Annotated in this window: 113 protein-coding genes, 1 tRNA gene and 2 pseudogenes (2 of these 116 cut by a window edge); 54 read left to right on the top strand and 62 right to left on the bottom strand. The window is 69.2% G+C overall.

What is annotated here, in order from left to right:
* From FOH10_RS03000 to FOH10_RS02980, 5 genes are all read right to left on the bottom strand, one after another.
* Positions 1-349, bottom strand: the 5' portion of a protein-coding gene (locus FOH10_RS03000) for an ABC transporter permease (protein ID WP_143979536.1). 1,304 nt of this gene lie to the left of the window's left edge; the window shows 349 of its 1,653 coding nt (coding positions 1-349); its start codon is at positions 347-349; its stop codon lies off the left edge, out of view.
* Positions 346-1,275, bottom strand: a complete 930-nt coding sequence (locus FOH10_RS02995; protein WP_143979535.1) for an ABC transporter ATP-binding protein — start codon at positions 1,273-1,275, stop codon at positions 346-348. The genes FOH10_RS03000 and FOH10_RS02995 overlap by 4 nt, the downstream gene beginning before the upstream one ends.
* A 33-nt stretch (positions 1,276-1,308) precedes the next feature.
* On the bottom strand, positions 1,309-1,977 hold the full coding sequence (locus FOH10_RS02990) for a TetR/AcrR family transcriptional regulator (RefSeq protein ID WP_143979534.1): 669 nt from the start codon (positions 1,975-1,977) through the stop codon (positions 1,309-1,311).
* A 351-nt stretch (positions 1,978-2,328) separates the two neighbouring features.
* Positions 2,329-3,057 carry a phosphodiesterase gene (locus tag FOH10_RS02985; RefSeq protein ID WP_143979533.1) on the bottom strand — a complete coding sequence of 243 codons (729 nt, stop codon included), beginning with the start codon at positions 3,055-3,057 and terminating at the stop codon, positions 2,329-2,331.
* 235 nt (positions 3,058-3,292) lie between these two features.
* Positions 3,293-3,940, bottom strand: coding sequence for an O-methyltransferase (locus FOH10_RS02980; RefSeq protein ID WP_051037661.1), 648 nt, complete (start codon positions 3,938-3,940; stop codon positions 3,293-3,295).
* Positions 3,941-4,175: 235 nt separating this feature from the next.
* On the opposite strand from FOH10_RS02980, the gene sigE reads away from it, so the two are divergent.
* The 5 genes from sigE (at position 4,176) to FOH10_RS02955 (ending at position 8,325) form a co-directional block, all read left to right on the top strand.
* A complete protein-coding gene (gene sigE, locus FOH10_RS02975) occupies positions 4,176-4,844 on the top strand; it encodes an RNA polymerase sigma factor SigE (protein WP_029931457.1) in 669 nt (222 codons plus the stop codon).
* 81 nt (positions 4,845-4,925) lie between these two features.
* Positions 4,926-5,336 (top strand): zf-HC2 domain-containing protein, encoded by a 411-nt coding sequence (locus FOH10_RS02970; protein ID WP_029931456.1) that lies wholly within the window; start codon positions 4,926-4,928, stop codon positions 5,334-5,336.
* 10 nt (positions 5,337-5,346) lie between these two features.
* Positions 5,347-6,930, top strand: a complete 1,584-nt coding sequence (locus FOH10_RS02965) for a S1C family serine protease (protein ID WP_143979532.1) — start codon at positions 5,347-5,349, stop codon at positions 6,928-6,930.
* Positions 6,931-7,027: 97 nt separating this feature from the next.
* Complete coding sequence (gene tatB, locus FOH10_RS02960; RefSeq protein WP_143979531.1) at positions 7,028-7,429, top strand: Sec-independent protein translocase protein TatB; 402 nt, start codon at positions 7,028-7,030, stop codon at positions 7,427-7,429.
* Positions 7,430-7,488: 59 nt separating this feature from the next.
* A complete protein-coding gene (locus FOH10_RS02955; protein WP_029931453.1) occupies positions 7,489-8,325 on the top strand; it encodes a hypothetical protein in 837 nt (278 codons plus the stop codon).
* Positions 8,326-8,400: 75 nt separating this feature from the next.
* On the opposite strand, the gene FOH10_RS02950 is transcribed toward FOH10_RS02955, so the two are convergent.
* The 6 genes from FOH10_RS02950 to dapE all read right to left on the bottom strand — a co-directional run bounded on the left by FOH10_RS02950 (position 8,401) and on the right by dapE (position 15,099).
* Positions 8,401-9,321, bottom strand: coding sequence for a glucosyl-3-phosphoglycerate synthase (locus FOH10_RS02950; protein ID WP_143979530.1), 921 nt, complete (start codon positions 9,319-9,321; stop codon positions 8,401-8,403).
* Positions 9,318-10,190, bottom strand: coding sequence for a dihydropteroate synthase (gene folP / locus FOH10_RS02945; RefSeq protein WP_143979529.1), 873 nt, complete (start codon positions 10,188-10,190; stop codon positions 9,318-9,320). Before folP ends, FOH10_RS02950 begins: the two co-directional genes overlap by 4 nt.
* Before the next feature lie 82 nt (positions 10,191-10,272).
* Positions 10,273-12,042 (bottom strand): long-chain-acyl-CoA synthetase, encoded by a 1,770-nt coding sequence (locus FOH10_RS02940; protein ID WP_143979528.1) that lies wholly within the window; start codon positions 12,040-12,042, stop codon positions 10,273-10,275.
* 59 nt (positions 12,043-12,101) lie between these two features.
* Positions 12,102-12,671, bottom strand: coding sequence for an LOG family protein (locus FOH10_RS02935; RefSeq protein ID WP_425326127.1), 570 nt, complete (start codon positions 12,669-12,671; stop codon positions 12,102-12,104).
* Positions 12,668-13,468: an LOG family protein gene (locus tag FOH10_RS02930; RefSeq protein WP_039816944.1), complete on the bottom strand. Its 801-nt coding sequence runs from the start codon at positions 13,466-13,468 to the stop codon at positions 12,668-12,670. The genes FOH10_RS02935 and FOH10_RS02930 overlap by 4 nt, the downstream gene beginning before the upstream one ends.
* A gap of 527 nt (positions 13,469-13,995) precedes the next feature.
* Complete coding sequence (dapE, locus tag FOH10_RS02925; RefSeq protein WP_143979526.1) at positions 13,996-15,099, bottom strand: succinyl-diaminopimelate desuccinylase; 1,104 nt, start codon at positions 15,097-15,099, stop codon at positions 13,996-13,998.
* Positions 15,100-15,264: 165 nt separating this feature from the next.
* Here dapE and dapD point away from each other — a divergent pair, with 165 nt between their 5' ends.
* Positions 15,265-16,221: a 2,3,4,5-tetrahydropyridine-2,6-dicarboxylate N-succinyltransferase gene (gene dapD / locus FOH10_RS02920; RefSeq protein WP_143979525.1), complete on the top strand. Its 957-nt coding sequence runs from the start codon at positions 15,265-15,267 to the stop codon at positions 16,219-16,221.
* Positions 16,222-16,302: 81 nt separating this feature from the next.
* On the opposite strand, the gene FOH10_RS02915 is transcribed toward dapD, so the two are convergent.
* Both FOH10_RS02915 and FOH10_RS02910 read right to left on the bottom strand, forming a co-directional pair.
* Positions 16,303-16,674 carry a PPOX class F420-dependent oxidoreductase gene (locus FOH10_RS02915; RefSeq protein WP_143979524.1) on the bottom strand — a complete coding sequence of 124 codons (372 nt, stop codon included), beginning with the start codon at positions 16,672-16,674 and terminating at the stop codon, positions 16,303-16,305.
* A 52-nt stretch (positions 16,675-16,726) separates the two neighbouring features.
* Positions 16,727-18,136 (bottom strand): acyl-CoA synthetase, encoded by a 1,410-nt coding sequence (locus FOH10_RS02910; RefSeq protein WP_143983823.1) that lies wholly within the window; start codon positions 18,134-18,136, stop codon positions 16,727-16,729.
* A gap of 134 nt (positions 18,137-18,270) precedes the next feature.
* Here FOH10_RS02910 and FOH10_RS02905 point away from each other — a divergent pair, with 134 nt between their 5' ends.
* Positions 18,271-19,122: an oxygenase MpaB family protein gene (locus FOH10_RS02905; RefSeq protein ID WP_143979523.1), complete on the top strand. Its 852-nt coding sequence runs from the start codon at positions 18,271-18,273 to the stop codon at positions 19,120-19,122.
* A gap of 25 nt (positions 19,123-19,147) precedes the next feature.
* Here FOH10_RS02905 and FOH10_RS02900 read toward each other — a convergent pair whose 3' ends face one another.
* Complete coding sequence (locus FOH10_RS02900; protein ID WP_029931443.1) at positions 19,148-19,780, bottom strand: TetR/AcrR family transcriptional regulator; 633 nt, start codon at positions 19,778-19,780, stop codon at positions 19,148-19,150.
* A 157-nt stretch (positions 19,781-19,937) separates the two neighbouring features.
* On the opposite strand from FOH10_RS02900, the gene FOH10_RS02895 reads away from it, so the two are divergent.
* Complete coding sequence (locus FOH10_RS02895; protein WP_039816953.1) at positions 19,938-20,804, top strand: oxygenase MpaB family protein; 867 nt, start codon at positions 19,938-19,940, stop codon at positions 20,802-20,804.
* 293 nt (positions 20,805-21,097) lie between these two features.
* On the opposite strand, the gene FOH10_RS02890 is transcribed toward FOH10_RS02895, so the two are convergent.
* From FOH10_RS02890 to FOH10_RS02860, 7 genes are all read right to left on the bottom strand, one after another.
* Entirely contained in the window at positions 21,098-22,045 is a 948-nt protein-coding gene (locus tag FOH10_RS02890) for a proline dehydrogenase family protein (protein ID WP_143979522.1), read from the bottom strand.
* Positions 22,045-23,679, bottom strand: coding sequence for an L-glutamate gamma-semialdehyde dehydrogenase (pruA, locus tag FOH10_RS02885; protein ID WP_143979521.1), 1,635 nt, complete (start codon positions 23,677-23,679; stop codon positions 22,045-22,047). Before pruA ends, FOH10_RS02890 begins: the two co-directional genes overlap by 1 nt.
* Positions 23,680-23,719: 40 nt before the next feature.
* Positions 23,720-25,243: a GMC oxidoreductase gene (locus FOH10_RS02880; protein ID WP_228810713.1), complete on the bottom strand. Its 1,524-nt coding sequence runs from the start codon at positions 25,241-25,243 to the stop codon at positions 23,720-23,722.
* A gap of 269 nt (positions 25,244-25,512) precedes the next feature.
* Positions 25,513-25,586 (bottom strand) — tRNA-Asp (locus FOH10_RS02875).
* Between the two features lie 91 nt (positions 25,587-25,677).
* Positions 25,678-26,784, bottom strand: coding sequence for a succinyldiaminopimelate transaminase (gene dapC / locus FOH10_RS02870; RefSeq protein ID WP_143979520.1), 1,107 nt, complete (start codon positions 26,782-26,784; stop codon positions 25,678-25,680).
* Positions 26,785-26,793: 9 nt separating this feature from the next.
* Entirely contained in the window at positions 26,794-27,117 is a 324-nt protein-coding gene (gene fdxA / locus FOH10_RS02865) for a ferredoxin (RefSeq protein WP_029931437.1), read from the bottom strand.
* Between the two features lie 151 nt (positions 27,118-27,268).
* Entirely contained in the window at positions 27,269-27,706 is a 438-nt protein-coding gene (locus FOH10_RS02860; RefSeq protein WP_051037663.1) for a MarR family winged helix-turn-helix transcriptional regulator, read from the bottom strand.
* Positions 27,707-27,786: 80 nt separating this feature from the next.
* Between FOH10_RS02860 and FOH10_RS02855 the strand changes: the two genes are divergently transcribed.
* Complete coding sequence (locus tag FOH10_RS02855) at positions 27,787-28,944, top strand: MFS transporter (protein ID WP_143979519.1); 1,158 nt, start codon at positions 27,787-27,789, stop codon at positions 28,942-28,944.
* A gap of 71 nt (positions 28,945-29,015) precedes the next feature.
* On the opposite strand, the gene FOH10_RS02850 is transcribed toward FOH10_RS02855, so the two are convergent.
* Positions 29,016-31,676: a bifunctional FO biosynthesis protein CofGH gene (locus FOH10_RS02850; protein WP_143979518.1), complete on the bottom strand. Its 2,661-nt coding sequence runs from the start codon at positions 31,674-31,676 to the stop codon at positions 29,016-29,018.
* Between the two features lie 127 nt (positions 31,677-31,803).
* On the opposite strand from FOH10_RS02850, the gene FOH10_RS02845 reads away from it, so the two are divergent.
* The 3 genes from FOH10_RS02845 (at position 31,804) to FOH10_RS02835 (ending at position 34,354) form a co-directional block, all read left to right on the top strand.
* The gene (locus FOH10_RS02845; RefSeq protein WP_029931433.1) at positions 31,804-32,310 is read left to right on the top strand and encodes a PH domain-containing protein; all 507 of its coding nucleotides are present in this window, start codon (positions 31,804-31,806) and stop codon (positions 32,308-32,310) included.
* Between the two features lie 197 nt (positions 32,311-32,507).
* A complete protein-coding gene (locus FOH10_RS02840) occupies positions 32,508-33,956 on the top strand; it encodes a PH domain-containing protein (RefSeq protein ID WP_143983821.1) in 1,449 nt (482 codons plus the stop codon).
* A 62-nt stretch (positions 33,957-34,018) separates the two neighbouring features.
* Entirely contained in the window at positions 34,019-34,354 is a 336-nt protein-coding gene (locus tag FOH10_RS02835) for a DUF1330 domain-containing protein (protein WP_143979517.1), read from the top strand.
* 114 nt (positions 34,355-34,468) lie between these two features.
* Here the strand turns inward: FOH10_RS02835 and FOH10_RS02830 are convergent, their stop codons facing one another.
* From FOH10_RS02830 to typA, 5 genes are all read right to left on the bottom strand, one after another.
* Entirely contained in the window at positions 34,469-34,966 is a 498-nt protein-coding gene (locus FOH10_RS02830; RefSeq protein WP_143979516.1) for a hypothetical protein, read from the bottom strand.
* Positions 34,963-35,121 (bottom strand): hypothetical protein, encoded by a 159-nt coding sequence (locus FOH10_RS34660; RefSeq protein WP_162836497.1) that lies wholly within the window; start codon positions 35,119-35,121, stop codon positions 34,963-34,965. The genes FOH10_RS02830 and FOH10_RS34660 overlap by 4 nt, the downstream gene beginning before the upstream one ends.
* A 5-nt stretch (positions 35,122-35,126) precedes the next feature.
* The gene (mshB, locus tag FOH10_RS02825; protein ID WP_143979515.1) at positions 35,127-36,050 is read right to left on the bottom strand and encodes an N-acetyl-1-D-myo-inositol-2-amino-2-deoxy-alpha-D-glucopyranoside deacetylase; all 924 of its coding nucleotides are present in this window, start codon (positions 36,048-36,050) and stop codon (positions 35,127-35,129) included.
* Complete coding sequence (locus FOH10_RS02820; RefSeq protein ID WP_143983820.1) at positions 36,047-37,762, bottom strand: ABC transporter family substrate-binding protein; 1,716 nt, start codon at positions 37,760-37,762, stop codon at positions 36,047-36,049. Before FOH10_RS02820 ends, mshB begins: the two co-directional genes overlap by 4 nt.
* A gap of 69 nt (positions 37,763-37,831) precedes the next feature.
* Entirely contained in the window at positions 37,832-39,727 is a 1,896-nt protein-coding gene (gene typA, locus FOH10_RS02815; protein ID WP_143979514.1) for a translational GTPase TypA, read from the bottom strand.
* A gap of 153 nt (positions 39,728-39,880) precedes the next feature.
* On the opposite strand from typA, the gene FOH10_RS02810 reads away from it, so the two are divergent.
* A complete protein-coding gene (locus tag FOH10_RS02810; RefSeq protein ID WP_081592687.1) occupies positions 39,881-40,060 on the top strand; it encodes a hypothetical protein in 180 nt (59 codons plus the stop codon).
* A gap of 74 nt (positions 40,061-40,134) precedes the next feature.
* Positions 40,135-40,428 carry a 4a-hydroxytetrahydrobiopterin dehydratase gene (locus tag FOH10_RS02805; RefSeq protein WP_029931425.1) on the top strand — a complete coding sequence of 98 codons (294 nt, stop codon included), beginning with the start codon at positions 40,135-40,137 and terminating at the stop codon, positions 40,426-40,428.
* Here FOH10_RS02805 and FOH10_RS02800 read toward each other — a convergent pair.
* Entirely contained in the window at positions 40,370-41,590 is a 1,221-nt protein-coding gene (locus FOH10_RS02800; RefSeq protein WP_244961558.1) for a mannosyltransferase, read from the bottom strand. The genes FOH10_RS02805 and FOH10_RS02800 overlap by 59 nt on opposite strands.
* Positions 41,591-41,888: 298 nt before the next feature.
* On the opposite strand from FOH10_RS02800, the gene FOH10_RS02795 reads away from it, so the two are divergent.
* Positions 41,889-42,671: an Rv1157c family protein gene (locus FOH10_RS02795; protein ID WP_029931423.1), complete on the top strand. Its 783-nt coding sequence runs from the start codon at positions 41,889-41,891 to the stop codon at positions 42,669-42,671.
* A gap of 126 nt (positions 42,672-42,797) precedes the next feature.
* The gene (locus FOH10_RS02790; protein ID WP_039816973.1) at positions 42,798-43,175 is read left to right on the top strand and encodes a hypothetical protein; all 378 of its coding nucleotides are present in this window, start codon (positions 42,798-42,800) and stop codon (positions 43,173-43,175) included.
* Between the two features lie 18 nt (positions 43,176-43,193).
* On the opposite strand, the gene FOH10_RS02785 is transcribed toward FOH10_RS02790, so the two are convergent.
* The 4 genes from FOH10_RS02785 to FOH10_RS02770 form a co-directional block, all read right to left on the bottom strand.
* The gene (locus tag FOH10_RS02785) at positions 43,194-43,925 is read right to left on the bottom strand and encodes a DUF1906 domain-containing protein (RefSeq protein WP_143979512.1); all 732 of its coding nucleotides are present in this window, start codon (positions 43,923-43,925) and stop codon (positions 43,194-43,196) included.
* Positions 43,926-44,145: 220 nt separating this feature from the next.
* On the bottom strand, positions 44,146-45,675 hold the full coding sequence (locus FOH10_RS02780) for a hypothetical protein (protein WP_143979511.1): 1,530 nt from the start codon (positions 45,673-45,675) through the stop codon (positions 44,146-44,148).
* A 165-nt stretch (positions 45,676-45,840) separates the two neighbouring features.
* Positions 45,841-46,461, bottom strand: a complete 621-nt coding sequence (locus FOH10_RS02775) for a CHAP domain-containing protein (RefSeq protein ID WP_143979510.1) — start codon at positions 46,459-46,461, stop codon at positions 45,841-45,843.
* 388 nt (positions 46,462-46,849) lie between these two features.
* The gene (locus FOH10_RS02770; protein ID WP_186000693.1) at positions 46,850-50,197 is read right to left on the bottom strand and encodes an ATP-binding protein; all 3,348 of its coding nucleotides are present in this window, start codon (positions 50,195-50,197) and stop codon (positions 46,850-46,852) included.
* A gap of 172 nt (positions 50,198-50,369) precedes the next feature.
* On the opposite strand from FOH10_RS02770, the gene FOH10_RS02765 reads away from it, so the two are divergent.
* Positions 50,370-50,885: an MmyB family transcriptional regulator gene (locus FOH10_RS02765; RefSeq protein ID WP_143979508.1), complete on the top strand. Its 516-nt coding sequence runs from the start codon at positions 50,370-50,372 to the stop codon at positions 50,883-50,885.
* Between the two features lie 18 nt (positions 50,886-50,903).
* Here the strand turns inward: FOH10_RS02765 and FOH10_RS02760 are convergent, their stop codons facing one another.
* The 3 genes from FOH10_RS02760 to FOH10_RS02750 all read right to left on the bottom strand — a co-directional run bounded on the left by FOH10_RS02760 (position 50,904) and on the right by FOH10_RS02750 (position 53,260).
* Complete coding sequence (locus tag FOH10_RS02760; protein WP_143979507.1) at positions 50,904-51,434, bottom strand: hypothetical protein; 531 nt, start codon at positions 51,432-51,434, stop codon at positions 50,904-50,906.
* 190 nt (positions 51,435-51,624) lie between these two features.
* Positions 51,625-52,302: a GNAT family N-acetyltransferase gene (locus tag FOH10_RS02755; RefSeq protein ID WP_029931415.1), complete on the bottom strand. Its 678-nt coding sequence runs from the start codon at positions 52,300-52,302 to the stop codon at positions 51,625-51,627.
* A gap of 262 nt (positions 52,303-52,564) precedes the next feature.
* On the bottom strand, positions 52,565-53,260 hold the full coding sequence (locus tag FOH10_RS02750; RefSeq protein ID WP_143979506.1) for a hypothetical protein: 696 nt from the start codon (positions 53,258-53,260) through the stop codon (positions 52,565-52,567).
* A gap of 242 nt (positions 53,261-53,502) precedes the next feature.
* On the opposite strand from FOH10_RS02750, the gene FOH10_RS02745 reads away from it, so the two are divergent.
* Positions 53,503-54,864 (top strand): wax ester/triacylglycerol synthase domain-containing protein, encoded by a 1,362-nt coding sequence (locus FOH10_RS02745; protein ID WP_143979505.1) that lies wholly within the window; start codon positions 53,503-53,505, stop codon positions 54,862-54,864.
* An 18-nt stretch (positions 54,865-54,882) separates the two neighbouring features.
* Here the strand turns inward: FOH10_RS02745 and FOH10_RS02740 are convergent, their stop codons facing one another.
* On the bottom strand, positions 54,883-55,509 hold the full coding sequence (locus FOH10_RS02740; protein WP_143979504.1) for a MerR family transcriptional regulator: 627 nt from the start codon (positions 55,507-55,509) through the stop codon (positions 54,883-54,885).
* Between the two features lie 32 nt (positions 55,510-55,541).
* On the bottom strand, positions 55,542-55,934 hold the full coding sequence (locus FOH10_RS02735; protein ID WP_039816992.1) for a hypothetical protein: 393 nt from the start codon (positions 55,932-55,934) through the stop codon (positions 55,542-55,544).
* A 127-nt stretch (positions 55,935-56,061) separates the two neighbouring features.
* Here FOH10_RS02735 and FOH10_RS02730 point away from each other — a divergent pair, with 127 nt between their 5' ends.
* The 5 genes from FOH10_RS02730 (at position 56,062) to FOH10_RS02710 (ending at position 59,229) form a co-directional block, all read left to right on the top strand.
* The gene (locus tag FOH10_RS02730; protein ID WP_143979503.1) at positions 56,062-57,084 is read left to right on the top strand and encodes an NADP-dependent oxidoreductase; all 1,023 of its coding nucleotides are present in this window, start codon (positions 56,062-56,064) and stop codon (positions 57,082-57,084) included.
* A gap of 82 nt (positions 57,085-57,166) precedes the next feature.
* Complete coding sequence (locus FOH10_RS02725; protein ID WP_244961556.1) at positions 57,167-57,538, top strand: ArsR/SmtB family transcription factor; 372 nt, start codon at positions 57,167-57,169, stop codon at positions 57,536-57,538.
* Positions 57,535-58,269: an MIP/aquaporin family protein gene (locus FOH10_RS02720; RefSeq protein ID WP_143979502.1), complete on the top strand. Its 735-nt coding sequence runs from the start codon at positions 57,535-57,537 to the stop codon at positions 58,267-58,269. The genes FOH10_RS02725 and FOH10_RS02720 overlap by 4 nt, the downstream gene beginning before the upstream one ends.
* Before the next feature lie 16 nt (positions 58,270-58,285).
* The gene (locus FOH10_RS02715; RefSeq protein ID WP_029931408.1) at positions 58,286-58,699 is read left to right on the top strand and encodes an arsenate reductase ArsC; all 414 of its coding nucleotides are present in this window, start codon (positions 58,286-58,288) and stop codon (positions 58,697-58,699) included.
* Between the two features lie 89 nt (positions 58,700-58,788).
* Complete coding sequence (locus FOH10_RS02710; RefSeq protein ID WP_039816997.1) at positions 58,789-59,229, top strand: SRPBCC family protein; 441 nt, start codon at positions 58,789-58,791, stop codon at positions 59,227-59,229.
* A gap of 90 nt (positions 59,230-59,319) precedes the next feature.
* Here FOH10_RS02710 and FOH10_RS02705 read toward each other — a convergent pair whose 3' ends face one another.
* Positions 59,320-59,712 (bottom strand): YybH family protein, encoded by a 393-nt coding sequence (locus FOH10_RS02705; protein ID WP_186000692.1) that lies wholly within the window; start codon positions 59,710-59,712, stop codon positions 59,320-59,322.
* 102 nt (positions 59,713-59,814) lie between these two features.
* Here FOH10_RS02705 and FOH10_RS02700 point away from each other — a divergent pair, with 102 nt between their 5' ends.
* The gene (locus FOH10_RS02700; protein ID WP_143979500.1) at positions 59,815-60,234 is read left to right on the top strand and encodes a winged helix-turn-helix transcriptional regulator; all 420 of its coding nucleotides are present in this window, start codon (positions 59,815-59,817) and stop codon (positions 60,232-60,234) included.
* A gap of 105 nt (positions 60,235-60,339) precedes the next feature.
* Here FOH10_RS02700 and FOH10_RS02695 read toward each other — a convergent pair whose 3' ends face one another.
* Positions 60,340-60,768, bottom strand: a complete 429-nt coding sequence (locus FOH10_RS02695; protein ID WP_143979499.1) for a hypothetical protein — start codon at positions 60,766-60,768, stop codon at positions 60,340-60,342.
* Positions 60,769-60,869: 101 nt separating this feature from the next.
* Between FOH10_RS02695 and FOH10_RS02690 the strand changes: the two genes are divergently transcribed.
* Positions 60,870-61,427: a TetR/AcrR family transcriptional regulator gene (locus FOH10_RS02690; RefSeq protein WP_143979498.1), complete on the top strand. Its 558-nt coding sequence runs from the start codon at positions 60,870-60,872 to the stop codon at positions 61,425-61,427.
* A pseudogene (locus FOH10_RS35165) lies at positions 61,418-61,776 on the top strand (dihydrofolate reductase family protein); the annotation flags it as partial. The gene FOH10_RS02690 and the pseudogene FOH10_RS35165, both read left to right, overlap by 10 nt.
* Positions 61,777-62,021: 245 nt before the next feature.
* Here FOH10_RS35165 and FOH10_RS02680 read toward each other — a convergent pair.
* The gene (locus tag FOH10_RS02680) at positions 62,022-62,627 is read right to left on the bottom strand and encodes a TetR/AcrR family transcriptional regulator (RefSeq protein ID WP_143979496.1); all 606 of its coding nucleotides are present in this window, start codon (positions 62,625-62,627) and stop codon (positions 62,022-62,024) included.
* An 84-nt stretch (positions 62,628-62,711) separates the two neighbouring features.
* Between FOH10_RS02680 and FOH10_RS02675 the strand changes: the two genes are divergently transcribed.
* Positions 62,712-63,302, top strand: a complete 591-nt coding sequence (locus FOH10_RS02675; protein WP_143979495.1) for a TetR/AcrR family transcriptional regulator — start codon at positions 62,712-62,714, stop codon at positions 63,300-63,302.
* Positions 63,303-63,366: 64 nt separating this feature from the next.
* On the opposite strand, the gene FOH10_RS02670 is transcribed toward FOH10_RS02675, so the two are convergent.
* Positions 63,367-63,936: a TetR/AcrR family transcriptional regulator gene (locus tag FOH10_RS02670; RefSeq protein WP_221937919.1), complete on the bottom strand. Its 570-nt coding sequence runs from the start codon at positions 63,934-63,936 to the stop codon at positions 63,367-63,369.
* Positions 63,937-64,006: 70 nt separating this feature from the next.
* Here FOH10_RS02670 and FOH10_RS02665 point away from each other — a divergent pair, with 70 nt between their 5' ends.
* From FOH10_RS02665 to FOH10_RS02645, 5 genes and pseudogenes are all read left to right on the top strand, one after another.
* Positions 64,007-65,149: an FAD-dependent oxidoreductase gene (locus FOH10_RS02665; RefSeq protein ID WP_143979494.1), complete on the top strand. Its 1,143-nt coding sequence runs from the start codon at positions 64,007-64,009 to the stop codon at positions 65,147-65,149.
* Positions 65,146-66,663, top strand: coding sequence for an MFS transporter (locus tag FOH10_RS02660; RefSeq protein WP_143979493.1), 1,518 nt, complete (start codon positions 65,146-65,148; stop codon positions 66,661-66,663). Before FOH10_RS02665 ends, FOH10_RS02660 begins: the two co-directional genes overlap by 4 nt.
* A gap of 103 nt (positions 66,664-66,766) precedes the next feature.
* A pseudogene (locus FOH10_RS36200) lies at positions 66,767-66,880 on the top strand (hypothetical protein); the annotation flags it as partial.
* Between the two features lie 25 nt (positions 66,881-66,905).
* Positions 66,906-67,247, top strand: coding sequence for an MDR/zinc-dependent alcohol dehydrogenase-like family protein (locus FOH10_RS02650; protein WP_143979492.1), 342 nt, complete (start codon positions 66,906-66,908; stop codon positions 67,245-67,247).
* A gap of 250 nt (positions 67,248-67,497) precedes the next feature.
* Positions 67,498-67,851 (top strand): HNH endonuclease, encoded by a 354-nt coding sequence (locus FOH10_RS02645; RefSeq protein ID WP_143979491.1) that lies wholly within the window; start codon positions 67,498-67,500, stop codon positions 67,849-67,851.
* Positions 67,852-67,980: 129 nt separating this feature from the next.
* Here the strand turns inward: FOH10_RS02645 and ychF are convergent, their stop codons facing one another.
* From ychF to FOH10_RS02625, 4 genes are all read right to left on the bottom strand, one after another.
* Positions 67,981-69,060, bottom strand: a complete 1,080-nt coding sequence (gene ychF / locus FOH10_RS02640) for a redox-regulated ATPase YchF (protein WP_029931397.1) — start codon at positions 69,058-69,060, stop codon at positions 67,981-67,983.
* A 50-nt stretch (positions 69,061-69,110) separates the two neighbouring features.
* Complete coding sequence (locus FOH10_RS02635; protein WP_244961554.1) at positions 69,111-69,452, bottom strand: PIN domain nuclease; 342 nt, start codon at positions 69,450-69,452, stop codon at positions 69,111-69,113.
* Positions 69,453-69,523: 71 nt separating this feature from the next.
* The gene (locus FOH10_RS02630; protein ID WP_143979489.1) at positions 69,524-69,742 is read right to left on the bottom strand and encodes a type II toxin-antitoxin system VapB family antitoxin; all 219 of its coding nucleotides are present in this window, start codon (positions 69,740-69,742) and stop codon (positions 69,524-69,526) included.
* Between the two features lie 87 nt (positions 69,743-69,829).
* Positions 69,830-70,801 carry an alpha/beta hydrolase gene (locus FOH10_RS02625; protein WP_244961552.1) on the bottom strand — a complete coding sequence of 324 codons (972 nt, stop codon included), beginning with the start codon at positions 70,799-70,801 and terminating at the stop codon, positions 69,830-69,832.
* 224 nt (positions 70,802-71,025) lie between these two features.
* On the opposite strand from FOH10_RS02625, the gene FOH10_RS02620 reads away from it, so the two are divergent.
* A complete protein-coding gene (locus FOH10_RS02620) occupies positions 71,026-72,066 on the top strand; it encodes a hypothetical protein (protein WP_143979488.1) in 1,041 nt (346 codons plus the stop codon).
* A gap of 10 nt (positions 72,067-72,076) precedes the next feature.
* Here FOH10_RS02620 and FOH10_RS02615 read toward each other — a convergent pair whose 3' ends face one another.
* From FOH10_RS02615 to FOH10_RS02600, 4 genes are all read right to left on the bottom strand, one after another.
* A complete protein-coding gene (locus tag FOH10_RS02615) occupies positions 72,077-72,868 on the bottom strand; it encodes an SAM-dependent methyltransferase (RefSeq protein ID WP_244961549.1) in 792 nt (263 codons plus the stop codon).
* Positions 72,869-73,040: 172 nt separating this feature from the next.
* Entirely contained in the window at positions 73,041-73,877 is an 837-nt protein-coding gene (locus FOH10_RS02610) for a carbohydrate ABC transporter permease (protein WP_043601753.1), read from the bottom strand.
* A gap of 8 nt (positions 73,878-73,885) precedes the next feature.
* Complete coding sequence (locus FOH10_RS02605) at positions 73,886-74,815, bottom strand: carbohydrate ABC transporter permease (RefSeq protein WP_244962035.1); 930 nt, start codon at positions 74,813-74,815, stop codon at positions 73,886-73,888.
* 103 nt (positions 74,816-74,918) lie between these two features.
* Positions 74,919-76,262: an ABC transporter substrate-binding protein gene (locus FOH10_RS02600; protein WP_143979486.1), complete on the bottom strand. Its 1,344-nt coding sequence runs from the start codon at positions 76,260-76,262 to the stop codon at positions 74,919-74,921.
* Between the two features lie 207 nt (positions 76,263-76,469).
* Here FOH10_RS02600 and FOH10_RS02595 point away from each other — a divergent pair, with 207 nt between their 5' ends.
* From FOH10_RS02595 to FOH10_RS02580, 4 genes are all read left to right on the top strand, one after another.
* Positions 76,470-78,809, top strand: a complete 2,340-nt coding sequence (locus FOH10_RS02595; RefSeq protein ID WP_143979485.1) for a carbon starvation CstA family protein — start codon at positions 76,470-76,472, stop codon at positions 78,807-78,809.
* 85 nt (positions 78,810-78,894) lie between these two features.
* Positions 78,895-79,074: a YbdD/YjiX family protein gene (locus FOH10_RS02590; protein ID WP_029931389.1), complete on the top strand. Its 180-nt coding sequence runs from the start codon at positions 78,895-78,897 to the stop codon at positions 79,072-79,074.
* Between the two features lie 58 nt (positions 79,075-79,132).
* Entirely contained in the window at positions 79,133-80,620 is a 1,488-nt protein-coding gene (locus tag FOH10_RS02585) for an AlkA N-terminal domain-containing protein (protein ID WP_143979484.1), read from the top strand.
* Positions 80,617-81,168 (top strand): methylated-DNA--[protein]-cysteine S-methyltransferase, encoded by a 552-nt coding sequence (locus FOH10_RS02580; RefSeq protein ID WP_143979483.1) that lies wholly within the window; start codon positions 80,617-80,619, stop codon positions 81,166-81,168. The genes FOH10_RS02585 and FOH10_RS02580 overlap by 4 nt, the downstream gene beginning before the upstream one ends.
* A 121-nt stretch (positions 81,169-81,289) precedes the next feature.
* On the opposite strand, the gene FOH10_RS36030 is transcribed toward FOH10_RS02580, so the two are convergent.
* On the bottom strand, positions 81,290-84,604 hold the full coding sequence (locus FOH10_RS36030; protein WP_143979482.1) for an AAA family ATPase: 3,315 nt from the start codon (positions 84,602-84,604) through the stop codon (positions 81,290-81,292).
* A complete protein-coding gene (locus FOH10_RS02570; protein WP_143979481.1) occupies positions 84,601-85,797 on the bottom strand; it encodes an exonuclease SbcCD subunit D in 1,197 nt (398 codons plus the stop codon). The genes FOH10_RS36030 and FOH10_RS02570 overlap by 4 nt, the downstream gene beginning before the upstream one ends.
* A gap of 189 nt (positions 85,798-85,986) precedes the next feature.
* Between FOH10_RS02570 and FOH10_RS02565 the strand changes: the two genes are divergently transcribed.
* Positions 85,987-87,150, top strand: coding sequence for a DNA recombination protein RmuC (locus FOH10_RS02565; RefSeq protein ID WP_039817011.1), 1,164 nt, complete (start codon positions 85,987-85,989; stop codon positions 87,148-87,150).
* A 67-nt stretch (positions 87,151-87,217) separates the two neighbouring features.
* Positions 87,218-88,114, top strand: coding sequence for a DUF6542 domain-containing protein (locus tag FOH10_RS02560; protein ID WP_186000690.1), 897 nt, complete (start codon positions 87,218-87,220; stop codon positions 88,112-88,114).
* A 463-nt stretch (positions 88,115-88,577) separates the two neighbouring features.
* On the opposite strand, the gene FOH10_RS02555 is transcribed toward FOH10_RS02560, so the two are convergent.
* Positions 88,578-89,582, bottom strand: coding sequence for a 4-hydroxy-3-methylbut-2-enyl diphosphate reductase (locus FOH10_RS02555; RefSeq protein WP_039817014.1), 1,005 nt, complete (start codon positions 89,580-89,582; stop codon positions 88,578-88,580).
* Positions 89,583-89,695: 113 nt separating this feature from the next.
* On the opposite strand from FOH10_RS02555, the gene FOH10_RS02550 reads away from it, so the two are divergent.
* The 4 genes from FOH10_RS02550 (at position 89,696) to FOH10_RS02535 (ending at position 92,602) form a co-directional block, all read left to right on the top strand.
* Positions 89,696-90,430 (top strand): lipid droplet-associated protein, encoded by a 735-nt coding sequence (locus tag FOH10_RS02550; RefSeq protein ID WP_039817015.1) that lies wholly within the window; start codon positions 89,696-89,698, stop codon positions 90,428-90,430.
* A gap of 310 nt (positions 90,431-90,740) precedes the next feature.
* Complete coding sequence (xseA, locus tag FOH10_RS02545) at positions 90,741-92,045, top strand: exodeoxyribonuclease VII large subunit (RefSeq protein WP_244961547.1); 1,305 nt, start codon at positions 90,741-90,743, stop codon at positions 92,043-92,045.
* Positions 92,032-92,253, top strand: a complete 222-nt coding sequence (locus FOH10_RS02540) for an exodeoxyribonuclease VII small subunit (RefSeq protein WP_039817016.1) — start codon at positions 92,032-92,034, stop codon at positions 92,251-92,253. Before xseA ends, FOH10_RS02540 begins: the two co-directional genes overlap by 14 nt.
* 4 nt (positions 92,254-92,257) lie before the next feature.
* Positions 92,258-92,602: a VOC family protein gene (locus tag FOH10_RS02535; RefSeq protein ID WP_143979479.1), complete on the top strand. Its 345-nt coding sequence runs from the start codon at positions 92,258-92,260 to the stop codon at positions 92,600-92,602.
* Between the two features lie 45 nt (positions 92,603-92,647).
* Here the strand turns inward: FOH10_RS02535 and FOH10_RS02530 are convergent, their stop codons facing one another.
* Positions 92,648-93,184, bottom strand: coding sequence for a DUF4245 domain-containing protein (locus FOH10_RS02530; RefSeq protein ID WP_228812472.1), 537 nt, complete (start codon positions 93,182-93,184; stop codon positions 92,648-92,650).
* 171 nt (positions 93,185-93,355) lie between these two features.
* Between FOH10_RS02530 and glpX the strand changes: the two genes are divergently transcribed.
* From glpX to FOH10_RS02515, 3 genes are all read left to right on the top strand, one after another.
* The gene (glpX, locus tag FOH10_RS02525) at positions 93,356-94,387 is read left to right on the top strand and encodes a class II fructose-bisphosphatase (RefSeq protein ID WP_029931375.1); all 1,032 of its coding nucleotides are present in this window, start codon (positions 93,356-93,358) and stop codon (positions 94,385-94,387) included.
* A 146-nt stretch (positions 94,388-94,533) separates the two neighbouring features.
* The gene (locus FOH10_RS02520; RefSeq protein WP_143979477.1) at positions 94,534-95,937 is read left to right on the top strand and encodes a class II fumarate hydratase; all 1,404 of its coding nucleotides are present in this window, start codon (positions 94,534-94,536) and stop codon (positions 95,935-95,937) included.
* 41 nt (positions 95,938-95,978) lie between these two features.
* Positions 95,979-96,812 carry a PASTA domain-containing protein gene (locus FOH10_RS02515; RefSeq protein ID WP_186000689.1) on the top strand — a complete coding sequence of 278 codons (834 nt, stop codon included), beginning with the start codon at positions 95,979-95,981 and terminating at the stop codon, positions 96,810-96,812.
* Between the two features lie 284 nt (positions 96,813-97,096).
* On the opposite strand, the gene FOH10_RS02510 is transcribed toward FOH10_RS02515, so the two are convergent.
* Entirely contained in the window at positions 97,097-98,275 is a 1,179-nt protein-coding gene (locus FOH10_RS02510; protein WP_143979475.1) for an FAD-dependent monooxygenase, read from the bottom strand.
* Positions 98,276-98,366: 91 nt separating this feature from the next.
* Here FOH10_RS02510 and FOH10_RS02505 point away from each other — a divergent pair, with 91 nt between their 5' ends.
* Both FOH10_RS02505 and FOH10_RS02500 read left to right on the top strand, forming a co-directional pair.
* The gene (locus FOH10_RS02505; RefSeq protein ID WP_143979474.1) at positions 98,367-99,080 is read left to right on the top strand and encodes a TetR/AcrR family transcriptional regulator; all 714 of its coding nucleotides are present in this window, start codon (positions 98,367-98,369) and stop codon (positions 99,078-99,080) included.
* A gap of 44 nt (positions 99,081-99,124) precedes the next feature.
* Positions 99,125-99,547 carry a limonene-1,2-epoxide hydrolase family protein gene (locus tag FOH10_RS02500; RefSeq protein WP_029931370.1) on the top strand — a complete coding sequence of 141 codons (423 nt, stop codon included), beginning with the start codon at positions 99,125-99,127 and terminating at the stop codon, positions 99,545-99,547.
* A 75-nt stretch (positions 99,548-99,622) separates the two neighbouring features.
* On the opposite strand, the gene FOH10_RS02495 is transcribed toward FOH10_RS02500, so the two are convergent.
* The 4 genes from FOH10_RS02495 to FOH10_RS02480 form a co-directional block, all read right to left on the bottom strand.
* Positions 99,623-100,492: an acyl-ACP desaturase gene (locus FOH10_RS02495; protein WP_244961545.1), complete on the bottom strand. Its 870-nt coding sequence runs from the start codon at positions 100,490-100,492 to the stop codon at positions 99,623-99,625.
* 422 nt (positions 100,493-100,914) lie between these two features.
* Positions 100,915-101,514 carry an LGFP repeat-containing protein gene (locus tag FOH10_RS02490; RefSeq protein ID WP_143979472.1) on the bottom strand — a complete coding sequence of 200 codons (600 nt, stop codon included), beginning with the start codon at positions 101,512-101,514 and terminating at the stop codon, positions 100,915-100,917.
* A gap of 187 nt (positions 101,515-101,701) precedes the next feature.
* Positions 101,702-102,979: an RNA 5'-3' helicase PhoH2 gene (gene phoH2 / locus FOH10_RS02485; RefSeq protein ID WP_029931362.1), complete on the bottom strand. Its 1,278-nt coding sequence runs from the start codon at positions 102,977-102,979 to the stop codon at positions 101,702-101,704.
* A gap of 352 nt (positions 102,980-103,331) precedes the next feature.
* On the bottom strand, positions 103,332-103,706 hold the full coding sequence (locus tag FOH10_RS02480; RefSeq protein WP_143979471.1) for a DUF488 domain-containing protein: 375 nt from the start codon (positions 103,704-103,706) through the stop codon (positions 103,332-103,334).
* A gap of 81 nt (positions 103,707-103,787) precedes the next feature.
* Here FOH10_RS02480 and FOH10_RS02475 point away from each other — a divergent pair, with 81 nt between their 5' ends.
* The 3 genes from FOH10_RS02475 to FOH10_RS02465 all read left to right on the top strand — a co-directional run bounded on the left by FOH10_RS02475 (position 103,788) and on the right by FOH10_RS02465 (position 105,370).
* Entirely contained in the window at positions 103,788-104,060 is a 273-nt protein-coding gene (locus FOH10_RS02475; protein WP_029931360.1) for a hypothetical protein, read from the top strand.
* 195 nt (positions 104,061-104,255) lie between these two features.
* The gene (locus FOH10_RS02470) at positions 104,256-105,047 is read left to right on the top strand and encodes an alpha/beta fold hydrolase (RefSeq protein ID WP_308212919.1); all 792 of its coding nucleotides are present in this window, start codon (positions 104,256-104,258) and stop codon (positions 105,045-105,047) included.
* A 14-nt stretch (positions 105,048-105,061) separates the two neighbouring features.
* Complete coding sequence (locus FOH10_RS02465; RefSeq protein ID WP_143979470.1) at positions 105,062-105,370, top strand: glutaredoxin family protein; 309 nt, start codon at positions 105,062-105,064, stop codon at positions 105,368-105,370.
* A 427-nt stretch (positions 105,371-105,797) separates the two neighbouring features.
* On the opposite strand, the gene glyA is transcribed toward FOH10_RS02465, so the two are convergent.
* Both glyA and FOH10_RS02455 read right to left on the bottom strand, forming a co-directional pair.
* Positions 105,798-107,090 carry a serine hydroxymethyltransferase gene (gene glyA, locus FOH10_RS02460; RefSeq protein WP_143979469.1) on the bottom strand — a complete coding sequence of 431 codons (1,293 nt, stop codon included), beginning with the start codon at positions 107,088-107,090 and terminating at the stop codon, positions 105,798-105,800.
* Between the two features lie 150 nt (positions 107,091-107,240).
* The gene (locus FOH10_RS02455; protein WP_143979468.1) at positions 107,241-108,440 is read right to left on the bottom strand and encodes a DUF885 domain-containing protein; all 1,200 of its coding nucleotides are present in this window, start codon (positions 108,438-108,440) and stop codon (positions 107,241-107,243) included.
* Positions 108,441-108,665: 225 nt separating this feature from the next.
* Here FOH10_RS02455 and coaA point away from each other — a divergent pair, with 225 nt between their 5' ends.
* A complete protein-coding gene (gene coaA / locus FOH10_RS02450) occupies positions 108,666-109,598 on the top strand; it encodes a type I pantothenate kinase (protein WP_143979467.1) in 933 nt (310 codons plus the stop codon).
* Here the strand turns inward: coaA and FOH10_RS02445 are convergent.
* Positions 109,595-110,206, bottom strand: a complete 612-nt coding sequence (locus tag FOH10_RS02445) for a hypothetical protein (protein WP_051037681.1) — start codon at positions 110,204-110,206, stop codon at positions 109,595-109,597. The two genes, coaA and FOH10_RS02445, sit on opposite strands and share 4 nt — an antisense overlap.
* Before the next feature lie 113 nt (positions 110,207-110,319).
* Positions 110,320-111,099 carry an isoprenyl transferase gene (locus FOH10_RS02440; protein WP_143979466.1) on the bottom strand — a complete coding sequence of 260 codons (780 nt, stop codon included), beginning with the start codon at positions 111,097-111,099 and terminating at the stop codon, positions 110,320-110,322.
* A 154-nt stretch (positions 111,100-111,253) separates the two neighbouring features.
* On the opposite strand from FOH10_RS02440, the gene trhA reads away from it, so the two are divergent.
* Both trhA and FOH10_RS02430 read left to right on the top strand, forming a co-directional pair.
* Positions 111,254-111,940: a PAQR family membrane homeostasis protein TrhA gene (gene trhA / locus FOH10_RS02435; RefSeq protein WP_143979465.1), complete on the top strand. Its 687-nt coding sequence runs from the start codon at positions 111,254-111,256 to the stop codon at positions 111,938-111,940.
* 197 nt (positions 111,941-112,137) lie between these two features.
* A protein-coding gene (locus tag FOH10_RS02430) for an adenylate/guanylate cyclase domain-containing protein (protein WP_244961543.1) crosses the window boundary here: on the top strand, positions 112,138-112,621 show its 5' portion. It continues 1,073 nt past the right edge of the window; 484 of the gene's 1,557 nt are visible here — the first part of the coding sequence; its start codon is at positions 112,138-112,140; the stop codon falls past the right edge of the window.

Raw genomic sequence — 112,621 nt, 5'->3', positions numbered from 1 at the left:
TGACGGTGAGGATCGTGGCGATGCCGAGCAGGGTGAAGAACATGCCCGCTTTCCAGATCCCGACCGCGCCGAGACCGGTGTCGTAGATCGGGCCGTACATGGCTAGCTGGGCGGGACTGGCCAGAATCGACCGGGCGAAGCCTACTCGTCCGGCCTCGTCGGGATACACCGACGCGATGCTCTCGATGTACACACTGCCCAACGGCAGCGACAGCAGCAGCACCCACAGCGGCAGCACGATGCGGTCGCGACGCAGGAACAGGCGCAGCATCTGACCGGTACCGGCGAAATCGGCCGCACGGAACACGGTTTCGGTCGTGTGCGGGCGCGGCAGCACGGCGGTGGTCATCGCACCGCCTCCGCCTCGACGGCCCGCTCGCCATTGTGCGAGTAGTGGCGCAGGAACAGTTCCTCCAGCGTCGGCGGCTGGCTCACCAGGCTGCGCACTCCGGCCGCGCCCAGCACGCGGACGAGTTCGCCGAGATGCTCGGCGTCCACCTGGCAGCGCAGCGTGTGGTCCTCCAGGCTCACGTCGGCCACACCGGGAAGGCGGCCGAGATCGCCCGGGTCACCGGTCAATTCGGCGGTGATGGAGGTGCGGCTCAGATGCCGCAGCTCGCGCAGGCTGCCCGTTTCCACGGTGCGTCCGGCGCGGATGATGGTCACGCGCTGACACAGCTTCTCCACCTCGGACAGGATGTGACTGGACAGCAGGACGGTGCAGCCGCGCCGTGCCGCCTCGGCCACACACTCGTTGAACACCTGCTCCATGAGCGGATCCAGGCCGGAGGTGGGCTCGTCCAGCAGGAGCAGGCTGGCATGGGACGAGAACGCCGAGACCAGTGCGACCTTCTGCCGATTGCCCTTGGAATAGGTGCGGGCCTTCTTCTTGGGATCGAGTTCGAAACGCTCGATCAGCTCGGCGCGCCGGGCGTCGTCGATGCCGCCGCGCATCCGCCCGAGCAGGTCGATGGTCTCCCCGCCGCTGAGTGTCGGCCAGAGCGTGACATCGCCTGGCACATAGGCGATGTCGTGGTGCAGGGCGACGGCGTCGGCCCAGGGGTCGCGGCCGAACACCCGGGCCTCGCCCGAGGTGCGGGACAGCACGCCGAGCAGCACGCGGATGGTGGTGGACTTGCCCGCCCCGTTAGGTCCGAGGAAGCCGTGCACCTCCCCCGCGGCGACCTCGAGGTCGAGACCGTCCAGGGCGCGCACCGGCCCGAAGTGTTTGTGCAGATCCCGGACCGAGATGGCCGGGGTGGTCGAGGCGTTCATCGAGTCTCCTTGCCGGAAGCAGGATCCGGTCGGCTATGGGGGGTTGTCCTGCCGCTGGGCGAGCAGGGTGTCGAGCATCATGGAGTCGGTCAGCAGACCGTGGGTGTAAAGCTCGAGGGCGGGCAGCATCATGCGGTCGGCGTACTCGCGCAGGGCTTTCCGGTAGTCGACGGGGCCGGGGTGTTCGGTCGCGTAGAGCTGCAGGAACATCATCATGCCGCCGCCGTTGGTGGTCGCCAGGAAACGCGCCGTCGCCGCGAGATCGCTGGGGGCACGCAGGGTTCCGGCCGCGATACCGGCGCTCAGATAGTGCTCGACGTCCTCGACCATGTGCTCGAAGAAGGCGGCGGCCAGACTGCCTCCGGCCTGAAAGCTGCGCACCAGGTAGGCGATGAGTGGCGCGTACTCCTCGATCTCGGCGATCTGCCGCAGCAGCCCCGACGGTGACGGCCGTTCCATGGATTCGACCTTGGCCTCCCGCACCACCGCGCGGACGTACTCGTCGCACGCCGCGCGCAGACCGTCCTTCGATCCGAAGTGATGGTTGACGAGGCCGGGCGAGACTCCCGCGGCCGTGGCGATCGCGCGTACACCCACCCCGAAGCCCTGCTCACCGAATACGGCGATGGCGGCGTCCCGGATACGGGCGCGAGTACTCAGATCCTCGGCGGATCCTTGCGGTACGGCTGGTCGGTTGAACACACGTTTAATATACTAAACAGGCGTTCAACGCTTCCGCAAGACCCGACACTCCCCTGGTCGCCGCACGCCTCGCGCGGATATTCCGCACGGCAAGTTCAACCCGGCGGCATCGCTCCGCATGTCAGAATTCCGCGCGTACGATAAATGCCGATGCCCGGCGCGGCGACATCCGGCGGTGCGACCCCAGTGCCGTCCCGGCGGGTGCCCGGCCCTCAGTGCCATCCCGGCGGTGCCCGGCCCCAGCGTCATCCCGGCGGGTACCCGGCCCTCAGCGTCATCCCGGCGGGTACCCGGCCCTCAGTGCCATCCCGGCGGTTCCCGGTCCCAGCGCCATCCCGGCGGTGTCCGGCCTCAGCGTTCGGACATGCCCTGCAATCCGGCGACACCCGCGGTCGCCACGGCGTCGGTCTCGTGCCGGCCGCGGCGGCTGCCCGTGTACGCCCACTTCCGCACCGCGGTCACCGGACGCGGCAGCAACTCCACCTCCGGCGGCAGATTGCGCACCGGATCGAAGAATCCGGGTCCGGCCTGTTCGCCGATCTCCGGTGCGGCGACGGTGATCTCCGCCAGTGTCCGCTTGGGACCGGTCAGCGGCGCGGCCCGCAGGGTGAAGCCGAGCCGGTGCCTCTCCAGATGGGTCGACATCGCCCCGAGCGACGGTGATTCGGGTTGGGCCGCATCGGGTTCGGCGAAGATCCACTCGACCGGACCGTCCTCGAACCGGTACGCCATCAGACTGCCGTAGTACGCACTCGACCAGCCCAGCGCGGGCGTGATCACGAACCGGCTCAGCGTGCCGGCGCCCGTGGTGGCCAGCGCCAGATCCCACGGGCGGTCGTGCCGGTCGAGTACCCGCACCGCCAGTCCGAGCACGTCCGGCACCCCGTCGGGCAAGCCGACGCCCTTCGAAATCCGCGCCAGCACAGGACGATCCGCACTGCCCAGCAGTTGCTTGTAGACACCGTCGACGGCATGCAGCACACCGGTCAACGGCAATCCGTTCGGATGGAAGACACGGGCGTCACGCACGCGCGCGGCCGCCGCGAACGCTCCCCGCACAATGCCGTCGGCAATAGCCATTCGTCTGCACCTCTCGAATCACTCGACTCTCGCGAGCAATACCCGCAGACACAGCCCCGAACCGTCCGATATGCCACCTGTGCGACACCGCCCGCCCTCCGACCCACCACCGGCCGCGGTCGCTGCGGGAGCCATTGCGACGCACCCGAATACGGTCGGCGCGCCACCGGTCGCGACCGCGCGACGCTCTAGGCGTCACCCAACGCACGGCCGGTGCGGCGCGGTGCCCACGGGCTCAACCACGCGACGCGCACAGCAGACCGTCGCCGACCGGGATCAGGACGCTGGTCAGTTGCGGGTCTTCGGCTACGGCGCGGGTGGCGGCGCGGACCGCCTGGGTGGCCGGATCGCGTTGGGCCGGGTCGGGCACGCGGCCGCCGAGCAGGGCATTGTGCAGCAGAATCGCGCCGCCCTCGCGGAGCAGGCGCACCCCCTGTTCCACATACTGCGGGTGCTCGAGCGGCGCGCAGTCGATGAACACCAGGTCGTAGGCCCCGTCGGCGAGACGCGGCAGCACGTCCAGGGCGCGGCCGTTGATGAGCCGCGTGCGGGCGGGCGCGATATCCGCGGCGCGGAACGCCTCCCGGGCGGCCCGCTGGTGTTCGGGCTCGGAGTCGATGGTGGTGAGGGTGCCCTCGGAGTGCATGCCGTCCAGCAGCCACAGCCCACTGATCCCGGCCCCGGTGCCCACCTCCACCACGGCCTTGGCCCCCAGCAGCTGGGCGTACATGCTGAGCAGCGCTCCGACCGCGGGCGGCACCGGAGACGCGCCCAATTCGACGGCGCGTTCGCGGGCGGCGACGAGAATATCGTCCTCGGCCACGGATTCCTCGACGTAGGCGAGGTTGCGCTGCAGGTTCGATGCCGCGGGAGTCTGGCTCACGGATATGAGGCTAACGGCGCGACGCCCCTATCGCGTGCCGGTGACCGACCGGTGTGGCGAATTTTCTCAGGTGTCCCTCAGCCTGCGCATACGGCTGCCACATCGGGACCGGGAAGAGTAATCGCCAACGCCAGGCCAGCGACCGCGAGCCCGGTTCGGGAACAACTCGAGCCAACCCTTCGGTTGTACCCCGTACCGACGTTCACGGTCCCGAGTAGGAGGTAACCCCATCCACATGGTCGACGCGGCGCGTGAACACGCCAATCTGCCCGAGCAGATCCTGCCGAACAGCGATATCGCGCTGGACGGCGAATCCTTCGCGGACGAGCCCCTCACCGGGACCGCCGCCTTCGACGCCACCGGTGACCGCACCATGATGCCCTCCTGGGACGATCTGGTGCGCGAGCACGCCGATCGCGTCTATCGCCTCGCCTATCGCCTGACCGGTGATCCGCAGGACGCCGAGGACCTGACCCAGGAAACCTTCATTCGCGTCTTCCGCTCCCTGTCGAACTACCAGCCGGGGACCTTCGAGGGCTGGCTGCACCGCATCACCACCAACCTGTTCCTCGACATGGTTCGCCGCCGCAATCGCATCCGCATGGAGGCGTTGCCGGAGGACTACGACCGGGTGCCGTCCGAGGGTCCGGGGCCGGAGCAGGTCTACCACGACGCGAATCTGGACCCGAACCTGCAGTCGGCGCTGGACGCGCTGGCGCCGGAGTTCCGTGCGGCGGTCGTCCTCTGTGACATCGAGGGACTGTCCTACGAGGAGATCGGCGCCACCCTGGGCGTGAAATTGGGCACCGTGCGCAGCCGAATCCACCGGGGACGGCAGGCACTGCGCGAATACCTCGAGCATAATGGGACACAGCGGCGTTTCGACGCCGCGAAGGTCGGGTAAACCTTGCGGGCTGTGTGTCCGTAGTTCCCGGCACCGGGTTCCCGGGCATTGCCGAGGTCGTTCCGGAAGGGTGTGCACCATATGAACGGCGAGGACAGAACGCCGAAGCGTCCGCCTCGATTCGCCCCCACCGAGCATCTGGCCACCGAGGCCATTGCCGCGTATGTGGACGGTGAGCTGCGGATGAACGCGTATCTGCGCGCCTCGCATCACCTGTCGGTGTGCCCCGAATGCGCGGCCGAGGTGGAGTCCCAGCAGCAGGCGCGGATCGCGCTGCGGCAGTCGAGCCACATCACCGCACCGCTGCGGCTGCACGACACCCTGAGCCGGATCCCCATCTCGGAGCTGCCCGGCGCGGAGCCGACACCACCGCAGCATCCCGCCCCGGGCCCCGCCGCCGACCACGGCATGTTCGCCGCGGGAGCGAGTTCCTTCGGCATGCGCCAAGATTCGTTCGACAGCAGGCGGTGGACGGCGTGGTGGCGCAAGTAGAGTTCATCGCGTGACCTCCGAATCGAAGAACACTCCGGCGGCATCGGGTGCCGGGGACCAGCAGCCACCGCAGTCCGCGGAGACGCCCGATTCGGCGGCCAACAGGGGGAACCTGAGGCCGTCGGACGCACCGGTCCTGGGGCCGCGCCCGGTCTACCGCCCGCACGTCGACAAGCACACCGCCCGCGCCTTCCGCCGCCCGAACGGGCAGGCCGGTTCCTTCGGCCCGCGCCCCGGCGGAGTCCCGGCCGCGCCGCCCGCGGATGCGCCCGAGGTGCAGAACCGCCCGCCGGATGCCGTACTGGCCGAGGCGTTCTCGCGTCCCGAGGGCTCCACCGAGCTGTTGCAGCGCGATCCGGAGGCGGCGCACGACGACGCGACCGCGACCCCGCCCGCCGATCCGTGGCGTGACCCGGACGCGGCCGCGCGCCTGGGCGCGCCCGCGATCGCCGTGCCGCGGCCCGAACCGCTCGCTCCCGGGGAGCAGCTGACCGCCCGCGAGGTGCTGTTCGGCGGCAAGGTGAAGCCGGAGGCGCTGCTCGCGCTGGGCACGGTGGCGGTGGTGCTGGGCGTGCTCGCGGGTCTGCTGGGCGGTGTGATCGGCCTGTTCGCCGGTCAGTCCGCCTCCTCGCTCACCGCGCGCAAGGTGGAGTTGCAGACCGCCGGCGGCGGCGAGATCCCGGCCGGTGAGATCGGCCGGGTGGTCGGCGCGGTCATGCCCGCCATGGTCACGGTGCGGGCGTGGGTCGGCGACAGCGGCTCCTCCGGTTCCGGGGTGGTGATCTCCGGCGAGGGCCATATCGTCACCAACAATCACGTGATCTCACTGGCCGCCAACGACAAGACCGGCCAGGCCAAATTGCAGGTGGTGTTCTCCGACAACACGCGGGTCCCGGCCACCATTGTCGGACGCGATCCCAAATCCGATCTGGCCGTGCTGCATGTGGACGTGAAGAATCTGTCGGTCATCCAGCTCGGGGAATCGGAGAATGTGAAGGTCGGCGATCAGGTGCTGGCCATCGGTTCACCGCTGGGCCTGGAGGAGACGGTCACCGCCGGTATCGTGTCGGCGCTGAATCGGCCGGTCAAGGTCGGCGGTGAGGGCACCGACACCGATGCCACGCTCGACGCCGTGCAGACCGATGCCGCCATCAACCACGGCAACTCCGGCGGTGCGCTGGTGGATATGCAGGGCCGACTGGTCGGCATCAATACCGCCATCAAATCCGAGAGCGGCGGTTCGGTGGGCCTCGGTTTCGCCATTCCGGTGGATCAGGTGAAGCGGATTTCGCAGGCGCTGATCGACAACGGTGAGGTGCACCACCCCCGGCTGGGTGTGAGCGCCCGCACCAAGATCGTCGCCAATGACGTGATGAGCGGTGCCGAGGTGGCCGATGTGCAGGCCGGCGGTCCGGCCGCCAAGGCGGGCATCGTGGAGGGCGACGTGATCGTGGGGGTCGGCGACCGCGAGGTCACCGGTCCGGAGGAGCTCACCGTCGCGGTGCAGTCACAGGAAATTGGCCAGACGGTCACCGTCCGCTTGATCCGCGACGGCCGGGAAGTAGATGTCCCGGTTACTCTCGAATCAGACTGACCACCCTCGAACGACACCTCGACAGGAGCGGAGGAGGGAAGAATCGAGGCCCGCCGGGCCGCGAACAGCCGGAGCGAAGCGGAGGCAAGAAGACACCGTGTTCAGCAATATCAGCTGGGGCGAGATGATGATCCTGGTCGTCGCCGCCCTCGTCATCCTCGGACCGGAGCGGCTGCCCGGCGCTATCCGCTGGACCGGTAAAACGCTGCGACAGGTGCGCGATTACGCCACCGGTGCGACGACATCGCTGAAGCAGGAACTCGGGCCGGAATTCGAGGAGATCCGGAAACCGCTCGAGCAGTTGAACGAACTCCGCGGTATGAATCCGCGGTCGATGGTGACCAAACACCTTCTCGACGGCGACGATTCCCTCTTCACCGGAAAATTCGACAAACCCGTCAGCGCTCCTAGCAGCAATTACGGCAGTTTTTCGATGCCGGAACCGGCTAAACCGCTGGAGCGCAACGAGCGCCCGCCGCTGGATCCCGACGCGACCTAATTCGGGCCAAGTAAACCGGAGTAGACGCCGAGAGCTGTTCAGGTACCTAGACTTCGGTTATGTCGGCCGATGAGGTGGCACGGGTGTTCGCGATCGAGGACAAGGTCGAACGCCTCAAGGCGGCCACCGATGGTGTGGCCGCAGCCCAGCAGACCATCAACGAGCTCACCAGAATTCGGCGTGCGGTCATCAGGGAACTGCACGCGGAGGGCTGGACCTTCGCGAGAATCGGTGCGGCGGCGGGGCTTTCCCGGGCGCGCATCCATCAGGTGAGCACGCAGGGACCGGTACCGGAAGGTTTGTTCTTCGGGCACGGACCGCTCACCATCCTCACCCCTGACGTACGGTCCACCACCCGCGCCATGGCCCTGGTGGGCGCGCCGGACCCGGCCGGGCCGCACCGGCTGCTGGAACTGCTGCGCGAACTCGGATTCACCGTCACCATCGAGCGCTTCCTGCCCGGACGTCCGCTGGATCTCGACCGGGACGGGTTGATCGTGCTCGGCGGGCCCGAACTCTCCCCCAGCCTGCGCTACCTGGTGGCGGCGGACCCGCGGCTGCGGCGCACGGTGGCGCGGGCCGGGCGGGTGCGCCGCGGTATCGAGGATCGCGCCGCCCGCCGGGTATACCGACCGGGCGGCACCGAGCCCTACGACATCGCCTACCTGGCCCGCCTCCCCCGCCCCGACGGCCGCGGCCACGTGCTGGTCATCGACGGCCTGCACCCACCCGCCTCCCTCGGCGCCATCCGCCTGCTGGCCACCCGTCTGGCGACCCTGCACGAGCGCGCGGGCATCCACCCCTTCTCGGCCGTCGTGGGCGTCCGCTACGACCGCTCCACCGGCGAACCCATCGAAGCCGACCTGCTCACCCCCATCTACCGCCACGACCGCTGACAGGCGGCCTCGTGACACCGAGAAGGCGGGCCGCTCCGGCGATTCCGGTCGGCCCGCCTTCGCGACGGATTCAGCTCAGGCGGCGGCCCAGGCGGGGCGCAGCTCCTTCATGGGTGGGCGGTCGGTGAGGGACACCTCGGTGGTCAGCGCGGTGAACTCGCCGCCGATGAGCGGGAACTGGGTCAGGGCCGCGCCGGAGTCCGGGATTCCGCTGCGGCCCAGCACCGTTCCGAGGATCTGGCGGCTCATGACGCCGAGGTCGGACAGCGGGCGGTTGCGATGGGTGCGGACGCCGAGGTTGACCTGGCCGATGGCGTGCAGGCCGTACAGGTCGAAAGTGTCCAGCAGCAGGCCGATCTCGACGCCGTAGCCGGGTGCGAACGGCACCGAGGTGAGCAGTTCACGGGTGCCCGCGTACTCGCCGCCGAGCGGCTGCAACACCTTCGACAGTTCGGGTCGCAGCGCCGACAGCAGCGGACGGGCCACCAGTTCGGTGACGCGGCCGCCGCCGTGCTCGTCGATACCGGTGTCGTGGCGCAGCGGGCGGCGGTAGTACGCCTTGGACAGTTGCACGTCCGGCACGGTGAGCAGTGGGCCGAGCAGCTTCGGCACGAACATGGGGTCCGGATCGATGAGATCGGAGTCCACGAACGCCACCAGGTCACCGTCGGTGACGGCCAGCGACCGCCACAGCACCTCCCCCTTGCCCGGCACGGGCTCGAGTTCGGGTACGGCCTGTTCGCGGGTGTACACGGTGGCCCCGGCGGCGCGGGCGCGTTCGATGGTGGCGTCGGTGGAGCCGGAGTCCAGCACCACCAGTTCGTCCACCAGGGCGCCGAGCAGGGGTCTGATACTGGCGACGACGTCGGCGACGGTGTCCTGTTCGTTGAGGGCGGGCAGGACCACCGATACGGTGCGGTCCTTCTTGGCGGCGACGAGCTCTTCGATCGTCCAGTCGGGACGATCCCAGGTATGGGTGAAGTTCCAGTCCGTCATACGAGACCTCGCAGGGTTCGGGCGGGCGGGCGGAGACCCTGGATGGCGGCGATCATGTCGACCACACGGCGCGTGGCGGCGACCTCGTGCACCCGGAAAACCCGAGCGCCCGCGGCGGCGGACCAAGCAGTTGCTGCCAATGTGCCCTCCAATCGTTCGGACAGGCCGACACCAAGAGTCTCTCCGATGAAATCCTTATTGCTCAGCGCCATCAAGACCGGCCAGCCGGAGTTAACGAGAACGTCCAAAGCCCGCAACAATTCCAGCCCGTGGTAGGTGTTTTTGCCGAAATCATGCGTGGGATCGATCAGTATCGAATCTTTTGCCACGCCAGCCGCCGCGGCGGCCTCGGCCGCGCCCACCACCGTGTCGGTGACCTCGGCCACCACATCGGCGTAGCGCACCCGATGCGGGCGGGTGCGCGGCACGGCTCCGCCGGTGTGGCTGCACACGATGCCCACCCCCAGTTCGGCCGCCACCCCCACCAGGTCCGGATCGGCGCCGGCCCAGGTGTCGTTGATCAGATCCGCGCCCGCCGCCACCGCGGCCCGCGCCACCTCGGCCCGCCAGGTGTCCACACTGATCAACAGGTCCGGATGCGCCTCCCGAATGGCGGCCACGAACGGCACCACCCGCCGCGCCTCCTCGGCGGCGTCCACCTCGGCACCGGGCCCGGCCTTCACCCCGCCGATGTCGACGAGGTCGGCCCCCTCCCGCACCGCCCGGGCAACCGCCCCCATGGCGGCCTCGTCACCGAAGGTCGCACCCTTGTCGTAGAAGCTGTCCGGCGTCCGGTTCACGATCGCCATCACCAGCGCCCGATCCGTCGCCACCGGCTTCCCGCACAATGTCGGCAACGGCGCACACATGCCCTCGACTGTACCCAGCCCTGTACCCACCCCGCCCGTCAGGAGATCGAGGACACCCGGGTCCGGCTCCCCGCGACGGCGGTCAGTCGCGGGGGGCTCGGGCGTTGGCCACGTCCTCGGGATAGGTGGGGTAGGCGGGGACGTAGCCGCCGGTGCGGCCGGAGAGGACGTAGAGGTCGCTGTGGTCGTCGGGGGTGTAGCCCTGTTTGCGGAGGTCGACCTTGCGGCTCTTGAAGGTGGAGGTCTGCTCCAGTTCGCCGACGACGCGGACGAAGAGGGGGACGGCGTAGGCGGGGAGGCGGTCGTACAGGTGGGCGGCGACCTGGTGACCGTCGAATTTCGCGTCCTCGGCGAGGGTGACGGCGGCCATGCCCGCCTTGCCGTCGGTGCCGGGGATGTCGACGCCGTAGACGACCGCCTGGGAGACGGCGTCGAGGCCGTCGAACGCGCCCTCGACCTCGGTGGTGGCCACGTTCTCGCCCTTCCAGCGGAAGGTGTCGCCGAGGCGGTCCACGAAGGCGATGTGCCGGTAACCCTGGTCGCGGACCAGGTCGCCGGTGTCGAACCAGCAGTCGCCGTCGGCGAAGCCGTCGCGGACCAGCTTGGATTCGGTGGCGTCCGCGTCGGTGTAGCCGTCGAAGGGTGAGCGCTCGGTCACCTTGGCCAGCAGTAGGCCGACGCCGCCGGTCGACACCTTGCGGAGCTTGCCGTCCGGACCGCGTCGGGCCTTACCGGTCTCGTCGTCGTAGTCGACGATGGCGAAGGGCAGCGGCGTGAAGCCGGCGGTGCGGTCCACACCGAAGGCGTTGATGAAGGCGACGTTCCCCTCACTGGCACCGTAGAACTCGACGATTCGCCGAATGCCGAACCGATCCCGGAACTCGTCCCACAGCTCCGGCCGCAGCCCGTTGCCCACCGCGACGGCCACCCGACGCGACCGGTCGGTGCTCTTGCGCGGCTGGTTGAGCAGATACCGGCACAGCTCGCCGATGTAGATGAAGGCCGTGGCATCGGCCGCGATGGCCTCGTCCCAGAACCGCGAGGCCGAGAAATGCCGTCCCAGCGCCAGGCACGCACCCGCCGACACCACCGACGACAGCGCCACCGTGAGCGCGTTGTTGTGGTACAGCGGCAGACAGCAGTACATGGTGTCGTCGCCGCGCAGCCGCACGCCGAGCCCACCCAGGCCCGCCATGCTCTTGGTCCACCGCAGATGCGTCATGACGCTCGCCTTGGGCATGCCGGTGGTGCCGGAGGTGAAGATCAGGAAGGCCCGCTCGCCCGCCGTGACCTCCGCCGTCACCGCCGGATTCGCGGTGTCGGCGGTGCGGGCGGCGTCGGCCAGCTGCTGCGACCACAGTACCGCGGGGCGCGGCGCGGCCAGCGACTCGAGCGCCTCCCGGCACTCCTCCCCCACCACGTCCACCACACTGTCCAACAGCCCGAAACTGTGCGCCAGCACGGTATCTCGCTGATTATGGTTGAGCAGCCCGACCGTCGCCCCGAGCTTGACCGTGGCCAGCGCGGTGAACAGCGTCTCCGGACGGTTGGTCATGAGCACGCCGACCACGTCACCGCGGCCGACCCCGCGCCCGGCCAGCACGTGCGCGTACCGGTTCACCTCGGCATTCACCTCGCCCCAGGTGTACACGCGGCCTTCGAATTTCAGGAAGGGCCGGTCCGGATGCCGCCGGGCCGCATGCTGGAAGAACAGGCCGATCGAGGCTCTGTCCCGCGATTTCACCAACAGGCCCAGCGCATTTCGCGCCATCTGCGGTGCTCGCACAGCCATCCCGGGCAGGGCGCGGACCAGGTCGAGCAGGCTCACCGTCGAACGTGCATCGGTCGTCACATCTTCCAGCCTTTCCGATGACGCCCGAGTTGTCGAGGAGAACGCGAAATTCGGCCGCTTCAGGCGTCGGGCCGCAGGGCGGCGAACGCCGCGGGCAGATCCTTGGTCACCGTCACCAGGTCGACCGCCGCACGTCCGACGAAACCCCGGCCGCCCAACCGCTCGTCGATCCAGTCGAACATGCCGCGGTAGTGGTCGTCGGGATCCAGCACCACCACCGGTTTGTCGTGCACGCCGAGATACGCACCGGTCCAGGTCTCGAAGAACTCCTCGAGGGTGCCGATACCGCCCGGCAGGGTGAGGAAGGCGTCGGCGCGGTCCTCCATGATCTGCTTGCGCTGCCGCATGGTGTCGGTGACGATCAGCTCGTCGGCGTCCACATCCGCGACCTCCTTGTGCACCAGGTGCTTCGGTATCACGCCGAGGGTGTGCGCGCCCGCCGCCCGCGCCGCCTGGGCCACCGCGCCCATCATGGAGACATTGCCGCCGCCGGACACCAGTCGCCACCCGCGACGGCCGATCTCGGTGCCCACCCGCGCCGCCAGCTCCAGCACCGACGCGTCGGCGGAACTGGCCGAGCAGTACACGCACACCGCGTACGCGGTGCTGTCCGGACCCGCGTCGCTCACCACTGTTCCTCCACCTCCGCCGCCTCGAGTTCGGCGCGGGCCTCGGCGGCCTGCGTCACGATGTTCACCACATCCTCCACACTGTCGGTGACATGCAGCAGGCCGAGGTCGCCGGGGGAGATCTTGGCCGAGCCCAACAGCGAATCCCGCAGCCAATCCACCAGACCCGACCAGTAGCGGGTGCCGAACAGGATGATCGGGAAGCGGGTGATCTTGCGGGTCTGCACCAGGGTGAGCGCCTCGAACAGCTCGTCGAGTGTGCCGAAACCGCCTGGGAGACAGACGAATGCCTGCGAGTACTTCACGAACATGGTCTTGCGGACGAAGAAGTAGCGGAAGTTGATCCCCAGATCCACCCACTCGTTGAGGTGCTGTTCGAACGGCAGCTCGATGCCGAGCCCGATCGAATACCCGCCCTCCTCGGACGCACCCCGGTTGGCGGCCTCCATCGCCCCCGGCCCACCGCCGGTGATCACCGCGAACCCGGCCCGCGCCAGCGCCGCCCCGATGGCCTGCCCCGCCTGATACTCCGGATGATCGGCCGGAGTCCGCGCCGACCCGAACACCGCCACGGCCCGCGGCACCTCCGCCAAAGTGCCGAAGCCCTCGACGAATTCGGCCTGAATCCGCAGCACCCGCCACGGATCGGTGTGCACCCAGTCACCGGTCCCGCGTTCGTCGAGCAAATGCTCGTCGGTGGTCCCTATCCCCTTCTTACGATCACGGCGCAGCATTATCGGACCCCGGAACCGAGGAGTCTTGGACGAGCGAGCACCGAATTCGGCGTCAGCAGACATACGGGCAGTATCTAATTTGCCCTCCGCTGCGCTCCGGGCGGGGCAGTGTTCGATTTGCCCTCCGCTTCGCTCCGGGCGGGGCTCGCGGCGCTGGAAGTCCCGGTTCTTCCTTCCCTCCGCTCCCCCGCTTCGCTCCTCCGCTCCGGTCAGTCCAGTCCGGTCAGTCCAGAACCGGGACGCGCCGCGAGCCCCGGAGTGTGGGCGTTCGGGATGTGGTGGGGGCGGGAGCGTACTGCTCGGGAGGTGTCGTGCGCCGGAGTCCACGCCTACGGGACCGGCCGCCGGAGTCCACGCACACCGGACCGGACGCCGAAGCACTTCTCTGCGCGGCGTTCCATCGTTGCAACGGATCAGGATAATGGGGCCACGCTGCTGGCGTCTGGCTCGCCGGAGTCCCCGCACAGCCTCGCCGGCGTCCCCGCGCAGCAGGGCGGCGCGCCGGAGCACCTGTGCACACGGCGTTCTACCGCCGCTGTGGCTTCGGAGATGGGGGCGTCTCGGTCGTGGCAGCCGTCGCGGGAGGCGGGTTACCCCTTGTCGCCGGTGAGGTAGCTGCGGAGCATGGCGGTCACCTGGGTGATCTGGGTGACGGGGAGGTGTTCGTCGCGTTTGTGGGCGAGGTTGGGGTCGCCGGGGCCGAAGTTGACGGCGGGGATGCCGCGGGCGGCGAAGCGGGAGACGTCGGTCCAGCCGTACTTGGCGCGGACGCCGCCGCTGCCGTGGGCGTGCACGATCCTGATGAGGTCCTTGGCCGCGGGGGCGGACAGGCCGGGCAGGGCGCCGGGGGCGCCGTCGGTGCGCTCGAAGTGGATGTCGAGGCCGTCGAAGACCGCGCGCACGTGCTCGGTGGCCTCGTCCAGGGTGCGGTCGGGGGCGAAGCGGAAGTTCACGTCCACCTCGGCGGCGTCGGGCACCACATTGCCCGCCACCCCGCCGGAGATCCGCACCGCCGACAGCCCCTCGCGGTACACGCAGCCGTCGATGTCGACCTCCCGCGCCCGGTAGGCCGCCATTCGCTCCAGCACCGGGGCCAGCCGGTGAATGGCATTGTCGCCCAGCCACGCCCGCGCCGAATGCGCCCGCACCCCGGCGGTGGTGATGCGTGCCCGCAGCGTGCCCTGACAGCCCGCCTCCACCCAGCCACCGGACGGCTCGCCGAGGATCGCGAGGTCACCGTCCAGCCATTCCGGCAGCTCCCGCTCGATCCGCCCGAGCCCGTTGAACTCGGCGGCGATCTCCTCGCAGTCGTAGAAGATGAGGGTCAGATCGTGCACCGGTTCGGCGACGGTGGCGGCCAGGTGCAGGAACACCGCGTCGCCGGATTTCATGTCCACGCTGCCGCAGCCGTACAGCAGCCGCTCCCCGTTCTCGCCCTCCACGAAATGGCCGGGCACATTGTCGGCGATCGGCACGGTGTCCAGATGTCCGGCGAGGATCACCCGGGTCGGCAGTCCGCGATTGGTGCGCGCCAGCACGGTGTTCCCGTGCCGCAGGACCTCGAACCCTTCGGTCTGCTCCCGCAGTGCCCAGGCGACGGTGTCCGCGATGACCGCCTCGTCCTTGGACACGCTGGGGATATCCACGAGAGCGGCGGTGAGGGCGATGGGGTCGGCGCGCAGATCGATGGTCACGCCCCCACTGTATTGATTCGCTGCATCGACTCCCCGCCCGGCAGCGATTCACCCACGGCGGACGTCGCTCCAGTGCGGGTCGGCGATGGTCGCGAGCGTGCGAGGTGCCGGGGTCCCGGGTGTGGCCGCCCACCCGAGGGACGCCGCCGGGTAACCTCTGGGGACGTGAGCACTCAGGGAGCATCAGCAGTCGGCCTCGCCACCATCACCGCCAACGGGACGGTTCTGGATACCTGGTATCCCTACCCGGAGCTGGGTGAGGTCGCCGAGACCGGCACCGCGCGCCTGGACTCCTCCGATGTCGAGTACGCCAAGTTCGCCCAGGTCGCGGGCCCGGATGAGGCCCGCCGGGTGGAGGTGGTCGTGGTGCGCACCAGCATTGCCGACCTGGCCGCCGCGCCGGTCGACACCCACGACGTCTACCTGCGCCTGCACCTGCTCTCGCATCGCCTGGTCAAGCCGCACGGCCTGAATCTGGACGGCATCTTCGGCCACCTGGCCAATGTGGCGTGGACCAACCACGGCCCCTGCTCGCTGGAGGAGCTGGAGCTGGTGCGCCTGAACCTGCGCGCCCGCGGCCCGGTCACCGTGTACGGCGTGGACAAGTTCCCGCGCATGGTCGACTACGTGGTCCCCTCCGGGGTGCGCATCGCCGACGCCGACCGTGTCCGCCTGGGCGCACACCTGGCCTCCGGCACCACGGTCATGCACGAGGGCTTCGTGAACTTCAACGCGGGCACCCTCGGCAACTCCATGGTCGAGGGCCGCATCTCCGCCGGTGTGGTGGTGGGCGACGGCTCCGATGTCGGCGGCGGCGCGTCCATCATGGGCACCCTGTCCGGCGGCGGCAAGCAGGTCATCTCGCTGGGCGAGCGCTGCCTGCTCGGCGCGAACGCCGGTATCGGCATCTCCCTCGGCGACGACTGTGTGGTGGAGGCGGGCCTCTACGTCACCGCCGGCACCAAGGTCACCCTCCCGGACGGCGGCACCATCAAGGCCGCCGACCTGAGCGGCAAGTCCAACCTGCTGTTCCGCCGCAACTCCGTCTCCGGCGCGGTCGAGGTGGTGCCCCGCAAGGGCACCGGCATCGAACTCAACGCCGCCCTGCACGCCAACGACTGATCCGCGATCGACCGGTGCCCCCGCGGTGAGAACCGTGGGGGCACTGTCGTATTCGGAACAGCACGACCGCTCGGAACCCGCTCAGTCGATGCCGAAGGCCAGCACGCGCTCGGGGGTGATGCGGATGAGTTCGCGCGACATTCCCTCGGCGTAGGGGTCCACATCGCGCAATGCGACGGCGGTGCCGCGGATTTCGAGGCAGCGGACTTCCCAGGGGTCGAGTGACTTGATGTCGTCGACCACGAGGGACACCCGCTGCTCCTTGTCGAGGTTGCGGAACTTCTGGGTGGCGCCCATGCGGTAGCCGCCGATGTCGATCACGCCGAGGATCTCGTCGTAGCGGTAGCCCACCGGATTGTTCTGCGGGGAGCCGTCGGGCCGGATGGTGGCCAGGCGGCCGAGTCGTTGGCTGCGGAGATAGTCGATCTGGGCGGGGGTGAGCGTTGCGACCATGGGGTTGACGGTAGAACCTCGAGCGGGCTCGAGGTCAACCCCGCGCCTCATGTCACAGCAGCAGCTTCTTCTGCACCTTGCCCATGGCATTGCGCGGCAGGGATGCGACCACGCGGATCTCGCGCGGGCGCTTGTGCACCGAGAGTTCGCCCGCCACATGGTCGATGAGCCGCTGCTCGATGGCCGCGGAGTCGCCGTCACGCAGCACCACGAAGGCGACGATCCGCTGCCCGAGATCGTCGTCGGGCACTCCGACCACGGCGGTTTCGGCCACGGCGGGATGCCCGAGCAGTGCGGTCTCGATTTCCCCGGCCCCGATCCGGTAGCCGCCGGATTTGATGAGGTCCACCGATTCCCGGCCCACGATGCGATGGAATCCGGCGGCGTCGACGACCGCCACGTCGCCGGTGGTGAACCAGCCGTCCGCGGTGAAGTTCGCGGCGGTCACCTCGGGCCGGTTCAGGTAGCCGTCGAACAGCATGGGCCCGCGCACCTGTAGTCCGCCGACGCTTTCCCCGTCGTGCGGTACCGGGTTCCCGGCCTCGTCCCGCAGTCGCGTCTCGACACCGGCGACCGGGGTGCCGACCCATCCGGGCCGCCGCTCCCCGTCCGGCCGGGTGGACAGGGTGATCATGGTTTCGCTCATGCCGTAGCGCTCGATCGGCGCGTGCCCGGTGAGTTCGCGCAGCCGCTCGAACACCGGCACCGGCAGCGGCGCGCTCCCGGAGATCAGCACCCGGGCGGACGCCAGTTCCCGTGCCGCCGCAGGCGTTTCGACCACCCGCGACCATACGGTCGGAACGCCGAAGTACATGGTCCCCCGCGCTCGCGCGTACGCCTCGGGCGTCGGCTTGCCGGTATGGATCAGCGGGCTGCCCACCCGCAGCGGCCCCAGCACACCCAGAATCAACCCGTGTACGTGGAACAGCGGAAGCCCGTGCACCAGTACGTCGTTCGCGGTCCACCCCCACGCCTCGACGAGTGCGTCCAGCCCGGCGGCGACGGCCCGGCGGCTCAGCATCACGCCCTTGGGCGCGCCGGTGGTGCCGGAGGTGTACAGGATGAAAGCCGTTGCGCCGGGGTCGGGTTCGGCATACGTATGCCAGGAGCGGGCGTGCTTGCGCACCGGCACCACCGGCAGCGCGCTGCCCTCGGGAGCCTTCCCCAGCCACGCCTGCGCCCCCGAGTCGGTCAGGATGTGCGCCAGTTCGGCGCTGCCCGCGTCGGGCGGCACCGGCACCACGGTGACCCCGGCGATGAGGCAGCCGACCACGGCCAGCACGGTGGTGACGGTCGGCTCGGCCAGCACCGCCACCCGCTGCGCCCGTGCCACCCGTTCGGCGACGGAGGTGGCCGCGCCCAGCAGATCGCCGCGCGACAGCGTCACGCCGTCGATGGTGACGGCATCGGGAATATCGTCCCCGGCGGCGACGGCGGCGGGATTCAACGAGCTCAACAGCAGCGGCGACCCATACGACACGCCGCCAACGGTACTGCCCGGATCGAGGTCGTCACGATTCGGCCGGAACGGTTGACACTCCCCTGAGCGGGTAAGAAAGTATGTGCATAACCTTCTCATCGAGAATGGGGTCAACGATGACCAGTCCCCTGCGCCTGCCCACGCACGAACCGGACCTGCCGCCGATCGACATCCGGCAGTTCGTCGACGGGGCCGCGGGCCTGCTCGGCGGAGCGGCCAATGTGATCATGCAGCTGTCCCAACCACCGGTCGGCTACGGCGTGGTGGAGAGTCCGGTCGACAGCGGCAATGTCTTCAAGCATCCGGTGAAGCGACTGCGCACGACCGTCACCTACCTCGCCGTGGCCATGCTGGGCAGCGAGGACGAGCGGGCCGCCTACCGCGCCGCCGTGGACACCTCGCACCGCCACGTCCGCTCCCGCCCGGGCAGCCCGGTGAAGTACAACGCCTTCGATCCGAAGCTCCAGCTCTGGGTGGCGGCCTGCCTCTACTGGGGCGCACGGGATCTCTACCAGCGCATGCACGGCCCCATGGACGACGCCACCGCCGACGCCTTCTACCACTACTCCGCCCGACTGGGCACCACGCTCCAGATGCGCCCGGAGATGTGGCCGCCGACGCGCGCGGACTTCGACCGCTACTGGGACGAGCAACTGGCCCGCGCCACCATCGATCCGACGGTGCACGCCTACTTCGACGATCTGATCGACCTGAAGATGCTGCCGCGCCCGTTCCAGCTGGCCTTCGGGCCGACCCACCGCTTCTTCGTCACCGGCCTGCTGCCCCAGCATCTGCGGGACGAGATGGGGATGACCTGGTCGCCGCGCCAGGACCGCGCGCTGGCCCGCATGCTGCGCACGCTGGGCCGGGTCGAGGACCACCTGCCCACGGCCGTGCGCACCTTCCCACTCAATCTCTATCTGACGGATATGCGCGTGCGCCGCCGCCTGGGCCTGCGGCTCGTCTGAGCGGACTCGGGCCGTCGGCCCCGGCTCAGATCAGCCGGAACCCGGGAACCACGTGCTCGACGGCGAATTCGCGCAGCTTCTCCGGCTCGTCGAGCGGGATGACCGTTTGCGGGGTCAGCGCCATGGACAGCGCGGTGCGCGCGATCATCTCGGCCAGCGGCATCGGATCGTAGTGCGGCAGTTTGCCTTCCGACTGCAAGCGGGTGATGAACTCGGCCAGGTAGTCGCGGCCGAGCTCGATCACCGGCGCGCCCTGCACGGTGAGATACGGCAGCACCATCTCCGGCTCGGTACTGAGCAGCCGCACCAGTAGCTTGTTGCCGCGCAGACCTTCGATGAAGGCGGTGAACAGCGCGACGATCTGATCCTCGGCGCTGGCGTCGCGCTCGATCTCGCTGGCGATGGCGGCGTCCACGGAGTCGATGAACTGCCGGGTCTGCCGCAGCCCGACGGCCTGGATGAGGTCGTTCTTGCCCGCGAAGCGCCGGTACAGGGTGGCCAGCGACAGTCCGCCGCGCCGCGCCACCTCGACCATGCTGGTGCGCTTGATGCCGAAGTCCAGGAAGGCCAGTAGGGCGGCATCGAGCACGGTGGCCTGATTGCGGTCCTCGGGCCCCGATCCGCGCACCAACGGCAGCAGTTTGGCCAGTTTGGCCATGTACCCGATCCCCTCTCGGTGCGGCGAAACGATGACACACAAATCATCGCACATTGACACCGCCCGCCCGGAGTGAGAAGGTGCGAGGAGATAATTCTCATACTCTCTCCGCGGCGCGACTGCGAGGTGGGGAGCGAGACAAGGAGACGAGTCAACGATGACCGCCCCTCTGCGCAAATCGGAGTACCAACCGGTCGATATACCCGAATCGTTCACCCCGGAAACAGTGCGGGAGCATATCGACGGCGTGGCGGCCTTCCTGGGCGGCGCCGCCAACGTGATCATGCAGCTGTCGCTGAAACCGGTCGCCTACGGCGTCATGGAGAGCGATGTGCACAGCGGCGCGATCACCGTGCACCCGATCAAGCGACTGCGCACCACGCTCACCTACCTCGCCGTCGCCTGGCTCGGCGACGACCGCGACCGCGCGGACTACCGCGAGGCCGTCAACGGCTCGCACCGCACCATCCGCACCAAGCCGACCAGCCCGGTGAAGTACAACGCCTTCGATCCGAAACTCCAGCTGTGGGTCGCGGCCTGCCTCTACTGGGGCGTGGACGACCTCTACCACCGCATGCGCGGCCCCATGAAACCCGATGTGGCGGAGTCGTTCTACCGGTACTGCGCCCGCCTGGGCACCACCTTGCAGATGCGCCCGGAGATGTGGCCCGCCACCCGCGAGGAGTTCTACGCCTACTGGGACGCGACCCTGCCCACGCACACCATCGACGAGCCCACCCGGCGCTACTTCAACGACCTCACCGACCTGAAGATGCTGCCGCGCCCGCTCCAGTTGGTCTTCGGCCGCCTGCACCGCTTCATCGTGACGGCCCTGCTGCCCCAGCACCTGCGCGATCAGATGCACATGACCTGGACCGCCCGCGACGAGCGCGTCTTCGGCGCCATGCTGCGCGCCATCGCCACGGTGTGGACCCGCCTGCCGGTCCCGCTGCGCCTGTTCCCGTTCAACTTCTACCTCGCCGATATGCGCATCCGGCGGCGACTGGGTCGACCGCTGGTCTAGGGCACACGGACAGGCCAGCGGTAACCGGGCGGGCGGGGAAGTCGATACACCCCCGCCCGCCCGATCATTCGCCGCGTTGCCGTGCGAGCTTGTCGCCGATTCCACGCGCGACAGCCCCCTACGGCGGCATTTCCTCCCGCTCCGGTCCGCACCCACGCCCGGTACCCCGGCCGTGCGACGACCGACCTTCGGCCACACGCGCAACGGCTCTCGGGCACAGGCTCACAGACCCGAGGGCCTCGGGTCCGACGCCGCCTGGGCAGCATCGTTCCCGGAATCGGCAGCACCGCCGATCAGTTCCGTTCGGCCAGCGCCCGTAGGAAGAAGCCCAGGTTGGCGGGCCGCTCGGCGAGACGCCGCATCAGGTAGCCGTACCACTGCCCGCCGTAGGGCACGTACACGCGCACGGTGTGGCCCTGTTCGACCAGACGACGCTGTTCGGCGTCGTGAATCCCGTACAGCATCTGGAATTCGAAATCCCCCGCGCCCCGGCCGTATTCGGCGGCCTCGGTGAGCGCGGCCGCGATCATGGCCGGATCGTGCGAGGCCACCATGGGGTAGCCGTCGCCGCGCATGAGCACGTCCAGGCATTCCAGGTAGGAGGCGTCCACCTCGGCTCGCTTCTGGTACGCGACCGTCGCGGGTTCCTGGTACGCGCCCTTGCACAGGCGAATGCGCGCCCCCGCCGCCGCCAGCTCCCGGCAGCGTCCCTCCGCCGCCCGCAGATAGGTCTGCACCGCGACCGCCAGCCACGGAAACTCCTCGCGCAGCTGACGCACCGCCTCCAGGGTCTCCTCGGTGGTGGTGTGGTCCTCGGCGTCCACGGTCACCCACACCCGCGATTCCTCGGCCTTCCCGCACAGCTTGTGCAGATTCTCGATGGCGATGGCCGGACCGTCCTGCCCCAGCGACTGCCCCAATGCCGAGAGCTTCACCGAAACCTCCACGCGCGGTGCGGTTTCCTGCCCACCGCCCAGGGTGGACAGGTCGTCGATGAGCGCCACGTATTCGGCCACCGCCGTATCCGCCATGGCCCGCTCGGTGGTGTACTCGCCGAGGAAATCCACGCTGACGGCGCGTCCGTCGGCGAGCAGTGCGCGCACCACCGGCGCGAGTTCCGCGCGCGTCTCCCCCGCCACGAACCGCCGCACCACCCTGGAGGTGACGGGAGCCGAGGCGATCGCCCGCCGCAGCCGATCCGATCCGGCCGCGGCGAGGATGACCGGGCGCAGGGGATTCATCACACCTCCATATGTGGGTAGCGGTAATCCGTGGGCGGAACGAAGGTCTCCTTGAGCGAACGCGGCGCGACCCAGCGCAGCAGATTGAGATAGGACCCGGCCTTGTCGTCGGTCCCGGAGGCGCGGGCCCCGCCGAAGGGCTGCTGACCGACCACCGCGCCGGTGGGCTTGTCGTTGACGTAGAAGTTGCCCGCCGCGAATCGCAGTGCGGCCGAGGCCTGGTCGACGGCCTGGCGGTCGGTGGCGAAGACGGCTCCGGTGAGCGCGTAGGGCGCGGCGGAGTCGACCTCGGCGAGCACATCGGCGTAGGCGTCCGGATCGCGGTCGTCGTAGACGTACACCGCGAGGATTGGACCGAAGAACTCGGTGCTGAAGGCTTCATCGGTCGGATCGTCGGTGAGCAGCACCGTCGGCCGGATGAAGAACCCCTCGCTGTCGTCGTAGGTGCCGCCGGCGGCGATGGTGACCCCGCGCTCCCGCGCCCGCTCGATGGCCGCGACGCTCTTGTCGTAGGCGCGCCGATCGATCACGGCCCCACCGAAATTCGACAGATCGGCCACGTCACCGTAGCTGAGCCCCTCGACCTCGGCGAGGAACTCGTCCCCCATCCGCTGCCACACCGATGCGGCGATGTAGGCGCGCGAGGCCGCCGAGCATTTCTGCCCCTGGTATTCGTAGGCTCCGCGAATCAGCCCGGTGCGCAACGCGTCCGGGTCGGCGGAGGCGTGCGCGACGATGAAGTCCTTGCCGCCGGTCTCGCCCACCAGGCGCGGATAGCCCCGGTAGGTGCCGATATTCGCGCCCACCTGCTGCCACAGGTACTGGAAGGTGCGGGTGGAGCCGGTGAAGTGGATCCCGGCCAGGCGCGGATCGGTCAGCGCCACCTCCGACAGCCGCACCCCGTCACCGGTGACCATATTGATGACCCCCGGCGGCATCCCGGCGGCTTCCAGCAGTTTCATCACGTAGTACGCCGACAGCGTCTGGGTGGGCGAGGGTTTCCACACCACCGTATTGCCCATCAGCGCCGGTGCGGTGGGCAGATTGCCGGCGATGGCGGTGAAGTTGAAGGGGGTGATGGCGTAGACGAACCCCTCCAGCGGCCGGTAGTCCATGCGGTTCCAGACTCCCGCCGAGGATTGCGGCTGCTGCTCGAGAATCCCGCGGGCGAAGGCCACATTGAAGCGCCAGAAGTCCACCAGTTCGCAGGGTGCGTCGATCTCCGCCTGCTGCGCGGTCTTGGACTGGCCCAGCATGGTGGCGGCGGCGACCGTCTCCCGCCACGGCCCGGCCAGCAGGTCGGCGGCCCGCAGCAGGACGGCCGCCCGTTCGTCGAAGGGCAGCGCCCGCCAGTCCGCCGCCGCGGCCGTCGCGGCTTCGACGGCGGTCCTGGCCTCGTCGTGGGTGGTATTCGTGTAGGTCCCCAGCACGTGCCGGTGTCGATGCGGCATCACGATGTGGTGCCGCTCGCCGCCGCCGGGCTGGTGTTTGCCGCCGATCACCAGCGGCACGTCCACCGTCTCGGCGGAGAGTTCGGAGAGTCGATCACGCAGCAGCGCGCGTTCCCGGCTTCCCGGTGCGTAGGAGTGCACCGGTTCGTTACCGGGAAGGGGGACAACCGTGACAGCGTCCATATCCCAGGCTAACGCGTACCCGGCTACGGACGCCGCCGACTCACAGGTCGTTCGCCACGATGTTCTCGATATTGCGTTCGGCCAGTGCGGTAATGGTGACGAACGGATTCACGCTGGTATTGCCGGGTATCAACGATCCGTCGATGACGTAGAGGCCGGTGTAGCCGGGCAGGCGGCCGTAATTGTCGGTGGCCTCGTCGAGCACGCAGCCGCCCAGCGGGTGGTAGGTGAGATCGTCGCCCCAGGTCTTGTACACGCCGAAGAGGTCGGTCCGGTAGATCGTCCCCTCCTTCTTGTTGATCTTGTCGAATATGCGTTTGGCGGCGTCGATGGAGTACTGGTTCTGCGAGGTCTGCCAGTTCAGATCGACCTTCCCGGTACCGGAATTGAAGGTGAACTGCGCCCGGTTGGGATTCTTGGTGATGGCGAGGTAGAGGCTCACGTAGGTCTCCAGCCCGGCCGGGAACGGCGCGACCTCCGCGAAGGCCGGGCCGCCGGTGTCGGCCCAGTTGTCGATGCCCAGGCACGGCATGCTGGATTGCAGTTTCCCGGTGCCGTCCCACATGTGGTTGGCCCGGCCCACCATGACATTGCCGTTGTTGCCCCACTTCTTGCCGACGGCGTCGGGCAGGTCGGGCAGCTTGCCCTGCGCCTTCATGGCGACCAGCAGCTTGGAGGTGCCGATACTGCCCGCCGCGAAGAACACCTTCTGCGCCACAACGGCTTTGGTCGCCACGGTCGCGCCGGAGGTGTTGATCTGGTTCATCTCCACCCGGTAGCCGCCCTCGGTCGGGGATACCGCGGTCACCACATGCAGGGGTGTGATGCGGACCTTGCCGGTGCCGGTGGCGGCGGCCAGATACGTCTTGTCCAGCGACCGCTTGCCGTGGTTGTTGCCGTAGATGACCTCGCCGTCCAGTGCGGAGCGGGTGACGGTGCCCGCCTGCTCCTTCTTCATGTAGCCGAAGTCGTAGACGTTGGGCACGAAGGTCCAGCCGAAGCCGGAGCGCTCCGCGTGTTTGCGGCCCACCCGCGCGAACTGGTAGCACTCGGCCGACTCGAACCAGTTCTCGTCGATGTGGTTCACGCCCAGGCCGCTGTTGGCGCGCGGGTAGTAGACGTTGTACATCTCATCGGCGTTCACCGAGGGCAGGATGTCGGCGAAGTGCTCCCGCCGGGGCGTCACCGCCATACCGCCGTTGACCAGGGAGCCGCCGCCCACGCCCCGGCCCTGGTAGACGCGGATGCCGCCGAAGTGCTCGGAATCCAGGACGCCGGTGTACCTTTCGATGTCCTTGTTGTAGTCGCCGCCGACGAAGTAGCCGATGGGCTGGTCGGTGCGGTCGCGCAGCCAGTACGAGCGGCCGTCGGGTTTCAGCACCGGGCAGAAGATCTTGCCGTCGGATCCGGGCGTGTCCCAGGACTTCCCCATTTCGACCACGGTGGTCTCGACCCCCGCCTGCGCCAGCCGCAGCGCGGCCACCGCTCCCCCGTATCCGCTGCCGATGACGAGCGCGGGGATCGTCTCCCCGTCCGCCAGCGGTGCGGCCAGCGCCCGTGTCATGGACCTCCCCACCAGCGCGGCAGCAACAGTGAAACCCGTTGCAGCTAGAAAACCGCGCCTGCTCACCCCCCGCCCAAACCGACCACCAACAGGCATTTCATAGGTGCGAACAGACAAACCCAGGCTCCTCATCGAGTCGTAGATGGGAACCTGTTATAGCGATGAGAAACGCGACCGCGCGGGATATTCCGGACACGCCGGAAATCTTTCGATCATGGAGTGAAAAGGGTGGGGTGAACAGAATGTTCACCGCCCGGAGAGAATTCCTGCGACCCTGACGGGACTCGAACCCGCGACCTCCGCCGTGACAGGGCGGCGCGCTAACCAACTGCGCCACAGGGCCTTACTCGCACCGACCCGCGGGCCGACTGCGTGGAAGACGCTATCACGCCGCTCGACACCGGAGGAAATCGGCTGGTCAGACGACCAAACCGCTATTCGGCGAGGCGCGCCGCGGCGGCCGCGATGCGCTCATCGGTCGCGGTCAGCGCGATGCGCACATGTTCGGCACCCAGCGGACCGTAGAACTCGCCCGGGGCGGCCAGGATGCCACGCTCGGCCAGCCGATCCAGGGTCACCCGGCACGGCTCCCCGCGCGTGCACCACAGGTACAGCCCGGCCTCCGAATGGTCGATGCGGAATCCCGCCTCCACCAAAGCCTTTCGCAGCACCTCGCGGCGCACCCGGTAGCGCTCCCGCTGCCGCGCCTCGTGCTCGTCGTCGGCCAGCGCGGCCGTCATGGCGGCCTGGATCGGGAAGGGCAGCATCATGCCCGAGTGCTTGCGCACCTCCAGCAGTTCCGCCACCAGATCCGGATCACCGGTCACGTACCCGGCGCGGTAGCTGGCCAGATTCGACGTCTTGGACAGCGAGTGGATGGCCAGCAGGCCGGTGTGGTCGCCGTCGCACACCTCGGGATCGAGGATGGACACCGCCCGCCCCTCCCAGGCCAGTCCCAGATAGCACTCGTCCGAGGCCACGATCGCGCCGCGTTCCCGCGCGAACTCCACCACCTTGCGCAGATGCTCGACCCCGAGCACCTTGCCGGTCGGATTCGACGGCGAGTTCACGTAGATCAGGGCGGGCGCTTCCGGGCCGAGCCGAGTCACGCCGTCCGCGCGCAGGATTCGGGTTCCGGACAGCAGCGCGCCCACCTCGTAGGTGGGGTACGCGACCTCCGGAATCACCACCAGATCCGCCGCGCCCAGCCCGAGTAGGCGCGGCAGTCCGGCGATCAGCTCCTTGGTGCCGATGACCGGCAGCACGGCGGCCGGGCCGACGCCCGTGATGCCGAACCGGCGCTTCATCGCCTCCACGGCGGCCGTGCGCAATTCGGGGGTGCCGTGCGTGGTCGGATAACCCGGTATCTCCGCCACCGAGGCCAGCGCCGCACGGATCAGTGGATCCACCGGATCGACGGGCGTACCCACCGACAGGTCGACGATGCCGCCGGGATGCTCGGCGGCCCGAGCCTTGGCGGAAGAGATGGTGTCCCAGGGAAAATCGGGCAGCAGCGAGCTGACCCGGCCACGCGCGCTCAAACCTGCTGCCTACTCGCTGGCCATCGGCGGTAGCGCGGCGATGAACGGCGGGTCGTAGTCGACCTTGCCGACCTTGGTCGCGCCACCGGGCGAGCCGAGATCGTCGAAGAACTCGACATTGGCGTTGACGTAACCGCTCCACTGATCCGGGGTGTCGTCCTCGTAGAAGATCGCCTCCACCGGGCACACCGGTTCACATGCACCACAGTCCACGCACTCGTCCGGTTGGATGTACAGCATGCGGCCGCCCTCGTAGATGCAGTCCACGGGGCATTCCTCGATGCACGCCTTGTCCTTCACGTCAACGCACGGTTCAGCGATGATGTACGGCACTGCCGCTCTCCTAGTCTGTCCTCACATGCGGGATACTCCGCCCGCGAAACAGTATCCCGGCGCCCCAACATTACTACTGGCCAGCCTGCCCTAACTCGGGGCGAATGCTATCCCACCGACCTCGGTGAGCCGACCGGCGCGGCCACACTCGTCACGGGTCCTCCGATGCCACCAGCAGCCGCAGCAGTTCTCGCAGTTCCCGCTGCTGCGCGACACCGAGCCTGGTCAGTGGCGATCCGCTCGCCAGTCGCGTCAACACCGCATCCCGGCTGCGCTGCCCGGCGGCGGTGAGCTCGAGTCGTTTGGCTCGCCTGTCGGTCGGGTGCGGGGTGCGCTCGACCAATCCTTGCGCCTCCAGCCTATCCACTACGAAGGTCACATTCGACGGCTCGCACGACATGCGAACGGCCAGTTCGCGCGCGGTGACGGGTTCGGACAGCTCCCGCAGGGCGATCACCTGCGTGGGGGTCAGCCCGAGGTCCTCCGCCGCGCGGCGCACGTGCACATCGAGCCGACGAGTGAACGAGTGCACGAGTTTGCACACGTCACGGTCGATTTCCCGAGTCACGTCGGCGTCTCGCCCACCCATGCCGCCGAGTCTAGCGGCGTTCATTCGAACTGTGATAGTTCTAGTTCGAATCATTCGAGTTGTAACTACTTGGAGCGTCCGTGAAACTTCCTGTTCTCTCCCTCACACTTGTCGTATTCGGGCTCACCACCGGCGAATTCGTGATCGCCGGGATCCTTCCGGAGCTGGCGGCGGACCTCGCCGTACCGGTGTCGTCGGCGGGATTGCTGGTCAGCGCCTACGCCCTGGGCATGATCGTCGGCGGACCGGTGGTCACGACCCTCACCGCGCGCCTACCGCGCCGACCGCTGATCCTCGGCCTCATCGCGTTCGCGGTGCTGGCGAATCTGGCGTCCGCCCTGGCACCCGGCTATGCGCTGCTGCTGGCCACCCGCTTCGCCGCCGGTCTGGTCGTGGCCACGTTCTTCGCCATCGCCATCGCGACGGCGGTGCGGCTGGCGCCGCCGGGCCGGGAGGCATCGGCCGTCGCGCGGGTGGCGCTGGGCATGAATCTCGGCATCGTGCTGGGCAGTCCGCTCGGCACGCTCGTCGGTCAGCACTTCGGCTGGCGGACCACGTTCGTGGTGGTGGCGGCGTGCGCCGCGCTGGGACTGCTGGCGGTCGCGCGTTTCGTCACCGACCTGCCCGCAGCCACCACCGGATCCGTGCTCGGTGAGCTGCGCGTCCTGGGCGATCGCGGACTGCTGCTGGCCATCGCGCTCACGGCGGCGGGCAATCTGGGCGTGGTGATGGTCTTCACCTACATCGCGCCACTGCTGACCGATGTCGCCGGCCTCACCGCGGCGACCGTGCCCGCGCTGCTGCTCGTCTACGGCGCGGGCGCGATCGTCGGCAACCACGTCGGCGGACGCCTGGCCGACCGGGCCCTGCTGCCCGCCCTCATCGGCCTGCTGCTCGCCCTGTCCGCGACCCTGGCGCTGTTCTGGGCGGTCGGCGAGGTCGCCGTGGCCGCCGCCGTTCTCGTCTTCGCCCTGGGCGCACTGGGATTCGCGATCATCCCGGGCATGCAGGCGCGCGTGGTCGCGGCCTCCGCCGCCGCACCGACCCTCGGCGTCGCCGTCAACGCTGCCGCCTTCCAGGTGGCGGCCGCCCTGGCCGGACGTGTCGGCGGCTGGGTCATCGCCGACGGCCCGGGCCTGCGCGCACTTCCGCTCATCGGCGCGGCCCTCACCATGGTCGGGGTGGCGGTCGCGGTACAGCTGCGGTACCGGGACCGGACCACGCTCGTCGCGGCGTGACCCGAAGCGGACACCGCCCGGTCTGGCCCGCCGCCGGGGCACGGCTCGGGCCGCCCGCCGTGGGGGTCGGCTCAGCTCACCGGCAGGGAGACCGGGGTGCGGCGCGGCGGGGTGCCGTAGGTGGTGGTGCGCTGGCGCACCGGGCGGCCGATACCCGTCGCGATCTCGGTCAGTTCCGCCACCGTCTTGGCCGAGCCGTGTTCGGAACCGGCCATGCGCGAGATGGTCTCCTCCATGAGGGTGCCGCCCAGGTCGTTCGCGCCGCCGTTCAGCATCAGCTGGGTGCCCGTGGTACCGAGCTTCACCCAGCTGGTCTGGATATTGGCGATACGGCCGTGCAGCATGATGCGGGCCAGGGCGTGGGCGGCGCGGTTGTCGCGCACCGTGGGGCCGGGACGCGAGGCGCCGGCCAGGTAGAGCGGTGCGCTCTGGTGCACGAACGGCAGCAGCACGAATTCGGTGAAACCACCGGTCTCGTCCTGGATTCCGCGCAGCACCCGCAGGTGGCCGACCCAGTGCTTCGGATTGTCCACGTGCCCGTACATCATGGTGGAACTGGAGCGGATGCCCAGCCGGTGCGCGGTGGTGATCACCTCGATCCAGGCCGAGGTGGGCAGTTTGCCCTTGGTGAGAATCCAGCGCACCTCGTCGTCGAGGATCTCGGCGGCCGTACCCGGAATCGTGTCCAGCCCGGCCTCTTTCAGCGCCGCGAGCCAGTCGTGGATGCTCTGCCCGCCGCGCGAGGCACCGTTGACCACCTCCATGGGGCTGAAGGCGTGCACATGCATCTCCGGCACCCGGTTCTTGATGGCGCGCACCAGATCCGCGTAACCGGTGACCGGCAGCTCCGGATCGATGCCGCCCTGCATGCAGATCTCGGTCGCACCCTCGACCCACGCCTCCCAGGCGCGGTCGGCGACCTCCTCCGAACTCAGCGTGAAGGCGTCGGCGTCACCCTTGCGCTGGGCGAAGGCGCAGAACCGGCAGCCGGTGTAGCAGATATTGGTGAAGTTGATATTGCGGTTGACGATGTAGGTGACGTCGTCGCCGACGGTGTCGCGGCGCAGCTGATCGGCGAAGGCGGTGACCGCCTCCAGGGCCGCGCCGTCGGCCGTGGCCAGCGCCAGGTACTGGTCGTCGGTCAGCCCCGCCGGATCGCGCTCGGCCGCCCGCAGCGCCGCCATCACATCGGCGTCGAAGCGCTCCGGTGCGGCGGCGGCCAACTCGTGCACCTGCTCGCGAATGGTCTCCCAGTCGCCGAACGCGCCCAGCCCGTCGTCGGACAGCGCGGAGTCACTGCGGGATTCGGTATTGCGGCCCTCGGAGTCGATGGCGGTGTTGAGGTCGATGCGCCCGACCGACTCCCAGTCGTGGTCGGGTTCCTGCCACGGCAGCCCCGTCGGTTTGGTGTCGGGGCGCGCCAGCCCGGTCGCCGGATCGGCCAGCGCCGCCACATGGGCCGACACCCGCGGATCGATCCACGGATGCCCCGCCAGCACATACTTGGGATGCGCGGTGACGCGCTCGGTGAGCACGTATCCGGCATCGGCGGTGACCTGCGCCAGCACCTCCAGATTCGGCCACGGCCGCTCCGGATTCACGTGATCGGGGGTCAGCGGCGACACCCCGCCCCAGTCGTCCACGCCCGCGGCCAGCAGCGCCCGGCATTCGTCGAGCGCGACCAGATTCGGCGGTGCCTGCACCCGCATCTTGGGGCCGAGCAGAATGCGGGTCACGGCGATGGTGGCCCGGAACTCCTGGAGGTCGGCATCGGGGGTATCGCGCATGGCGGTATCCGACTTGGCCAGGAAGTTCTGCACGATCACCTCCTGCACATGCCCGAACGCCTTGTGCGCCTTGCGGATCGCCAGAATGGATTCGGCCCGCTCGGTCAGGTTCTCGCCGATGCCCACCAGAATGCCGGTGGTGAACGGCACCGACAGCCGACCCGCGTCGGTGAGCGCGCGCAGCCGCACCGCCGGATCCTTGTCCGGGCTGCCGTAGTGCGCCTGCCCCTTCTCGGTGAACAGGCGGGTGGAGGTGGTCTCCAGCATCATGCCCATGGACGGTGCGACCGGCTTGAGCCGCGACAGCTCCGCCCAGGACATCACGCCGGGATTGAGGTGCGGCAGCAGGCCGGTCTCCTCGAGCACCCGGATGGACATGGCGCGCACATAGTCCAGCGTGGAGTCGTAGCCGCGTTCGTCCAGCCACTGCCGCGCCTCCGGCCAGCGCTCCTCCGGCCGGTCACCGAGGGTGAAAAGCGCTTCCTTGCAGCCCAATTCGGCACCGCGACGGGCGATGTCGAGCACCTCGTCGGGTTCCAGGTACATGCCGTGGCCCGCGGCCCGCAGCTTGCCCGGCACGGTCACGAACGTGCAGTAGTGGCATTTGTCCCGACACAGGCGGGTGAGCGGAATGAACACCTTGCGCGAGTAGGTGATCGGCAGGACGTCGCCCGCGTACCCGCTGTCGCGCAGCCCCGCGTCCCGCACCCGCGCCGCCGTGGCGCACAGATCGTCGAGGTCGGCGTCGCGCGCGTGCAACAGCACCACGGCCTCGTCGAGATTGAGCGTCGCCCCGTCCCGGGCGCGGCGCAGCGCCCGGCGCATGGCGGAGGCGCTCGGCGCCACCGGGGACGATCCTGCGGCACCGCCGGGTCCCGCGGCCGGTGGGCGCTGCGGTACCGAGGGGAGACTCGGGTTCGGTAGATCCGTCACGTCCTCGATCATGCGCCATCCGTCCGCGTGGTCCGACTCGGGTGTCTATGCGGGGGGACAACTGGGTGCCGCGGCGCACTATTCCGCCGAAGGAAAGATGTCCGCCCCCGTCGCGTGTGGGCATGGAAGCATGGCAGGCATGTCCCAGCCTCTGCGCACCGGCGGCATCATGGCCGACCCCGCATGGCGCCCCAGCCCGCGTGCGAAACTCCTGTGGTCTCTGACAGCCGCCCTGAGCTGGGCATTCCCCTTGCTCGGCCTGATCGTGTGGGCGGTGCTCGATCCCGACCGCCGGGGCTGGCAGCTGGCGGCGCTGATCGTGATCGTGCTCGCGGCCGGCTTCAATATCGCGGTGGTGCCGCTGTGGCGGTTCACCGTGCACCGCTGGGAGATCACCGACGAGGCCGTGTACACCCGTACCGGGTGGTTGACACAGGAGAGCCGGGTCGCGCCGATCACCCGCATCCAGACGGTGGACACCCAGCGTGGACCGCTGGAGCGGCTGCTCGGACTGGCCACGGTCACGGTCACCACGGCGTCCTCGGCGGGCGCGGTCACCATCGACGCGCTCGACCTGCCCGTCGCCGAGGAGACGGTGGAGAAGCTGACCGAGATCGCGGCCAGACATCGCGGGGACGCGACATGAGTGAGCGAACGGACGGCACGACCGAGAACAGCGCGGCAGACCGCACGACCGAGCACAGCGCGGCTCCGGCGAGCACGACCGAGCACAGCGCGGCTCCGGCGAGCACGGCCGAGCACGGCGAGTGGGCGGCGAGCGCGGCCGAGTCCGCGGTAGTGGCTCCCCCGCTCGAAACCCCCTGGCAGCGCCTGGACAAGCGCATGCTGCTGGTGCACCCCATCACCGAGACCGTGAAGTACATCCCGGTGCTGATCGCGTCGGTGATCGGCAGCGCGCAGAGCGAGAACCCGATGTGGGCGATGCTGGCGCTGACCTTCATCGTCGGCGTCGCCGTCACCCGCTGGTTCACCACCACCTACCGCATCGGTCCGGACAATGTGGAGCTGCGCACCGGCCTGCTCGAACGCAAGAAGCTCGCGGTGCCGCGCTCGCGCATCCGCTCGGTGGACATCGAAGCCGATGTGCTGCACCGCATCCTGGGCCTGGCCGTGCTGCAGATCGGCACCGGGCAGCAGGCGGAGCGCGGCGAGGGCTTCAAACTCGATTCCCTGGACGCCCGGCTGGTGCCGGGTCTGCGCGCCGAACTGCTCGCGCACACGGCGAAAACCACCGCACCACAGCGGGTTCCGGGGGCCGAGGACGGCGGTCCGGCGGCCGACCGCGAGACGGGTGTCGAGATCGCGCACTGGCGACCGGAGTGGGTGCGCTACGCGCCCTTGTCGCTCACCGGTTTCGCGCTCATCGCACCCGTGGTCGGCCTGGCCTTCCAATTCGGTTTCGCCCAGGTGACCGTCGATTCGGACACGGTCGAGGGTCTGGGCGACCGCGGGCTGTGGTTTCTGACGGCGGTGGTCGTCGGACTGGCCCTCGCCCTGGTCGCGGTGGTCAGCCTGGCCGCCTGCGGACGATACCTGGCAACCTATTTCGGCCTGAGGGTGCTCGACAACGGCACCACCCTGCACATTCGCCACGGCCTGTTCACCACCCGCCAGATCACCCTGGATCTGGCCCGCCTGCGCGGGGCCACCGTCAACGAGCCGCTGCTGCTGCGCCTGGCGGGCGCGGCGGAACTCGAGGCGGTCATGACCGGCACCGATCCCCGGCAGAAGATCCTGCCCCAGGCGCCCCGCGCCGCCGTGGACCGCACCCTCGCCCATCTGCTCGGCGAATCCGCGCCCAGCACGGTCACACTGGTCCCGCACGGCCCCGCCGCCCGCCGCCGCCGCTACACCCGCGCCCTGAGCCCGGTGCTGGTCGCCGCCGCGGCCATGGCGATCTTCGCCCTCGCGGTGCGCCCGCTGCCGCCGTGGACCTGGATCCTGTTGGCGCTGGCCGCGGTTGTGGCGGCGGCACTGGCGTGGGACCGCTACCGCGGCCTGGGCCACACCGTCATTCCCGCCGCCGCGGACAACCCCACCTGGCTCATCACCCGCAGCGGCTCCCTGGACCGCGACCGCGACTGCCTGGAGGCCCCCGGCATCATCGGCTGGACAGTCACCCGCACCTGGTTCCAACGCCGCGTCGGCCTGGCCACCATCACCGCCGCCACCGCCGCGGGCAAGAAGCGCTACCAGGTCGTCGACATCCCCATCGACCGCGCCTGGGCACTGATCGAAGCCGTCACCCCGGGCCGCCTGGGCCAGCGGTGACCGGCGGCGCATTACCTGTCAGGTAATCGACTCGTCCGCCGTGACGGCATACGTTCGGCCGCATGACCGCCTACGGCTTCGCGCATCTGCGCGCCAGACGCCCGCATCCCGACATCCTGGAGTACCTCGAGCGCATCCAAGCCACGCTCGATCCCTTCGAGGGGCGATTCGTCATCCACGGACCGCCGAACGACGTGGTGGAGGGATCGTGGCCGGGCAGCATGGTGCTCATCGAATTCCCCGACCTGCCTACGGCGCGCGCCTGGTACGACTCACCCGCGTATCAGGCGATCCTGCGCCTGCGCGCCGACCACATCGACGGTGACCTGCTGCTCATCGAGGGCGTCGGGCCGGACTACGACCCGCGCGAACGCGCCGACGAGCTGCGCTCCACCTAGTTCGGACGGGCGGGCCTCGCCGCGCGATCACCGGCCGGACAGTGCTGGCGAGCCGCGCCAGGCGGCCGCCGAGCCGTCAGTGCGGGCGAACCGCGTCACGCGACCGCCGAGCCGTCAATTCGTGCTGGCCGGACCGATCGCGCGGAGGTTGGCCAGGTAGTAGAGGTACAGGCCGGCGGGCAGCAGGCCGCAGACCAGCAGGGCCAGGGTGGGCCAGTCGTTGATGAACAGCACGTCGCCGCCGGGACCGCCGAAGGTGAGCAGCAGGTAGGACAGGATCCAGGCGGTCAGTGGCAGGGCGATCACGCCGAGCCGGTCGGTGATCGTCGACATGCCTTTGAGCAGTAGCACGTTCACGACCGCCGCGATGAGCGCGGTGATCGGGAAGGGAATGGAGCCCGCGGTGAGATCGGCGGCCAGCGCCGCCGCCTGCGCCGTGGTTGGCTGGGCCGCCGCCACGTCGGCGTGGCCCAGATAGATGGGCAGGAACAGCGCCTCCAGCACCAGGGTGACGACGCCGTCGAGCACCAGCAGGGCCGCGACGACGCCATTGAGCCAGTTCCGCTGTGACAGCGATCCGAGGCGCGGGGCGGTACCGAGCGCCGCGGTCACGGCACCGGCGGGAAGCCGAGCAGTTCCAACAGGTGGCTCTGCATGTCGACGAAGGTGTGCAGCGCGTGGAGATACAGGTCGTGCTGCGCCTCGAAGTGGGGCTTCTGACTCTCCACGAAGGCGGCGATCATGTTCTGGATACTCCAGTTGTACATGGCGATCAGTCTCCCATTCGGCTCGGACGCGGATCGAGCATGTCGGGCAAACCCGCGAACAGGTCGTGCTCACGACCGTCCGGACCGGAGTCACCGCGCCGGCCGCGCACCAGAATGTAGTGCTCCTCCGGCAGCACCGGCTGCGCGATGTCGTTGGAGAGCGCGAACTCCCGGCCCGAGGGCGCCACGGTCACCTGGGTGGCGTGCGCCCGCAGCGCGGCTCGCTTGGCGGCCAGCACATGCGCCACATCCACCGTGGTGGTGACGGATTCGCCGGGCACACAGGCCAGTTCGCCATCGTGCGGCAGCCGCCAACCGCTCGGCAGCGCGCCGGGCAGCTGATCCACCGTGCGCCGCTTGAGCGCCTCGGTGTGCATGCGCAACACCTCGGCATCGGTGACGGTCCAATAGGTTTTGGGCACGTCCCAGCCGCGTCCGGCCGCGGCGTCCACCGCCGCCATGGTGATCTCGTGCGCCCGAATGTGATCCGGATGCCCATACCCGCCGCGCGGGTCGTAGCCGACCACCACCCGCGGCCGCAGCTCCAGCAGCACCGCCACCAACGCCTCGACCGCCTCGGCACCGGAGTTCACGAAGGCCCGCGGATGCCGGGCCGCGGGTGTCCCCGCCATGCCGGAATCCCGCCAGCGGCCCGCCCCGCCGAGGAAATACGGCGGCCCGGCGTCCAATTCCGCCAGCGCCCTGGCCAATTCGGAGATCCGGTAGCCACCCAGCTGATCCGCCTCATCGGCGACCAGCCGCGCCCACCGCTCCCCGATGACCTCACCCTCTTCGCCGAGCGTGCAGGTCACCACGGTCACCGGCACACCGAGTCGGCGGTAGTGCGCGATGGTTCCGCCGGTGGTGATGGATTCGTCGTCGGGATGGGCGTGCACCAGCAGCAGCCCGCCCGTGGCGTGCCCGCTCACGGCAGCCGCCGCCAGTTCGCCGCGTCCCCGAAGATGCCGGTCTGGATGGCGCCGCTCAGCGACGCGCCGTCCACCCGCGGGCCGGACGCCGCCACCTGCGTGTCCTGCACGATCGGCAGCACCGTGGCCAGCTCCCACAGCTTGGGTTCGGCGTCGGCGATCACCTGCGGGGTGTCCATGCCGCGCAGCGCCGCGTCGATGGCGGGTTGCAGGGTGGGATCGCAGACCCCGGACAGATTGGCCGGTGCGTTGCGGGCCGCCTCGGCGCGGGCGTCCGCGCCGTCGGTCTCGGGGGCTTCCGGGGGCGGGCAGCCGTAGCGGGAGGCCAGCACGGTGGCCGGATCGTCCCCGGCGCGCTCCCAGCCGACGATGGCGTCGATGCCGCCGTCGACCAGTTCCGGCCCGTACAGCTGGTCCGCCGCGACGCTGCGCACCGTGGCATCGATTCCGGCGCTGCGCAATTGGTCGGCGGCGGTATTGGCGACGGCGAGCGTGGCCTCGTCGCCCTCCACCGCGCCGATCCGCACGCTCAACGTCTTGCCGTCCTTGGCCACCGGGCGCGGCTGCGGCGCGGGCGATGTCGGCGAGGCGTTGGGCGGCGGTTCCGGCGCGCGCCCGAACCCGGCCTCACCCAGCAGCGCGAACGCCTCCTCCGGACTGATGCGCGGCGGCGCGGTGGGCGCGTAGCCGGGATCCGACGGTGAAAGCACCTGCGCCCGTACCGGTTCCACCCAGCTTCCGGTCTGCGCGCCGACGGTGGCGAGCAGCACCGGATCGAGCAGGCCCAGCACCGCCTTGCGCACCCGCGGATCGGCCAGGTCGCCGGTGCGGCCGTTGAGCACCAGTTCCATCTCCCGCGATTGCAGATTGGTGGCGGTGCGCACCGAGGGGATGGCGGCCAACTGCGCCTGCAGCGACACCCCGCCACGCACCAGCGCCATCTGCGCGTCCGCGGTGCGCAGCGATTCGGCGACCTGCGCCGGAGTTCCGCCGCGCCGCAACAGGATCTGGTCCGGCACCGCGGGCGTGCCCCAGTACCGGTCGTTGCGCTCCAGCAGGATCTCCTCGCGGCCGCGATCGGTCTGCTTGATGCGGAAGTGCCCGCCCGAGATGCGGATGGTGTCGGTGAGCCCGGTCTCGAATCCGGAATCCTTCACCAGATGCGAGGGCAGCAGGTTCGAGAACAGCTGCCGCCAGGCCGGATACGGCTCCCGCATGGTGACGGTCACCGTCTTGCCGCCCGCCGACGAGCTCACCTCGGAGATGAGCCGATAGCCCGCGGAGTCCACCACACCCGGCTGGGTGATCATCTGCTGCCACAGGTACCGGAAGTCCTCGGCGGCGATGGGCGCGCCGTCGGACCAGGACGCCTCGTTGCGGATCTGATAGGTGATGGTGAAAGGCTCCTGCGCCGTCACATCCGCCGCCACCATCAGCGCCTCGTCCAGCACCCAGTCGGTCGCCCCCGGCAGCGTCGGACTCGGCACCGGCCGCAGCGGACTGGGCAGCACCATGGACGCCACCGCCGAGGCGGCCGGCGACTGATGCGCCCGCAGATGCGGATTGAACCCGAGCCCGATGTCGTCGATGGCCACCACCACCGACGTATTGCTCGGCTTGGCCGGAGTCGTCTTGGGACTGTCGGTGCTCTCGATGGGCGGCGGCGGATTCGCGGTGCACCCGGTGGCGACCCCGAGACAGGCCGCCACCATCAGCAACACCGCGCGCAACGACGCACGCCCGTAGGCCCCCGATCTCACGATCGGCACCTTACCGCCTGACTACTGGACAGCGCGGTCGCGGGCTTTGCGGCGCGAGGCTTCGCGGCCGCGTTCGGTGGCGCCGAGGATGACCTTGCGGACTCGGACGATCTCCGGGGTGACCTCGACGCATTCGTCGGCGGCGCAGAATTCCATGGCGCCCTCGAGGTCGAGCTGGAGCGGCTTGGCCAGGGTTTCCAGCACGTCGCCGGTGGCCGAGCGCATATTGGTCAGCTTCTTCTCGCGGGTGACGTTGATGTCGAGGTCCTCGGCGCGCGGGTTGATGCCGACGACGTGGCCCTCGTAGGTGTCCGCGCCCGGTTCCACGAAGAACTGACCGCGGTCGGCGAGCTGGATCATGGCGTAGGGGGTGACGGTGCCGGCGCGGTCGGAGACCAGCGAACCGGTGTGGCGGGCGCGGATCTCACCGGCCCACGGCGCGTAACCGTCGAAGACGGCATTGGCGATGCCGGTGCCGCGGGTTTCGGTGAGGAAGTCGGTGCGGAAACCGATCAGGCCACGCGAGGGGACGATGAACTCCATGCGCACCCATCCGGCGGCGTGGTTGCTCATCTGCACCATCTTGCCCTTGCGGGCGGCCAGCAGCTGGGTGATCGCGCCGAGGAACTCCTCGGGGGCGTCGACGGTCAGCTCCTCGAAGGGCTCGTGCACCTTGCCGTCGACGGTCTTGGTGACCACCTGCGGCTTGCCCACGGTCAGTTCGAAGCCTTCGCGCCGCATCTGCTCGACCAGGATGGCCAGCGCCAGCTCGCCGCGGCCCTGCACCTCCCAGGCGTCCGGGCGGCCGATGTCGAGCACACGCAGCGACACATTGCCGACCAGTTCCTGGTCCAGGCGCGCCTTGACCATGCGGGCGGTGAGCTTGTGCCCCTGTACCCGGCCGACCAGCGGCGAGGTGTTGGTGCCGATGGTCACCGAGATGGCGGGCTCGTCGACGGTGATGCGCGGCAGCGCGACCGGATTCTCCGCGTCGGCGAGGGTGTCGCCGATCATGATGTCCGGGATGCCCGCGATGGCGACGATATCGCCGGCCACGGCCTCCTCGCCGGGCTGACGCTCGACGCCGATCGTCTTGAGCAGTTCGGTGATGCGCACCGACTTGGTGCCCTCGGCGCTCATCCAGGCGACGGTCTGGCCCTTCTTCAGGGTGCCGTTGTGGATGCGCACCAGACCGATGCGGCCCAGGAACGGCGAGGCGTCGAGGTTGGTGACGTGCGCCTGCAGCGGCTTGGTGGCGTCGCCCTTGGGCGCGGGCACGTACTTCATGAGCACCTCGAACAGCTCGTCGAGGTTCTCCGCGTCCGGGACGGTGCCGTTCTCGGGGCGCTTGGTGGAGGCGACGCCCGCGCGGCCGGAGGCGTAGAGCACCGGCAGGTCCAGGGCCAGTTCGGCGGCCTCGGAGGCTTCGTCGTCGAGGTCGGAGGCCAGGTCCAGCAGCAGGTCGTGGGATTCCTCGACGACCTCTTCGATGCGGGCGTCGGGCCGGTCGGTCTTGTTGACCACCAGGATCACCGGCAGCGAGGCGGCCAGGGCTTTGCGCAGCACGAACCGGGTCTGCGGCAGCGGTCCCTCGGAGGCGTCGACGAGCAGCACGACACCGTCGACCATGGACAGGCCGCGCTCGACCTCACCGCCGAAGTCGGCGTGCCCGGGGGTGTCGATGACATTGATGACGGTGACCGAGCCGTCCGCGTTGTGCCGGTGCACGGCGGTGTTCTTGGCGAGAATGGTGATGCCCTTCTCACGCTCCAGGTCACCGGAGTCCATGACGCGGTCCACCACCTCGGCGCGCTCGCCGAAGACGCCGGACTGGCGCAGCATGGCATCGACAAGTGTTGTCTTGCCGTGGTCGACGTGCGCCACGATGGCGACGTTGCGGAACTCGACAGACGACACGGTTGATCCTCCTGGTGCAAGTGGGTAATGCGGCCGTGTCGACGACACGAGCGCCATCGACCGTTCGGCGATGGTGGCTACGGCCGGATAACAGCGTACCGGCAGTCGGAACTCACACGTTTCACGCGTACGACTTAGGTTAAGCTAACCAACGTGGGAAAGAAGGTGAAGGCCAAGCACGTCTCGAGCTTGAAGCCGAAGAACAAGTGCTGTCGCAAGAAGACGCGCTGCCTGAAATGCCCCGTGGTGATCATGCGCATGAAGAAGTGTGAGGCCGCCGGCGTCTGCGGCAAGGACCTGAAGAAAGCCCTCAAGCACGCCCGCGCGGCCTGAGCGCCCACCCTGCGACTCCGCATCTTTTTCCCCGAGTCCGCCCATCCTCCGGATCGAAGGCGTAGACCGGGACTATGAGTACCGAGCTGCTGTCCGACGACGACATCGCCAAGGCCCTCACCGACCTTCCCGGCTGGACCCACACCGGCGCGTCCATCGCCCGCACCGTGGAAGCGCCGTCCTTCCTGGCGGGCATCGAGCTGGTCCGGCGCGTCGCCCAGGCCGCCGAGGCGGCCAATCACCATCCCGATATCGATATCCGCTGGCGGCGGGTCACTTTCACGCTGTCCACCCATTCGGCGGGTGGGCTCACCCAGCTGGATGTGGCGCTGGCTCACGAGATCGATCGGCTGACGCTGCAGAGTTGATTCGGCCCGCCCAGATGATCCAGCCGAACAGCACCAGCACGCCCACCACGTCGACCGCGCCCAGCCACGCGTAGCCCGCGGGCCGCGGAATGGTCCAGATGTCCGGCTGCGCGAACGACAGCAGCCAGGGCACTCCGACGATCGTGGTGACCAGCCAGTACCCGGCCAGCAGCCGGGCGCCCGCCGCCGCGCGCAGTGGACCGTAGAGCAGCCACAGCACGGTCGGCAGCAGCCAGACGAAGTGGTGCGACCAGGAGATGGGCGAGATCATCAGACCGAACAGCTGGACGATGACGAGGGTGCCCATCCGGTCGTCCGGACCCAGGGCGCGCCAGGCGAATACGCCCAGCACCGCCACCACCAGCACGGCGGCAATCCACCACGGGCCGGTTTGCACGTCGTGGCCGAGGATGCGGCTTATGGTGCCGCGCAGTGATTGATTCCACACCGAACCGACCGGTCCAATACGGTCGGCGTTGCCCAGCAGCTTGCCGAAATACCGCCGCGCCTCCGCCTGATTGATCAGCAGGCTGACCCCGACCGTGCCCGCGAACACGACCGCCGACCACGCCGCCGTCCCCCAGCGCCGCCGCGCCACGAAGTACAGCCCGGTGATGGCCGGAGTGAGCTTGATGCCCGCGATCACGCCGACCAGGGTGCCCGAGATCCACCAGCGCGCACTGCGCACCGCGAGCATGGCGCCCAGCACCAGGAAGACGTTCACCTGGCCGTAGTCGATGGTGGTGCGCACCGGCTCCATCCACACGCCCACCGCGGTCCACGCCACCGCCGCGGTGCGCCAGCGCGGTTCGCGCAGTGCCCGCTCGCCCAGGATGAGTTCGAGTCCGATCCGCACCACGCCGTACAGCGCGGCCACCGTGGCCAGCAGCCATCCGATGGCAACCGCCGTGAACGGGAGATAGTGCAGCGGGAAGAACACCACCGCGGCGAACGGCGGATAGGTGAAGGGCAGCGGAAAGTCCGGCGTCTCCTTCGAATACGTGAAGTCGTAGAGATGATCGGTGAGCAGCGCCGCCGACCCGTCGACGTAGACGTGCAAATCGACGAGATTCATGCCGTTCGGCGATAACAGCATCCACAGCATCCGCGCGAGCACCGAGAACACCAGCGCCGCGACGGCGAGTCGGAAGTGTCGAGTCACAGCGCGGACTTTCGGGTCGAGTTGTGGATGCACCAGAGTAGCGGTGCGCGTCGGGCCCTATTTTCGCCGACTCGCGACGCCGATTCGAAAACCGCACGCCACACCGGATTCAGATGTAACATTCGTATCACTGGCACCACGCGTAACAGGCTTTTTGATCGTCCGTCCGATAGCGTGATTCGATCGAAGACAGCAAGATCACACCGTGGCTGTACAACAGGGCGGCCCGGTACTTAGAGTGTCGCGCAGCGATGTCCCATCGCCGCAGATGTACCCGAAGGTAAGGACGGCAACACCAGTGCTTCGCACCCGAGGATCGCGGTTCGCAATCACCGCGCTGGCCGTGGCGGCCTGCGCCACCATTGCCGTGCCCACAGCGACCGCCCAGCCCGCCCCCGCGCCCCAAGCCGTTTCGACGATTCCGGTGATTCCCGAGGGCGTGCCGGTGGAGGCGCTCGCGTCGCTGGTGCCCGCCATCATCGGGGCTGCCGCCGGACCGGCCGATATCGCCGCCGGACCGCAGCAGGCCATCCTGGATCAGGCGAAGCAGATCCTGAACACGCTGAACCTGCCCCCGCAGATCAAGTCGACCCTCGAGCGGATCATCAAGTTCCTGGACGGCAGTGGCGGCGGCGGTCCGGACATCCCGCAGGACGGCCCGGTCATCGCGCAGTTCCTGTGGCCCACCATCGGCAAGGGCTGCATCGGCCCGTCCTCCGACTCGGTCGGCACCGCCCTGGCCGTCCCCGGCCCCGCGCAGCTGCCCCCGCCCGGCCCGCAGGCCGGTCAGACCGGTTTCGTGTTCACCGCCCTGGGCACCAAGAGCCCGACCGAGGCGCAGAATCCGCCGATGACCGTGCAGTGGATCAATCTGGATACGCGGCAGTCCGGCGTGCTGAACCTGACCGACGAGGCCAAGATCAACCCCGACGGCCCGGCCACCCTGTCGGCCATCGCCGACACCGGTAGCGGCCGCGTGGTCGCCGTGGTCTCCGGTTCGCTGACCACCCAGGCCGATCCGGAATCCGCGCCGATCACCTGCTCGTTCCTGCCGACCATCGGATTCTTCTCGGTCGCGTAGAAGCTATCGCGACGACCCGATGCCCGGGTGACCCCTGAGGTCACCCGGGCCTTGTCGTTTCTACCGACCGGTCGGCCCGCCCATCGGGATGTTTCAGGCGGGGGTGGACTGTGGTAGACCGGGGACATGGCGGCGGTGAAAGAGACTGTGCGGGGACTGCATTCACGGCGGTCGATTCTGTCGATCCGGTCGGAGGGCTCGATCCTGTCGATCGGATCGTCCTACTCGATTCTGTCGATCGGCAGCGTGGGATCGGTGCTGTCCATCGGATCGGCGGGATCGTTCGGTTCGATCATCTCGGCGGGCTCGTTCGGCAGTCTGGGGTCGGCCTTCTCGGCCCTGTCCAGCTGGTCGATGTTCTCGTGGCGCAGCGACCGCGCGGCGTGGAGCGCCCACGAGGCTCCGGCGGCCCCGGCCGTGGAGGCGGAGGGCCGCCCGGCACTGCGGGTGGTCGCCGACGAACCCGATCTGCGGCAGGACCCGACCTGCCACACCCAGACCTAGAGATTCAACGCCGAGGGTTCACCACTGCCCGTAGTCCGGCGTCAGCACGGCGTTCAGGTCGACGCCGACGCCGCCCACGGTGCGCTTGTCGATCTCGAACTGGTGCAGATGTGCCGCGGGGTGCACGAATCCCTTCGGGGTGCCCCAATTGTGCTGCCAGAACCAGGAACCCAGCCCCGCGCCGCGCGTCCAGTCGATGGTCGGCGTATTGGCGTACACGCCGGTGCGCTCCCGCCCGAGCACCGCTTCCCAGCCTTCCAGGTACGGCGCGATGAGGTCGTGGAACTCGCCCTCGCTCGGATTGTCGTCGATGGAGGCGTAGATCGGCGCGGTATCGGGTCCGCCCGCCGCATTGTGCAGCTCCAGGCCGCGCTGGGCGTGCTGCTTGCCCGCCTCGAATCCGCCGCGCCAGTCCGCCGTCGGCCCCTTCCCGAACTGATAGCACGACACGATGCTCAGGCCCATCGCCTGTAGTGCCGCGACCTCCGCGGCCAGCAGCGGTTTGCCCGCCATCCACTCCGCGCCAGGACGCCGATCCGAGACGTATCGGATGACGCCGATATGTCCGGCCTCGGCGATGGCCCGGGCGTCGGGCACCCCGCCCGCGTAGTCGAGCAGCGTGCCCAGGGAGGTGCGGGCGGTGGCGGTGGGCGCCACGGCGGCTCCGGCCACGCCCAGGGCGGCCGCACCGCCGGCGAGCGCGGCGGCGCGGGCGAGGAAGTCGCGGCGGTTGACATCGGAATAACGCATCGCAGAACTCCTTCGCACCGTGGGACGAACCTGATCGAGCAAAGTCTGCGGCATGCCCGGCGCACCTTCCCCGATGGCGGGACATGCCATCAGTGCGCCGGGGACCCCGAACGTGCACTCATTTCACCACATTCACATGGGAATCGCCAGGCTCACCGGGCACATGTGCACCATTGGCCCCAGGGCAGACCGAGGGGACACAGCCGACAGATCGGACTTCTCAGACGCCGATGCTGTTCAGCCGCGCGGCCACGTCGATGGTGCGGCGCGAGGCGTCGGCAACCTCACCGCGCACCACCGCCGCCACCTGGGCCGCCACCTGTTCGTCGATCTTGGCGAGGCGACCCAGCATCCGCGCCCGCCAGCCCTCCGCGACCACCTCGAGCGCGATATCCCGCGCCGCCGGAGCCTCGGTGTCGATCACGATCAGCAGCGGGTCGGCCGCCCGCGCCACCAGTTCGAGGGGGACCTCCACCTCGGCGCGGTAGCGGTTAGCCTTGAGCACGTCGACGGTGATGTCCAGGGTCACCGGGATCGTCAGGTCGAAGGCCACCAGCCCATCGGTGTCGGAAGGGCTGCCGTCATGGAGACCGGTACGCCCGGCGTCGCTGTCCGCGGCCGCGCCCGTACTCGACGCACTCGCACCGCCCGGGTCTACCCCGGCAGCACCCGCGTCGGCGCTGACAGCACCCGGGTTCACCCTGGCAGCACCCGCGTCGGAAGCCCCCGCGTCCACACTGGCAGCACCCGCGTCCGCACCACCGGCAGTATTGGCATCCGTGCTGGCCGCACCGGCATCTGTGCTGGCAGCACTCGCGTCCACACCGGCAGTACCCGCATGCACGCTGGCGACGCCCGCGTCCGCACCGGCAGTACCCGCATGCACGCTGGCGACGCCCGCGTCCGCACCGGCAGCACCGGCCGTGCTGGCGGCGGTCGTCGCGCGGCCGGGCACCGCGTCATTCGTGGCGTCCCCGTGCGGCACCAGTCGCGGCATACGTACGCTTCCCCGCACCGACACCTCGGCGGCATTGCGCGGCCCGGTGCGCAGCGGCCCGACCTCGATCGGTTTGCCCGCCAGCGATTCCACCACCTCGCGCACCCGCTGAGCGGTCACCACGCGCTGGAAGAACTGTCGCCCGAATTCGTCGTAGCCGATCCAGTCGAATTCCGCCTGTCCGCGATACTCCGATTGCCGGCCGTCGATGATGGCCTCGACATCGAATACCCGGCCGCGTCGCGATTCCGGATCGTCGAGCATGGCATTGAGCCGATTGGCGACCTCGCGCTGCACCATCCGGGAAATCGGGTCGAGCAGCAGTTCGAAGGCGGTGCCGATGGCCTGCGCCCGCATGACGAAGCTGACGTCGCGCCCGGTGACGGGCGGAATGTCGATCACGATGAGCAGTGGTCGCGCGGTGCGGGCGTGCAGGTCCAGGTCGATTTCGACGACCGCCTCGAGTCGCAGTCGCTGGCCGCCCAGCGTGATGTCCACCCGCAATTTCACCGGCACCATGACCTCGAAGTGCACATGCGGCCCGTGGCGGACGATATGTGGTTTGCCCACACTGCCTTTGGCGACGAATCGCGCGAGTCCGGCGGGTCCGACCGAGAACGGTCCGATGGTCATCCCCCGACCGGCCATACCGGAGACCGCCGCCTCGATTCGGGATTCCGTGACCGCCGCCTCGACGAATCGTTCACCGAATTCGGCGTAATCGATCCAGGTCGGTTGGTCGGATAACGGCATCCAGCTTCTTTCGTCGGGCGGAATCCCTGTCCTGCCGATGAGGGGGCAGCAGGACAGGGATCGTTCGGCGATGCTGCCGGGCACCGCCGGGCTCCATGGTAGGGCGTAATTCCCCCGTTACCTAGGGCACGCCCGCATGTTTTCCATCATGCGGGATGCCGTTGTTCACAGTCGGCCGTATCCGACCAGGCCGGAAAGCTCCGCGGGCCGATAGCGGTGGATGGTTATGCGCCCGAACTCATTACCCCCCACGGTGGTGATCATATCGCCGTCGGCGGCAATCACGAAGTTGGTGTGCTGACTGAACGGACTGGTCTCGCTGTAGAGCACCACATCACCGACCCCCGGTCGATATCCGGGCGATTCGAAGCGCCCCTGCTGCTGGTAGTACTCGGTGAGCGTGTACACCCCGGGAATCCGCCACGATCCGGAGTTCGGATTGGTCAGCGGCCGTCCGGCCTCGCGCAGCACCCAGCTGACGAAATCGGCGCACCACGGCTCCTCGACACCCTCGGAGTATTCGGTGCCGGCGGGCTGGCGCGCGAATTCGCCGCGCAGCACCTCCACAATGCGTTTCTGGGTATCGTCCAGCCCCGCCTGCTCGACCGCCGGGAAGTCGCGCAGCCGCTCCCCCGCCACCGCGGGCAGATGCCCCCGCTGCCACCAGCCGACCCCGACCACCGCCAGCACGGTCACCGCCGCGAGGGCCGCCACCGCCGCCACCCAGCGCGCACCCCTGCGACCACGGCCCGCGGACTCCGCGACCGATCTCGCACCCACGCTCATCTCGCTCCCCTCCCGGCGTTTTCAACGACCACCTTAGTTCGACGATCGTCAGGCGCATTCGGTTCCGCACCACCCGCAGCGGCGTCCTGCGCCGTCTCGCAGCGCCGCCCCGGTTCCCGCGTGCTACCGCACCAGCGCCCTGCGCGGCTATCACACACCCGTCCCGCGCGGCAACCAGCACCAGCGTCCTGCGCGGCTATCACACACCCGTCCCGCGCGGCAACCAGCACCAGCGTCCCGCGCGGCTACCGCACACCCGTCCCGCGCGCCAATCGCACCAGCGCCCCGCGCGGCAACCGCACCAGCGCCCACGCACCAATCGCACCAGCGCCCCGCGTGCCAATCGCACCAGCGCCCCGCGTGCCAATCGCACCAGCGCCCCGTGCGGCTAATGCCGCGACGGCATCCCGCGTACACCCGGTCGCGGCGGCGTCCGGTGTGCCACATCGGCCCGGAGGGCGGCCACCTCCTCGCGCAGTCGGGCCATGAGGCGCTCGGCGTCGTCGCGATGCGCGGCGGCCCGCTCGGTATCCCCGAGCGCGGCGGCCAGTTCGGCGAGTACGGCGTCCATCGGCCCCAGGAACGACGCGCCGGTCTCCAGGCCGCCGATGGTCCCGGCCAGCGGCAGCAGCGCGGTGTAGAGCTCGCGGGCGGCGTCGGTATCGCCGAGGAACAGCGCGATCCGGGAGCGGATGATGCTGAAGGTGGCCCAGAACGGCGGCCCCACCGGGGGCGCGGCGGCCAGCACCCGCCGAGCGTGCGCGGTGTCCCCGCAGTGCAGCAGGGCCAGCGCGTAGCCGTAGGAGAACAGCTCCGGCGCGACGGCGGCGCGTTCCCCGAGCGCGCCCGCGAGTGCGGAGAAGTCGCCCCCGCGCACCCAGGCCAGCGCCAGCAGCAGCCCGATGTGCAGCGCCTCCGCGTCGCGGGTGACATCGTCGACGGGCAGTGCCTGGGTGGCCAGCGGCGCGGGTCCGAGCACACCCTCGTGGTGCCAGTCGCCCAGCATGCGTTCGGCGGACTCGATATCACCGCGCACCAGTTCGAGCAGGAACTCGAAGGGTACGAGCGCGTCGAGCAGATGGCGCAGTTGCCCGTCGGTGGCGAATTCGGCGGCGCGCCCGGCATGTTCGGCGGCGGTGGCGAGGTCGGCGTCGGCCAGCGCCGCCCGGAAGAGCAGATAGCGTGCCAGCGCCTGGAATTCGGTGAGTTCGGCCGCGGCCGCCACGAGAAGCAGCCGGGTCGCAAGACTTTTCAGTTTGTCGGCGCGCAGGAATCCGCCCCGCACGAACGCGATGAACGCCTGGGCGTTGACGGCCGTGCACAGCAGATCGGCATCGCCGAGCGGTTCGGCCAGCGCGACGGCCGCGTCGGCGGCGGCCCGGGCATCACCGAGATCGGTCAGCGCGGTGTGGAAGACGGTGGTGACCAGCACCAGGATGCGCTCACGCACCGGCAGTCCGGTGTCGGCACGGGCGATGCGCAGTGGTTCCAGCACCCGCGGATCGGCGGTGTGCCAGTCTCGCGCCGACCAGATGAGCGGGGTGGGCCAGCAGGTGGCGGCCCGGACCAGCGGTTCGACACCACCGAGCCGGTCGGCGAGATCGAGGGCCTGTTCGCGCACGTCCCGCGCCTGCTCGTGCCGCCCGTCGTAGGCGAGGGCGGTGACGAGTTCGCAGCGCGCCTCCAATACCGCCGACAGCTGCTCGTCGGTGGCGGCGGCCCCGTCGTGCCCGGCCAGTTCGTGCAGTGTCAGCACCGACTGCCAGCGGCGCACCGCGTCGGCCCGCATGCGCCGTTCCACGCAGAGGCGGGCCGCGGTCCGACCGAAAAGCAGTGCGCGCTCGGCGGTTTCGACGGTGGCGCCGAGCGCCGCGTGGTGCGCGAGGGTTTCGGCGTCGCGTCCGGTGAGGGCGGAGCAGTCCGGAACGCAGATCCGCGCGGACAGTGATTCGAACACCGCCCAGTGCATGCGAAGGCGGCGCAGCACGGGGATGCCGTGGTACACCGTCTCGCGGATGAGCGCGTGGTCGAAGCGGATGCGGCCGCCGCGCTCGGTGCGCAGCAGCCGAGCCTGTTCGGCCGCCGCGACCCGATCGATGATCTGGTCGGGCGTGAGCCCGGCGGCGGTGGCGAGGGTGGGAACGTCGCAGTCCTCGCCCCAGACCGACATGAGTTCGAGCAGGTCGACGACCGCGGCGGGCAGCTGGGCGACGCGGCGGCCCAGCAGATCTCGCACGGTGTCGGGCAGCGCGTCGGTGGTGCCCTGGGTGGCGACGAGTTTGGCCAGCTCGCGCACGAACAGCGGGTTGCCGCCGGTGCGTCGGCGCAGCAGCGCCACCAGCTGGTCGTCGGCGTCCACGAGTCCGGCGGCGACCGCTGCCCACCGGGTGCCGTCCAGGTCGAGGCCGTCGAGTTCGATGCGGTCGGCGGTGAACAGGGCCAGGGCGGCGGCGGTATCGCGCACTCCCGCACCGGCTTCGGTGCCACGCAGGGTGGCGATGATCAGCACGGGGCGGTCGCGCAGCCAGTGCACCACCTGGCGCAGCACCTGGAGGGTGGCGGTATCCGCGCCGTGCACGTCTTCGAGCACGATGAGCACCGGCCCGGCGGCGGCGCGACAGTGTCGGACCACGCGGCGGGCGAGGGTGAAGGCGTCGACGGCGGCACAGGCGTCGGGGTCGGCGGCGGTGAGTTCGACCAGCACCTCGGCCCAGGCCCAGGCTGGGGGCGCGTCCTCCACCTCGGGGCAGCGGCCGAAGACTGTGGCCCAGTCCCGCTCGGCCAGCTGCGCGGCCACCGCGGTGGCGAGGGTGCTCTTACCCGCGCCCGCCTCGCCGGAGAGCCAGACCAGGCGCACGCTGCCCAGCGCCGCCGCTTCCGACGCCGCCAGCACGGCGGCCCGCTGCTCGGCATATCCACTGTCCGGCAGCGGATCCGGGTGCGCGGCGCGCACCGTGATCGGCGCGGTCGGGGTATCGGCGCCGACCTTGTGGGTGAGGATCGCGGTTTCGGTGTCGCGCAGCGCGGGCCCGGGGTCCACCCCGAATTCGCCGTTGAGGAATTCCCGGCAGCGGCGCACCGTGGTGAGCGCGTCCAGGGACTGCCCGAGCCGGTACTGGGCCAGGGCGAGCAGTCGCGCGCATTCCTCGCGGCCCGGATGCTCCTCGAAGACCGGCCGCAGCGCCAGCACCACCTCGGCGGGCCGGTTCAGCTCCAGCGCCGCCCGTGCCCGCAGCTCCAGCGCGGTGAGCCGCAGGGCGGTCAGCCGCGCGGCTTCCTGTGCCGCCCAGGGCATTCCGAGGAAGGTTTCCAGTGCGGTGCCATGCCAGCAGGCCAGGGCGGCGTCGAGTACCCGGATCTGTTCGAGCGGGTCGGGTCGCAGGGTGGGGTCGCGCAGGGCGGCCTCGTGCCCGTGCAGTAGCTGCTCGAAATCCCAGGCGTCGACCTGCGCGGGTTCGAGATTCAGTGCGTACCCGTGTGATTCGGAGACGATGACGCGGGCACGGGCCCGGCGCGGCCGATCCGGTTCGAAGAGACGTCGCAGATTGTGGATGTAGACCTGGAGCGCGGCGGTGGCCTTGGCGGGCGGGTCGCCGTTCCACAGATCGTCGATGAGCCGGTCGGTGGGGACGACCCGACCCCCGGCCGCGACCAGGCGTCCCAGCACCGCGCACTGCATGGGCGCGCCGGGTGGCACCCGCTGGCCGTCGATGGTGATCTGCAGAGGTCCCAGCACTCCGATCCGTGTGACCGCCATGCCGTGCCGAAACCCCCGTAACCACTGCCGTCTTGGACAATTGACTTGCTTGCGACACACAGAATGACAGAAATTCTGCGAGACGTCTCATCGGTGTGATCCGACTTAACCGAATACGAAGTGGACACGAAGAGTGATGCCGCACACTGCCATGGTGTCTCAGTCCGGGTTGCGCGTGCCCACCACGCGGTCGATCGGCGAGGAGCCGCGTGGCGCCGAACTATCGGTGCTACAGGGCTTCCCATATCCCGCCGCCTACCGCACCCCGGCGACCTGCGATGTGGTCGCCACCAATACCGCCTTCGCGGAGATGTTCCCGGGCCTCGAGCCCGGCACCAACCTGCTCACCTGGATGCTGCTCGATCCCATGGCCCGCTGTGTGCTGGTCGAATGGGAAGTCGAGGCGCAGCTGCTGGTGCAGCGGTTCCGGAAGTCGGTGCCGCAGGCCGAATCCGGCCGCATCGAGGAGATCCTGACGCTGTGCCGCCGCGCACCGGACTGGGATCGGCTGTGGGCAGAGGAGATCCGGGTCCCCGACACCGCGCAGCGACTGCTGCTGGTGCGGGATGCGGAGACCGGCCTCGAACGCGCCATGTACGCGCACACCTTCGGCTTCGAGGCCCCACCGCGCCCCTGGCTGCTGTACACCCTCGTACCGGCGACCTGAGCCTGGTCCGCCGCCGCGTCAGGCTTGGGCGGCCGGGCTCTCGAACCAGCCGTCGACCGGGTCGGCGTAGCCGTGGTAGACCAGCGGAATCCGCCGGTCCACCTCGAAATGGCGGTACACCGCGAGCATGGCCCGCCGTACCGCGTGCGCGTGGAAGTCGTCGATGCGGCGGGCGCCGAGCCGGTGCTCGGGCAGCAGCTCCAGTCGGGTCAGCTCATCGGGATCGGTGACGTCGAGTCCGATGGGCGGAGCGTCGGCGATGAAGTGGTCGTGCAGGATGGCGTGCGTGCGCGCCGGGTCGGGGCTACCCGGCGCGAAGGCCAGGAAGCGCACCCGGACGCCGCGGCGGCCGGGAGCCTCGGTCTCCAGCCGGTCGAGCAGTCCGGCGGCCGGACGGCGCACCGACTGTCCGGCGAGCGGGTCCTGTTCGAGCAGGTGCAGCATGCTGCCGCCGGGTACCCGGGGTTCGGGGACGAGGAACAGGCTCAGCACGGGTGCGCCGGAGACTCCGTCGGCCAGGCAGACTTTGGTGGTCATGGGATCGGGCATGCGCTTCTCCCTCGATTGTGCGGAACCCGCGGTGCGGTCCGCGCCCGGGGCGGCGGGCCCGGGGTGGTGCAGTCAGCTGGTATTCGATATCTCGCCGCGGACCCGGAGGCGGTTGGCAGACCGCCCGGCGGCGCGACCGGAGCACACCAGCGAATTATAGTCGAGTCGCATGGCCTGCCGCGGGCGTTCGTCAGGCGTCGATCAATCCGCGCCGGGTCGCGGGCGGGCTCGCCAACTGCCGCTCGATGGTGGCCCGTACCAGCGGCCACTCCTCGTCCAGGATGGAGTAGAACGCCGTACTGCGCACCTCGCCGTCCAGCCCGCGCGAATGCGCCCGCCGCACCCCGTCGCTGGTCGCGCCGAGCCGCTCGATCGCCATGCGGGAACGTAGATTCCGCATATCCGCGCGCAGGGCGATGCGGCGTACCCGCCACACCTCGAAGGCGTGCGCGAGCAGCAGCAGTTTGGACTCCAGGTTGATCCCGGCTCCCCGCGCGTCCGGCGCGAGCCAGGTGTTGCCGATCTCGGCGGCGTCCGGGATGGCCAGCAGCGGGTCGCCCGGCGGCAGCCCGTGCACCAGCGGCCACACCACCGGCCCCTGCCAGTAGTCGAATCTGGTGAATCGAGTGGACCCGAGCACCCGCCCGGTGCCCGCCGCGACGATGGCGAAGGCCAACGAGGTGCCCGCGGCGTGCCCGGCGACCGCCTGGGCGATGTAGTCGATGGCCTCGTCCACCCCGTGCGGAACGGGGGTGAAGGCGAAGTCGTCGCGATTGTCCGCCGCCGCCTCCGCGATCCCCGGAGCATGCTGCGGCGCAAGGGGTTCCAGCCGCACGACGCGGCCGTCGAGAATGACCGGTACAGGCACGTTCCCTCGATCTTTCGAAGCGGTCGGGGGTCGCGTCGGGCGGTGCCGCACCGGCTACCCGCTCCGGATAGGACGAACCAGCCCTGGCGCGCCAGTAGCAGCGTGAATCAGTGAGGTGAACGATAACGGAACACCCGCGCACAGGACGGCAGGCGACACACTAATTTCGGGACCCGCCCGGCGGCGGTCAGCCCAACGGCGGTCAGCGCAACGACGGTCAGCCCAGCGCCGGTCAACCCGGCGCCGGTCAACCCAGCGCCGGTCAGCCCAGCGCGGACGTCCCTGCGGCGACGGTCCCGGACGCGGCGTCGTCCCAGGTGCGGGGCGGCGGGCCGAAGGTGCTGTGCGCGTTGGCGATCACCGATTTGCCGAGCGCCCGGTTGCCGACCGCGCCGATCACCGCGCCGATGCCGGCGGGCAGCGCCCGCCCGAACACCAGCACACCCCGCTTGACGACGAACTGCACGACGAAGCGTTTCACCAGCGCGTTGTCGATATTCCGCACCACCGGCAGCCGGTCGGCCACCACGGCGGCCCAATCCCGCGCCGACTGGCTGGCGTTCTTGCCCATCACCGCGGTGCCGGTCTCGCCGAGCACGACGCTCACCACCATGGCGCGACGCTGTTTGGGCGGCAGTGCACCGATGCCGTGCACCGCGCCCACCGAGGCCGCGTACAGCGCCGACGCCTCCAGGAAGAACACCGACTCGACGCCGCTCACCGCCAGGCCGATCAGGGTGCCCACGCCGGGTACCGCCGCGCTCAGGCCCGCGACCGTACCGCTGGCGGTGACCAGCACCAGGTAGCGCGTCTCCAGCCCCTGCGCGATGTCCTCGGGTGACCGGCTCGGGTGCTTGCTCCGCAGCCGGTCCACGTACCTGGCCGCCAGCGGCGCCTGCACCCCGGTGCCGCCGCGCAGGAGCAACTCGATGGACTTCTGCACTGTGCGCTCGAACATGGCGGGCGTCCCCTTTCGTCGTCGGCAACGCCCGAGCGTACGGACCGCCGTGCCCGGGTTCGGGTTCCGACACGGGAATCCGCGGGTCCGTTACGACCGACGTCCGCGCGGGGACCTTCGCCTCTCCCGGTCGGGCGGTGATCGGCGTCACAGTATGGGTGGTGGTCGGTTTCCGGCGGCGACGCGGACGACCAGGACAGGCGACGAGACGGTGACGGGCAATGGACGCGCATGAATCCCATATGACACAGTCGGACCTCTTCACGTGGAGCATGGAGCAGGATCCAGCACTGCGCTCGACGATCGTCACGCTGCTGTTGCTCGACTCCGAACCGGACCGGGATCGGTTGTGGCACATGCTCGATCGCGCCAGCCACGCGGTACCCCGCTTCCGGCACCGACTGGTGGCGGCCCCGCTGCGGCTGACGCCCCCGCGCTGGCTCCCCGATCCGGACTTCGATCTGTCCTGGCATGTGCGCCGCCTGGCCGCACCCGCACCCGGGGATCTGGCGGCGGTGCTCGAGTTCGCGCGCACCGAGGCGATGGCGGCCTTCGATCCGGCCCGCCCGCTGTGGCAGTTCACCGTGCTGAGCGGGCTGGCCGACGGCCGCTGCGCGCTCGTACTGAAGGTGCACCACAGCCTGACCGACGGCGTCGGCGGCATCCAGATCGCCGGGGAGATACTGGATTTCGAGCGGGAGGGCACACCTCGGCCGGAGCTCGCGGAAAGCGCGGAGGCGGACGGGAACGGTGCGCTGGGCGACATCATCACGTGGAACTGGGCCACCGGCACCGAGTTGGTGCGCGACGGGGTGGCGACGGCGGTCTCGGCCGCGCGGCGGACGGTGACGAATCCGGTCGGGGCGGTCCGCGACGGGGTCACGCTGGCGCGTTCGCTGCTGCGGCTGGCCCGGCCGGTCACCACCACGCTGTCTCCGCTCATGACCGAGCGGAGCCTGGTGCGGCGGTTGACCGTCCTCGACGTGCCGCTGCCGACGCTGCACCGCGCCGCCCACCGCACCGGATGCACGGTGAACGACGCCTTCCTCGCCGCGGTGCTGATCGGGCTGCGCACCTATCACGAGCGTCGGGGGGCGACGGTGGCGCGGCTGCGGGTGGCCATGCCGATCAGCCTGCGCCATCCGGGTGATCCGATCGGCGGCAATCGGATCTCCCTGGCCCGCTTCGTCGTTCCCGCCGATATCCCCGCGCCCGACGATCTCATGCATGCCCTGGACGGCGTGGTCGAGGGGTGGCGGCACGAACCGGCCGTACCGCTGTCCAATGCCGTCGCGGCCACCTTCAACCGGCTACCGGTCGGGCTGCTCACCGACATGTTCAAGCATGTTGACTTCATCGCCTCGGACGTGCCGGGTTCGCCGGTGCCGCTGTATGTGGCCGGGGCCGAGGTGCAGCGGATCTACGCCTTCGGACCCACCACCGGCACCGCCCTGAACGTCACACTGGTCTCGCATGTCGAAACCTGTTGCGTGGGAATCAATTCCGATGCGGCGGCAGTGACAGACCCGGACCTGCTGACCGAATGCCTGGCCGCCGGCTTCCGGGCCGTCACCGCACTCGGCGCGGCGATCCCGGAGGACTAGCGCCGGCGTGCGAATCATTCAGCCGCCGAAGCGTTTCCGCGAGATCTCCGCGTGCGCGACCCGGCGCAGCGTGGCCAGCAGGGCATCGCCGAGCACTGTTCCGACGATCGCGCCTTCGACAATGGCCTCGGTGACTCCCAGCCGGGCGACGCCGTCGATATCGGCGGCGGCGACCCGCTCGGCGGCCGCGGCGTAGTCGGACAGTTCGTCGAGCACCCACTCGTGCCCGACCTCGCGGAAGGTGCACAACACCCCGATCAGTGCTTCGACCAGTGCGGAGCCGGGCGGCGGCGTCCACCCGCGTTCGGCGCAGATCCGCTCGATCCGGCCCGCCGCCCACTCCCGGTCCGCCGCGGCGACCTCGGCGCGCGGTGCGGGCAGGCCGTGCTGGGCCACACCGAGAATGTCGTGGGTCGACACCCTGGGCTCCTCGATGGCGGAGAGCACCTCGCGCGCCGCCGCGACGGTCAGCCCGCCGATCTCCAGCAGTGCCCGAACGAGTTTGAGCCGACGGACATGCGCCGCGCCGTAGCGGGCCTGATTGGGGCTGGTGAGTTCACCGGGCGGAAGCAGCCCCTCCCGCTGGTAGTACTTGATGGTCGCGATCGCCACCCCGGACTCCCGGCTCAACTCCGCCATCCGCATCCCGCCGCCACTCCTCTCGTTCGGTATTCCGTTCACGCCCCGACCGGGACCGCCCGCCGCCCCCGCACCCAGGCCACCGCGAAGGCGATCGCGAAGCCCAGGTGCACGACGAGGAACACCTTGGCGAGCTCGCGCGCCTCCCCACTGAAAACCCCCCACACATCATTGGCCGCCACCACCCCGAACCCGACCGCATTGGCCAACACCACGGCATTGCGCAGCGGCGACGCCGGCGCGCCGCGCGAGAGCCAGTTCAAGACCGCGATCCCGAGGAACGGCCCACCCAGCAGCCGCAGCAGCGCCACCAGTTCCGGCGACGCGTCCGCGGGCACGGCCTCCACCCCGAACTGCACCGGCACGAGCACCAGCGCCGACCCGATGACGGCCAGATAGATCGAAGCAATGGTCAACAGCCACTTGAGCATGGCAAGCCTCCAATATGGATAGCTGAACTTTCTATAATGGAAAGCTACACTATCCGCTTTGTGGAAGACAATGGCCCGCCCCGAAATACGCTCGATCGATCAATTCGAGCCCTCTAGCATCGGCCGGGTGACGAAAGCGGTCAATCGGCAGTGGGTGCTGCGCCACCGCCCCGGCGCGACAGTCAGGGACGAGGACTTCGAACTGCGCGGCGCGCCGATACCGAGCCTCGCAACCGGTGAGGCACTGGTTCGGGTGAAGTGGCTGGGCATCGACGCCACGCAGCGTGGATGGCTCAATGACGCCGACAACTACATCGATGCCGTACCGCTGGACACGGTGATGCGCGGCAGCGGTGTCGGGCAGGTCGTGGCCTCGGCGCATCCGGACTATCCGGTGGGGAGCTGGGTCGCCGGCATGGTGGGCTGGCAGGAGTACGCCGTCGCGTCCGGGACCGGCCTGTTCGGATTGAATGTGGTGCCGGACGGCGTCCCGCCCCGGCTCATGCTCAGCCTGTTCGGCCCGCCCGGCCTGACCGCGTACTTCGGCATGCTGGATATCGGCCGCCCGGAGCCGGGTCAGACGGTGCTCGTCTCGGCCGCCGCCGGTGCGACGGGTTCGGTGGCGGGCCAGATCGCGAAAACCCTGGGCTGCACGGTGATCGGCATCGCGGGCGGCCCCCGCAAATGCGCGTGGCTGCTGGAACAGGCCGGTTTCGATGCCGCGATCGACCATCGCCGCGACGATATCGACGCCCGCCTGCGCTCCCTCGCGCCGCACGGTATCGACGTCTTCTTCGACGGTGTCGGCGGGCCGGTTCTCGAACACGGCCTCGCCCACCTCGCCCATCACGCCCGCGTCGTTCTGGCCGGTGCCGTGGCCACCGGCTACCGGGGCGCCGACCCGGCCACCGGCCCCCGCAACTATCTGCGCCTGGCTCTCACCCGCTCCCGCATGGAGGGTTTCATCTTCCTCGACTACGTCGACCGCTTCCCCGAAGCGTTCACCGCCCTCCTGAACTGGCACAACCGGGGCGAACTCGCCCTCGCCGAAACCATCACCCCCGGCCTCGAATCCGCACCCTCGGCGCTGCGGTCCCTGTTCGAAGGCCACAATCTCGGCAAACAACTGGTCGAGGTCGCCGACTTCTGACCACGCTCGCCACTCCCCGACCCACCGCATGTTCACCGGATGTTTGCTTGCCCGCTGATTCGACAACCATCAATATCGATGTGTGTCTAATCGAGAGTTGCCGCTGCTCGAGGCGAGCCCGCCCGGGTGCGAGGTCACCTCGCTGGCTCGCCAACCGCTGACCACCGCGGCGGCCGCCGAACTGGCCGCGGTGTTCAAGGCGCTGTCGGATCCGGTGCGGTTGCGGCTGTTGAGCGTGGTGGCCAGCCACACCGGCCAGGAAGCCTGCGTCTGCGATCTGTCGGAGGGCTTCGATGTCAGTCAGCCCACCATCTCCCATCACCTGAAGGTGTTGCGCGCGGCCGGGCTGCTCAGCAGTGAGCGGCGGGGTTCCTGGGTGTACTACCGCGTCGAACCCGCGGCACTGCACCAGCTTTCGCAGCTACTCGGAGGCGGCACGGAGGCGGCGCGATGAGCACGCTGGCGCGGCGGCTGCTGGCCGAGTTCGTCGGGACGGCGCTGCTGGTGTGCGTCGTCGTCGGCTCCGGCATCGCCGCTCAGCAGTTGTCGCCGGACGATGTGGGCCTGCAACTGCTGGAGAACTCCACCGCCACGGTCTTCGGCCTCGCGGTGCTGATCCTCATCTTCGGCCCGGTGTCCGGCGCGCATTTCAACCCCGTGGTGTCGGCGGCCGACTGGCTGGCGGGCCGACGCCGGGGCACCGGCCTGAGCACCACCGAGCTGCCCGCCTACATCGGCGCGCAGCTCATCGGCGGCATACTCGGCGCGGTGCTGGCGAACATCATGTTCGACCTGTCCGCGCTGCAGATCTCCGGTCGCGATCGTGTCACCACCGGACATCTGGTCGGTGAGGTGGTCGCGACCGCCGGGCTGATCGCGGTGATCTTCGCGCTGGCCCGCTCCGGGCGCGCCGCGCTGTCGGCCGCCGCGGTCGGCACCTATATCGGCGCGGCGTACTGGTTCACCAGTTCCACCTCGTTCGCCAATCCGGCCGTGACGGTCGGCCGAATCTTCTCCGACACCTTCGCCGGTATCGCCCCCGCGTCGGTGCCTGCCTTCATCACCGCCCAGATCATCGGTGGCGCACTGGGTTTGGCGCTCATCGTGACCCTGTACCCGGACACGCCGGACACCGCCGACAATGTCGTCGTCCCGCATGCCGACGACGACCGCCCGCTACGCTGAAGGACGCCATCCACCAATGACCACTACTCCCAGTGTGCTTTTCGTCTGCGTCCACAACGCCGGGCGCTCGCAGATGGCCGCCGCCTTCCTGACCCACCTCGCCGGGGACCGGGTGGAGGTCCGCTCCGCCGGATCCGCACCCGCCGACCAGGTCAATCCGGCCGCCGTGGCCGCCATGCGCGAGCTCGGCATCGACATCTCCGCGGCGACCCCCAAGATCCTCACCGCCGACGCCGTCCAGGATTCCGACGTGGTGATCACCATGGGCTGCGGCGACACCTGCCCCTACTTCCCGGGTAAGCGGTACCTGGACTGGAAGCTGGACGATCCGGCCGGGCAGGGTGTCGATGCCGTGCGCGGCATCCGAGACGAGATCGAACGGCGGGTGCGGGGCCTGCTGGACGAGCTCGGCATCGCACCGCGCGCGTGACCCGGTACTCACCCGCGTCGAATACCTGAAGCCCGCCGCCACCCATGGAAAGGTGGTGGCATGGCTGGGTGCGTTGAGGTGATTCGCCGATGATGTCCGATCCGGAGCTGAACCCCGCTGCCGTCGAGATCGGCAGTTTCTTCCCACAACCGCCGGACACGGTCTGGCACGCGCTGACCGATCCGGATCTCCTCGAGCAGTGGCTGCTGCGCTCGGTCGGCTTCGCCCCCGCCGTCGGCACCCACTTCATCTTCTCCCTACCCACCCGCCCACCCGGCGAGATCGCCTGCGAGGTCCTGACCGCCGAACCCGCCACCCGACTGACCTTCCGCTGGATCGACCTCCGAGCCGACTACCCCGCCCGCTGGATAGTCGACTGGACCATCCACCCCCAAGGCCGCGGCACCCGCCTGCTCCTCACTCAAACCGGCTTCGACATCGAGGACCGCCGCCAGAAGATGGCACGAAACGCCATGGAGCGCGGCTGGAAGGGCACCCTGTCCCGGCTGCGCGAACTCCTCGATCGGTGACGTGCACGGATCTGCACTGTCGTAGCCAGCCGATGGCGGAAGGCTGCCCCGCACAATCGAACCCGACGGGCGTGAGCCGGGTGCGGACCGCTATTCCGTAGCGGTGAGCAGATGGTCTCCGTAGGGGTTGTCGACGGCGATCTTCCAGGTGGTGTCGGGTTGGCGGCGCAGTGTCGCCACGGACAAGCCCTGTTCGGTGATGGCGGTGCCGTCGGGGGCGGTGCCGGTCATGGTCCAGGGCGCGATGTGGACGGCGACATCACCGCTGATCATGACATCGTGGCCGCGGTCGTAGTGGAAGACGGGCGTGACGGCGGCGAAGGCTTCGAAACCGGCCCGCAGGGCGGCGGCGCCGGATACCGGTTTACCCGGTTCGAACGCCACGGCGGCGTCCTCGGTGTAGTGGCTCAGCACCGCGTCGACATCGCCGCGCTGGAAGGCTTCGGTCATGGCGGCGATGGTGCGAATTACGTCCTGCTGCATGGGGATTCCTCGCTCGCTGGATGCGGCGCCGAGCGGCCGCCGCAGCGACGACTCTAACGTCAACAATTGCATGATGCAATAGTTAACGCCTAGACTGACGGAATGAAGCGCGGCGACCGGAAATCGACCTGCCCGATGAACCTCTTCCTGGAGCTCTTCGGCGACCCCTGGACCCTGCTGCTGCTGCGCGACATGCTGCTACTCGGCAAGCGCCGACCCACCGAATTCCTGGAATCGGACGAGCGCATCTCCACCAACATCCTCACCGACCGCCTCAAGCGCCTCGAGGCGGCGGATATGGTGCGCCGCCGCGGCACCGGCCAGCGCAATCAGGTCCACTACCTCCCCACCGAGAAGGCCGTGGACGTACTGCCCGTGCTCTTCGATATGGCCCTGTGGAGCATGCGTCACGAATCCGATTCCGCCCCACTGCAATCCGTCATCGACCGCATCCGCACCGACCCGGACGCCTATATCGCCGACATCCGCGCCGACATCACCCGCGAGACCGCGGCGGCCTGAGCCTCGATCGAACGACCAACGAGAGCCGCTGTCACGTAACCTCTTTCATGCCGGCACAGTCCGTGCCACCCGCCTCGGACGGATGGCACGGACTGTCGCGGTCGTTCAGGACACGGAGCTCGCGGCGGTGATGGCGGAGACGAGCGCCTCGTCGGTGTAGGCGACCCCGCCGATACCCCACCCGCCCGCGGCGGCGTAGCCGATATTGATCCAGATGTCGGCCACGGGATGGCCCGGCACGGTATGACGGGCGGCGATCTCGGTCGCCTTGGCGATGAACGCGGCCCGGTCGGCCGTCGTGGGCAGACCGATTCCGGGCAGCCTCAGTTCGACCAGCAGTACGGGCCGGTTCACGCCCCCGGTGTGGACATGTTCGGGTTCGAGTAGGTGCAGGTGGCCGCCGACCACCGGCGCGAAGAAGGCGTTCCCGGCCAACCCGCTGAAGTCGATCAGGGCTTGGACGAGTTCGGGCACGAGTTCCTTCTCGCCAGCCTCGGTGAGGACGCCGCGGGGTGCGATGACGGTGAAAGGCACGGATGAATCCTGTCTGTATAGACCATCTCTAGTACGCACGTACTAGCGAATGCATCGTGCACTAGTATGGCCGTACTAGTCAAGCCGAGGAGTCGCCGCCCATGACCAAACCCACCCGGGCTCGAATGATCGACGCCGCCGTGGACGCCCTACGCCGCCACGGACTTTCGGGCATGTCCTTCACCGAGGTGCTCGCCGACAGCGGCGCCGCCCGTGGCGCGATCTACCACCACTTCCCGGGCGGCAAATCCGAACTGGTCGCCGAGGCCGCCCGCCTGCACGGCCGGGAGGTCACCGACCGCCTCGCCGAACTCTCCGGCCCCACCCCCCGCGCCGTGGTCGAATCCTTCCTGACCTTCGCCCGCCCGGTGATCGCCGACGCCACCCGCGGCCGCGGCTGCGCCGTCGCGGCCGTCACCACACCCGCCGATACCGACGACCTGTGCCGCCTCGCCGCAACGACTTTCACCGCCTGGGCCGACCAGCTCACCACCGCCCTCACCACCGCGGGCATGCCCGCGCCCGACGCCGCCGACCTGTCCCAACTCCTGATCACGATGCTCGAAGGCGCCCAGATCCTCTGCCGCGCCACCGGCGACACCACCCCGTTCGATCGAGCCGCGCGGGCGGCCCTGGCCGCGGTGCCGCTCCCGCACTGACCCGCATGCGGCACCTGCCCGCGACGGTGGTGTCGAATACGCTGACCGGGCCGCTCGACTGGCCGGACGCCACTCTCGCCAACGGCGACGCCGTGGTCGTCGTCGCCCGGCTCAGACAGGAGTCCGATGTGCCGCTGCGTTCACACGGCAGCCTGGCGATGAACCGTTCGCTCATGGCCGCCGGACTCGTCGACTACGTCCAGGTGACCCTCTTCCCTGTGATTGCCGGTGCATCGGGCCTGGATCCGATCTTCCAGGGCGCGGCCGACTTCGACCTGGATCTGATCGAGACACGCACCCTCGACGGCAGTATCCAGGAGCCGTCTACCGCCCGACCCGGCACACCTGAGTCCACCCGTTCAGCCCTGCAGGCGGCGAAGCAGCCCGGTCACGATCAGATCCGCGAGTGCACACTCGGCGCTCACCTGACCTTCCGGGTGCCGCGCGGTGCGACCGAGACCTTGCGCGACACCAGTGGGTGCCGACGGCCTGGAAACTTCGGCGTCGTCCATTTCGGCTTTCGAGCGGCCGGCGGATCTCCGAGGAACTGGTGGGCGTTCGGTCGATCCCAGGCAGCGGCAGGCACGGTCGAGGTCAGTCGGTGGCCGCGGCGACGAGTGCCGCGATGAGGCGGCGGCTGCGGGCGCTCATCTGTGCGGCGGTCTGCTCGGGGTGGCGCTGCCACCACAGCACGAGTGAGGTCACCGTCCCCATCCAGACGTCGGTGAGTGCGGACAGATCCATCGGATCTGTGAGATCGGTCGCGCGCAGCGCATCGGCGACGCCGCGGGCGGCCTGAGCGGCGATCTCGCGCCGCGCGGTCCGGACGGCCTCGGCGGCCGGGCCGGTCTCGGGATGCGACCTGTCGAACAGGACCGTCCAGTCGTGCGGGCGCGGCTCCAGTGCGACGAACAGCGCGTCGAGGGTGCGCTGCGCCATCGCCGGATCGCTGCCCGCGGTGACAGCGCCCTCGATCGCCTCCGCCAGAATCGCCGCGGCGCGGTTCACACAGGCGATGTACAGGTTGTCCTTGGACTGGAAATAGGTGTAGACCAGCGGCTTGGAGATACCGGCACGCTGCGCGACCTCCACCGGCGAGAGCCCCGCGTAGCCGACGCGCCCGATCTCGGCCACGGCGGCATCGAGAATCGCCTGCTCCCGCTCCGCGCGCGGGACGCCCTTGGTTCCGGCTGTACTCACACCGCCATCCAACCATTGGCTCGACCAGCGTCCGGCAGCCCAACGAGCCGATACGAGACGTACCGTCTTGTTAAGATGGGTCCCATGGCCACCCACCCCGCCCCCACCCGTCGCCGCGAGAGTTCGCGCATCGCCATCCTCGACGCCACCCGCGCCCTGCTCGGCGAGGTCCCGTACGCGAAACTGACCATCGAATCGATCGCCGCCCGCGCCGGGGTCGGCAAACAGACCATCTACCGCTGGTGGGAATCCAAGGGCGCGGTGGTCCTCGACTCCTTGCTCGCGGCGAGCGAACACCCCGACGGCACCGGCATCGAACTCCCGGATACCGGCGACCTTGCCGCGGACTTGAGAACGGTATTACGCGCCACCACAGCCGAATTCGCCGATCCCTCGTTCAGTGCCCCCATCCGCACCCTGATGATCGAGATCATCGCCGACCCCGCCTTGGCCGCCATCTACCGGGAGAAGCTCCAACAACCCACCCACGAAGCGATCCTCACCCGCCTGCGCAGCGCCCAGAACGCCGGCCAACTCCGCCCCGACGCCGACCTCCACCTCGTCATCGACATGCTCTACGCCCCCCTCACCCACCGCTGGCTCCTCCACTCGACCACCCTCGACGACGCCTTCGCCGACGCCGTGGTCGACGCGGTCCTCCACGGATTCGCCTAGCGCACCGGCCCGCGAGGGTGACATCGGCGGGCCACGCGGCCCACACGGTGTCGACGGCGGGCCGTCAGGAGGTGAAGCCGCGCAGCAGGATCCGTAGCGTCTCACGCAGTTCTCGCCCGTCGAGCCCGGGAGTGCCCGCGCCTGCCAGCCGGTCGAAGATCAGACCGTCCAGACATCCGACGAAGGCATGGGCTCGGCGCTCCGGATCGGGAGCACCGATGTCCTCGAACAACCGCGTAGCCAGATCCCGGAAGCGTGTTCCGCTGTTGTGCAACGCTTTCCGCAGCTCGGGCCGCCGTGTCGACTCCAGTGACAGCTCGAACCGAGCCAGCATGCGACCGCGGTCGACGGTGAGCCACCGCTCGACGACGTCGGCGAGCACCCTGGTGACCCCTTCGATATCCGCCACCGGCGGTATCGAGGCGGCGAGTTCGGCGCAGTCACGCTCGGCGAGCCGGTCGACCGCCGCCTCGAGCAGCGCCTGCCGGGTACGGAAGCAATTCGAGCACGACCCCTCCGGCAACCCCGCGGCCTGGTCGACGGCCCGATGGGTGAGACCACGCATCCCCGCTCCGGCCAGTGTCTCGATCGCGGCGTCGGCCAGTCGGGTGCGCCGATCCGTGGTGTAGGTCACGATGATTTCCCTTTCCCGATGCCCTCCACTACAACTGTAGTCGGAACTACATCTGTAGTGGAGGATGGGTATGACCGAAGGACGAAAAGCGATCGTGGTGGGCGCCGGCATCGGCGGCCTGACCACCGCACTCGCGCTCACGCGGCGCGGATGGCACGTCGAGGTGCTCGAGCGCGCTCCCGAAACCGGCGCCGCCGGGTCCGGTATCTCTCTGTGGCCCAACGGCATACGTGCCTTGGATACGCTCGGGCTCGGCGAGCGGGTGCGCGCCGCCGGGCGGATCGAGACCGCGGGCGGCTTTCGCGATCGAACCGGTCGCTGGCTGTCGGTGACGAATACGACCGCACTGACCCGCCGGTACGGGCCACTGGTCGCCATCCGTCGCGCCGACCTGTTCGCCATCCTGGCCGACGCCCTGCCGCATCACACCGTTCGAGAGGGGGTCACGGTGACCGGCGTCGCGGATCGTGGCGACGGCGCGACGGTGTTCCACTCGCGAGGCCACTGCGCCGCCGACCTGGTCGTCGGCGCCGATGGAATTCGCAGCGTGGTGCGCGAATCGCTGTGGCCGCGGGCACGCGGGCCGCGACCGGCCGGTTACACCGCCTGGCGGATGATCACGAGCACGCTGGATTTCACCCCGGTGGCGAGCGAAACATGGGGCCGTGGTGAGCGTTTCGGTGTCGTACCGCTAGCGGATGGCTGCGCGTACCTCTTCGCCACCGCCAACATGCCCGAGGGGGCCCGCGCGCCCGGCGGTGAACTCGCCGAAGTGCGCCGCCGGTTCGGCGGATGGCCCGACCCGATCCCGGCGGCGCTCGAAGCGGTGAATCCGGATTCGGTACTGCGCCACGATATCTACGATCTGCCCGCCCTGGACACCTTCGTCCGCGGTCACGTCGCGCTGCTCGGCGACGCGGCCCATGCGATGAGCCCCAATCTCGGCCAGGGCGCCAACCAGGCCCTCGAAGACGCGGTGACCCTCGCCGCCGTGCTCGATCGGCACCCGATCCCGAGCGCGTTGACCGACTACGACCACCTGCGCCGCACCCGCACCCAGCACATCGTGCGACTGTCCCGCCACGTCGGCACGGTCGCCCAGTGGTCGTCACCGACAGCGACCTGGTTGCGCGACAGGGCAATTCACCTGCTGCCGAGCCAGTCGATGACGCGCGGCATGGACCGGATCCTCAGCTGGGGTGCACCGCGATGAACCGCCCCCGCCAACTCGACACCGGAGAGTGCGCCATCACCACGACGTCCCCGCCCGTGACACGCGCCGAGACCCCGCCCGGACCACGCCAGTGGCGCGTGCTCGCGGTGGTTCTCATCGCGGCGTTCATGGCCGTATTCGATCTGTACGTCGTCAATATCGCCACGCCGACATTGCGCGCCGACCTGCACGCCGGCGACGGCGCACTGGAGTTGATCGTCGCCGGGTACGCCTTCGCCTACGCCGCCGGCATGGTCACCGGCGGTCGGCTCGGCGACCGCTTCGGGTACCGGCGGATATTCGCGCTGGGCATGCTGGGATTCACCCTCGCCTCACTGCTCTGCGCGCTGTCGACCACCGCGAACGAATTGATCGCCGCCCGGATCGTGCAGGGCGCGGCGGCCGCGGTCATGGTTCCGCAGGTCCTGTCGGTGATCACGGTCAGCTTTCCGGCGAGCCATCGAGGGCGTGCGACCGCCTGGTACGGCGCGGTCAGCGGCGCCGGAGCCCTCGTAGGCCAGATCGCGGGCGGGCTGCTGCTCGACGCCAACCCCTTCGACCTCGGGTGGCGCACGATCTTTCTCGTCAACGTGCCGGTCGGCGTGGTCGCGATCATCCTTGTTCTGCGGGTGTTGCCCCGCGACGGCGGCGGTCGCGAGACCACCCTCGATCCGGTCGGCGCGATCGCGGTACCGAGCACACTCGCGCTGGTGATGATCCCCCTCGCCCTCGGCCGTCAGGCGGGCTGGCCGCTGTGGACCTGGGTGTGCCTGACAGCCGCGGTTCCCGTCGGTGCGGCGGCATTGGCTTGGCAGCGCAGAATCCGACAGCGCGGCGGTGATCCGATCCTGGACCTCCGACTGCTGAGCATCCGCCCCTACACCAGACTGCTGGGTGCCGCGTCGCTGTATCAGGTGTACTTCGGCAGCTTCTTGTTCACCCTCACACTGCTGGTCCAGGTCCACTTCGCGGCGAGCCCCCGCGAGGCCGCGGCGGTGTTCCTGTTGCAGGGACTGTTCTTCACGGTCGCGTCCCTGCTCAGCGGCGCGCTGGTGCTCCGCTACGGCACGACGGTGCTGTTCGTCGGCGGCGGCCTGGTGATAGCCGGACTGTCGGCGATGATCATCGAGTTGACCGTCGAGAGCGCCCATCCGACCGCGGGCTGGCTGGTACCCCCCTTGGCGCTGATCGGGCTCGGCAACGGGCTGCTGCTGCCCTCCCTGCTCGGCCGCACCTTGTCGAATGTCGAACCGGCGCAGGCCGGCGCGGCATCCGGAATGCTCAACACCGCTCAGCAATTCGCCGGCTCGTTCGGCATCACCCTGGTCGGAACCCTGTTCCTCACGCTGGCCGGTCCCACCTTGAGTGCGGCGCCCACCGCCATGACGGCCACCGCCGCCCTGGACATCGCCCTGACAGTGGCGCTGCTCCGACTCGCGTACACCGCCACCCGGTCGGGGCCCGCACAGTCACCCACCCGGGCAGCACTGGTCCCCGGCCGGTCGCGGGACTGACTGCCGCGCGAATCGTCAGCTGGTGTGGGCGGTGGGTGTCTGCTCGATGAGGGTGGCAGTGGCGCGATCGAGGAATTCGCAGAACAGCTTGTGCTCCTCAGGGGTGAACCGGTCGGTGAGGGCACGTTCGAGCACGATCGCGATCCGCGTCGCCTTCGCGGGCGTGCAGTACGGTGACGTCCTGGTCCGTCAGGGGCATTTCCCGATTCCGCGCCCGTTCGTGCCCGGTTTCGAAGCCGAGGGTGAGATCATCGCGGTCGGCGCGGGCGTGGACGCGGCCCGCGATCGGCGAGCAGGTGGTCGCGCTGGTCGGCGGGGGTGCTTACGCGGAAGTAGTCACCGCCCCCGCGGTGCTGGCGATCAACGCCGCCGCGGTCGACCCGCGCACCGCGGCGGGGTTCGGATGGGTCGCCCCCACCGCGTACGACCTGATCAACACCGTCGCCGGGGTAGGGCACGGGGACAGCGTGTTGATCCACGCCGCCGCCGGTGGCGTCGGCACATTGGCGGGGCAGTTCGCTGCTGCCGCAGTCGCGAACCTCGCCGGTGGAACGACTTTCGGCAAGAGCATCGTCCGCGTCTGATGACACCTCCGCGACCGCACCCATCACCAGCGGTCGCAGTCCGGTTTCGACGCCGATGAGTGCCGCTGGTGCTGCGCTCAGGCGGTCACAGCACCTGCTCCGGCGTCGGCACCGGCGCCTCCGGCGCGGCGATCCGGCCGGTTGAATGGTCCGTGGAAACCCCAGGGAATGTGGTGGTCGAGCCAGGCGGTGGCCGCAGCGCACCCGGCTTCCGACCGATCGGCCACCACGGCGCGTAGTCTCAGCTCCTATGCCGTCCGGCGGTAGCAGACAGGTTCGTGCCGCGCGCAAGCGCAAGCGGCGGATGGCACGCGCCGTCCACGACCTCACCGACGCGCAGTGGGACGCGCTCGAGACCTGCTGGGGCGGGTGCGCCTACTGCGGCACCCTCGCGACACCGCTGCAGAAGGACTGTGTGCAGGCCATCTCACGCGGCGGCCGCTACACCCTCGGCAACGTCGTGCCCGCGTGCGGGTCGTGCAATGCCAGCAAGTGCAACGCCGAGGTCACCGGTTGGCTGCGACGCAAGAAGCTGGACGAACGCTCATTTCTCCTGCGCCACTACGAGATCTCGACCGAACTCATCGCCCGCTTCGCCCAGTGACACAGCCACCAACCGTGGTCGCCCGCAGTGCCCAGTCAAAGTGGGATCTCGAACTCGCTTAACGGGCCTCGCTCCGAGCCACGGCATTCAATGTGCGTCGACTGCCGATCGCCTTGGTAGCCCCGACGTTCAGACGTTGAACCGGAATTCGACCACGTCCCCATCCGCCATCACGTAGTCCTTACCCTCCATCCGCACCTTGCCCGCGGACTTGGCGGCCGCCATGGAGCCCGCTGCGACCAGGTCGGCGAAGGCGACGATTTCGGCCTTGATGAAGCCGCGTTCGAAGTCGGTGTGGATGACGCCGGCGGCCTTGGGGGCGGTGTCGCCCTGGTGGATGGTCCAGGCTCGGGCTTCCTTGGGGCCGGCGGTGAGGTAGGTCTGGAGGCCGAGGGTGTGGAAGCCGGCGCGGGCCAGGGCGTGCAGGCCGGGTTCGGTTTGGCCGATGGATTCGAGGAGTTCCAGGGCGGATTCGGGGTCGAGTTCGAGGAGTTCGGCTTCGACCTTGGCGTCCAGGAAGACGGCGTCGGCGGGGGCGACGGCGGCCTTCAGCTCGGCCTTGCGGGCCTCGTCGGTGAGCACCGATTCGTCGGCGTTGAAGACGTAGAGGAACGGCTTGGTGGTGAGCAGGGACAGTTCCTTCAGGAGTTCGCCGTCGATCTTGTCGCGGACGGAGAAGAGGGTCTTGCCCTCGTTGAGGAACTCCTGGGCCTGCTTGGCGGCGTCGGCGACCGGCTTGCGGTCCTTCTTGACCTTGGCTTCCTTGTCGAGGCGCACCACCGCCTTCTCCAGGGTCTGCAGGTCGGCGAGGATGAGCTCGGTCTCGATAACCTCGATATCGGACAGCGGATCGACCTTGCCGTCCACATGCACCACGTCATCGTCGGCGAACACGCGCACCACCTGGCAGATGGCGTCGGCCTCGCGGATATTGGCGAGGAACTTGTTGCCCAGGCCCGCACCCTCGGACGCGCCCTTCACGATGCCCGCGATATCGACGAAGGACACGGTGGCGGGCACGATGCGCTCGGAGCCGAAGATCTCGGCGAGCTGGTCGAGCCTCGGGTCGGGCAGCGGGACCACGCCGACATTCGGCTCGATGGTGGCGAACGGATAGTTCGCCGCGAGCACGTCATTGCGGGTCAGCGCATTGAACAGCGTCGACTTTCCGACATTGGGCAGGCCGACGATTCCGAGGGTGAGACTCACGGAGAGCAGATTCTACCCGCGCACACCACCGGTAACGGAGCCGGGACGTCTCAACCTCGGATGTCCCCGACGAACGCAACCGGCTGCCCGGTTATCCGGGCGACGGTGGCGAACTCCCGGTCGTCGCACAAGATCGTCAGCCGGTGGTGCTCGGCGGTCGCCGCCACCAGCAGATCCACGGCCCCGGCCGAACGATGCGCTCCTTGTTCCGTCATCAGCTGCTGTACGTCAGCGGCGCGTTCGTAGCCACGCTCGTACATCGGAACCCAGGCGAACAGGTCCTGCAGTAAACGGCGCTTCTCCAGCCTGTCGGCGAGTGAGCGGGCCGAATACAGGAATTCGAGCTCGACGATCGGGCAGGTGGCGATCACACCGGCCGTCAACTGGTCCACCCATGCCTGCCGCAACTTGTCCTGCAGAATCCGGAAGAGTCCGGAAGTGTCGATGAGATACAGGGCCGGGCTCACCGCCGATACGCCGCCTTGTTGTCGAGGAACTCGTCGAAGTCACCACGGTCGGCCATGTCACCGAGGCGGGCGAGCGCCCTGATCCGCACCAGCCGCTGGCCGACCTCGCGTAGTGCGGCATTGACGGTGTCCTTCTTGGTCTTGGTTCCCAGCACCTCCGCGGCGATGGCCAGCGCCTCTTCGTCGATCTCGATCGGGGTTTTCGATGCACCCATAGCGAAGCCTCCTCTGGATATCCAGTACGTCCAAGGCAGACGTCCATGATATCAACGATCGCCCAGGCCGGAGACGGCCGAGTGACGCTACGACACCTCCGTCCGCAGCCAGTCGATAACCGCGGTCTGGTAGGCGGTGGTATTGCGCGCCAGGTTCACCGAGTGGCCGCTGTCGGGGAGTACGAAGGTGCGCAGGCGGGCCTCCGGGGCGAAATACGGTGCCTCCGCGGCCAGCAGGGTGGCAGAATCCGCGCAGGCGGCGAAGGCCGCGCCGCAGGACAGGCGATCTTTGCCGCCGTTGACCAGGAGCACCGGAACTCGGATCTCCCCGGACATGCCGGGCAATGTCGACATCAACCCGTCCGGGTACTCGGTGAGCGAGAAGACCTCCTTGGTCGCCTCATCCACGGCGAGTACCTGTGGATCGACGTTTCCGGTGCCGTGGAAATTCTGTTCCCGGGTGCCGGGGCGGCTGACGAGATAGCCGGAGTCGTAGCCCGCGGCGGCGAATCTCGGTTCCTCGACGGCCGGGTGGTAGGTGCTGATCACGCCCAGCACATCCGGAATGCTCAGGGTGTGCGAGTAGCCGGTGAGTAGTACGCCGTCCACGTCGTGATGGGTGGTGGCCTCGATGACCGACGTGCCGGAGGTCAGGGAATGGCCCGCGGTGACCACCTTGGCGAATGGCGCGGCACCCGAAAACCCTTGGCGCAGCGCCTGCACGATACCGTGCAGGGCGTCGGCGGTGGCCGTCGCGGTCAGGGTCAGGCTCGGCGGGCGACTGCTCGCGCCGTTGCCGAGCCGGTCCATCACCAGGGTGGCGTAACCGGCGGCGTTCATGGCGCGGCGGAAGCTGTACTTCTCCGGCTGGTACGGGAAATCCCAATAGGTGTGGTTGTAGTTGGAGCCCGACATCAGCACCAGAACGGTATCGGTCTCACCTGACGGCAGGCAGAGCGTTCCGGCCAGCACCCCCTGCGCGACCGGGAAGGTGACATCACGGCACCGCCCCGGGTCGGCAGCCGGATCAGCGTGGGCCACAACGGGTATCACAGACATGAGCAGAGCAAGCACACAGACCCGTACCGCCGTGCGCACGCTACTCACTCCCCCGTCCACTCGCGATCCGCCTCGGTGTCGTCGAGCGTGATCGAGAACAGGGGCGTAGAGCTTCTCCATCACCGAATTGCCTTCCGGGGCGGATGCGATATGAGCCTTGCTGCGATCTGGCGAATTACGATACCGCACACCTGGATACGACAAATGCGATCTACGATGTTCGCATGGGCACAAGGGCTGTGCATTTCGTCGGCAGTTTTCCGGCCGAAAGCACCGACGACGCCATGCGGGCCATGCTCGACGGCGCCGGTCCACTGCTACGGACGCTGCCGACCGGCGAGGTGCGCCGATACGAGTTCTACATCCAGCCCATCATCGAGGATCTGGTGACCCAGGGCGCGCTGGAGGTGAAGCGGCCGGGAAGTTGGCGCACGAGCGGAGAACGGACCGTGCACCGTATTCCGCGCGGCGCGGAACTCACCGGCGACATGATGGACCTCGGCTATACGGCCGAGGCGAAGGAAGCACTGCCGATCTTCCACGCCCTGCGGGCCGAGCGCGCCCTGCCGGAGCTGAGATTGCAGATCGGTATGCCGACCGACTTCACCCTCGCCTTCATCGCCCTGGGACCCGCCGGTATTCGCGCTCATCGACAAGCGTTTCATGACGCCACCGTTCGCGAGATCGCGGCCGTTCACGCCCTCGCGGGCGAGGATGTGGTGTTCCAGTTGGAGGCGACGGCCGAACTGGTTCTGCTCGCCCGGACACAGCCGCTGCACCGCCGGGTGGAGGCGGCGTTGCGGTTGGGCCGCCATATCGCCGCGGTGGCCGCGGCGGCCCCGGCCGGGATCCGGATCGGCGTGCATGTCTGCCTGGGCAGTATGAACAACAAGGCACGGGTGGTGCCGCGCGATGCCGCTCCACTGGTTGCGCTCGCCAATTCCATTGCCCGCCAGTGGCCTTCGGACAGAACACTGGAGTTCATCCACGGACCGCTGGCCGCCGGGGACATCCCGCCGTCGACGCGCGCCCGGTTCTACGCACCGCTGGGGGATCTCCAATTGCCTCCCGGGACGCGCTTCTACGCCGGTTTGGTCCACGAAACACCGAGCATGGCAACGCAGATCGCAACGCTCGAGTTGGTCGAGCAGGCGTTGGGGCGACCGGTCGACGGTGTCGCCAGCGCTTGCGGTCTCGGCCGCCGACCCCGATCGATCGCGGACGCGATGGCGGTTCGGGCCGCCGACATGGCAGCGGCACTGTAGCTCTCGCGCGCTACGACTTGCGTCCGATGCCGCCCAGAATCACCAGGCCGGTCTGCGGCAGTTCGTCGGCGAGCCATTCCTGAATGGTGACCACGCCGGGCTGGACGATCTCGAAGCCGTCGAGTAGTCGCTCGACCTGCTCCTTGGTCCGATAGACGACCTGTGCCGCGCTGCCGGCGGTATCGCTCTGCGACTGTTCCTTGAACGCGTCCAGGGTGGAGTCGGAGCCGTGGGTGAAGATGAGGAGGCTGCCCGGCGCCATCACCTCGCGCAGGCGGGCGATGTGAGCGGCCGGATGCTCGCTGTCCATGACGAAATGCAGGACACCGACGAGGATCACCGCCACGGGTTCGGACAGATCGATGAAATCGTCCGCGCGCAACTGGTCGATGATGACGTCCGGCGATCGGAAGTCGGCGAGCATCGGCCGCACGCCGTCCGATTCCGTGAGATGGGCATTGCAGTGCGCGTAGACGACCGGGTCGTAATCGATGGCCGCCACCCGAGCGGTGGGCTCGATCTGCTGCGCCACCTCGTGCACATTGGGTGAGATCGGAATGCCCGCACCGATATCGATGAATTGCCGAATACCCTCTTTCGCGGCCATGCGCACCGCGGCCAACAGGAATTCCCGACTGAAGGTCGCCTGAATGCGGGTATCCGGTGCGATCTCCAGCATGCGGTGGACGACCTGCCGGTCCACTTCGTAGTTGTCCTTGCCGCCCAGCAGATAGTTGTACATCCGAGCGGTATTGGGCCGGGACGCGTCCACCCCCGCCGGTACCCGATCGGCTTCCGACACCGCACCTCCCTCGATATCTGGCTGCATCCTAACAAGAGTCGTGGTCCGGCCCATCGGAAACGAGAGCAGCGCACACGCGGCATGCCGTCAGCTACGCGGCGTAGGCGAGCTGATCCCCATACGAGGTGGCGAGCACATCGCGCCGGACGGGAGGGAGGGCAACGGTGTCCGGTCACCGGCCGCCGAGGCCGGAGAGGGCGATGCCGCGGATGAAGGCGCGTTGGGCCAGGGCGTAGACGACGATCAGCGGGAGCAGGATGAGGATGGCGGCGGACATGAGGAGGGGCCAATTGGTGTGGTACTGGCCCTGGAGGCGGACCAGGCCGAGGGTGGCGGTGGCGTAGTCGTTGCGTTGGATCATGATCAGGGGCCAGAGGAAGTCGTTCCAGACGGTGATCCAGGTGAGCACGGCCAGCACCATGAGGGCGGGGCGGGTGTGCGGGAGCAGGACGCGCCAGTAGATCTGCCAGGGAGTGCAGCCGTCGAGGATGGCGGCCTCCTCCAGTTCGCCGGGGAGGGTGGCGAAGAACTGGCGCATGAGATAGGTGCCGAAGGCGCTGCCGAACAGGCCGGGGACGATCATGGACCAGGGGGTGTCCACCCAGCCGAGGAATCGCATGAGAATGAACTGCGGGATGACGGTGACGGTGAGCGGCACCATCAGCGTGGCCAGGTAGCAGACGAACAGGACATCGCGGCCCGGGAACCGCAGCCGGGCGAAGGCGTATCCGGCGAGCGAGCAGAAGAACACCTGCCCGGCGGTGACACAGGCGGCGTAGACGGCGGTGTTGAGGAGCATGCGGCCCAACGGAATGAGCTCGAAGACCTCGGCGTAGTTGGACCACTGCGGATGCGCGGGCAGCGGGGACGGATCGGTCACGCCGCCATCGGATTTCAGCGACGCCGACAGTGCCCAGAGAATGGGGGCCAGCGCACACCAGCCGACACCGACAAGCGCCAGATAGGCGAGCGCGCCCCCGGCGATTCGCCGTCGGATATTGCCGCCCACCCGCGCGCTCACCACTCCGCCTCGTCGCGGCGAGCCAGCCGCAGTTGCACGAGCGTGAGCACCAGCAGCAGCGCGAAGATCACCCAGGCGAGCGCGGCGGCGTAGCCGATCTCGTAGAAGCGGAATGCGTGCTGGAACAGCATGATTCCGAGGACATAGGTGCCGGTCTCCGGACCGCCGTTGCCGCCGGTGAGCGCGTACGCCTGATCGAAGGCCTGCACGGTGTTGATGACCGTGATGACGAAGACGAACGACAGCGCGCCCCGGATGAGCGGCAGGGTGATCGACCGGAAGCGCCGCAGCGGTCCCGCACCGTCGATTCGCGCTGCCTCGTACAGGTTTTCGGGCACGCCCTGCATGGCGGCGAGCAGGATCACCGTGGCGAACGGCACGCTCTTCCACACGGTCACGATGCTCAGCGATACCAGTGCCCAGTCCGGATCGGTCAGCCACGGCACCGGCCCCAGCCCGATCCACCCGAGCCCGAGGTTCACCAGCCCGTCCTCGGTGGCGAAGAGGAACCGGAAGACCACGGCCATGGCGACCGTGGCGGCCACCAGCGGCAGGAACGCCAGCGTGCGGAACAGGCCGATACCGGGCAGCTTCCGATTCAGCAGCCCGGCCACGGCCAGACTGATCACCACCGTGGGCAGCAGGGTGAGCAGCGTGAACACCGCCGTGTTCCGCAGTGCTATATAGAACAGCGGATCATCGGCGAACAACCGCCGGTAGTTCCCCGTTCCGACGAACCGCGGCGGAGCGAACAGATCCCAGGAATGGAAGCTCAGGTACAGCGAGAAGCCCAGCGGGAACAGCAAGAACACCGCGACCGCCGCCACATTCGGAGCCACGAACGCCGCACCCGCCCGCGCCCGCCGCCGAGCCAGCGCCGAGCCCGGCCCGGACGAGCGCTCCCGCCGCGGCCGCCCCGCATCCACTCGCTGGCGATCCAGCACCTCGGTCACGTCACCACCGCCCACCGCCGCCCGGTACCAACCCGCCGTCCACGCCACCGCCGGTGACACGGGACCGCGCACCCGCTCATATCCGCGCCGCCCGCAAGATCTCGTCGATATCGCGCGCGGTGCGCCCGCCCAGCGAATCCGCCTGTGCCGCACCGCGCAACACTCGATTGCACCCGCGCTCCAGCAGCGATTCGACCTTGCCCCAGACCGGTGTGACGGCGAGGTGGCGGGAGTGTGCGGGCCCCTCGGTGAAGACGTCCAAATTGCGTATCCCGGCGTGGGCGGCGGCGAAACCCGCCGAGTGCATGGCCGACTTCAGCACCGGCACGAACAGCCCGGACCGCGCGATGATCTCCTGCCCCTCCGGTCCGGTCGCGAATTTCACGAACTCCCATGCCTGTTCGCGGCGCGGGCTGTTCGCCGCGACAGCCAGCCCGGTGGTGCCCACGTCGGTGACGGCGTCGGGACCCCCGTGCGGGCCGACCGGCAGCACGGTGACATCGAAGTCCAGGTCGTCGCGATCGACGAACTCGGAGTACAGCCAGTGCCCGCCCAGCAGCATGGCGGCCCGGCCGCGCGCGAAAAGGTCCGGGGCCGAGACGGACTGCTGATCGGCGGCGCGCGGCGCGACCCGATGCCGCACGGCGAGGTCGGCATAGAATTGCAGACCGGCCGCGAACCGCGGATCGCCGAGATTGGTCCGGGTGGGCGCGACCGGCGGGCTGAACCACTCCGCCCCGTTGTTCATGCCGAAGCAGGCGGCCGAATAGTAGGGCACCCAGGCGTCCACGAAACCCCACTGCCGCACCCGGCCGTCCGCGTCGCGGCGCGTCAGGGCCCGTGCGGCGGTCAGGAATTCGTCGAAGCTCCACGCCTGCGACCAGCGTGTGGGCGCGCGGACCCCGGCCCGTTCGAACAGTCGCCGGTTGTAGTAGAGGAACACTCCCGACCACTGCTCGGGCAGCGCGTACTGCCCGCCCCGCCACACGAAGGTGTCCCGCAGCGGCGCGTACCCGTCCGCCGTGAGCCGCGCCGCGTACCCGGGATCGCGATCGAGGAATTCGCGCAGATCCGCGAGCACGCCGCGCTCGGCCAGCCCGGCATAGAGCAACTCCCACGCCATCAGCACATCCGGGCACTTACCGCCCGCGCAGTAGGTCAGCATCTGCTGGAGCGGATCCGGCCCGGACATGATGGTGCGGATGGCGATATCGGGTCGCCGCCTGCGGAACTCGTCGATGATGAGCAGCCGGGCGCGCGCCTCCTCCGGCCGGGCCTGGAAGAAGAAGGTGACCGCGTCGTCGGAGTCGCCGCCGCAGCCGACGGTCAGCAGCGGCAGGGCCAGACCCGCGCGGAGTACGGTCCGTCGCGGTACGACCGCGCCCGGCCGTTCACCGACCTTCCCGACCCCGCTCAGCATCACTCCTACCGTTGGTCGCAGAAAACAGACCGTTCGTCGGACCGAGTGACGCAGATCCCACGGCGCATGGCAGCATACGTTCGGCCTCCAGCGGAAGCGTGGTGAAACGCCGACAGGCGGCACCGCGTCCGGTCCGACCACAAGTCGGCTTCGCTGGGCGGCCTGTTTCCGTAATACACCGCAGTACCGCACGGGAGGGTTGTCGACATGGCGACCATCGAATACCTCCGGACGGACCCCGCCCTACCTCCGGTGGGCATCGTGGATCGGTCCCCGCTGACACCCGCCAAGAAGGGCATCTTCCTCGCGATAGCCGTCCTCGGCGCGATCGCCTGGGCGATCGTGGCCTTCATGCGCGGCGAGAACGTGAACGCGGTGTGGATCGTGGTCGCCGCCGTGTCCACCTACATCCTCGCCTACCAGTTCTACGCCCGGCTGATCCAATGGAAGATCACCAAGCCGCGCGACGACGTCGCCACTCCGGCCGAGGCCATGGAGAACGGCAAGGACTTCATGCCGATGGACCGGCGGGTGCTGTTCGGGCACCACTTCGCCGCCATCGCGGGCGCGGGTCCGCTGGTCGGTCCGGTGCTGGCGGCGCAGATGGGCTATCTGCCCGGCACCATCTGGATCATCGTGGGCGTGGTGCTCGCGGGCGCGGTACAGGACTATCTGGTGCTGTGGGCGTCGTCCAAGCGGCGCGGCCGGTCGCTGGGCCAGATGGCCCGCGACGAACTGGGTCCGGTCGGCGGCGTGGCCGCCATCGTGGGCGTGCTGGTGATCATGATGATCCTGCTGGCGGTGCTCGGCATCGTGGTGGTGAAGGCCCTGGCCGCCACCGAGAACCCGGTCACCGGCGTACTCGAGGGCGGCAGCCCGTGGGGCGTGTTCTCCATCGCCATGACCATCCCGATCGCCCTGTTCATGGGCATCTACCTGCGGTTCGTGCGGCCGGGCAAGGTCGGCGAGGTGTCGGTGATCGGCTTCACGCTGCTCATGCTCGCCATCGTCTCGGGCAACTGGGTGGCCGAATCCGGTTGGGGCCGCGACTGGTTCACGCTGTCCGCCGCCACCATCGGCTGGCTGCTCATCTTCTACGGCTTCTTCGCCTCGGTGCTGCCGGTGTGGCTGCTGCTCGCCCCGCGCGACTATCTGTCGACCTTCATGAAGATCGGCACCATCTTCCTGCTGGCCGCGGGCATTCTCATCACCATGCCGGTGCTGAAGGCCCCCGCGGTCTCGGAGTTCGCGAGCAACAGCGACGGCCCGGCCTTCGCGGGCAGCCTCTTCCCGTTCCTGTTCATCACCATCGCCTGTGGCGCGCTGTCGGGTTTCCACGCGCTGGTGTCCTCCGGCACCACCCCGAAGCTGCTGGAGAAGCAGTCGCAGGCGCGGATGATCGGCTACGGCGGCATGCTCATGGAGTCGTTCGTGGCCGTGATGGCCATCGTCACCGCGAGCATCATCGACCAGCATCTCTACTTCGCCATGAACGCCAGCGGCGCGCTCACCGGGAATACGCCGGAGACGGCGGCCGCCTATGTGAACAGCCTCGGGCTCCAGGGCGATCCGATCACGGCGGCGCAGCTGACCCAGGCCGCGGAGGACATCGGCGAGAAGAAGATCGTCTCGCTCACCGGCGGTGCGCCGACCCTGGCGGTCGGCATGTCCGAGGTGCTGCACCAGTTCCTGGGCGGTGCGGGCTGGAAGGCGTTCTGGTACCACTTCGCCATCATGTTCGAGGCGCTGTTCATCCTCACCACCATCGACGCCGGTACCCGCGTGGCGCGCTTCATGGTGTCGGATTCGCTGGGTAATCTGGGCGGCCCGTTCACCCGGTTCAAGGACGCGTCGTGGCGGCCCGGTGCCTGGCTGTGCTCGGCCATCGTGGTGGCGGCCTGGGGATCGGTGCTGCTCATGGGCGTCACCGACCCGTTGGGCGGCATCTACACGCTGTTCCCGCTGTTCGGCATCGCCAATCAGCTGCTGGCGGCCATCGCGCTGACCGTGGTGACGGTGATCGTGGTGAAGAAGGGCCTGCTCAAGTGGGCCTGGATTCCGGCGCTGCCGCTGGCCTGGGATCTCATCGTCACCATGACGGCGTCCTGGCAGAAGATCTTCTCGGCCGACCCGAAGATCGGCTACTGGAAGTCGCACGACAACGCCAAGACCAAGCTGGATGCCTACGAGGCGGCCCGCGACAGCGGTCAGCTGCCCGCGGGCGTGGCGGATGCGGCGGCGCTGGAGAAGCAGATCTCCGACCTGGAGAAGATCGTCCGCAACACCTTCATCCAGGGCACGCTGTCGATCATCTTCGCGGTGCTGGTGCTGATCGTGGCCGTCGTGGGTGTGCTGGTGTGCGTGCGCGCCATCCGCCGGGGCGGCAGCGAGACCACCGAATCGCCGGAGGAGCCGTCGAAGATCTTCGGCCCCAGCAGCTTCCTCGCCACCAAGGCGGAGAAGGAAGTTCAGCAGGAATGGGACGAGCTCATCGCCTCCGGACAGATTCGCGCACCCGGCGCGCGATCGGGCGTGCACGCGCACTGACCGTGGCGTACAACCGACAGCGATGAACGATTCCACTGTGCCGCCGACCGCGGGCTTCGGCCCGGGGTCGGCGGTTCGCGCGTTGATTCGGGCCGTCCGCGGGTTCCTCTGGTGGTTCAATTCGATACTCGGCGGCAACGACTACGCCCGCTATGTGCAGCACCTGCGGCGGAACCACCCCGACCAGGAGGTTCCCAGCGAGGCCGAGTACTGGCGGCAACGGCACGCGGCCGCCGACCGCAATCCCGGCACCCGCTGTTGCTGACCGCCGGGGGATAATGGCGGATTTCCGCTAGCGGATATCCGCCCCGCCTGGGAGGGTGATGTGCGTGAGTGCAACCGGACTGGACTTCGAACGGTGCTACCGCGCTGTCGCGACCCGGGACGCCCGCTTCGACGGGCAGTTCTTCACCGCCGTGCGGACCACCGGAATCTATTGCCGCCCATCGTGTCCGGCCATAACGCCGAAACGCACCAACGTCACCTTCCTGCCCACCGCGGCGGCCGCGCAGCAGTGCGGATTCCGCGCCTGCCGCCGCTGCCTGCCCGATGCCGCACCGGGCTCTCCGCTGTGGAACACCCGGGCCGACTTGGCCGCTCGCGCCATGCGGCTCATCGCCGACGGTGTGGTGGAACGCGGCGGAGTGCCCGCGCTGGCCGACTCCCTCGGCTATTCCCAGCGGCAGCTGACCCGTGTGCTGACGTCCGAGCTGGGCGCTGGCCCATTGGCTTTGGCGCGTGCGCACCGTGCGCACACCGCGCGGCTGCTGATCCAGACCACCCAGCTGTCCATGTCGGATATCGCCTTCGCGGCCGGGTTCGCCAGCATCCGCCAGTTCAACGACACCGTGCGGGAAGTCTTCGCCGTCAGCCCCACCCGACTACGCGAGGAGGTGCGGCGCAACATCGATGCGGTGGCCGCGACCAACGGGTCGCTGACCCTGCGGCTGCCCTACCGGGAACCGCTGGACCGGACGTGGCTGGAATGGTTCCTGTCCGCGCACGCCACCCCCGGACTGGAACTGTGGGAGGACGGTGTCTACACCCGCACCCTGCGCACCCCGCACGGGCATGCCACCGTACGGCTGAGCGTGCGAGAGGGACATGTGCGGGCGGCGCTGTCGTTGCACGATATGCGCGATCTAGCGCCGACGGTGGCCCGGCTGCGGCATCTGCTCGATCTCGACGCCGATCCGGTCGGTATCGACGAGGCACTCGCCGCCGGATCGGGCCTGCCGCTCGGTCCCGGCATTCGGGTGCCCGGCTGCCTGGACGGCCCGGAACTGTTGCTGCGCACCATGATCGGGCAGCAGATCTCGGTGGCCGCCGCCAATACGCACACCGCGCGGCTGGTGACGGCGCTCGGCGACCCGGCTCCCGGTCCGGTGCCGTACCTGTTTCCGACACCCGCGGCCGTCGCCGAACGGGGTGCGGAGGTGTTGACCGGCCCGGTCCGGCGCACCGCCGCCATCGTGGGCGCGGCGCGGGCGCTGGCCTCCGGCGACCTCGTCCTGCACGCGGGACGCACCGCCGCCGACGTGCGCCGCGACCTGCTCGCACTGGAGGGGGTCGGCCCGTGGACGGCCGATTATGTGACCATGCGCCTGCTCGCCGACCCGGACATCCTGCTGCACACCGATCTGGTGGTGCGCCGCGGCGCGAACCTGCTCGGACTCGACCTCACCGATACCGGCCGCTTCGCGCCCTGGCGGTCCTACCTCTCCATGCACCTGTGGAAGCACGCCCTGGCCAATCCGGCCGCCGCCCCCGACGGCGCGACCCGCGCCCGGAAAGCGAGAACCGCACTGTGACCACCGCCGACCGCCCCCGGTCCACGACCGGAACAGACTCGCGGACAGCCGATTTCGCCACCGTCGCCACACCGATCGGGCCGTTCACCGCCGTGGTCGACGGCGACGGCGCGGTACTCGCCTCCGGCTGGACCGGCGACATCGAACAGCTGCGCGGGGTCATCCACCCCGCGCTGCGACCCGGCACGCTGCGGCGACGTCACTCGCTCGGGGCCGTGACCGCGGCCGTGGAGGCGTACCACGACGGCGATCTGCTCGCCATCGACACCGTGCGCGTGCGCCAGACATCCGGACCGTTCCTCACGCACGCCTGGGACATCCTGCGCAAGATCCCCGCCGGAAACCCGGTCACCTACACCGAATACGCCACCGTATCCGGCCGCCCGGCCGCCACCCGTGCCGCCGCCAACGCCTGCGCCCGCAATGCGGCGGCCCTGTTCGTCCCCTGCCACCGCATCATCCGCACCGACGGCACCCTGGGCGGATTCCGGTGGGGGCTCGATATCAAGCGCTGGCTGCTGGCTCACGAGAGCGCCGCGACGAACTGACGACGCAGTCCGCACGCAGCGCAGCCGACCGAGCCCGCAGCGCAACCGATCGAGCGCGATCCGCTGCCGACCGGGCTTGCGACGGATCAGGCCGAGCCGGTGCCGTGTCTGCCGGAAACCGTTATGCCACGTTGGTTTCCAGGTACGAGCCGGTGCGGCCGCGGACCACGTGCAGGCGGCTGGGGATGCGCTGGCGCATTTCGTCGACGTGGCTGACCACGCCGACCACGCGGCCGCCGGAGCGGAGCTCGTCGAGCACGCCCATGACGGCGTCCAGGGTGTCGGCGTCCAGGCTGCCGAAACCCTCGTCGATGAAAAGGGTGTCGAGGACCAGACCGCCGGATTCGGCGGCCACCACATCGGCGAGGCCCAGCGCCAGGGACAGCGAGGCCATGAAGGTCTCACCGCCGGAGAGGGTTTTGGCGGGGCGGATGGCTCCGGTGTAGTCGTCGCGGATGTCCAGGCCCAGACCGCCACGGCGGCCACGCGGACCGGCGGCATCGGAGTGGACGAATTCGTAACGGCCCCCGGACATTCGGCGCAGCCGCACGGAACCGGCGAGCGCCACCTCCTCGAGCCGGGCGGCGAGCACATAGGAGCGCAGCGACATCTTGCGGTTGTTCTCCCCGCGACCCGCCACCACATCGGCCAGGCCCGAGAGCTCCTCGTGGGCGCACTGTAACGGGGCGATCCGGTCCACGGCCGCCCAGAGCTGGCCGCACAGTTCCTCGAGCTGTTCGACCCGCCGGGTGGCGTCCGCGTGTGCGGCCACGGCGTCCTTGAGCTGCGACTGTGCCTGTGCCGCGGCCTCTTCCAACTGCTCGAGATCGCCCAACGCGGCGGTCGCGGCGGCGCGGACCTCCGGTTCGGCGAGCACCGATTCGGCGCTGGCGCGAGCGCGGTCGGCCGCGACGAGTTCGTCCTCGAGGTCGGCCTGCTGCTGTGCGGTGCGGGCGGCGGCGTCCACCACGCGGGCGTAGTCGGCGAGCACGCTGTAGTCGGGGCCGCTGCCGTCGGCGCGCATGACCGGAACAACCGACTCCACCAAACCGGCGTCGCGGGAGAGAGTTTCGACGCGCAGCGCCGCTGCCGCGACCTGATCGCGGGCCGACGCCGCCTCCGCGCGCGCGGACCGCACGGCGGTGGCGTCGTCGACGAGGTTGCGCAGACGGGCGCGGCGGCGCTCCACGGTGCCGTCCGCACCGGCGGCGGTGCGCAGGCGTTCGGTGAGTTCGGCGAGGCGACGGTCGGTGGCCACGATCCGCTCCGTCGTCGCACCGGTGCGGGTTTCGCAGTCCCGCAACTCGTCCTGGAGGCGGGCCTCATCGCTGCGCAGCCGCGTCAGCTCGGCCGTCAGCGTCTCGACGCGTTCGGCCAGCCGCCGCGCGGACTCGTACCGTTCGGTGGCGGCGTTCAGGGCACCGGCCAGTTCGGCCTTGTCGGCGTCGCCGCCGCGCTCCACCAGCACCTCGATGGCGCGCTCCAAGTCGGCGACCTGCCGCTGCGCCCGCTCGCGCGCCGCCTCGGCCACCCGTTCGGCCTGCAATGCCTTGTCCTCGGCATCCTTCGACACCGGCGCGCCCGATGCGCGGGCGGGATCGGGGTGGTCCGTGGAGCCGCACACGGTGCACGGCTGCCCCTCGGCCAGTGCCTCCGCCAGCTCGGCCGCCATCCCCGCCAGACGCCGCTCACGCAGGGCCAGGGTGTGTTCACGGGCATCCAGGTGCGCGCTGCGCGCAGATTCGAACGCCGCCTGCGCACGGGCCAGTTCCCCACGCCGCGTGGCCAATTCGAGTGCCGCGCTGGCGGCGGTGCGCAACCGCTCACAGTCGGCCTCCAGCACCGGCAGCCCGGCCGCCGCATCGGCCGCCGTACGCAACCGCCTCTCCACCGACGCGATCGACTCCGGCAGCTCGGCCCGCAGCCGCCGCAGCTTCTCCGCCTGCCCCGCCAGTTCCTCCTGCTCCCGCCGCAGCCGCGTCATCTCCCCCGCCAGCCGCCTGGCCGTCTCCGCATCCGCCCGCACCTCGTCCAGCGCGCCGATCTGCGCGGTCCAGCGCGCAATGGCCGACTCCAGCCCAGTCCTGGTGTCTCCGGCCGTTTCGGACTGCCCTCGCATCCCCCCGTATTCGGCCACGTTCGCGCGCCCCGGCGAACCAGCCTGGTCGAGCGGCCCGGGGCCATCGCTCGGTGACGCGCTTCCTTCGCCCGATGTGCCCGCGACCGGTTCGGAGTCGCCGGCACCCGGTGCGAGCGGTTCCGAGTCGCCGACGCCCCCCTCGGCCATGGGTTCGATCATGGCGAGGTCATCGGCGAAATCGGTTCCGGACAGCTCTCCGCGCATGAGATCGGCTGCCGCCCAGTAAGTTCCGGGCAACTCCAGGCTCCCGGGTTCGATGAGGCGGGCGGCCAGTTCTTCGGCGGCGCGGCCGGTGGCCTCCTCGCGGCGGCGCAGGGCGACGGCGGCGGCGCGGGCGTCGGAGAGGGCGGCCGCGACCGGTTCGGCGCGGCGGGCCCGGTCGAGTTCGGCCTGTGCCTGCGTGCGGCGATCGGCTCCGGCGGCGTACCGGTCGAGCCGGTCGCGGGCGGCCGTCAGGCGGCGGTGCAGGTCGTGCAGGCGGCGCTGGTCCTCGGCGGTCCGGCGGGCCAGGGTCGCGGCCGCCTCGCCGCGTTCGAGGTCGGTGGCGGTGGCGGTGAGGGCGGCGCGGGCGGTGGCCAGCAGGTCCTGAGACCATTCGACGGCTTCGAGGGGTCCGACGGTCTCGGTGGCGGGCAGGCCCGCCGCGCCGCCGATCCGCGCGATCAGCCGGTCGATGCTCTGGCGGCGGGTGTCGAGCTCGGCGGCGGAGGCGCGGCGCTTGTCGATGAGCCACTGTTCGGCGGTGCCGAAACGTTCGGTGTCGAAGAGCTTTTCGAGCAGCTTCTCGCGATCCTCGTTGTCGGCGCGCAGGAAACGCGCGAAATCGCCCTGTGGCAGCAGGACCACCTGGAAGAACTGGTCGGCGCTCATACCGAGCAGGCGCACGACCTCGTCGCCGATATCCGGGATGCGGGACAGGTTCAGCCCGCGCCCGTCCAGCCACTCCAGAGTGGCACTGGCCTGTGCGGTGACCCAGCCGGTGCCCCGTTTCTTGGGCCGCTGGAACTCCGGCGACCGGGTCAGCCGCAGCCGCCGCCCGCCGAGGGTCGCCTCCAGCACCACTCGCGGCGGAGTCTGCTCGTCGGCGTGATCGGAATGCAGCCGTTTGCTCTCCCCCCGCGCCCCCGGCACCCGGCCGTACAGCGCGAACGCGATGGCGTCGAGCACCGTGGTCTTACCCGCCCCCGTCTGCCCGTGCAGCAGGAAGAGCCCATCGGCCCCGAGCACATCGAAATCGACCACGGTGGTCTCCGCGAACGGACCGAAGGCGGTCAACTCCAAGCGGTGCAGCCTCATGCGGTGAGTTCCGTGGTGCCCGGTTCCGCGAACAGTCCTTCCGCCGCCGTCGACTCCCGCTCCGGCTCCCGCACGGCCGCGGCCAGGGCGCGTTCCACCCACTGCAGCTCACTGCCGGAGGGCTCTCCGCGGACATCGCTGAGGAAGCTGTGCGCGATCTCGATGTCCCGGCGTCCCTGCACGCGCTCACGGTAGCGCAATTCCGGATTGCCCTCGGGCCGAATCCATTCCACGTGAACGGCGTGCGGGAATCGGGTACGCAGTTTGCGCAGTGCGTCCACCGGGCGGGCGTGATCGGTGAGAGTCGCTGCCACATAGTCATTCTCGGCGGCGGCGAACTCCGGTTCGGTGATCAGTTCATCGAGAGTTCCGGCCAATTGGCTCAGCCCGCGCACCACCGGCAGGTCGACGCGGCGCACCTCGCCCAGCCCGTCGGCGTCCAGATCGACGATCCACACCGCTTTGCGATGGGAGCGCTCCCCGAACGAATACGGCAGCGGCGACCCGGAATAGCGCACCGAATCCGAGAGCGTCTGCGGCGAATGCAGATGACCCAGCGCCACATAGTCGATGCCGTCGAAGGCGCGCAGCGGCACCGTCTCCACCCCGCCCACCGCGATGGACCGTTCCGAGCCAGTGGCCTCACCGCCGACCACGAAGGCATGTGCCAGCACCACCGACCGCGTGCCCGCGCGCCCAGCCAGATCGTCGCGAATGCGCCGCATGGCCGCATCGAGAATCTCGGCGTGCGAACGCGCCTGCGGCACGCCCAATTCGGCGCGGGTGATCTCCGGTTCCAGATACGGGATACCGTAGAAAGCCACGTCACCGTGGGCGTCGGCGAGCACCACCGGCCGCGCCACCTCGGCGATGGTGGTCCGCAGATGCAGCCCGCCCGCCGCCGCGAAACTCCCCAGCGCCCCCAACCGGGTGGGTGAATCGTGATTGCCCGAGGTCGCCACGATGGTTGCCCCCGCCGCCCGCATGGCCTCGAATCCCCGATTGCACACCGCGATCGCGTCGGCACTCGGAATGGAACGGTCGTACACGTCACCGGGTACGACCACCACGTCGACCCCCTCCGCCGCCACCAACTCGGCCATGGCGTCGAGCGAACACGCCTGATCGGCCAGCAGATCGACACCGTGGAAGGTGCGGCCGATATGCCAGTCGGAGGTGTGCAGTATCCGCATGTCGCAAAACCGTAGGCGAGACGTCCGACAGGTTCACGGCCACCCGGGCGAGTCGCGAGAAACGCGCCGATGTATTGCACCGCGATTGCGAGACGACAACTGATGACCGCAGGCACGGATGCATAACAGTCGGCGGCACCCGGCCGTCCGCTGAAGTCACGGGGAGGCGGCTCTGCCACTATCAGGCGCATGACCGCACCGATGCTGTTCGCGCTGCTGTTGGTGTTCCTCGCCGGACTGGCCGTCGGCTGGCTCGCGCACGCCGCGCGGGCGGGTCAACGCGCCGCGGCCGCCGAGGCGCGACTCGCCGCCATGCACGACAACGAGCGGTTGCTACGCCAGTCGCTCAGCGCGGCCAGCGAGGACGCGGCACGACGGCAGTCCTACGCCATCGGCAACCTCGTGGAACCGCTGCGCGAAGCGGTCGGGAATCTGAATCGCCACATTCAGGAAGTCGAGCACAACCGCATCAACGCGTATTCGGGACTGCGCGAACAGGTCGCGGGAATGCAGCGCACCTCGCATCAGCTCTCCACCCAGACCGGTCAATTGGTGGCAGCGCTCAAAGCGCCGCAGGTGCGCGGCCGCTGGGGCGAGATCCAATTGGAACGCGTCGTCGAATTGGCCGGAATGGCCCGGCATTGCGACTTCGATACCCAGGTGACCCGGCGCGGCGATACCGTGATCCGGCCCGACCTGGTGGTGCGGCTGGCGGGCGGACGGCAGATCGTGGTGGACGCCAAGGTGCCGTGCACCGCCTATCTGGAGGCCGCGGCCGCCGAGGATCCGCATATTCGGAAACAGCAGCTGACCCAGCACGCCAAACAGCTGCGCGTGCACATCGATCAACTCGCCGACAAGGAGTACTGGCGGGCCTTCGATCCGTCACCGGAATTCGTGGTGCTGTTCGTGCCCGGCGATCCCTTTCTCGACGCGGCCCTCACCACCGACTCGGGCCTGCTCGAATACGCCTTCGGCCGGAATGTGATCCTGGCTACGCCGACCACCCTGGTCGCCCTGCTGCGGACGGTGGCGCTCGGCTGGCGGCAGGAGGCGCTGTCTCGCGATATGGCGACGGTGCATCAACTCGGACGCGAGCTGTACACGCGGTTGAGCGTCGCGGGGCGGCATATGGACGATCTGGGCGCACAGCTCGGAAAAACGGTGATGGCCTTCAACAAGGCCGTGGCATCGGTGGAGGCGCGGGTCATGGTGACCGCGCGCAAACTGCACGATTTGGAAATCGCCGAGACCCCCGTGCCCGATATCGACAGGGTGGACCATTGGCCGCGAGCGGTGGGTTTCACCGACGCGCCGGACGGTTATGCCGACAGTATCGACCAGCGCGGGTGACGCGCACTCGGCAAGCCGCTCGAGTCGCCTCCCTCGCGGAATAGCTACATGCTTTAGTGTGCTTGACGTGGCAGTTACCCCAAGCGAGCGAGCAGAGGTGCCCGTGTCGCACCGTTCGATTCTGCCGACGGTGCCGGGCATCCCCGCCGGAGCGGCGGTATTGATCGCGGTGACCTGTACCTTCCTGGGCTTCTTCATCGATGCCAGCGGGGGTTCCGAGCTCACGTTGACGTTCTCGTCGCTGTACGTGCTGGGCTGTGTGCTGGCGGTGCTGGCGGTGCGCTACCGGGGTCTGTTCACGGTGCTGGTGCTGCCGCCGCTGCTGTTGTTCTTCGCGGTGCCGCTGGCCTATCAGCAGCTGCTCGGCAACGCCGGGAGCCTGAAGCTCAAGGACATCCTGCTGAATCTGGCCATCCCGCTGGTCAACCGCTTCCCCACCATGGCGCTGGCGACCGTGCTGGTTTTGGCCATCGGGGGCCTACGCATATACCTGCACCGGCACGAGGGGATGCCCGGCGACGACCGGCCACGCGCACGGACCCGCGGCGGGCGTTCCGGCGGTGCCACACGTGCCCGCCGCTCTCGCACCGGCGAGAAGGACCCGGCCCGGCGACGCAGCCGCGCCGCCCGCGCGGCCGATGCCGAATTCGACGATCCCGCACCGAAATCCGGATCCCGCGGCCGCCGACCCACCGGCCGCGTGGCCGAACGCCCACCCCGCGTCGGCTCCGACCGCACCGCCGCCGACCGCAAACGCACCCCGGTGGACCGCAAGCCCGCCGGTGAGCGCACGCCCCCCGCCGACCGCAGGTCCGGCGACCGCACACCCCCCGCCGCCGCGGCCCGCAAGCCCCGGGGCGACCAGCCACCGCGCCGCCGCGCCGCCGCGAGCGGCGAGGTACCCCCGCACCCGCGCCCCAATGTGCGCTACCGCGACCGCGATTCGGGCCGCATCGAACGCTGAGCCACCCGACCCCACGCACACCCGCCCCGCCCCACGCCCGCACCCGGTGCTTGCACACGCCCCCGCTCGACCCCACTGCATACGCGGTACGGACGCGCGACCCACTCAGCTCGCCGCACCCACGCACGTGCGATCCACTCCACACACGCGCGGCCCACGCCACACGCGCGATCCACGCCGCACACGCGCGACCCGCTCGATCGCCCCGCCACCCGTGCGCAGCACACTCGGCCCGCCGCCGCACGGCGCCCAAGCGTGGTCGCGGTCCTGCTACCCCCGGTAACCGTTTCAGCCCCTGCGACAACAGCATGCGCCACGGATGAACCACGGACAACCGTGCGCCCCGTGCGGTTCGCACGGGGCGCACGGTTGGCCACCGGACGGCGGGCGGCGCGATCAAGCACAGTCAGGCGCACGCTGCGCGGTCAGCCACAGGCGGCACAGTCAGCCGCAAGCAGCACAGTCAGGCGCGGGCGGCGCGCAGTTCGCGGGGCAGGGCGAAGACCAGGGTCTCGTTGGCGGTGGTCACCGGCTGCACATCGCCGAAACCGTGGTCCGCCAGCAGTTCCAGCACGCCTTCGACCAGGATCTCGGGGACCGACGCGCCCGAGGTGATGCCGATGGTGCGAACGCCCTCCAGCCAGGCCGGGTCCACCTCGCGGGCGTAGTCGACCAGGTACGCGGCCCGCGCGCCCGCGCCCAGCGCCACCTCGACCAGGCGCACCGAGTTGGAGGAGTTGCGCGAACCCACCACGATCACCAGATCGCATTCCGGGGCCATGGCCTTGACTGCGGTCTGGCGGTTCTGGGTGGCGTAGCAGATGTCGTCGCTGGGCGGATCCTGCAGGCTCGGGAAGCGCTCCCGCAGGCGCTGCACGGTCTCCATGGTCTCGTCCACCGACAGCGTGGTCTGGGAGAGCCAGATGACCTTGTTCTCGTCGCGCACGGTGACGTTGTCCACCGCGTCGGGGCCGTCCACGAGCTGGACGTGGTCGGGGGCCTCACCGGCGGTGCCCTCCACCTCCTCGTGGCCCTCGTGGCCGATGAGCAGGATGTCGAAGTCGTCGCGGGCGAAGCGTTTGGCCTCCTGGTGCACCTTGGTCACCAGCGGGCAGGTGGCGTCGATGGTGTGCAGGCTGCGTTCGGCGGCGGAGGAGTGCACCATGGGCGAGACGCCGTGGGCGGAGAACACCACCACCGACCCCTCGGGCACCTCGTCGGTCTCGTCGACGAAGATCACCCCGCGCTCCCGCAGCGTCTCCACGACGTGCCGGTTGTGCACGATCTCCTTACGGACGTAGATGGGCGCGCCGTGCTTCTCGAGCGCCTTCTCCACGGTCTCCACCGCGCGGTCCACACCGGCGCAGTAACCACGGGGTTCGGCGAGCAGCACCCGCTTCGGCGAGTCGGCAGCACCCGAGACGGCCGACCGGGTGATTCCGACGTTCAATGGGATAGCCGAGGACATGCCCCACAGAATACGTGTGCGGAATGAACCGCATCGGGTCGGAGGCGCGACGATAATCACTTCCGGCGAATTCCGTCCTTTGCATCACACGCCGTTTCGGGCAGGCTAGGACCATGTTTCGACCTCCCTTCCTGGCCCGGGTCGCCGCCGGGGCCGCCGTCTATGCCCTCGAGGAAACCCGTCGGCTACCGAATACCGCGGTCAACCTCCCGATTACCGCCGTCAGCCAGCTGCTGCAGAACTTCATGCACGTGCAGCAGTTCGTGACCAGCCTCGCCCTCAAGGGCGACGAGGTTTTCGACCGCTTCGTGAACCGTCCCGAGGAACAGCCCGAGTGGGCCACCTTCGACGAGGACGCCGACGACGCGCAACTCCCCGGCACCACCGCGGAACCGGTACGCAGGAGCCGTTTCGACCTGTACAGCCCCGAAGACGCGGGCGCACCGGAGCCGGAACCGATCGCGGTCTCGGCCCCGCAGGCCCTGGTGTCGGAAACACCCGCGAGCCAGCCGGAATCCGTCGTCGCCGAGGAGCAGGAGGCCCCGGCCGCCGACCCCGAATCCGCCGCACCGCAACCCGCCGAGGCCGCTCCCGCCGAAAGCAGCACCCCCGCAAGCACTTCCAGCGCGTCCGGCAATGGCCACAACGGCAGTCTCGCGGCGGTCGAGCCGGAAGTCGCCTCCCGCTACGACTACATGAACATGACGCTGGCACAGCTGCGCGCCCGCCTGCGCATGCTCAGCGTGGAGGAGCTCTCCCAGCTGCTCGCCTTCGAACAGCAGACCCAGGCGCGTGCGCCGTTCGTCACCATGCTGACCAACCGCATCGCCACCGTGCAGGCCAAGTAGAAGACCCCTCGCCAGCGCCGGTCGCCCGGACAACCCGCCGGGCCGACCGGCGCTGTGCTGTGCCGCCTCCCCGGGACTTCAGCGCGCGGCCGAGAGCCGTCGACCGTCGCGCACGCGTGCCGGCGAGTGTGAAGGGCCGATACCACCGAGGGGGAACTGGTGGCGGTCCCTTCTCGGGCGATGCCGCCACCAGTTCCCCTTCGCCGAACGCTGACGTATGGGGCGGACTGGACGCTGGTCGGGGGGTGGGATGCGCGGAGTTTCGTGGGTGGGCGTCGGGGGTGTCGGTGGGGACCGTGACAATGGTGCGGTGACCGACACTGGTGCGGTGAATGCCGCTAAGTCCGAGCGGGGGGCGAGCTCTCCGGAGAATCCGTGGCCGGTGCGCACCATTTCGATCAAGGTGGCGCAGTGGATCGAGCGGCTCGGTGCGGTGTGGGTGGAGGGGCAGATCACGCAGATCAATCTGCGGCCGGGGACGCGGACGGCGTTTCTGGTGCTGCGGGATCCGGCCGCGGATATGTCGCTGTCGGTGACCTGTGATCCGGAGCTGCTGCGGAATTCCCCGGTGCCCTTGCAGGAGGGCAGCCGCGTCGTCGTGTACGGCAAGCTCTCCTTCTTCACCGGGCGCGGGACCATGTCGCTGCGCGTCACCGAGATCCGCCCCGTCGGCATCGGTGAGCTGCTGGCCCGCATCGAACGGTTGAAGGGGCTGCTGGCGGCCGAGGGGCTGTTCGATGAGCGGCTCAAGCGGCCGATCCCCTTCCTACCCAGACGAATCGGGCTCATCACCGGCCGCGCCTCGGCCGCCGAACACGATGTGGTGACCGTGGCGACCCAGCGCTGGCCCGCGGCGAAATTCGAGATTCGCAATACCGCCGTGCAGGGCCCGACCGCCGTACCGCAGATCCTGGAGGCCATCGCCGCGCTCGACGCACACCCCGAGGTGGATGTGATCGTGCTGGCGCGCGGCGGCGGCAGCGTCGAGGACCTGCTGCCCTTCTCCGATGAAACCCTGTGTCGGGCAATCGTTTCCGCCAAGACGCCGATAGTCAGCGCCATCGGGCACGAACCCGACAACCCGATCAGCGACTATGTGGCCGACCTGCGCGCCGCCACCCCCACCGACGCGGCCAAGCGGGTCGTCCCCGACGCCGCCGCCGAAATGGCGCTGCTGCGCGAGCTCACCGAACGCGCCGCCGCCGCCCTGCGCGGCTGGGTGGACCGTGAATCCCGCGCCCTGGCGCAGCTGCGCTCCCGCCCCGTGCTGGCCGAGCCACTGCGTCTGCTCGACCAGCGCTACGACGAGGCGGAGCGACTGCGCACCGCCGGCCGCCGCGCGGTCGAGCACCTGCTCACCGCCGAATCCACCACCACCCGGCACCTGCGCGAGAAGCTCACCGCCGTCGGCCCGGCCGCCACCCTGGCGCGCGGATACGCGGTGGTGCAACGGGTTACGGGCAGCGAGCGGCATGTGGTCCGCTCCATCGACGATTCCCCGGCTGGCAGTCAGCTGCGCATCCGCGTCGCCGACGGCGCGGTCACCGCCGCCGCGCTCGGCAGCCAACCCCTCGGCCCCCGCCCCCGAAAGGAGTCCACCGATGACCGAGAGTGACCTCGCCGAAATCGCCGGATTCGGTTACGAACGCGCCCGCGACGAGCTGGTGAACGTGGTGAAGATGCTCGAACAGGGCGGCATGGACCTGGACGACTCGCTCGCCCTGTGGGAGCGCGGCGAGGCGCTCGCCACCCGATGCGAGGAGCACCTCGCGGGCGCGCGCCAGCGTGTGGAGGACGCATTGGCGCGGCGCGATCAGGAGTGAGCCGATGAGCATCCGCCGTACCGTCCCCGACATCCGCACCGCGGACATGGCCGCCAGCCGGGCCTTCTACCGTGCGCTCGGCTTCGAGGAGGTCATGGACCTCGGGTGGGTCGTCACCCTGGCCAGTCCCGACAATCCGACCGCCCAGGTGCTCCTGATCGGTCCGGACGCGGAGGGACCGCAGCCGGATATGAGCGTCGAGGTCGACGACGTGGACGCCGCACACGCCGCCATGGTCGCCGCCGGGGCGGAGATCGTCTACGCCCTGCGCGACGAGCCATGGGGTGTACGGCGGTTCTTCGTTCGCGACCCGAACGGAACCGTCGTCAATGTGGTCGCCCACCGCTGACGGCCACGAGAGCGGGGCGACGTGCGGCCCCGCGATCCGGGAGCGCTACAGCGGGTCGGCGCTGCCGATGGCGGTGGCGAGCGTTGTGTAGGCGGCGGGGTTGCCCGCGCCCTTGATGAGGACGCGGGAGTCGCCGAAGTCGGTGATCCAGGCGGTTTCGGTGCCGGGCTCGGCGTAGACCACCCACTTGCGGTCGCCGATCTGTTCGGTGCCGGTGGCGTAGCGGGTGTCGACCACGTGTTTGGCGAGGGCTTCCTCGGTGGCGCCGGTCTGCGAGAGCTGCATGTAGGTGCCCTGCGGGGTGATGTACCCCACGGTGCTCAGCGGGCCGCCGCCGGTGCCCGCGATGGTGTCGCGATGTCCCGAGTTGGGCGTCCACCCCTCCGGCAGCGCCGGTTCCCGAATGGCGAACGGCATGTTCGCGGCGTCGTCGGCCAGCGCGGCGCTCACGTCGAAGTCCGGAATCTGCCCGGGCGTCGGACCTTTCGCCGAGAAGGTGCACTGGCTGGCGATCCCGGCGATGACCAAGCAGATCAGCACCAGCGGGAACAACGACCAGAACAGGTCCTTCCAGTCGTTCATGATCCGCGGCTTTTGATACGACACGCACCCAGTATCCACGGCCGGGTACTGCGACCCGGCACACAGGTGCGCCTCCCGCACTTACGGAATTGGAACGTGAGTACCTGAATGCCGCCGTCGACCTCAATGCGACAATTCACGCAGCAGTTGACAACCAAGGAGGCACCCGTCATGACCGCATCCAGCCGCCGCGAGGCTCCGGATCGCAACCTGGCCCTGGAGTTGGTCCGAGTCACCGAGGCCGGGGCCATGGCCGCCGGACGCTGGGTGGGGCGCGGCGACAAGGAAGGCGGCGACGGTGCCGCCGTCGACGCCATGCGGCAGCTGGTGGCGACCGTCTCCATGCGCGGCATCGTGGTGATCGGCGAGGGCGAGAAGGACGAAGCGCCCATGCTGTACAACGGCGAACTGGTCGGCGACGGCACCGGCCCGGAGCTGGACTTCGCGGTCGACCCGATCGACGGCACCACCCTCATGTCCAAGGGTTCGGCGGGTGCTATCTCCGTGCTCGCGGTGGCCGAGCGCGGCGCCATGTTCGACCCCTCCGCGGTGTTCTACATGGAGAAGATCGCCGTCGGCCCGGAGGCCGCCGATGTCATCGACCTGTCGGCCCCCATCGGCGAGAACCTGCGCCGCGTCGCCAAGGCCAAGAACTCCGCCGTCTCCGACCTGACCGTCGTCGTCCTGGACCGCCCGCGCCACGCCCGCCACATCCAGGAGGTGCGCGACGCGGGCGCCCGCATCCGCCTCATCTCCGACGGTGACGTGGCCGGAGCCATCGCCACCGCCCGCCCCGAATCCGGCGTGGACATGCTGATCGGCATCGGCGGCACCCCCGAGGGCATCATCGCCGCCGCCGCCATGCGCTGCATGGGCGGCGCGTTGCAGGGCAAGCTGGCCCCCAAGGACGACGAGGAGCGCCAGAAGGCCATCGACGCCGGACACGACCTGGACCGCATCCTCAATACCGAGGACCTGGTCTCCGGCGAGGACGTGTTCTTCAGCGCCACCGGCGTCACCGACGGCGATCTGCTGCGCGGCGTGCGCTACTTCGGCGGCGGCGCCTACAGCCAGTCCATCGTCATGCGCGCCAAGTCCGGCACCGTCCGCATCATCGACGCCTACCACCGCCTCACCAAACTGCGCGAGTACTCCTCGGTGGACTTCGTCGGTGACGAGGACGCCGCTCCCCCGATGCCCTGACCCGCGTGCGGCCGCCCGCTCCGCCCCGGCGGCGGGCGGCCGAACGACACCCCCGCTTATTCCCAGTGCGCCAACCGCCTTCGGTGTGCTGATCCCCTCAGGCGTGGCATCCCCACGGGCCCCCGCACGGGCCTAGGGTCGAGTGCATGAGCGAGGAGACCGAGTACCGCATCGAACACGACACCATGGGCGAGGTCCGCGTCCCCGTCGACGCGCTGTGGCGGGCGCAGACCCAGCGCGCGGTGGAGAACTTCCCGATCAGCGGGCGCGGGCTGGAGCGGGCGCAGATCCGGGCGCTGGGGTTGCTGAAGGCCGCCACCGCGGTGGTGAACCGGGATCTGGGGCTGTTGGACACCACCAAGGCCGATGCCATCATCGCGGCCGCCGGTGAGATCGCCGACGGCGCGCACGACGATCAGTTCCCGATCGATGTCTTCCAGACCGGGTCCGGCACCAGTTCGAATATGAACGCCAACGAGGTGATCGCGACCATCGCCGCCCGGGCCGGTGTGACCGTGCACCCCAACGACGACGTGAACATGTCGCAGTCGTCCAACGACACCTTCCCGACCGCCACGCATCTGGCCGCCACCGAGGCCGTGGTGAAGGATCTGGTTCCGGCACTGGATCATCTGCGGCTGGCGCTGCTGGACAAGTCCACCGAATGGCGCGACGTGGTGAAGTCCGGGCGCACCCATCTGATGGATGCCGTGCCGGTCACGCTGGGGCAGGAGTTCGGCGGTTACACCCGGCAGGTGAGCGCCGGGATCGAGCGGCTGCTCGCCACCCTGCCGCGCCTGGGCGAGTTGCCCATCGGCGGTACCGCGGTGGGCACCGGCCTCAATGCCCCGGCTGGGTTCGGGGCGAAAGTCGTTGCGGAACTGAAGAAGTCGACCGGACTCGACGCCCTGTCGGAGGCCAAGGACCACTTCGAGGCGCAGGCCGCCCGGGACGGGCTGGTCGAGGTCTCCGGTGCGCTGCGCACCGTCGCCATCAGCCTCACCAAGATCGCCAACGATATCCGCTGGATGGGGTCGGGCCCGCTCACCGGCCTGGCCGAATTGCAGCTGCCGGATCTGCAGCCGGGCTCGTCCATCATGCCGGGCAAGGTGAATCCCGTTCTCCCCGAAGCGGTTACCCAGGTCGCCGCGCAGGTGATCGGCAATGACGCGGCGGTCGCCTGGGGCGGCGGCAACGGCCATTTCGAACTCAATGTGTACATCCCGATGATGGCCCGCAATGTGCTGGAGTCGACCCGGCTGCTGGCGAATGTCTCGCGCCTGTTCGCCGACAAGTGCGTGCGCGGCCTCACCGCCGATATCGAGCGACTGCAGCGGCTGGCCGAATCCTCACCCTCCATCGTGACCCCGCTCAACTCCGCCATCGGCTACGAGGAGGCCGCCGCGGTCGCCAAGCAGGCGTTGCAGGAGCACAAGACGATTCGCCAGACCGTCATCGATCGCGGCCTCATCGGCGACGCGCTGTCCGTCGCGGAACTCGACCGCCGCCTGGACGTGCTGTCGATGGCAAAAGTCAACGACGACAAATAATCTCGTGCGGGTATGACCTACCCGAAGGGATGCTTGTGAGAATGCGCGTTGTCGTCGCGGTCGCGGCGACACTGATCGCCCTGCTGTCCGGCTGCTCGAGTGAACGGCCCGACACCGCGACGGAGCCGACCGCGACGACAACCGCCGCACCGACGACGGGCACCACCGCACCGACCACGACCGCCCCGAGTACGGGCGAGCCCGTCGACGCGGCGGCGTACCACCTGGCGGATACGCCGACCGGCACGCCCGGGTACTACTTCCGGACGCCCAGCGGCAATTTCCGCTGCGCCATCTTCGACGAACCGCTGGCGCTCGCCGATACGGCCGTCGAGGCCGGTTGCCAGGGCCGCGTCGCGGCGGTTCCGGACGGCGAGCAGCCGTGCGCGGAGAGTTCCGGGGCGCAGCCGCCGATGCCCGCCTTCGGCCTGAGTCTGGACGGGCCGCGGTTCGCCTGCACCACCGAGGGATTGTTCTACGGTCCGGGCGATATCGCGGCGCTGCCCTACGACTCCTATCTGGAGATCGGGAATGTGCGGTGCCTGTCCCGCGAGGTCGGCATCACGTGCGAGCAGCGGTCGTCCGGGGCGTCGTTCTTCGTCTCGAAGGAATCCAGTCGGCTGGAGAGCTCCGGCGGGGCGGACGCGACGCTGGTCGCGGTGCCCGATGTGCGCGGTGAGCGGCCGATCCGCGCGGAGAACCTGCTCGCCGAGGCCGGACTGCTGGCGAAGGTCGTGGGCGGCACCGATCGCGGGCCGCACGACGGGCAATGCGTGGTGGCGGAACAGGATCCCGCCGCTGGTACGAAAGTGACTGCTGGGACTTTGATTACTCTCACGACCGGCGAGGTGGGATTCGGCGCGGGCAGCTGCTGAAAATCAGGACTCGGCACCTGCCCGGTCAGCGACCTATTTTCCGAATGCCGGACGAAATGTGAAACGGGTCACGCATTGCTCCCGATTAGCTGGGTGTCCGCATAAAGCGGATGTTCCACGAAAGGAAAGAACAATGTTGACTGGACTCGCTGCCTTCTTCGTCGCTCTCGGCGCAGCTGGACTCGTGGCCGCCCTGGCGACACTGGGCATCATCATTTGAATATCTCGGTCGGTGGGTATGGTGGCGTCGGTCGCCATACCCACGCACCGGGGTGCGATGATTGTCATCTCGCACCGATATTTTCCGGATAGTCCCTCAGGTCGATGTCGTTCGCGGCCCTGTCGCTGTACTTCACCATCCACGCGAAGGCACGCGAACCCAGGAACCGGTTCCGGAAACGAATTCCCAGCGCGGTCTTCGGGGCCAGGAAGGGTCCCGGGTTGGCACCGTCGACCGTGCGCAGGTATCGCTTCACGATCTCGTCGTAGCGGGCGAAGGCCACCGTGTGGTCGCCACCCGCGGCGGCGAGTTCACCTGCGAGAACGTATGCGCCCACCACCGCGAGGCCGGTGCCGAAACCGGCGAGCGTATTACCGTGGGCGGCATCGCCGACGAGCGCCACGCGCCCGGTGGTGAATTTCTTCGTTCGCACCCGGCTGATCGAATCCAGATAGCAGGTGTCGGCGGCTTCGAGTTCGCGGAGCGTTTCGGGTACTCGCCAACCCATTCCGGTGAACCTGTCGATGACGATGCGTTTCTGGGCGGCGGTGTCGTCCCGGGGGTAGTCGAGTTCCGAGGACGCGAACATATACAGCTGCGGTGATTTCGGTCCGCCCGCGATGACGAGCCGTCCGGGGGTGTTGTACGCATAGGCCGTTTCCCGCGTTCGCGGCGTGCCGGGGTCGATCGGTCGGTCACCGGCGATGCAGTAATACCAGCCGCGATGGCGCACGTGGTCGCGCTCCGGACCGAATGCCAATCGCCGTACGCCGGAATGTATTCCGTCCGCGCCGAAAACCAGGTCGAAAACCCGAGCCGGAGCCTTCTCGAATTCGATGTGCACACCGTCGGAATCCGCTCGCAGACCGGTGATCCGATCCCCGAAGATGTATTCGCAATTCGCCGCACTGTGGTCGTACAGCACACGCGCCAGGTCACCACGCCGGATCTCGAGCTCGCCGCCGGTGAAATCTCCCGACATGAACGCCAATTCGGTGCCGTCGGCGTCGACGAACCGGGTGTCGGTGGTGCCGGTGCGGCGGGCGCGCAGGTCGTCGAGCACACCCATGCGCGCGAGCACGGTCAACTGGGTCGCACCCTTGAAGTCGACCGCCTGACCTCCGGGCCGCAGCGCGGGAGCCCGCTCCACCACGGTCACGTCGAAGCCGTAGCGGTGCAGCCAGTAGGCGAGCGTGGGCCCGGCGATGCTCGCGCCGGAGATCAGAACCGAGGTACTGCGCATGACGTTCCCTTCAATTGCGTCCCGTGGACGCATTAAAGCGTATGTCGGACGCAGTTAGACGTCAACGCCGTTTTCCGGAAGGATGGCCCCCATGGCGGCACCCACCACCACGGAACTGCTGTGGGGCACCCGGCAGCGGCCCAAACGCGGCCCCAAACCCTCGCTCACGCTGGAACGCATCGTCGCCGAGGCCATCGCCCTCGCCGATGCGGAAGGGCTCGCGAGCCTGTCCATGGCGCGGCTCGGCGAGCGGCTCGGCTGCGCCAAGATGGCGCTCTACCGCTATGTGCCCGGGAAGGCCGAACTCACCGCCCTCATGCTCGATACCGCCGTGGGCGCGCCGCCGGACCTCGACGCCGACGAACCGTGGCGCGACTATCTGGGCCGCTGGGCGGAAACGCTGTACCAGCGCATGCACACCCATCCGTGGACCATCGAACTCTCAGTAGGCGCGCACGTCATGGGCCCGCACGAGATGAGTTGGGTGGAGACCGCACTGCACGCGCTCGCCGACACCGGGTTGACGGCCGCCGAACAGTTCGACACCGTGGTGCTGCTGATCGGACACGTGCGCAGCCTCGTCCAGCAGATCGGCGGCGGCGACGGCGCCGACGCGGAAGGACGGTTGCAGCGGGAGATGGCGGCGGTGCTGGCCGCGCACGGTCGGGCTTTTCCGCACGTGGTCGCCGCGCTGGCCGCGGCGACGGCCGGGCCGACCGGGGAGTCCGGACGCGACAACGCGCTGAGATTCGGCATCGACCGGATTCTCGACGGGGTGGCGGCACTGGTCGCACGGCGGAAGTGAGCCGAATACTGTTGTCCGGCAGCGCCCGGGCTTAGAGTCGGAAGATGTCCGACTTACCCGAACTGCGGCAGGACGCCGTCACGACGGTGCGCGAATTCTTCGCCGCCCTCGAGGTCAACGCCCTCGACGAGGCCATGGACCTCGTCCATCCCGGAATCGTCTGGAAGAACACCTCGCTGCCGGATGTGCGCGGGGCCGACCGCGTGCGCTGGGTGCTGAATCGCTTCGCGGGACCCCGGTACGGGTTCCGCGCCGATATGCACCATGTCGCGGCCACCGAGGACGGCGTCGTGCTCACCGAACGCACCGACTATCTGCGGGTGGGGTCGGTGGAAGTGGCCTTCTGGGTGTGCGGCACGTTCGAATTCGTCGACGGGCGCATCTTCGTGTGGCACGACCACTTCTCGTGGGAGAACTTCGTGCGCGGGACCGTCGTGGGAGTGGCGCGGGCGCTGTTCTCGCGCTGAGCGCGGCCGCGAACACGACCGCGCCCGCTCCGGGCGGAGCGGGCGCGATGGTGGATCCGGGGCGGTCGCGACGTGTCAGCGGGCGACGACGAGGCGCAGCGATTCCAGTTCGGTGCGGGCCTGTTCGCCGGTTTCGCCGAGGTCGGTGCGACCGAAGACGTTCCAGCGCTCCAGCAGGGGGGCGTAGACGAGTTCGGGTTCCTTGGCGCGGTCGTATATGCCCGCGTCGGCGAGAACCTCATCGCTGCTGCGGCCGTCGGTGAGGGTGGCCTCGGGGACCCGGAAGTCGGCGATGCGGTCGGCGATGGCGCGCATGGTCTGGTCCGGGAAGCGGTCCAGGGCGGCGGCGATCAGGTTGGCGAAGAATTCCGCCTGGAGTTCGTCGTCGACGGCGATGCGCCGGGCGATCTCGGTGACCAGGGGGTTCTCGTCGAGTGCCTCGGTATTGCGATGCCGCACCGCGGACGCGGTCTCCTCGAGGGCGCAGACCGCCAGCACGTCCAGCAGGTGCATGGGCGGGCGGCGGAAGCCGCGGGTCATATGCTCCATGCGCATCCGCTCCAGCTCCACCGGGTCCACCGCGCGGGTGACCATGAGGTAGTTGCGGATGAGGATCTCGTGCCGGTTCTCCTCCGCGGTCCACCGGCCGACCCAGCGCCACCACGGGCCGCGCCGCAGGTGCTTGCCCAGTTCCCGGTGGTAGGACGGCAGGTTGTCGGCGATGAGCACGCTGACGGTGAGCGCCAGTTTCGCGGTCTCGCTCAGCTCGGATTGCGCGGGGTCCCAGTCGATCCCACCGAGGAAGGCGAAATTGCGACCGTCGTCCCAGGGCACGTGGTCATGCGGCTGCCACCCCGCGGCAGCGGCGATGTGGCGGGTCAGATTGGTCTCCACCTCCGGCGCGAGTGCGTCGAGGAGGTCGCGGTCGGACAGCACGTTCTGCACCGGCACAATCTAGCGGCTGCGCGGCAAACATGGGGATCTTCGCGCCGTATTCGCAACGGCTATCGCAAAACCCAGCATCGCGCCGCGTGTCGCCGCCGCGTGAAGCGTGTCGCGCGCGCCGCACGAAGGGTCCCCTGCGGCACTCCGCGAAACTCCAGCGCCCCGCCGACCAGTCGGTACCGAGCAGCGCTCCGAGTGTGGCCGACACTCCGAAGCACTCGAGTCCGCAACATGGTGACACCGAACAGATCCGGTTCCGCACCGTGCGATCCGAGGCAGCGGCGCATGCCCTACAGGCACCTCTCCGCCCGGAGGCGTCCGGGAAACGCGGCACAGCGCGCGGTGCGGGCCGTCCCCGGGCACGAATCGAGCGGCAGAAACGCCTCGGGCTCGGGTACGCCCGAACCCGAGGCGGCGGGACACTACTTCTCGGTCACCGTGATCTGTCGGTCCACCCAGGTGATGGTGCCGCCGGTGAAATCGCTCTGCTTACCGCCCGCGATATCCATCTCGTCGGTGGTCGGGTAGCCGAGCTTGCCGCCGGGACCGCCGTTCGCCATCCAGGCGTCCCGGATCTCACCCCAGACGATGTGCGCACCGGTGTCCGGGCTGCTGTAGATGGCTCCGCCCTCGAACGCCTGCATGGTGCCGCCGCCGGGAGCGTCCTGCGATTCCCCGGTGGGTTCGCCCAGCGGGCTCGTCACGCCGCCGACGGCGTTGTACTTCTCCAGAATCGAGCCGGACACCTCGATGTCCCCGGCGGCGGTGGGGATCTTCGTTGTCGGGGTGTCGTCACGGTCGGCGTCGTTGCGGTCGGTCTCGTTGCGGTCGGTCTCGTTGCGGTCGGTCTCGTTGTCGTGGGTATCGTCGGCGTGTTCGGTGGCCGTGGCCATCGCCGTGGTCGTCGCCATCCCGGTGTCGGGCTTGGCATCCTTGTCGTCCTTGGCGCAGCCGGCGAGCGGCAGCGCCACCAGGGCGATCGCGGTCATGAATCCGGCCGTGCGTCGAGCGAAGTGGTGCATGGTCATCCTCCCGCTACGGGCCGCACGGAGGTGCCGCGTTGCCACGACACCTCCGGCGACTCAGATCGACATTCGGCAGCTGTTCGGCAAACCGTCACTGTCAGCCGAAATCAGCTTCGAGCAGGTACTTTGCCGGAATATACCCGTCGACCTGTGAGGCAAACCACATGCCCGGCAGTAGCCGGGGTCAGGCGTTGGGTCCGTACTCCTCCAGCATCTCGGTGACCAGGGCGGCGATCGGGGAACGCTCGCTGCGGGTCAGTGTGATGTGGGCGAACAGCGGATGCCCCTTCAGCTTCTCGATCACGGCGGCCACGCCGTCGTGCCGACCGACCCGAAGGTTGTCGCGCTGCGCCACATCGTGGGTGAGCACCACCCGCGATCCCGTGCCCAGGCGACTGAGCACGGTGAGCAGCACATTGCGTTCCAGCGACTGCGCCTCGTCCACGATCACGAAGGAGTCGTGCAGCGACCGACCGCGAATGTGGGTGAGCGGTAGCACCTCCAGCATGCCGCGCGCCTGCACCTCCTCCATCACCTCCTGGCTGGCGAGACCCTCGAGGGTGTCGAAGACGGCCTGCGCCCACGGCCCCATCTTCTCGCTCTCCGAACCGGGCAGGTAACCCAGATCCTGGCCGCCGACCGCGTACAGCGGGCGGAACACCACGACCTTGCGGTGCGACCGACGCTCCAGCACGGCCTCCAGTCCGGCCATCAGCGCCAGCGCCGACTTACCGGTACCGGCGCGGCCGCCCATGGACACGATGCCGACGCTCTCGTCCAGCAGCAGATCCAGGGCGATGCGCTGTTCGGCGGAGCGGCCGTGCAGACCGAACGCCTCGCGATCACCGCGCACCAGCTGCACCCGCTTGTCCGGAGTCACCCGGGCCAGTGCGCTGCCGTTGGTGCCGAGCAGCCGAATGCCGGTGTGGCACGGCAGATCCCGGGCCTCGTCCAGATCGATGACGGAGTCGGCGTAGAGCTTGTCCACCACCGCCGCACTGACATCCAGCTCGGTCATACCGGTCCAGCCGGAGGTGACCACATCCTGGGCGTGGTACTCGTCGGCGGCCAAGCCGACCGCACTCGCCTTGACGCGCAGCGGAATGTCCTTGGACACCAGCACGACTCGATGACCCTCGGCGGCCAGATTCAGCGCACAGGCCAGAATCCGGGAGTCGTTGGTATCGGTGCGGAACCCGACCGGCAGCACCTCCGGATCGGTGTGGTTCAGCTCGACCTGCAAGGTCCCACCGTCGACGCCGACCGGAATCTCCTGGTCGAGTCGTCCGTGCTGGAGTCGGAGATCGTCCAGCATGCGCAGTGCCTCGCGGGCGAACCAGCCCAGTTCGTGGTGGTGGCGTTTGGCCTCGAGCTCGCTGATCACCACGATCGGCAGCACCACATGATGCTCACCGAAGCGGGTGACAGCCCAAGGGTCCGACAGCAACACCGAGGTGTCCACGACAAAGGTTTTACGTCCGGATTCGGACGACTGCGAGGCGCGAACTCCCTTTCCGGTGCTCGCGGTGCGGGCATCCCTGCTGGGAGCGGTTACGGAGCGTGCATCAGTCACGGTGGGCTCCTTTGTCACCCACGCGGCCCCGCGCGGGTGTTCTCGCTGGGCCGGTCCGCCCTGTAGGTCAGTCGACCCGAGGGCCGGGTGCCGGCCCCCTCGCACTGAGTTGCTCAGTCACGACCAGGACCTCCCGTACGGGCCACCTCTACGCGACCCGCACCCCCGACGCTACAGCCGAATTGGACTTCCGGCCTACCGAGTTACAGGCGTGTTGGTGAAGATCCCGTTAACGGACGCCCTATTCGGGCGATTCGCCCAATTCGGCGAGGAGAATCGGAACGTGGCTGTGATCAGGTTCTTTCACAGCCGTGACCAGCGTCGATGTTTGCGAAGCGGCATCGTGGCGCAACCGCGCCAGCATCTCCCGCGCGGCATCGTCGGCGAGCTCGGCGCGGTACCGGCGCTCGAACTCCGCCCGCCGCCCCACCGGGTCGGCGTGGAACCACTTCCGCAGCGCCGCGGAGGGCGTCACCTCCTTGGCCCACTCGTCGATCTCCGCCGCCTGTTTGCTGATCCCGCGCGGCCACAGCCGATCCACCAGTATTCGGCGACCGTCACTCGGCTCCGGCGGGTCGTACACCCTCTTGACCTGGAAACGCGGTTGCTCTGCCATCTCCGTATGGCAGCACGACCGGGCGGCCGACGCGATACACCACGCCGCCGATTCCGCTTCCGGAGCCGATACAGTCGAACCATGGCCGATGATCAGGATCTCGAGAAGCTCTCCGCCAAGGAACTGCACGACCGCGCCGTGAAACTGGCGGTCCGGCACGGCGACGTGAAATTCCTGTGGGAGCTGCTGAAATCGATTCCGGCCGCCGAGGCCGCGGCCGGGAACCTCGGGGAGAGCGAGGCGGACATCAAGTACGTGCTCCCGGTGCTCGACGACTACGTGCACGCGGGTGAGGGCGATATCGCCGAGGTGCTGCGCCCGATGTACCTGGACTACCTCGTCAAGCACTCCTGAGTTCGGCCCGAGGCCCACCCGGTTCACACCGACGATGACGTTTCCGGCCATATCTCTTGCCGAACAAGCCGTTTCGGCCCCGCTGCCAGCGGTGTCGCTCGACAGCCCGGACCGGCCGGACCTACCGTGAGGCCATGACCTCCGACGCGGGAGAGCGGCTGAGATCCGTCGTGGTGGACGGGGCGCGACTGCGGTATCTCGAGGCGGGCAGCGGGGAGCCGCTGGTGCTGTTGCACGGATATCCGCAGAGTCACGCGTGCTGGCGCCATCAGATCGCACCGCTGGCGCGGATGCGGCGGGTGCTCGCGCCGGACTGGTTCGGATGGGGCGAATCGGAGCGCGCCGGGGGCCGACTGCACATACGACCGGGAGGTGGAGCGCCTCGCGCGGGTGCTCGACACACTGGCACCGGGACCGGTGGAGCTGGCAGGCCACGACTACGGCGGACATCTGGCGCTCGGGCTCGCGGTGCGTGATCCGAATCGGTTGCGGCGCTTGGCGATTCTCAATTCCCGGGCCCACCGCACCTTCCCACCGGCCTACTATCTGCTGTTCGCGAGCCTGACCGTGCCCGCGCGGCGGCGCTTGCTGCGCCGAGTGCTGCTGCGCACGCCGGTGGGGAGCATCAATCGCTCCCTCATGCGGCGCTATGTGCGGGCCGGGGCCTTCGACACCGAACAGCTCGAACGGTACGTGGGGTGGATGGACACCCCCGAGGGCAGAGAGCGTTTCGTCGAGTTCTTCGCGGGATACAGTGTGCGGCTGCGCCCGCAGCTCGCCGACCTCTCCCCCATTCGCTGCCCCACGGCGGTGATCTGGGGCGACCGGGACGTCCCGTGCCCCTGGTCGATCGCCGCGGATCTGGTGCGGCGGCTGCCGAACGCCACCCTGACCCAGATCGCCGGAGCCGACCACTACGTCATGGAGGAGCGGCCCGCGGAGGTCACCGCCGCTCTGCTCGACTGGCTGCGCACATCCACGCCCTGACCTAGACTCCGGACATGACCGCCGATTCCGCCCCGGAGCTGCTAGTTTACCGCCGCGCGGGCTGTCCGTACTGCTCCCGGATGCGGCGGGTGCTCAACCGCCACGGCATCGTGCACAGCGAGATCGACATCTGGAAGGACCCGGACGCGGCCGCGTTCGTGCGCTCGGTCGCCGACGGCAACGAGACGGTGCCCACCGTGGTGCTGAAAACCGAAGCGCGGGAACAGCAGTGGGTCAACCCGTCGCCGAAGCGGCTGATCCGCACGGTGGCCGCCGAAGCGCCCGCACTCACGGAGGGGCCGCGCAAGTTCTGGAGCTGGTAGGAGCCCGGCAACCGAATCCCTCGGCCACATCCGCTCGGCCGCCCAGCTCACAACGCGAGCGCCGACCGCGCCCCCCGGTAGCGCGCCGCACCGCCCGGCATGCCCCCGCATCGGCGATCAGCTCGCCGCTCAGTCGCCGACCGGCATGCCCCCCGCGTCGGCGATCAGCTCGCCCGCTCAGTCGAGGACCGGCCCCGATATCGCGCGCCCACGCATCGCACTCCTGCGAGACCCCGACGGCGGCGAACCTACCCGCCGCACCCGCGAGAGCCGGATGACGCGAAACTGCCCACCGCACTCGCATCCGGACGGCGCGCATCTCCGCGCCGCTCCCGACCGCTGCCCGGAGACTGACGAGGGCCTGGTTGTCGCGCGCGACAACCAGGCCCTCCCAATGCTTCAGCGCCGCTGTGCTCTCCCGCCGCGATCAGCCGAGCAGCTTCCAGTCCTCCAGGCCCTCGTAGAGCGGGAAGTCCTGGGCCAGCTTGGCGACCCGGGCGCGCAGCGTGGGGACGTCGCCTCCGGCGAGGGCGGTGGCGATGATATCGGCGACCTCGGTGAACTCGGTGTCGCCGAAGCCGCGGGTGGCCAGCGCGGCGGTGCCGATGCGCAGGCCCGAGGTGACCATCGGCGGGCGCGGGTCGAACGGAACGGCATTGCGGTTCACGGTGATTCCGACCTCGTGCAGCAGATCCTCACCCTGCTGGCCGTCCAGCGCCGAATTGCGCAGATCGACCAGCACCAGGTGCACATCGGTGCCGCCGGTGAGCACGGTGATGCCCTTGTCCTTGACGTCCGCGCCGGTGAGCCGCTCGGCCAGGATCTTCGCGCCGGACAGGGTGCGCTGCTGACGCTCCTGGAACTCCGCACCGCCCGCGATCTTGAAGGCCACGGCCTTGGCGGCGATGGCGTGCATGAGCGGACCGCCCTGCTGCCCCGGGAAGACCGCGGAGTTCAGCTTCTTGGCGTACTCCTGCTTGGCCAGAATGAGACCCGAGCGCGGACCGCCGAGGGTCTTGTGCACGGTGGACGACACCACATCGGCGTGCGGCACCGGCGACGGGTGCAGGCCCGCGGCGACCAGACCGGCGAAGTGCGCCATATCGACCCACAGGTACGCGCCGACCTCGTCGGCGATCTCCCGGAAAGCGGCGAAATCGAGGTGCCGGGGGTAGGCCGACCAGCCGGCCACGATCACCTTCGGGCGGGTGTCGCGGGCGATCTTGCGCACCTCGTCCATATCGACGCGGTGGTCCTCCTTGGACACCCCGTACGCGTGCACCTCGTACAGCTTGCCGGAGAAGTTCAGCCGCATGCCGTGGGTGAGATGGCCGCCGTGCGCCAGATCCAGGCCGAGCATCTTGTCGCCCGGGTTCATCAGCGCCATGAGCACGGCGGCATTGGCCTGCGCACCCGAATGCGGCTGCACATTGGCGAATTCCGCGCCGAACAGCTCCTTCACCCGCTCGCGCGCCAGCTCCTCGACCTTGTCGACGGCCTCGCAGCCGCCGTAGTACCGCCGACCCGGGTATCCCTCGGCGTACTTGTTGGTGAGCACGCTGCCCTGCGCCTGCAACACGGCGCGTGGCACGAAATTCTCGGACGCGATCATCTCGAGGGTGTCGCGTTCCCGGGTGAGCTCTTCGGCCATCGCGGCGGCGACCTGCGGGTCGAGCTCGGCGAGCGACTGGCTGTTGACGGAGGCGGCGGTCTGGGTCACGACGGTCAGTCTAGGGGGCGGCCACCGAGCGGTCGCTCGCCCCCGCCACCGCACAGCTCCCGCACGCTCCCCGGCCACCACGCGCCCCAGCCCGCCCCGCAACCGCCAACGCCAACACGCTCCACAACGGCAGCGCGCTCCGGCGCGGCCTCAGGACATTCGGCGTATCGCGCCCGGCGTGAGGGGTTCGTCCAGCAGACGACGGAAACGTTCCGAGCGGTCGTCCGTGTCGGGGGCGCGGTCGAGCCAGTCGCCGAGCAGGCGGTAGCCCTCCACGTAGGTGGAGATGTAGGCGCGCCACAGCGGGGAGGACAGGAAGCGCAGGGATTGGCGGGCGCGTTCGGGTGTCGCCAGGCTCCAGCGCTCGAGGAAAGCCGCCACCTCGTCGGCGTCCTTGCCGCGATCGTGCAGCAGCAGCGCGGCGTCCTGACGCACGTTCAGCAGTTTCGCGGAGGCGTTCGACAGGCGTTCGGCGCGTTCACCGTCGAAGCGCAGGCCGAGATCGGCGTAGATCTCCTGCGCCCACACGCCCCACCCGGGACCCACGATGGACTTCAGCGCCAGATCCGCCAGCCCCTCCGCCATCAGGCACTGCGGGGTGTTCACCAGGAACAGGGTCTGCTCGGCCTGCCCGGCCGCCACCAGCCCGGCTTCCTTGCGGCAGTGCTCGGTGTGATGCCCCGGATACGACTCGTGCGCGATGAGGTGCGGCAGGTTCGCCATGTGCTGCTTCAGGTCCGAGTTGATGGCGACCCGGGACTTGTAGTTGCCCAGGTAGTAGTTGAAACCGGACCACGGCTTGTCGCCCACCACCTCGTATTCCACGAATTCGTGGTCGGGCAGCGGATAGCGCTGGCGCACCAGTTCCCGCAGCGCGCCCGAGAACGCGTCCACACACGCCCGCAGGCGCTCCGGCGGAATCTCGTCCGCGCGCCGGTGCGCGGTCACCCGCTCGAGCAGTGCTCCCTCACCCGCGAGCACCTCGTCCATCTGCCGGTGCGCCTCCTGGTATTCGGCCACGTCCCCGGGGGCGATATCCACGTCGAAGTAGGCGCGCACCTCCTCGACGAACGGAATCTCGTCCCCGGCGAACTTGCGCGCCGAGCACTCCATGGCCCGCAGGTGCGCCTCCAGGAATTCGGTGCGCTCGGCGGTGAGCCCGGCCTCGGGCAGTTCCTTGCGCAGGGCCGCGGCGCGGTGCGCGAGATCGCGGGGCTCCGGCCGCGGCGCGTTCTCCACCTCGCGACGCAGGGCCGGATCGCCGGTGTACGCGTCGACGAACCCTTCCTCGAGCCGATCGAAGGCCAAGCCCAGACGCAGATAGTCGGTAACCAGGGGATGCGCTGCCATATCCGGAAACACTATCGGCCCCGGGGCGATCGCGGCGGCGGTCGGGACCGGTGGAGCGCCGGGACGGCGTTTCAAACGTGGGGCCCGGGTGGGATATCTCACCCTCTGCTACTGGCGAGTAACTACACCCGGTTTTTCGCGCCCCGTTGCACCCGAGCAGAATTCGCCTATGCGTGGAGTGTGGACCGGATCTCACCGGACCGGGCACGGGAATGGTGAGGCTTCGTGGCACGGATGAGCGAGCCGAGTCCCTATGTGGAATTCGACCGGAAACAGTGGCGCACGCTGCGCAAGTCGACCCCCTTGGTGCTCACCGAGGAAGAACTGATCGGTCTGCGCGGTCTGGGTGAACAGATCGACCTGGAAGAGGTCGCCGAGGTCTACCTGCCACTGGCGCGACTCATTCACCTCCAGGTGGCCGCCCGACAGCGCCTTTTCGCCGCCACCGCCACCTTCCTCGGCGAAACCCACCCCGACCGCCAGGTGCCGTTCGTCATCGGCGTCGCGGGCAGTGTGGCGGTCGGCAAATCCACCACCGCCCGCGTGCTGCAGGCCCTGCTGGCCCGCTGGGACCACCATCCCCGCGTCGACCTCGTGACCACCGACGGATTCCTCTACCCCACCGCCGAACTCACCCGCCGCGGCCTCATGCACCGCAAGGGCTTCCCGGAGAGCTACGACCGCCGCAAACTGCTGCGCTTCGTCACCGAGGTGAAATCCGGTGCGTCGGAAGTATGCGCCCCGGTGTATTCGCATATCGCCTACGACATCGTGCCGGATCAGAAACACAGCGTGCGCCAGCCCGACATCCTGATCGTCGAGGGACTGAACGTGTTGCAGACCGGTCCCCGGCTCATGGTGTCGGACCTGTTCGACTTCTCCATCTATGTCGACGCGCGCATCGAGGACATCGAGAACTGGTATATCGAGCGCTTTCTCGCGCTGCGCAAGACCTCGTTCTCCGATCCGAATTCCGCGTTCCACCACTACGCCCGATTCAACGATCAGGAAGCCATCGGCGCGGCCCGCGAGATCTGGAACAACACCAACCGGCCCAACCTGGTGGAGAACATCCTGCCCACCCGCCCGCGCGCGACCCTGGTGCTGCGCAAGGATTCCGACCACAGCATCAACCGGCTGCGGCTGCGCAAGCTCTAGAGCTTCCAGGCCGCGTCCAGCCGTGCCGCCACATCGATATCGGTGGCGGCCACGATATGCGGTTTGCGGATCTCCTCGGCCAGGTAGCGGGCCACGAAACGACGGATCTCGTGATCGACGCTGGCCAGGATGCGCAGCAGTTCACCGCGCCGGGAGGCGCTGGCCACATTCACCCGCACATCGCTCGGGCGCGGTTCGGCGATATCGATGATCACGCGCAGCGGTTCGGCCGTGCGCACGGTCAGATGCAGGTGGATCTTGCCGTCCACATGGAACGGATAGCGGTCCACGGCGAGATCGACCAGCAGATCCACCTCCAGCGGGATCTTCAGCGCGAAGGAGATATTGTCCCGCACCTCCCGATCGAGTTTCGGCTTACCGAGCCGCACGGTCGCGAACAGCTTCGCTATCCGGCCCGGCCCCACTCCGATCGGGCCGAAATCGAACGCCTCACCCGTCAATTGCCCGAACGCACCCTGGATACGGTGTTCGGAGGCCGCGTATTCCAGAAATCTGCGGCCGAACTCCTCGTAGGAAATATATGGATCCGACTCGACCACCGCCGCGGCGTTCACGGCGGTCCACGGCCCTTCGCGCACCTCGCCCATGCCATCCGACGCTACGGCAGCAAGGCCCCCGCGAACCCCAAAGCCATTGCACTGCAACCCAACCGTGTGCTGGCCGTTGTCAGCGGCCCGCCCGTTCCCCGGACCGGGCCGATTCAAACTCCGAATCGACGGTGGCGGGCCGCGTAATCGCGCAGGGCGCGCAGGAAATCGGTGCGCCGGAATTCCGGCCAGTACGCCTCGGTGAACCAGATCTCCGAATACGCGCTCTGCCAGAGCAGGAATCCGGAAAGGCGCTGTTCACCGGAGGTGCGGATGACCAGATCCGGATCCGGCTGACCGGAGGTGTAGAGATGCTGGCCGATGGCGTCGACGGTAATGGACTGCACCAGATCCTCACCGGTCTCGCCCGCCGCCATCTCCTGGCGAACGAGCGACCGCACCGCATCGGTGATCTCCTGGCGGCCGCCGTATCCGATGGCCACGTTCACGTGGACGCCATTGCGGCCGTCGGTGCGCTTGGCCGCGTCGCGCAGCCGCCGCGCCATATCCTCGGGCAGCTGATCCAGCGCGCCCACGATGCGCACGGTGGAATTCTGTTCCGGCGCGGACAGTTCCTCCACCACGTCGGTGATCACGTCGAAGAGCGTCTCCAGCTCCTCGCGGTCGCGGCGCAGGTTCTCGGTCGAGAGCAGGTACACGGTGACCATCTCGATGCCGACCTCACCGCACCAGCTCACCAGCTCGGCGATCTTGAGGGCACCCACCCGGTGCCCGTGACTGATATCGGAGAAGCCGTTCTCCCGCGCCCAGCGACGATTGCCATCGCACATCACCGCCACATGACGCGGATGTTGTTTGCCAGCCAGCTGCTTCGACAGCCGGGCCTCGTAGATGCGGTAGGGAAAACCACGCACCTGACTCGCAAGCTTCACGGCGAAAACAGTACGCCCCGCCGCGCAGCGGCGGGCTGACCGGGACAGTGCACGACATACCGCAGCGCCAGCCGTGACCCCTACCGCGGTGTGATGTGCGACGCGCTCGAGACCCGCTAACCTACGGTACCGTAGGTTACTCAGGAGGTAACTGATGTCGGATACCGCGGTGCCCGCTCCGGTGGCGGACGTTGTCGAGGTATTGCTCAAACCGCGCATGCGGGGATGGATACACACCTGGGCGGTCGGTATCGCGGCCGTCGGGGTGATCGCGCTGGTGATCGCGGGCACCACGGTGTCGGCGACGGCGGCGTGGTCGACGCTGGTGTACGGGCTCACCGTCTGCGGGGTGTTCGGGGTCAGCGCCACCTATCACCGGGTGAACTGGAAGACCGATCGCGCCCGCATCCACATGAAGCGCGCCGACCACTCGATGATCTTCCTGTTCATCGCGGGCAGTTACACACCCTTCGCACTGCTCGGGGTGGGCGGACGGTCCGGCACCATCCTGCTGACCGTGGTGTGGATCGGCGCGCTCGCCGGGGTGGCCCTGAAACTGCTGTGGCCCACCGCTCCCCGCTGGGTCGGCGTACCGCTGTACCTGCTGCTGGGCTGGGCCATCGTGCCGGTCGCCGGAACCCTCACCCACAATGTCGGCCTCGCCCCGATGCTGCTGCTGCTCATCGGCGGCCTCGCCTACAGCGGCGGCGCGATCCTCTACGCCACCCGCTGGCCCGACCCGTGGCCCGAGGTGTTCGGCCACCACGAGTTCTTCCACGCGGCAACGGTCGTCGCGGCCCTCTGCCACTACATCGCGGTCTGGCTGGTACTGCTCCGCTGAGCTGATCACCGCATTTAGACTGTTGCCCACGCAATGATCACCGGAGCAGCCGCGCTTCCGAGTGGCGACGACTGATTTCGCGAGGATCGGGGTAACTCATCGGGCACACCCACCACGGTTTCGGCTCCCGACCGTCGGCACGCGTCCACAGCTGCCGACGGCTTTCGGTCGCGCGCTGACAACGCGGAGAGGCGAAGGTGTTGAGTCGGTTGATCCTGTGGGCGTTGCGGGCCGGGTGGGGCTTGGCCGCCGTGGTGATGGCGTGCAATCTCAGCGGCCTGGGCGTCATCGTCACCGAACTCTGGCTCGCCGGATACCTCGGCCGTCTCGGCCCGAACTGGCTGGCCGCCCTCGCCCCCGCGGCGATCTATCCGACCCTCGGCGCGCTGGCCGGCATCGTGCTCGCGGTCCGCGACCGCAGCCACTACTTCGGCTGGCTGGACCAGCGCCGCAAACCCACCGAGGCCGAGGCGCGCCGCCTGCTGACGCTGCCGATCACCATCACGGCGCGGGCGCTGGCCATCTGGATGCCGGGCGTGATCATCGCGGCCACACTGTTCGCGAACGCCACCACCGGGCCGGATCTGGCCGTGGTGCTGGCCATGTTCACCTTCGGCGGGCTGGAGTCGGCGGCGGTCACCTATCTCGTCGTGGACCGGCTCATCCGGCCGACCATTCCCA

The organism is Nocardia otitidiscaviarum, assembly GCF_007362295.1.
Lineage (GTDB): Bacteria > Actinomycetota > Actinomycetes > Mycobacteriales > Mycobacteriaceae > Nocardia > Nocardia otitidiscaviarum.
This window is presented reverse-complemented; position numbering and strand designations above follow the sequence as displayed.

Excerpts from the sequence above, each read along its gene's own strand:
- FOH10_RS02995 (WP_143979535.1), bottom strand. The coding sequence starts at position 1,275 with ATGAACGCCTCGACCACCCCGGCCATCTCGGTCCGGGATCTGCACAAA.
- FOH10_RS02985 (WP_143979533.1), bottom strand. The coding sequence starts at position 3,057 with ATGGCTATTGCCGACGGCATTGTGCGGGGAGCGTTCGCGGCGGCCGCG.
- sigE (WP_029931457.1), top strand. The coding sequence starts at position 4,176 with ATGGTCGACGCGGCGCGTGAACACGCCAATCTGCCCGAGCAGATCCTG.
- FOH10_RS02970 (WP_029931456.1), top strand. The coding sequence starts at position 4,926 with ATGAACGGCGAGGACAGAACGCCGAAGCGTCCGCCTCGATTCGCCCCC.
- FOH10_RS02955 (WP_029931453.1), top strand. The coding sequence starts at position 7,489 with ATGTCGGCCGATGAGGTGGCACGGGTGTTCGCGATCGAGGACAAGGTC.
- FOH10_RS02950 (WP_143979530.1), bottom strand. The coding sequence starts at position 9,321 with ATGACGGACTGGAACTTCACCCATACCTGGGATCGTCCCGACTGGACG.
- folP (WP_143979529.1), bottom strand. The coding sequence starts at position 10,190 with ATGTGTGCGCCGTTGCCGACATTGTGCGGGAAGCCGGTGGCGACGGAT.
- FOH10_RS02930 (WP_039816944.1), bottom strand. The coding sequence starts at position 13,468 with ATGTCTGCTGACGCCGAATTCGGTGCTCGCTCGTCCAAGACTCCTCGG.
- FOH10_RS02915 (WP_143979524.1), bottom strand. The coding sequence starts at position 16,674 with ATGGTCGCAACGCTCACCCCCGCCCAGATCGACTATCTCCGCAGCCAA.
- FOH10_RS02905 (WP_143979523.1), top strand. The coding sequence starts at position 18,271 with ATGACCAGTCCCCTGCGCCTGCCCACGCACGAACCGGACCTGCCGCCG.
- FOH10_RS02900 (WP_029931443.1), bottom strand. The coding sequence starts at position 19,780 with ATGGCCAAACTGGCCAAACTGCTGCCGTTGGTGCGCGGATCGGGGCCC.
- FOH10_RS02895 (WP_039816953.1), top strand. The coding sequence starts at position 19,938 with ATGACCGCCCCTCTGCGCAAATCGGAGTACCAACCGGTCGATATACCC.
- FOH10_RS02890 (WP_143979522.1), bottom strand. The coding sequence starts at position 22,045 with ATGAATCCCCTGCGCCCGGTCATCCTCGCCGCGGCCGGATCGGATCGG.
- pruA (WP_143979521.1), bottom strand. The coding sequence starts at position 23,679 with ATGGACGCTGTCACGGTTGTCCCCCTTCCCGGTAACGAACCGGTGCAC.
- FOH10_RS02880 (WP_228810713.1), bottom strand. The coding sequence starts at position 25,243 with ATGACACGGGCGCTGGCCGCACCGCTGGCGGACGGGGAGACGATCCCC.
- FOH10_RS02860 (WP_051037663.1), bottom strand. The coding sequence starts at position 27,706 with ATGGGTGGGCGAGACGCCGACGTGACTCGGGAAATCGACCGTGACGTG.
- FOH10_RS02850 (WP_143979518.1), bottom strand. The coding sequence starts at position 31,676 with ATGATCGAGGACGTGACGGATCTACCGAACCCGAGTCTCCCCTCGGTA.
- FOH10_RS02845 (WP_029931433.1), top strand. The coding sequence starts at position 31,804 with ATGTCCCAGCCTCTGCGCACCGGCGGCATCATGGCCGACCCCGCATGG.
- FOH10_RS02840 (WP_143983821.1), top strand. The coding sequence starts at position 32,508 with ATGCTGCTGGTGCACCCCATCACCGAGACCGTGAAGTACATCCCGGTG.
- FOH10_RS02835 (WP_143979517.1), top strand. The coding sequence starts at position 34,019 with ATGACCGCCTACGGCTTCGCGCATCTGCGCGCCAGACGCCCGCATCCC.
- FOH10_RS34660 (WP_162836497.1), bottom strand. The coding sequence starts at position 35,121 with ATGTACAACTGGAGTATCCAGAACATGATCGCCGCCTTCGTGGAGAGT.
- FOH10_RS02820 (WP_143983820.1), bottom strand. The coding sequence starts at position 37,762 with ATGGTGGCGGCCTGTCTCGGGGTCGCCACCGGGTGCACCGCGAATCCG.
- FOH10_RS02805 (WP_029931425.1), top strand. The coding sequence starts at position 40,135 with ATGAGTACCGAGCTGCTGTCCGACGACGACATCGCCAAGGCCCTCACC.
- FOH10_RS02790 (WP_039816973.1), top strand. The coding sequence starts at position 42,798 with ATGGCGGCGGTGAAAGAGACTGTGCGGGGACTGCATTCACGGCGGTCG.
- FOH10_RS02785 (WP_143979512.1), bottom strand. The coding sequence starts at position 43,925 with ATGCGTTATTCCGATGTCAACCGCCGCGACTTCCTCGCCCGCGCCGCC.
- FOH10_RS02780 (WP_143979511.1), bottom strand. The coding sequence starts at position 45,675 with ATGCCGTTATCCGACCAACCGACCTGGATCGATTACGCCGAATTCGGT.
- FOH10_RS02775 (WP_143979510.1), bottom strand. The coding sequence starts at position 46,461 with ATGAGCGTGGGTGCGAGATCGGTCGCGGAGTCCGCGGGCCGTGGTCGC.
- FOH10_RS02765 (WP_143979508.1), top strand. The coding sequence starts at position 50,370 with ATGGTGTCTCAGTCCGGGTTGCGCGTGCCCACCACGCGGTCGATCGGC.
- FOH10_RS02760 (WP_143979507.1), bottom strand. The coding sequence starts at position 51,434 with ATGCCCGATCCCATGACCACCAAAGTCTGCCTGGCCGACGGAGTCTCC.
- FOH10_RS02750 (WP_143979506.1), bottom strand. The coding sequence starts at position 53,260 with ATGTTCGAGCGCACAGTGCAGAAGTCCATCGAGTTGCTCCTGCGCGGC.
- FOH10_RS02745 (WP_143979505.1), top strand. The coding sequence starts at position 53,503 with ATGACACAGTCGGACCTCTTCACGTGGAGCATGGAGCAGGATCCAGCA.
- FOH10_RS02740 (WP_143979504.1), bottom strand. The coding sequence starts at position 55,509 with ATGCGGATGGCGGAGTTGAGCCGGGAGTCCGGGGTGGCGATCGCGACC.
- FOH10_RS02735 (WP_039816992.1), bottom strand. The coding sequence starts at position 55,934 with ATGCTCAAGTGGCTGTTGACCATTGCTTCGATCTATCTGGCCGTCATC.
- FOH10_RS02720 (WP_143979502.1), top strand. The coding sequence starts at position 57,535 with ATGAGCACGCTGGCGCGGCGGCTGCTGGCCGAGTTCGTCGGGACGGCG.
- FOH10_RS02715 (WP_029931408.1), top strand. The coding sequence starts at position 58,286 with ATGACCACTACTCCCAGTGTGCTTTTCGTCTGCGTCCACAACGCCGGG.
- FOH10_RS02710 (WP_039816997.1), top strand. The coding sequence starts at position 58,789 with ATGATGTCCGATCCGGAGCTGAACCCCGCTGCCGTCGAGATCGGCAGT.
- FOH10_RS02705 (WP_186000692.1), bottom strand. The coding sequence starts at position 59,712 with ATGCAGCAGGACGTAATTCGCACCATCGCCGCCATGACCGAAGCCTTC.
- FOH10_RS02700 (WP_143979500.1), top strand. The coding sequence starts at position 59,815 with ATGAAGCGCGGCGACCGGAAATCGACCTGCCCGATGAACCTCTTCCTG.
- FOH10_RS02690 (WP_143979498.1), top strand. The coding sequence starts at position 60,870 with ATGACCAAACCCACCCGGGCTCGAATGATCGACGCCGCCGTGGACGCC.
- FOH10_RS02675 (WP_143979495.1), top strand. The coding sequence starts at position 62,712 with ATGGCCACCCACCCCGCCCCCACCCGTCGCCGCGAGAGTTCGCGCATC.
- FOH10_RS02665 (WP_143979494.1), top strand. The coding sequence starts at position 64,007 with ATGACCGAAGGACGAAAAGCGATCGTGGTGGGCGCCGGCATCGGCGGC.
- FOH10_RS02660 (WP_143979493.1), top strand. The coding sequence starts at position 65,146 with ATGAACCGCCCCCGCCAACTCGACACCGGAGAGTGCGCCATCACCACG.
- FOH10_RS02645 (WP_143979491.1), top strand. The coding sequence starts at position 67,498 with ATGCCGTCCGGCGGTAGCAGACAGGTTCGTGCCGCGCGCAAGCGCAAG.
- FOH10_RS02630 (WP_143979489.1), bottom strand. The coding sequence starts at position 69,742 with ATGGGTGCATCGAAAACCCCGATCGAGATCGACGAAGAGGCGCTGGCC.
- FOH10_RS02625 (WP_244961552.1), bottom strand. The coding sequence starts at position 70,801 with ATGTCTGTGATACCCGTTGTGGCCCACGCTGATCCGGCTGCCGACCCG.
- FOH10_RS02620 (WP_143979488.1), top strand. The coding sequence starts at position 71,026 with ATGGGCACAAGGGCTGTGCATTTCGTCGGCAGTTTTCCGGCCGAAAGC.
- FOH10_RS02600 (WP_143979486.1), bottom strand. The coding sequence starts at position 76,262 with ATGCTGAGCGGGGTCGGGAAGGTCGGTGAACGGCCGGGCGCGGTCGTA.
- FOH10_RS02595 (WP_143979485.1), top strand. The coding sequence starts at position 76,470 with ATGGCGACCATCGAATACCTCCGGACGGACCCCGCCCTACCTCCGGTG.
- FOH10_RS02585 (WP_143979484.1), top strand. The coding sequence starts at position 79,133 with ATGTGCGTGAGTGCAACCGGACTGGACTTCGAACGGTGCTACCGCGCT.
- FOH10_RS36030 (WP_143979482.1), bottom strand. The coding sequence starts at position 84,604 with ATGAGGCTGCACCGCTTGGAGTTGACCGCCTTCGGTCCGTTCGCGGAG.
- FOH10_RS02570 (WP_143979481.1), bottom strand. The coding sequence starts at position 85,797 with ATGCGGATACTGCACACCTCCGACTGGCATATCGGCCGCACCTTCCAC.
- FOH10_RS02565 (WP_039817011.1), top strand. The coding sequence starts at position 85,987 with ATGACCGCACCGATGCTGTTCGCGCTGCTGTTGGTGTTCCTCGCCGGA.
- FOH10_RS02555 (WP_039817014.1), bottom strand. The coding sequence starts at position 89,582 with ATGTCCTCGGCTATCCCATTGAACGTCGGAATCACCCGGTCGGCCGTC.
- FOH10_RS02550 (WP_039817015.1), top strand. The coding sequence starts at position 89,696 with ATGTTTCGACCTCCCTTCCTGGCCCGGGTCGCCGCCGGGGCCGCCGTC.
- FOH10_RS02540 (WP_039817016.1), top strand. The coding sequence starts at position 92,032 with ATGACCGAGAGTGACCTCGCCGAAATCGCCGGATTCGGTTACGAACGC.
- FOH10_RS02535 (WP_143979479.1), top strand. The coding sequence starts at position 92,258 with ATGAGCATCCGCCGTACCGTCCCCGACATCCGCACCGCGGACATGGCC.
- FOH10_RS02530 (WP_228812472.1), bottom strand. The coding sequence starts at position 93,184 with ATGAACGACTGGAAGGACCTGTTCTGGTCGTTGTTCCCGCTGGTGCTG.
- glpX (WP_029931375.1), top strand. The coding sequence starts at position 93,356 with ATGACCGCATCCAGCCGCCGCGAGGCTCCGGATCGCAACCTGGCCCTG.
- FOH10_RS02520 (WP_143979477.1), top strand. The coding sequence starts at position 94,534 with ATGAGCGAGGAGACCGAGTACCGCATCGAACACGACACCATGGGCGAG.
- FOH10_RS02515 (WP_186000689.1), top strand. The coding sequence starts at position 95,979 with ATGCGCGTTGTCGTCGCGGTCGCGGCGACACTGATCGCCCTGCTGTCC.
- FOH10_RS02510 (WP_143979475.1), bottom strand. The coding sequence starts at position 98,275 with ATGCGCAGTACCTCGGTTCTGATCTCCGGCGCGAGCATCGCCGGGCCC.
- FOH10_RS02505 (WP_143979474.1), top strand. The coding sequence starts at position 98,367 with ATGGCGGCACCCACCACCACGGAACTGCTGTGGGGCACCCGGCAGCGG.
- FOH10_RS02500 (WP_029931370.1), top strand. The coding sequence starts at position 99,125 with ATGTCCGACTTACCCGAACTGCGGCAGGACGCCGTCACGACGGTGCGC.
- FOH10_RS02490 (WP_143979472.1), bottom strand. The coding sequence starts at position 101,514 with ATGCACCACTTCGCTCGACGCACGGCCGGATTCATGACCGCGATCGCC.
- FOH10_RS02480 (WP_143979471.1), bottom strand. The coding sequence starts at position 103,706 with ATGGCAGAGCAACCGCGTTTCCAGGTCAAGAGGGTGTACGACCCGCCG.
- FOH10_RS02475 (WP_029931360.1), top strand. The coding sequence starts at position 103,788 with ATGGCCGATGATCAGGATCTCGAGAAGCTCTCCGCCAAGGAACTGCAC.
- FOH10_RS02465 (WP_143979470.1), top strand. The coding sequence starts at position 105,062 with ATGACCGCCGATTCCGCCCCGGAGCTGCTAGTTTACCGCCGCGCGGGC.
- FOH10_RS02455 (WP_143979468.1), bottom strand. The coding sequence starts at position 108,440 with ATGGCAGCGCATCCCCTGGTTACCGACTATCTGCGTCTGGGCTTGGCC.
- FOH10_RS02445 (WP_051037681.1), bottom strand. The coding sequence starts at position 110,206 with ATGGGCGAGGTGCGCGAAGGGCCGTGGACCGCCGTGAACGCCGCGGCG.
- trhA (WP_143979465.1), top strand. The coding sequence starts at position 111,254 with ATGTCGGATACCGCGGTGCCCGCTCCGGTGGCGGACGTTGTCGAGGTA.